Raw genomic sequence first — 113,098 nt, 5'->3', positions numbered from 1 at the left:
CGATGGTCGCCGTGATGTCGGGCTCACGGCCTGCGGCGACATTCGCCCAGACCAGTGCGGTCGCGGTCATGGCCAGGACGCCGAAGGTTTCCGGCGGAATCGCGAGATGTGGTGCGGCAGAAGATGTTGCGCGAAACAGGTTCGCTTGCAGTGCCGAGTTGACCAGGCCGTCGGGGTCCAAGAGCACGCGTAGCGCGAGGTTCGGCTCACGTCGGGCGAATGCGGTGAGTGGCTCATAGTCGATGCAGCCGTGCATGAATCGCGCGGCTGCATCGAGAGCTTGATCGATGCCGCCCCCTTGTGCGTCGTGTCGGGCGCGCTGCCAGATATGGCCGATCGACTCGAGAATTGCGTGGTCGATGAGCTTTTCACGGTCGCCCACCCATCGGTACAGGGTGGAGCGACCGATATCGAGACGTGCGGCGACGGTGTTCATGTCCACGCGCTCGCCCTGCTGGAACAGCCACACCGCCACGGTCCTGGCGTCGTCGGCGGTGGGGCGACGAAAGGAGGGTAGTTCCTCTTCGGGTGGTACGGGACTCACGAAGAAACTGTAACAGCCAGGACATTTATCGTCTTGGCTTCTTTTGGGACATTCTTGACAGATGTCCCATTCGGTCTTATGTTTGCTCCGAAGTCGCTGTAACCCGCGTCACAAGGAGTTCGATGTCTACCCTCACCAAGTTCGCCGCCGTCGCGGCGCTGACCGTGCTGGCGCCGATGGCCGCCGCCTGCACGACCTCGTCGAATCAGGGAGACGTCGACTCCGCCCAACCCGGTGGACAACAGCACGAGACATCGACATGCTTCTGGTTCGGCCCCACGTTCTCGACGACCAACCAGGAACTCAACTACGCGTTCCCCGATTCCGGGGCGCTGTACTGGGCCGCGCAGTTCGCGATTCCCGCGGGCGCCGAGCTGACGGTGAAGGGCGAGTACGCTCACGCCCGCTACCAGTCGCTCAACTCCTACAACGTCACCAACAACACCCCGACGGCCGCGCTCAACGATGTGTCGACCGCGCCCGACGCCGGGTCTGCGAATCCATACCTGCCCGGCGCCGACAGAACTGGTGAAGACAACCGCTCGTACACGGCGACCGTCCGCAACGAGGCGCCCGGCGCGGCCGCGGCACCGAATACCCTCTACGCAGGAGTTCCGGGCCAGGAGCGGACCACCCTCATCTACCGCCTGTACCTGCCCGACAACGGTCGCGACATCACCGGCGGGGTCGGACTGCCGCGACGGAGCTGCGCCTGGCCAACGGTGAGGTGGTGACCGGCGACAAGCTGTGCGAGACGGTCGGCGCGGCGACGACAACCCCGAAGGTCGACGTCCTGGCGATGGACAAGTATCTGTCGCTGCGAGATGCCCCCGGCAAGCGCGCCACCTTCCCCGCCGTCGAGCAGCCGGTGTGGCGCACGTACTACAACACCCAATTCGGGCTCGGCTGTAGCTATCTCGGCAAGTGCGAGGGAACCCCGGCCCGGACCGGCGGACAGTACTCCAACATCGACAACAACTACGTCAACGCCTATGTCAGCCGAGGTTTCGGCCAGGTACTGACGCTGACGGGGACCATGCCGCGCACGCCGCGCACGATCGACAGTGCGCCCAGCGCCGACGCGGACGTCGACATGCGCTACTGGTCGATGTGCAGCAATGAATCCCTCGCCACCACCCGGGCGACCGGATGCGTGTTCGACGAGCAGGTGCCTCTGGACCCGGCTCGCCGCTACACCGTCGTCGCGAGCCTGCCCGAGGACCGGCCGGCCAATGCCACCGAAGCGTGTGGAGTCGCGTGGGTGCCGCTGCCGAGCAACGGTGACGGCGCGGGCCATCCCGAAGACGCGTACCTGATCCTGCGGAACATGTTGCCGACCAGGGGTTTCGGGCACGCGGTCCAGGACACCAAGACCCCCGGCGACGAGAAGGCCGTGATGAGCGCCTACCTGCCGGATGGAAAGTACTCGTCCAAGGCGGAATTCGAAGCCAAGGGCTGCGCACCGATTCGCTGACCCGATCCGAAGAGATACACCTGATGAGGAATCACCGATGATGAGAAAACTCGCGATCCCCGCACTGCTGATCGCGGCCGTGGCCACCACCGTCGGCACCGCCGGCGCGGCACCGAACCAACCCGCCGGCGTCAAATTCACCGCCGCCACCACCGACACCTCGACCGTCGTCACCACCGATGCCGGGTCGATGGGCGTCGACGGCGACCTGTTCACCATCAAGGCAGCCGACGGCCGGGTGCTGGCCGGCACCCCGCTGTCGGTCCGGGTGGACGAGTTCGTATTCCCGATCGCCGCGGAGATCTCCGGCCGAACCGCCACACTCGTCCCGCAATTCGATCTCGCACACGCCGCGTACAAGCCGGTCGCTATGCCGTTCGAGAATCAGGCACCGTGGCGGACCGAATACGAGCGTGAACAGGCGGCCTGGTCACGGCTGACCACCACAATCACCATGGGTGCTGCGGTCGGCACGACGATCGGCGGCCTCAGCGGCGCGGCGGTCGGTTGTGTGCTGGGCGGGATCGCCGGCGCGGCGGTAGCTTCGGCGGCCATCGTCGGTTTGTTCGGTGGGTTCCTTCCCGCCGCGGCCATCGGATGCCTCGGCGGCATCGTCGCGGTCGGCGCGCTCGGCACGCTCGCCGGACAACTGCTGGTGACCGGTCCCGTCGTCATCGGCGCGATGGTTCAGTACTTCACCACCATCAACGCTCCACTGCGTCCCGCACCGGCCAAGTAGTCGCCACAACTGAGTAGCACCCGACCGTGAGATCGGGTGCTACTCAGCTATCGGAGATCATCGAGTCGATGGGCAACTTTCGTGCCGCGCAATTCGATGCTGTCGAGCACCTTGTCGTGGGGCAGCGCGGCGATGTCGACATGGAGCAGGAAGCGCTGGATCCCTAGCACACGCGGAAGCCATGATCTGGCCCGAAAGCCAGGTATCTGTGCGCGAGAGGGGACTTGAACCCCTACGTCCGTGGACACCAGAACCTAAATCTGGCGCGTCTGCCAATTTCGCCACTCGCGCTTGGATGTGTACGACCGTCCAAACTCTACCGGGCGAATCGGGCTTCGCGAAGCGTTGGGGCGGCGTGGCGTACTCGTGGGTAACACGACCTGGGGTTATAACGATTCGGTAACCCTCAATATGAGGGGCACTCATGTTTGAGAACTCGGGTAACAGGCCGGACCTGCGCGTTCAAACATGAGGCTGCGTCATGTTTCAGAAGATTTTGGTACGGACGTACAGAAATACTGGGGAGTAGGCCGCTACCGGGCCGGAAACGTGAGGCTTTCCTCATGATTTTGTGCGATTGTGGCTCTCAACAGGCCCGAGGGGCTGCCGGAAACGTGTGCGTGCCGTCGGTGGGCGACACGCCAGGAGAAGGAAGTCGAGCGTCTTGACGATCAACGAGAGCACCGAAATCGGCATGGGAGCGACCGCGAGCGCCAATGGTCGTGGCCAGGCGAGAGGTGTCCGCGCGGCGCTGCTGGAGCAGCTGCGCACCGGGGCGGGATACGCGTTGGCGTTCGGTGGACAGGGTGCGCAGTGGCTGCGCGAGCTCGAGGAGATCGGGCGCGACAGCGCGCTGGAGCCCGAGCTGACCGCGCTGGTCAATGACGCGGCCGTGCTGCTCGAGCCGGTTGCGACACAGTTGCTGGTGGTGCGCCCCGGCGGTTTCGACCCGATGGGCTGGGTGCTCGAGAGCGAGCTCGACGAGCCGGAGGAGCCGTCCTCGGCGCCCTCGGAGCCGGTGCTGCGCTCGGTGGCTGTCTCCATGCCCGGCGTACTGCTGGCCCAGCTGGCCGCGACCAGGGCATTGCGCTTGCAGGGTCTCGACCCGGCCGAGCACGCGCCCGTCGCGATCGTCGGACACTCGCAGGGGCTGTTCGCCGCCGCCGCGGTCGAAGCGGGCGGCACGCGTGACGCGGAGCTGCTGGCCATCGCCCAGCTCGTCGGCGCCGCTGCCGGGCTCGTCGCGCGCAGGCGTGGACTGATGCCGGTGGGCGAGCGCTCGCCGATGGTCGCGGTGTCGAACGTGGATCCCGAACAGCTGCGGGCGATCGTCGCCGAGGTGGCCGAAGGAGTCGACCCCGCGATCGCCGCGGTCGTGTCGATCCGCAACGGACGCAGGCGCGTCGTGCTCTCGGGTGCGCCCGCGCAGATCGATCGAGTGCGCACGCGTTGCGCGCAGCTGCACGACGAGCAGACCCGTGAGCGCGAGAGCAAGGCCCGCGGTGGCGCGGTCTTCGCGCCCGTGTTCGAGGACATCTCCGTCGACGTCGCCTTCCACCACCCGGCACTCGCCGAGACGGTCGAACTGGTCGCGGGCTGGGCCCGTCAGTGCGAGATCGACGCCGACCTCGCCGCCGCCCTGACCCAGCAGGTGCTCGTCGACCCGATCGACTGGGTCGCCACCGTCGACGCCGTGGTCGACGCGGGCGCGCAGTGGATCCTCGACCTGGGCCCCGGCGACCTGCTCTCGCGGGTGACCGGCGGCTCGCTCAAGGGCACCGGTGTCGGTGTGATCGCCGCCGCCACCCGCGCCGGTCAGCGCAGCCTGCTCACCCCGGGCGCCGCGCCCGAGGCGTCGACGCCGTGGTCGGCGTTCGCGCCGAAGCCGGTGCGTCTGCCCAACGGCCGCATCGTCGTCGAGACCGCGTTCACCAAGCTCACCGGTCGCTCGCCGATCCTGTTGGCCGGCATGACTCCGACCACCGTCGACGCGAAAATCGTCGCGGCCGCGGCCAATGCGGGCCACTGGGCCGAGCTGGCCGGTGGCGGGCAGGTCACCGAGCAGATCTTCGCCGACCGGGTGACCGAGCTGCGTCAGCTGCTGCAGCCGGGCCGCGCGGTGCAGTTCAATTCGCTGTTCCTCGACCCCTACCTGTGGAAGCTGCAGCTCGGCGGCAAGCGCCTGGTGCAGAAGGCACGGGCCGCGGGTGCGCCGATCGACGGCGTGATCGTCACCGCGGGCATCCCCGAACTCGACGAGGCCGTCGCGCTGATCGGTGAGCTGTCCGAGGTCGGCATCAGCCATGTCGCGTTCAAGCCGGGCACCGTCGCCCAGATCAAGGCCGTGCTGCGCATCGCCGACGCGGTCCCGGACTACCCGGTGATCATGCACATCGAAGGCGGCAAAGCGGGCGGGCACCATTCCTGGGAAGACCTCGACGACCTGCTGCTGGCCACGTATGCCCAGCTGCGCGGCCAGGCCAACGTGGTGATCTGCGTCGGCGGCGGCATCGGCACCCCCGAACGCGCCACCGACTACCTCACGGGCACCTGGTCCACCGGCTACGGCTACCCGCTGATGCCCCTCGACGGCGTGCTCGTCGGCACCGCGGCCATGGCGACCCTGGAAGCCACCACCGCCCCCGCGGTGAAGCAGCTGCTGGTCGACACCCCCGGCACCCCCGATTGGGTCGGTGCGGGCACGGCCAGCGGCGGAATGGCCTCCGGACGAAGCCAATTGGGCGCCGACATCCACGAGATCGACAACGCCGCCTCGCGCACCGGCCGCCTGCTCGACGAGGTCGCCGGCGATGCCGAGGCCGTGGCGAGCCGTCGCGCCGAGATCATCGCGGCGCTCGATGCCACCGCCAAACCCTACTTCGGCGACGTCGCCACCATGACCTACCAGCAGTGGCTGGAACGCTACGTCTCGCTGGCTGTGTCGAGCGAGGTGCCGATCTCGTTCGACTGCGGCAGCGATATCGGCGACGCGATCCGCGACGCCACCCGCTCGGACTGGCTCGACATCAGCTGGCGCGACCGGTTCGCGGAGATGATGCGCCGCACCGAATCCCGGCTCAACCCGGCCGACCGCGGCGAGATCGAAACCCTGTTCGCCGACGACGACGCCTTCGAGCACCCGGTGCAGGCGCTGTGCGAGCTGAAGAAGCAGTACCCGACCGTCGCGGACACCGTGCTGCACCCGGCCGACGTGCCGTTCTTCGTCTCCCTGTGCAAGACGCCGGGCAAGCCGGTGAACTTCGTGCCCGTCGTCGACGCCGATGTGCGTCGCTGGTGGCGTTCGGATTCGCTGTGGCAGGCCCATGATCCGCGCTACTCGGCCGATCAGGTGTGCGTCATTCCCGGCACCGTCGCCGTCGCGGGCATCACCCGCGTGGACGAGCCGGTCGGCGAACTGCTCGACCGCTTCGAACAGGACACCGCGTACAGCCTGGTCAGGGCCGGTGTCGTGCCCGAGCCGGTGGACGCGCGCCGCGTCGCCGGTGTGGTGGCGGGAGCGATCGACACCGTGCTCGCCGCCCCCGACGTGCAGTGGGCCGGTCGCACCACCGTCAACCCGGTGCACCGCCTGGGTGACATCTCGGAGTGGACCGTCGAGCAGGGGAGCGCGGTGCATCAGAGCACCGGTGCCACGCTGACCGAAACCACCGGTCCCGAAAGCGAATTCAGCTACGTGGAGCTTTCGGTGCCGCTGGCCCGCGACTCCGTGCGGATCCGCATCACCGTGCCCGCGAGCGTGTACTCCGGTGGCGCGCCGGTGATCACCGACGCCGACGCCGAAACCGCGATGTCGGCACTGCTTGGCGTCGCCGCCGGAAAGTCGCTGCCCGAGGTGAAAGCCGGTGTGGCACACCTCAACCTGGCGTGGATGCCGGACCTGATCGCCGACCACGCCGGTGTCACCGGCTCCGGCCTGCCCGACACCCTCAGCACCCTCGGCCGCACCGCCCCCGATGTGCTGGTCGGCGCCTGCTGGCCCGCGGTCTTCGCGGTGCTCGGCGCGGCCCGCACCCCGGTCGGTGGCTGTGTCATCGAGGGCATGCTCGACCTGGTCCACCTCGATCACCAGATCGAACTGCTGAACGAATTGCCCGCCGAGACGAGCATTCTCGTCGTTCGCGCCGAAGGCGGCGCGGTGGTCGACACCGACATGGGCCGTGTGGTCGAGGTCGTGGTGAACATCGGCCTGATCCTGGACCAGGGACTCGACGCCACCCCGCTGGCCCGCCTCGTCGAACGCTTCGCCATCCGCGGCCGCAACGGCGCGGGCGAGCTCACCGATCCGCCGCGTGCGGCCGGTGCGGTGTCCGACACCGCCACCGACACCCCGCGCCGTCGTCGTCGCGACGTGCAGATGGCCGCCCCGCGCGCCATGCACGCCTTCGCCGCGGTCTCCGGTGACCACAATCCGATCCACACCTCCGACGCCGCCGCCAAGCTGGCCGGCCTCGGCAGCCCGATCGTGCACGGCATGTGGCTCTCGGCCGCCGCCCAGCACGCGGTGGTCGCCGTGGATCCCGAAAGCTCCGTTCCCGCACGCACTCTCACGGCATGGACCACCCGGTTCCTCGGCATGGTGCGCCCCGGCGCGACCGTGGACGTGCGGGTGGAGCGGATCGCGGTGGACGCGGGCGCCGAGATCGTCGAGGTCTCCTGCCGCGTCGACGGTGACCTGGTCATGACCGCGACCGGGCGCACCGCCGCCCCGAAGACCGTGTACGCCTTCCCGGGCCAGGGCATCCAGCGCAAGGGGATGGGCCTGGACGCGCTGACCCGCTCGAAGGCGGCCAAGCGGGTGTGGGAGCGTGCCGACGCGCACACCCGTGACGCCCTCGGTTTCTCGATCCTGGCGGTGGTGCGCGACAACCCGACCTATCTCAAGGCGCGCGGTGTCGAACACCGGCACCCGGACGGCGTGCTGCACCTGACCCAGTTCACCCAGGTCGCCATGGCCACCCTCGGTGTCGCCCAGGTCGCCGAGTTGCGGGAAGCGGGTGCGTTCGTCGAAGGCGCGATGCTGGCCGGCCACTCGGTCGGCGAGTACAACGCCCTCGCCGCCGTCGCCGGTGTGCTGCCCCTGGAGGCCGTGCTCGAGGTGGTGTTCCAGCGTGGCTCGGCCATGCACGAGCTCGTACCGCGTGACGCGCAGGGCCGCAGCGACTATCGGATGGCCGCCATCCGTCCGTCGCAGATCGGGCTGCCCGACGCCGAGGTGATCGACTTCGTCAACGGCATCGGCGCGCAGACCGGCGAGTTCCTCGAGGTGGTGAACCTGAACCTGCGCGGCTCCCAGTACGCCATCGCGGGCACGGTCGCCGGGCTCGAAGCGCTCGAGACCGAAATCGATCGCCGCCGTGCCGAATACGGTGGCAAGCGGGCCTTCATCCTGGTGCCCGGCATCGACGTGCCGTTCCACTCCTCGGTGCTGCGCGACGGTGTGCCGGAGTTCCGGCACAAGCTCGAACAACTGCTGCCCGCCGAGGTGCACCCGGAAGTCCTGGTCGGACGCTACATCCCGAACCTGGTGCCCCGCCCGTTCTCCCTGGACCGCGCGTTCCTCGCCGAGATCGCCGAACTCGTGCCCTCGGAGCCGCTTGTTGCCGTGCTGGCCGACTTCGACAGCTGGGCCACGCGCGATGCCGAGCTGTGCCGCGTAGTGCTGATCGAGCTGCTGGCCTGGCAGTTCGCCAGCCCGGTGCGCTGGATCGAGACCCAGGATCTGCTGTTCACTGACACCGCGCACGGCGGTCTCGGCGTCGAGCGCTTCGTCGAAATCGGGCTCGGCGCCACCCCGACGGTGGCGAACCTGGCCTCGCAGACGCTGAAGCTGCCCGCGTTCGGCGGGGCGACCGTGGAGGTCGTCAACGTGGAACGTGACGCGGCGGTCGTCTACTCCACCGATACCGATCCGGCCCCGGTCGACGACATCGACGAGACCCCGGTCGAAGCCGCGGCCGCGCCGGCCGCGGCGGCACCCGTCGCCGCCGCCGCTCCGGTGGCAACCGGCGGCCCGCGACCCGACGACATCGCCTTCAGCGCCGCCGACGCCACCCGTGTGCTCATCGCGCTGTGGACGAAGCTGCGGATGGACCAGATCGGCCCGGTCGACACCATCGAAGGGCTCTGCGACGGCGTCTCCTCGCGCCGCAACCAGCTGCTCGTCGACCTCGGCGCCGAACTGTCCCTCGGTGCCATCGACGGTGCCGCCGACGCCGACATGGGCGCGCTGGCGGCCACGGTCGAACGCCTGGCCCGCACCTACAAGCCCTTCGGCAGCGTGCTCACCGACTCCATCGGCGACCACCTGCGCAAGGTCTTCGGCCCGTCGGGCAAGCGGCCCGCCGCCATCGCCGACCGGGTCAAGAAGGTCTGGGAACTCGGCGACGGCTGGGCGAGCCACGTCACCGCGGAGGTCTCGCTCGGCACCCGCGAAGGCGCCAGCGTGCGCGGTGGTGACCTCGGCGGTCTCGCCGGTGGTGTGCTCAGCGATGCCGCCTCGGTCGACGCCGCCATCGACGCGGCCGTGCAGGCAGTGGCAGCACGGCGCGGTGTCTCGGTCTCGATGCCCTCGGCGGGTGGCGCGGCAGGCGGCACCGTCGACGCGGCGGCGCTGGGCGAGTTCACCGAGCAGATCACCGGACGCGACGGCGTGCTCGCCACCGCGGCGCGGGTGGTGCTCGAACAACTCGGCCTCAGCGAGAAGATCAGTGCTCCCGAGGCGACTCCCGACACCCTCGCGGACCTCGTCTCGGCCGAATTGGGTTCGGACTGGCCGCGTCTGGTCGCCCCCGCGTTCGACGCCCGCAAGGCCGTTCTCATCGACGACCGGTGGGCCACCGCCCGCGAGGATCTCGCGAAGATGTGGCTCGGCGACGACGCCGCCACCGCGGAACAGTCGATCGACGGATTCGCCGGCGCGGGTGAAGCCGTGGCCGCCCAGGCGAACTGGTGGCGGCAGCGGGCCATGCACGAGGCCCGTTCGGTGCTGGCCGGGGTGTACGCGCAGATCGCGAAGGCCGCGCTCGACACCACCGAGCCCGGTCTGTGGTCCGACGACCTCGCCGTGATCACCGGCGCCAGCAAGGGCTCTATCGCGGCAGCGGTCACCGGCAAGCTCCTGTCCGGCGGCGCGACCGTGGTGGTCACCACGTCGGGTCTCAACGACGAGCGGCTGCGGTTCTACCGCTCGCTCTACCGCGACAACGCCCGCCACGGCGCGGCGCTGTGGGTGGTCCCGGCCAACATGGCCTCCTACCAGGACCTCGACGCACTGATCGAATGGGTCGGCACCGAACAGGTCGACAACGCGGGCGGCGCCAAGATCAAGGTCAAGGACGCGATGACCCCGACGATGCTGCTGCCGTTCGCGGCGCCGCGTGTCGCCGGAGACCTCGCCGACGCGGGCGCCCGCGCCGAAATGGAAATGCGCGTGCTGCTGTGGTCGGTGGAACGGCTGATCGGCGGCCTGTCCGCCCTCGGCGCCGACCACGACGTCGACGCGAAACTGCATGTGGTGCTGCCGGGTTCGCCCAACCGTGGCCTCTTCGGTGGCGACGGCGCGTACGGCGAGTCCAAGGCCGCCCTCGACGCGGTGGTCTTGAAGTGGAAGGCCGAGAAGTCCTGGGCCGAACGCGTCACCCTGGTGCACGCGCTGATCGGCTGGGTGCGCGGCACCGGGCTGATGGGCCACAACGACCCGATGGTCGAGGCCGTCGAGAAGGCGGGCGTGCACACCTGGTCGACCGACGAGATGGCCGACGAACTGCTCAAGTGGTGCACCTCGCGCGCACGTCAGGTGACGATCACCGGCCCGCAGCAGATCGACCTCACCGGTGGTCTGGCGCGTGCCAAGCTCGACCTGCCCGCGCTCGCCAAGCAGGCGCAGGAGGCCGCGGCCGAGAAGATCGAAGAAGCCGCCACCGCCGCGACGATCGCCGCTCTGCCCGCCCCGCCGACCCTGAGTTCGGCACTGCCGGTGCCGGAGTGGGCCCCGGTCACCGCGGAGCTGAGCGATATGGTCGTGATCGTCGGCGCCGGTGAGCTCGGGCCCTACGGCTCCTCGCGCACCCGCTTCGAGATGGAGGTCGAAGACGAACTGTCGGCCGCCGGTGTACTCGAGCTGGCCTGGACCACCGGTCTGATCCGCTGGGAGAACGAACCCAAGCCCGGCTGGTACGACACCGAATCCGGTGACTTCGTGCCGGAATCGGAGGTCGCGGAGCGCTACCACGACACCGTGGTCGAACGCTGCGGTGTGCGCCGCTACGAAGACGACGGCGCCATGCTCGACAACGCGGCCCCGCTGCTCACCTCGGTGTTCCTCGATCAGGACCTGTCGTTCACCGTCGCCGGCGAGGCGGAGGCACGCGCCTTCCACACCGCCGATCCCGAGCACACCGTCATCGCGCCGGTCGCCGATTCCAGCGACTGGACCGTGACCCGTCAGGCGGGCACCGAGATCCGGGTGCCGCGCAAGGCGAAGCTGTCGCGCGTGGTCGGCGGTCAGATCCCGACCGGCTGGGATCCCACCATCTGGGGCGTCTCGGCCGACATGGCCGCCTCGATCGACCGGGTCGCGCTGTGGAACATCGTCTGCACCGTCGACGCGTTCGTCGGCGCGGGCTTCAGCCCCGACGAGCTGATGAGCTGGGTGCACCCGAGCCTGGTGGCCAACACCCAGGGCACCGGCATGGGCGGCATGTCCTCGATGCGCTCGCTCTACGTCGACAACCTGCTCGGCGAACCACGCCCGAACGACATCCTGCAAGAAGCGCTGCCCAACGTCGCACTGGCGCACGTGGTGCAGTCCTACGTCGGCAGCTACGGCGCCATGGTGCACCCGGTCGCGGCCTGCGCCACGGCGGCGGTCTCGGTCGAGGAAGGCGTCGACAAGATCCGGCTCGGCAAGGCCGAGGTCGTGGTCGCCGGTGGCTTCGACGATCTGGGTATCGAAGGCATCGTCGGCTTCGGTGACATGTCGGCCACCGCCGACTCGGCGAGCATGCGCGCCAAGGGAATCAGCGACCGCTACTTCTCCCGCGCCAACGATCGTCGCCGCGGCGGGTTCGTCGAATCGCAGGGTGGCGGCACCGTGCTGCTGGCCCGTGGTGACGTGGCCGTGGAGATGGGTCTGCCGGTGCTCGGCGTCGTCGCCTTCGCCCAGTCCTTCGCCGACGGCGTGCACACCTCCATCCCGGCGCCGGGTCTGGGCGCATTGGGTGCGGGGCGCGGCGGCAGCGAGTCGCGACTGGCGGCCGAACTGCGCAAGCTCGGCGTGACCCCCGACGACATCGCGGTGATCTCCAAGCACGACACCTCCACCGCGGCCAACGACCCCAACGAGTCGGAGCTGCACGAGCGGCTGGCGGGCGCGCTGGGTCGCACCGAGGGCGCACCGCTGTTCGTGGTCTCGCAGAAGAGCCTCACCGGGCACGCCAAGGGTGGCGCGGCGGCGTTCCAGCTCATCGGCCTGTGCCAGGTGCTGGAAAACGGTGTGGTGCCGCCGAACCGGAGCCTGGACTGCGTCGACGAGAAGATGGCGGGCTACCCGCACCTGGTGTGGGCGCGTGAGCCGCTGCGCTTCGGCGAGAAGTTCGCGCTGAAGGCGGGTCTGGTGACCTCGCTCGGCTTCGGTCACGTGTCCGGCCTGCTCGCGGTGGTGCATCCGCAGGCGTTCCTGGCCGCGATCGAACCGGCCGCGCGGGCGGAGTACCAGGAGCGGGCGCAGACGCGTCAGCTCGCGGGCAGGCAGCGGTTCGCCGAGGCCATGTGCGGCGGGTCGGCACTGTACGAGAAGCCGGTCGATCGCCGACTGGGCGCCGACGGCACGCCGGCCAAACAGATCCGTCAGCTCGAGGCCGACATGCTGCTCTCGCCGCAGGCGCGGCTGGACAGCGACGGCGTCTACAGCGCGAGCGGATGGGGTTGCGGCACCGGGCAAATCACCCCGCAGCCGACCGAAGCGTCGTAGGCTGCCGCTTCGTGACGATTCTCGGTATCGGCTTGGACTTGGTGACCATCTCCGAGTTCGCCGAACAGCTGCAACGGCCCGGGTCGACCATGCTCAGGGAGACATTCACCGCTGGTGAGCGTCGCTACTGCCAGAGCAAGCAGACCGACCCGGCCCGCAGCTTCGCCGCACGCTGGGCCGCGAAGGAGGCGGTGCTCAAAGCCTGGGCATCGTCTCGTTTCGCCCGCAGTCCGCAGATCGGCGACAACCCGTATCCGCTCATCGAAGTCGTCAACGACGCGTGGGGCAGGCCCAGCATCAAACTCCACGGTCTCGCCGCGGAGTTCCTGCCCCGCGTCCGGGTGCACCTCTCCCTGACCCACGACGGTGATACCGCCGCGGCGATGGTGGTGCTGGAGGATCCGGGCGAACTGGCCGATCTGATCGACGGCCGGGGCTAGAAATCGCGAACCGCTACTCTTCGTCGGCGGTTCGCGATTCTTTTTCCGCCACCAGCAGATACGCCACCATGAGGCGCTTGAGTTCGGCGACGGCGTCGGTATTCGACTGATTTTCCTGCACCGAGAAATTCAGCATCGAATACACGACGTGCACCAGCACTTCGGCCATCATCGTGCGCCGGGCGCGTGGGGTGCGCGGTGTCAGCGGCCGCAGCATCTGCGAGACGACCGCGGCGAATTCCTTTTCGTGCAGCGCGCCTGTCGCCCGTGTGGACGGGGTCGACTGCATCGCCAGCCACACTTCGCGCCGTGACGGGTCGGTGGTCCACAGATTCGCCATGTGGTCGACGAACTGGTTCATGTGCCGCAACCAGTCCAGCGAGGGCACTTCACCGTGGAAGTCGGCCAGCTCGCGGGAAACCGCAACCAGGTCTTGCCGATTGAGTTCACAGACGATCACGTACTTGTTGGCGAAGAACTGATACAGCGTGCCGATGGGCACCTCGGCGCGCTGGGCGACCTCTTCACAGGTGAACGACTCGAAACCCACTTCGACCAGCAACTCGCGCGAGGACGCCAGCAGCGCGTCGAATTTGCGCTTGCTGCGCTCCTGCGTCGGCCGCTTGCGCGGCATCAACTCCTGGGGGTCGTCCTGCAATTCCAGCGCAGGGTCCGGACGGCTCTGCGGTGACCGGGCCTGCGCGTGTACTTCCACCCATCCAGGCTAGCGGTATACACAGATCCGCGACACGCCTCTACCGACAGCGTGTCAACAACTGGCCGAAATCCCGACCCATCCATGCCCTGACCGGTGACGAATCATCAGATAAGTGTGCGTCTATCTGCACGCTTATTCGCGGCTAGCCAGCTCACGCCGCACCAGACCTACCGCGAAGTGACGGACCCTGCGTGGTCCCGTCCCGCACCGTTTCGCACAGGGGAAGGCAAGACTTGTGGCAGCAGGATCTGTGGTAACCCTCGGCGTCAGCACCGAACGGGGAGCCGTGCACGCGGTGGCGTTCGCCGAATCGGGCGTCACTCTCACGGATCGGATGCTGCTGCGGCGCACCGTCCGTGCCAAGGGAGACGGTAAGGCCGAAGTGGCGGCAGCGGTACACACCGCCCTCGACGCGATCGCGGCCGAGCTCGATGACGAGCACGAGATCGCCGGGGTGGCAGTGAGTTACCGCGACGCCGTCGAACGGCGCGCGATCGTGACCCGCCTGGCGGAGACGGAATGGCGCACAGCCTCGCTGGTTTCGGCGAAATCGTCGCATCTGTTCGTCGCGGGCGCGATGACCTGGCTCGACGAGTTCGACAATCTGCTCGTCTACGAGGCGGTGCCCGGCTACCAGGCGATGACACTGATCGACCAGGGTCGTCACCGTGTGCTCGCCGCCTACTCGCAGACCGGCGCACCCACACCCGACGCATTGCGCGCCGGTGTGTCGGCGGCGTGGGATCAGTTCGAGGCGGCGTCGGTGAAGCCGGCCGCGGTGGTGCTGGTCGGCTCGTCGTCGGACGCACCCGCGGTGCGCGACGCGGTCGCCGGATTCGGGGTGCCGGTGCTGCCGTGCCGGTTGGCGCCGTTCGCGCCCGCCGCCGGTGCCGCGCTGGTGGCGCTCGGCGATACGGTCGTGGTGCCGATCTCCACCGGGTCGCGGTCCAAGCGGGGGACGGCGATGGTCGCCGCTGCGGCGAGTGTGCTCGCGGGCGGGCTCGTCGCGGGTGGTTCGTACGCGGTGATCAACAGCGGGCCGCCCGCGGTCGACAACACGGCCGTGTCGTCGGAGCCCGGTGCCGCGTCGGCGCCGGTCATTCCGCAAGCCCCCCAGACACACGAAGCCGCCTCGGTGGAGTCCGGGTCGAGCGGCGGTGTGGGTTCCGGTAGCGGGTTGCAGGTGAGCCCGGCGGAAGAATCGCCCACTTCGCCGTACGAAACCGTGTCGCCGAATCCGCAATTGGTGAACCCGGGCGAGTTCCCGCTCGACTACCCGACCCAGCTGTACGGGGACGCGCCACAGGAAGACCCGCTTCCGCTCGAACCCGCCGTTCCCGTGGTTCCGCAGATTCCCGCCGCCGCACCGACCCTGCCCGGCACCGGCATCCCGCTCGGGATGCAGCCCGCGCAGGCGCCCGTGCCCGACGGTCCGCACACGGCGTCCGCCGACTGATCGGCTCCACACCGAAGGGGCAGCGTACGCGCTGCCCCTTCGGTGTGCTCAGACGTTGGTCTGTCGACGGAACAGCGCCCCCGCCGCGATGTACCCGACGAGCCCGATACCGGCACACCACAGCACCGCGAGCACCCAGCTGTCGCCGATCGGTGCGCCCATCAACAACCCGCGCAGCGTCTCGATCACCGGGGTCACCGGCTGATTCTCGGCGTACCAGTGCAGCCACGTCGGCATCGAAGAGGTCGGCACGAACGCCGAACTCACATAGGGCAGGAACATGAACACGAAGGTGAAGCCGTTGGCCGCCTCCGGGTTCGGGGCGAGCAGGCCCAAGGCGGCCGCCAACCACGACAGCGCGAACACGAACATCGCCAGCACGCCGAAAGCGCCCAGCCAGCGCAGTGGATCGGTGGTCGGGCGGAAACCGAGCACCACCGCCACGACGATCACGATCGCGGAGGTGATCAGATTGCGGATCACGCTCTCGGCGACGTGCCCGGTGAGCACCGCCGATCGGGCGATGGCCATGGTGCGGAACCGGTCGATGATGCCCTCGGCGACGTCGGTGGACAGTGCGAGCGCCGTGGTGGACGCCCCGAAGCTCGCACACAGCAGGATGATTCCGGGGACCACGTAGTCGATGTAGGCGCCGGGACCCACGTCCATGGCGCCACCGAAGACAAACACGAACATCAGCAGGATCATCACCGGCAGCACGACCGTCATGATCATGGTGTCGGGGCTGCGCAGGGTGTGGCGGATATTGCGGTCCAGCATGGTGGCCGAATCCTGCAGTGTGCGCGTGGCGTTCATGCCGCGACCTCGGTTCGTCCGGGCTGACCGGTCAACGCGAAGAACACGTCGTCGAGGTCGGGGGTGTGGACAGTGAGCTGCTCGATCGCGATGTCGAGTTCGGCGAAACGGTCGAGTAGCCGCTTGATCTCGTCGGCGCTGCCGTCCGAGGGCACCTGCAGGGTCAGCTGTTCGGGATCGGGGTGGGCACCGGCCGCGGTGTCGAGTGCGTTGGTCGCGGCGGTCAGCAGCCCGCGATCGGCGAAGCGGAACAGGATGTGCCCGCCCGGCACGAGGCGTTTGAGTTCGGCCGGGGTGCCGTCGGCGACGATCCGGCCGTGGTCGAGTACGGCGATCCGGTCGGCGAGCTGATCGGCCTCCTCCAGGTACTGGGTGGTGAGCAGGATGGTTGTCCCCTCGGCCGCCAATTCCCTGATGGCGGACCACAGGTCGCGTCGGCTCCGCGGGTCGAGGCCGGTGGTGGGTTCGTCGAGGAAGACCATGCGTGGCTCGCCCATCAGGCTCATCGCGAGGTCGAGCCTGCGCCGCATGCCACCCGAGTAGGAGGCGACCGGCTTGTCGGCGGCGTCGACGAGGTCGAACCGTTCCAGCAGTGCGTCCCCACGGCGTCGGGTCTCGTCCTTGCCGAGGTGCAGCAGTCTGCCGGTGAGGCGCAGGTTCTCGGCGCCGGTGAGGACCCCGTCGACGGCGGCGTACTGACCGGTGACGCCGATCAGGCGCCGGATCGTATCGGGGGCTTGCGCCAGGTCGTGTTCGAAGAGCCTGATGTCGCCGCGATCGGGCCTGCTGAGCGTGGCCAGGATGCGGACCAGCGTGGTCTTGCCCGCACCGTTGGGTCCGAGCAGGGCGAAGACGGTGCCCGCGGTGATGTCCAGGTCGAGGTCGTCCAGGACGACGTGGGAGCCGTAGGTCTTGTGCAGCCGACGGATCGAGAGGGCGGGCGGTGGTGGGGATGTCATGAGTTCTCTCCGATCGAGAAACTGTTTATGTAATAAACACAGTTTATAGGCTAAACAGTTCTTGAGCGCAAGAGCGCGCGGGTTAGAGTCGAGACGAGCAGAGGAGGCAGATGACGACGTCCGGCGACATGGCGCTACCGAAAGCGGTCGAGCTGATGTGGGGGCGCGAGCAACCCGGCGGCAGGGGGCCCAAGCGCGGGCTCACCCTCGATCAGATCCTCGACGCCGCGACCGAAGTGGCCGATGCGGAGGGTTTCGCGGCGCTGTCGATGAATCGGGTCGCCAAGCAGCTCGGCTTCACCGCGATGTCGCTGTACCGGTACGTCGACAGCAAGAACACGCTGGTCGACCTGCTGATGGATCGCGTGGTGGGGGCCCCGCCCGAGATCGCCGCAGGAACGCCGTGGCGGGTGGGTCTCGAGCAGTGGGCGCTGGCCGAGTTCGAGCGGCTCGGCCGTCATCTGTGGTGGTTGGACATCCCGCTGAGCCGGCCGCCAATGGGGCCGAACAACATGGCCTGGCTCGAAACGGCGTTGCAGGTTCTCGCCGAGGCGGCCGTGCCGGAGCCGATCAAGCTCCAGCTGGTGATGAACGTGTCGATGTTCGTGGTGGGTAAACGGCGGTTCCTCCGGGATCTCCAGGAGGAAGAGGGCGGCGACTTCGCCTCGGTGATGGCCAGGGTGCTCGACCCGCAGCGCTTCCCCTCGGTGTCAGCCGCCCTCTCCAACGCCGCGTTCGACGATGACGATATCGACTGGGAGAGGGCCGACTTCGAGTTCGGCCTCGCCCGGTTGCTCGACGGTTACGAGGTCTTCATCGCCACTTTCGGCGACTAGACCGACAGGTCGCGGCGCAACTTCGCGACGTGCCCGGTGGCGCGGACGTTGTACTGGGCCACCTCGATCTTGCCCAACTCGTCGACCACGAACGTCGAGCGGATCACGCCCGTCACGGTCTTGCCGTACATCATCTTCTCGCCGAAGGCGCCCCATTCTTTGAGCACCTCGCGCTCGGGGTCCGAGAGCAGCGGAAAGGTCAGGCCCTCGTTGTCGCGGAACTTGGCCAGCTTGGCGGGCTTGTCGGGAGAGATGCCGAGCACCTCGAGGCCCGCGCCGCCCAGCTCGGCCAGATTGTCGCGGAAGTCGCAGGCCTGCTTGGTGCAGCCGGGGGTGCTGGCGGCGGGGTAGAAGTAGACGATCACCTTGCGGCCGCGGTAATCCGACAGCGACACGTCCTTGCCGTCGGCGTCGGGCAGCGTGAATTCGGGGGCGGTGTCTCCGGGGGAGAGGCGATGGTTGTCGGTCACCACCGCACGGTAACCGACCGGGTCCGCGAGGCGCATGGATAGACTCGGTGACGAGCAGCAGACATATACCTGGAGGTGACGGTGGCCAAGGACGACACCGACCGGATCGAACGCGAGATCGAGATCGCGCGTACCCGGTTGGCGACCACGCTCGACGAACTGGCGGTGCGCGCGGATCCGCAACGGATCGCGGAAGACACCAAGACGATGGTGGTCGCCAAGTTGAACGAGCCGAAGGTCAAATACACGCTGATCGGAGCGGGCGCCCTCGTGGCCGGCCTGGTTCTGATCAAGATCTTCCGCCGCTGAATCAGCCGGCCGGACAACAAAAAACACCCGATGTGCCAACGAGTCACATCGGGTGTTTTTTCTGTCTTTACTGCGTGGGGCAGGCCAGGCCGTCGCCATCGGGATCGAGGTGCGGCGAGTAGCCCGGCTCGCCACGGAACAGCGGCGCGCGTCCTGCGGCCATCGCGTCGTCGCAGCTGCGGAACGCGCCACCGGCCGAGCCGGACTGGACCAGGTTGGCCGAGCCGGTCGCGCCGAGGATGGAGTCGAAGCTGGACGAACCGGTGCCCGCCGAGCCCGATACCGGGTCGGCGTGGGAGACGGGAGCGGCGATCAGGGCGAGCCCTACGGCGGCAAGGCTGACGGTGAGCCGACGAACGTTCATGAATTCCTCTATGTCTGCTGCGGTTCGGGTGTGGTCACGGCCACGATGTGGCCGGTAGCCCCGTCCACCTTTGTGACGGGGCGACCGATTGTCAACCGCACGCGACCCGAGGATTCGCCGGGAGTCTCGGTCGGTTATTCACCCAGTCTGCGCCCGGTCAGGTGTTCGGCCGGGATGGTGCCCATGCGACCCGCGTTGAAATCCTCCATCGCCTCGATGATTTCCTCCCGAGTGTTCATCACGAACGGCCCGTATTGAATCACCGGTTCGCGCAACGGAGTTCCGCCGAGTAGCAGGACCTCGAGGTCACCGGTGGTGCTGTGCTGGGTGAGATCGGCGGTCAGGGTGAGGGCGTCGCCCTTGCCGAAGACCACCAGCTGCCCGGCGTTGATCGGCCTGCGATCGACGCCGACCGTGCCGCTGCCCGACAGCACATAGGCCATCGCGGTGAAGTCCTTCGGCCACGGCGTCTCCAGCTGGGCGCCGGGGACGAGCGAGGCGTGCGCGTAGGCGATCGGGGTGTAGGTGGAACCGGGGCCGGAGAAACCGGCGAACTCACCCGCGATGACGCGCACGAGCGCGCCGCCGTCGTGCGAGCTCACCAGGGTCAGTTCGCTCGCTCGCAGGTCCTGGTAGCGCGGGGTGGCGAATTTGTTCGCCCGCGGCAGGTTCACCCACAGCTGGATTCCGTGGAACGTGCCGCCGGAGATGACGAGCTTCTCCTCGGGCAGTTCGTCGTGCAGCATGCCGGAGCCCGCGGTCATCCACTGTGTGTCGCCCTCGCCGATGACGCCGCCGCCACCTTGGGAATCGTGGTGGACCATGGTGCCGTCGAGCATGTAGGTGACGGTTTCGAAGCCACGGTGCGGGTGCCACGGCGCGCCCTTGGCCGCATACGGCTCGTAGGCGACCGGGCCCATCTGGTCGAGCAGGATGAACGGGTCGGCCGAGCGCAGGTCGACGCTGGGGAACGGCCGGGTCACCTCGAATCCGGCGCCCTCCTGCTGGCGCGCGGCGGTGACGATCTGGCGGACCGGTCGCTGGGTCTCGGTGACATCGGGACGGGGCAGCCGGGGCAGCACCATGATGTCGTCGACGGTGATAGCTGGCATGGGGTGCCTCCTGGGAGCTTCGACAGGCAGTTGGTTTCCATGTCAACCAACCGAGTCCTAGAATCATTCCCGTGCCCAGATGGTTGTCCGAAGAAGAGCAGCAGACATGGCAGTCCTACATCCTCATGCGTCAGCGACTCGACGCCGTCCTGGCCGCGGGCCTGGGCGAATACGGACTGTCGATGGCCGACTACGAGCTGCTGGTCCCGCTGTCGGCGGCGACCGACGGATGCCTGCGGGCCAAGGAGCTGGCCGCCCAGGTCTGCTGGGACAAGTCCCGGTTGTCCAAGCATGTGGCCCGGATGGCCGCTCGGGGACTCGTCGATCGAGTGCAGGCCGAGGACGACGCGCGCGGAATCGTCGTGTCGCTGACAGAGGCCGGACGCACGGTGTTGCGCGAGGCCGCGCCCGAGCATGTCGAATTGGTGCGGGAGCTGTTCGTCGACCGGATGACCGACGCGGAAAGCACGGCGATCCGCTCGCTGGCGGGCAAGGTGATCGCGGCGAGTGAGGCCCGAAGCGATTCGGCCGGTTAACGATTCAGGCCACCGACCCGATGCGCAGTAGACAGGGCTCGAACTTCGCACGCAGGGGTGGTGGCATGAAGGCAGCCGGATTCATCGTGTCAATGGGCATGCTGTGTGCGTTGTCGGTCGCGGGATGCTCGACCGAAGACGGCACCGCGCAACCGGCGACGACGACCGCCCGAGGTGGCTCGTGGGGTTCGGGTGTGCCCGCCACCGAACTGCCCGGCGCGGGCGGTCCGACGACCGCGCCGGTTCAGCCGCCGGCGATCACCGTCGACCCGACGACGCCGGGCCCTCGCCCGACCGGTCAGGGCGCACCGAGCAGCCTCCCCGGCACCACCGCGCCCCGGCCACCGGTCGCGACCGATGTCGTCTCGCTGGTCGCCGTCGACGCCGCGGGTCAGCCGGTCAACGGTTTCACCTCGGCCGACCCCACGCCGGTCGGCGTCCTCGACTGCTCCCACATGTCGCCGAGCCGCTCGGCCACCACCGCGGGCATCTACGAATGCGGTGCGTCCGCCGACTCGGCCAATGTGTGCTGGGCGGCTCCCGACAAGGCATCCCTGCTGTGCGCGAACGATCCGTGGCAGCGCGGACTGCGCCGGTATACCGTCGACCCACCGGTCGCCGATATCGGCGAAACCGCGTCGCCCGAGCCGTGGGCACTCGAACTCGCCGACGGCCGCCACTGCCGCATCCGCGTCGGCGGCGCCTGGGGCGGTCGCTCCGACGGCCTGGTCGGCGCCTACTCCTGCGACGGCGGCAACGACGTCGTCCTCCAGCCGTCCACCGCCCGCACCGCCATCGACACCTCGACCAGCACCTGGCTGGTGAAGATCGGGCCACTCGGATCCGGCGCACCCGACTTCCCCGCTCCCGCGACTGTCGCCGTTCGCACCGCCTACTTCGCCGCGGTGAACTGAGGCGGTTGCGTGGCGGTACGTTGAGATATGCCCATCGCCTCGCTCAACGGCATCCAGCTCAGCTACGACGTCACCGGTTCGGGACCGCTTGTCCTGCTCGTGATGGGTAGCGGGAGTCCTGGACGTGTCTGGCGCACCTATCAGGTGCCTGCCCTGGTCAAGGCGGGGTTCACCGTCGCCACTGTCGACAATCGGGGGATCGCGCCGTCATCGGAGTCCGCTGCGGGGATCACCATGGCGCAGCTGGTCGGTGATACCGCCGCGCTGATCGAGCACCTCGGGGCTCCGGCGCATGTGGTCGGCACCTCGATGGGGTCGCGGATCGTCGCCGAACTCGCGCTGGCTCGGCCGGAGTTGCTGCGCCGGGCGGTCATGTTCGCCGCCACCGCGCGTCCGCATCCGGTGACGAGCACCCTCAGCAAGGGCGAGCAGGCGTTGTTCGACAAGGGGATTCAGCTGCCGCCGGAATACGCGGCCGCAGTCAAGGCGATGATCAATCTGTCGCCACACACCCTGGCCGATCCGGCCAAGGCGCAGGAGTGGCTCGATATCTTCGAATTCACCTCGGGGAAGGGAACTCCCGGCACCCGGGCGCAAGCGGGAATGGATCGGTCGCAGGACCGGCGGCAGGCCTATCGGGGGATCTCGGTGCCCAGCTTGGTGGTGGGGTTCGCCGATGATCAGATGGTGCCGCCGCGGTTCTGCCGGGAGGTCGCCGAAGCGATCCCGACGGCCACCTATGCCGAGATCGAACGGTGTGGGCACTACGGGTATCTGGAGCGGCCCGATGAGGTCAACCGCATCCTGATCGAATTCCTTTCCGCTGCTCGCTGATTCACCACTCACAAGGATCTTCGATGACTGATTCGCCGAACTGCCCCGCCTGTGACGACAAGTTCACCTATCGGGAGATGAACGGAACGTGGGTGTGTACCAACTGCGCCAATCAGTGGGGACTGAGCCTGGTCCCGGATCTCGACGACGCGTGAGCCGGTCAGTTCGTCGCCAGCGCTGACGCGGCGGCCGCGGCGATCGCGGTGGCGACGGCGGCGAGGGCGGGGGAGTGCAGCTTCCACTGCTGCCAGTACAGCGGGACATCGATGTGGGAATCACCGTCGATGTTGACCAAAGTGCCTGCGGTGCGGTCTTTCCCGGTTTGCAGGTCGGGCAGCATGCCCCAGCCGAGGCCGAGCCGCACCGCGTCGGCGAACGCGCTCGACGAGGGCACGTAATGACCCGGCGGATCGACCTGGCGCCGGGTGCGCCGGCGTAGCTGGCGGAACTGGAGATCGTCTTTGCGATCGAAGTGCACGACGGGCGCGTGGGCATACGCGGCGGAGGTCGGGCCGTCGGGGAACCAGGTGCGGACGAACCGCGGTGTCGCCGTGGGGCGATAGCGCATGGCGCCCAGCGGGGTCACCGTGCAGCCCTGCACCGGTGTGGCGGTGGCGGTGATCGCGGCGGTCACCGTGCCGTCGCGCAGCAACCGGGTGGTGTGTTCCTCGTCTTCGCGGTGCAGGTCGAAGGTGATCCCGGCGGGCACGCTCGCGAGCGCGGGCATCACCCACGATTCGAGGGAGTCGGCGTTGACGGCGATCGGGATGCGAATCGGCCGGTCGGCGGGGCGGTCGGCATCGCCGAGTTCGCGCACGGTGTCGCCCGCGAGCAATTCCACCTGCCGGGCCAGTCGCAGCACCGCGAGCCCGGATTCGGTGGGGCGCACCGGTTTCGAGCGTTGCACCAGCACGCGTCCCGCCGATTCCTCCAATGCCTTGATCCGCTGGCTGATGGCCGACGGGGTGAGATTGAGCCGACGGGCGGCCGCGTCGAACGTGCCCTCGGTGAGGACGGCGTTGAGGGCGCGCAACTGGTCCAGCTGGAAGTCCACTTAAGTGACTCTAATGGTTGTGAAGAATCATTAGCTGGACTGAAAATTGACGGTCTCTTAACGTCGAGAGCTGTGACGGCATCATCGGCGGCGTCGGCCGCCCTCTCCGGATTGGGCTTCGGGCTCTCGCTCATCGTGGCCATCGGCGCGCAGAACGCGTTCGTGCTGCGCCAGGGGGTGCGTGGGCAGCACGTGTTGCCGGTGATCGCGGTGTGCGCGGTGTCCGACATCGTGTTGATCGGCGCGGGCGTGGCCGGGTTCGGGGCGGTCGTCGAGTCGTTTCCGGCGGTGCTGACCATCGCCCGGTACGCGGGGGCGGCCTTTCTGGTCGGCTACGCGCTGCTGGCGGCCCGGCGTGCCCTCGGTTCGTCGACCCTGATCGCCGACGCGGCGGGTGCCTCGGTGGCCGTCGGTGCGTCCGTGCTCACCTGTCTGGCGCTGACCTGGCTCAATCCGCACGTGTATCTCGACACGCTGGTCCTGCTCGGTTCCTTCGCCAGCACCTACGCGACGCCCGACCGCTGGTTCCTGGCCGCGGGGGCCATGCTCGCCAGCGTCCTGTGGTTCGGCGCCCTCGGCTACGGTGCCCGCCGGCTCGGTCCGCTCTTCGCGCGCCCGGGCGCGTGGCGTGTCCTGGATTCGCTGATCGCCGTGGTCATGCTCGCGCTGGCCGTCGGGCTGCTGCTCGCCTGAGGCGCGGCGCTAGGACTCCCACGGCTTCACCGGGGGCTTGACCCACAGCAGCTTCTCGTCGGCGTGGGTGCGCACCGCGGCGGCGTGCTCGGGGTTGCGGGCCGCCCAGGCGTCCTTCTGGTCGAGGAGGTCGGCGACCACCTGCCAGGTCTCGCCGGTGCTCGGCGGATTGGTGTCGGCGGCGCGGGCCAGCTTGCGCAGGGTGGCCGCAGGCAGGGCGAGCAGTTCGGCGCTGCGGATATCGCGTGACCACACGTAGGCGGCCATGCGGCGGGCCTTGGCGACGCGGCTGGCGGTGGCCGCGTCGGAATGCGCGTGATCGGGTGCCTGATCGGCGCTGTCTGGCACGACGGCGATTCTACGACGGAACGCCCGCGCTCCGGTCGGCGATGACCGGGGCGCGGGCGTTCACCCGTCAGGTTGCTCAGTAAGCGGAGTTGACGTTGTCCATGGAGCCGTAGCGCTGCGCCGCGTAGTTGCAGGCCGCGACGATGTTGGCCACGGGGTTCCAGACGTCGAAGGGGGTGCCCTCGACGTGGTAGGTCGCGAAGGTGGGGTCGATCACCTGGAGCAGGCCCTTGGAGGGGATGCCCATCGCGGCGTTGGAGTCCCACAGGTTGATCGCCTGGGGGTTGCCGGTCGACTCGCGCATGATGTTGCGGTGGATGCCCTCGTAGCTGCCGGGGATGCCCTTGGCGGCCATGATGTCGAGCGCTTCGGTGATCCAGCCGTGCAGGTTGTCCTCGTAGGACTTCACCTCGGGCATCGGGGCCGGGGCGGCCTCGGGAGCCGGGGCGGCCTCCGGTGCCGGGGCGGGAGCGGCCTGCGGCGCGGGCGCCGGGATGGCCTGGATGGCGGGGGCGGCGCCGACGGCGGGGATGTTCTCCGCCTGCTCGACGACCATGGCGGCACGCTCGGGAACGCTGTCGTCGGCGAACGAGACGGCGGAGGACGCTGCTACGGCGACCAGACCGACCGCGGCGACTGCCACGGTGAACGCCTCACGGCGCGAGCGACGGCCGATAACGGTGCTGAGCTTGTCTTTGTTGAGCATTGCTTTTCTGTTCCTTCATCTCTGTCTGGCGACGCAGGCCCTGCATCAGGGCGCGATGGATCGCGCAGCGCGCACGGGAGTACACGCCGGTCAGGCGATGCGTTGTTTCTGTCTGTATGGGAAGGTGCGACACTGTCGGGGGACGAACGCTCGATGGCAGTTCATCGCTGGCGCCGCACGGTGCTCCACAGCTGGCTGCGGGGAGACCACGCGCTGTTCGGTGCTATCGGAGGTTGGATACTTCCGGGCTAACCAAACCGCAGGTCCGTTTGTGACCTGATGACAGAATGGTCACGACGGGTTAACGCAAGGTGAACGAAACCTGAACGGCAAACGTTGCCGATCTTGGTTCATTGCCGGGCAGTTGCAGAATCGTTATGTATGCAGGAGGTTTGCGACTCTGATCTGCGTGGCGGCCGTCACAGAAAAATTTTGCCCGAATCAGGTTTTGCGGGGGTTTGCGCAGCTCGAGGCGGTTCGAATCGGGGCCTGAGCGCTAATCTGCTGGATTGTCCATGGCAGTCCGGTAACGACGTCGTGACCGTTGCCCGGCGACTGTGGCTACCACCTCTCGCAGACCGGCCATGCGGGGCTCGTCCGTCTCGCTCGAACGCCATACGATGCCGAACGTGCAGTCGGCAAGTGCGTCGACCGGCACGAAGCGCAGGTCGGGGCGTGGGTACAACTGCGCGGCAGAGGCAGGGACGAAGGCGACCGCGCCGGTCAGTGCGACGGTCGCGAGCATCGACTCGAACGTCGTGCCCGTGGTCGTGGCATAGCGAACCGCTCGGCCGTCGGGCCGCGGGTCGGCGGTCCAATACGCACGTCCCTCCGGGAACGACTCGGGCACCATCGTGACGACCGCATGGTGTGCGAGATCGGCCAGGCGTAGCGACTCTCGTCGCGCCAGCGGATCCGTAGCGGCCAGGCAGGCAAACCGGCGCTCGACCACGAGTGGCACGACGTGCAGATGCGACGGAACAGGCACATGGACGAACGCCGCATGAATGTCACCGCGCTCCAGCGCTGCCAACTGCTCGGTGAACGTGTCGATCACCTGCACACGAGGGCCCAGTTCCGGAAAACGTGCCGATATTCCATCGATGATCTGGCGGGTCGGGCCGAGTGCCGTAAAACTCTCACATACCCCGATCCGCAATATTCTCGCCTCTGCCGAGGCGTGATTCGCCATTTCTCTCAACTGCTCCGAGGAATCCACTATCGAACGAGCCAGCGGTAGCAATTCCAGCGCGATAGGAGTGAGTTCTACCCGTCTGCTGGTTCGATCGAAGAGCCGAACTCCCAATCGTTGCTCCAGTGCCCGGATTTGCTGGCTGAGTGCGGGCTGGGTCAGGTAGACGCGGCGCGCTGCCCGGCCGAAATGCAGCTCCTCGGCGAGAACCAGCAGCAGGCGGAGTTGGTGGGGTGTGGGGTCGTCGCCCTGCAAGCTCGAGCCTGTCCCATCCATAACCCACACTCTATCGATGACGGCGAGATCCTGATAGTTACACCATTGTGAGGCATCGCCCAGGCTGGCAAGGTTTATTTCGCTGCCGCCACCGATCGATTACCAGAAACAGGGATCATGCGACAAAGTCTTGCCGCACTCGTATTGTGCGTCTTCGGTATTACGACCGGTGAATTCGTGATCGCGGGAATCCTTCCCGACGTCGCGGCTGAACTAGGCGTCTCTATTTCGGCGGCCGGGCTTCTGGTGACCGCTTATGCCGTCGGAATGATCTTCGGTGGACCGGTCGTCACCGCGCTCACCGCGCGTTACTCGCGCAAACCGTTGATCAGCGTGCTGCTCTTGATCGCGGTAGCGGGCAACGTCGCCTCCGCGCTGGCGCCCTCCTATGAGTTCCTCCTCGTTGCTCGCGTTGTCACCGCGCTGGTCACCTCCACGTTCTTCGCGAACGCGATCGTCATCGCGACCTCGACCTCGCCGCCGGACAAGCAGGCGTCCACGGTCTCGAAGTTGGTCTTCGGGATGAACATCGCCATGGTGCTGGGTGCACCGATCGGGACGCTGCTGGGCAATCGGTTCGATTGGCGTACACCGTTTTTCGCGATTGCGGTGGTATGTGCTCTCGGCTTGGTGCTCGTTCTGCGCTCGGTCCCGGAGGTGGCGAACGCCGGCGGGTCGGCGTGGTCGGAATTGCGGGTGTTCCGCGATCGCGACGTTGCGCTGGCCATTGCCGTCACGGCGATCGGCAGTGCGGGTGTGCTGATGGTGTTCGTCTATTTCGCGCCGTTGCTGACCGATGTCGCGTCGTTCGCCTCCAGCGCTGTGGCGGTGATGCTCCTCGTCTACGGCCTCGGCGCCACGGTGGGCAACGTCGTCGGCGGCAGACTGTCCGACCGCTCACCGAAACGTGCGCAGCTCGGTCTGCTCGCGTTGCTGGCGTGTGCGTTGCTGCTGATGTGGGCGGTGAGCGGCCAGATCGTGCTCATCGGCGTGATGGTGTTCCTGGTGGGCGCACTCGGCTTCTCGGTGATCCCGGGAATGCAGGCCCGTGTCCTGAACACCGCGAGGCAGGCCCCGACGCTCGCTATCGCGGTCAACGCCTCGGCGTATCAGCTCGCCGCGGCCTTCGCGGGCTGGTTCGGCGGGCAGGTGATCGACTCTGCCGGACTGCGCGCCGTGTACCTGGTCGCCGCCGCTGTCACGGTCCTCGGTATCGCTGTCAGTGCTGCCGCATGGCACCGTGACACTGCCGAGAGCAAGCGCGTCGCTCCAGCGGCGACCTCTGCCCCCTCGTGAGAGAGATCACCGAACGGTGACGGCCCATCCCTGGCGGTGAAACGAACGAAGCCTCTGACCGTTGGACCTGGTCAGAGGCTTCGTTGTGGTGCGCCATCAGGGACTTGAACCCCGAACCCGCTGATTAAGAGTCAGCTGCTCTGCCAATTGAGCTAATGGCGCATGTCTTTGTTCTTTGCCCCGTCTCCGGTGCGGAACAAACATTAGCAGGCCGTGGGGCGGAAAGTGAAATCGGGCGCTGACCAGCAACAATGCCGCACATCTGGCGTTGTTAACACCGACGACCTCCGGACCTATCTAACGATTGTGACTTGGTCGTGTCGCGGGGGCTTTCCCGTTGGAACCGGCCGGGCCAGCTGGCAGAATGGGCGAGACGTCGAGTTCGTAACGCCCCCCGCCTACACGGATGGCTCTAGCGATTCGGGTCGGTGGGATCTGCGGCGCACTGTAATCGCGTCGGTACGGAAACGGGGTTGACATGGGTAAGAAGCGGGGGCGACCTCGGTCGCTACGGACGATCGTTCCAGTGGTGCTGTTGGCGGTGTTCGCGCTCGGCGCGTCGGCCTGCTCGGCCGCGGAGGGCACCGGGGTGGAGGTGGCGATCGATCGCAACCCCCTCGCCGAGCTCATCAAGCCGAAGCTCGTCTCGACCATCAAGGACGGGCAGGTCGGCGTCTCGCCCGGCATGCCGATGGCCTTCCAGGTCGAGGACGGCAAGTTCACCGATGTCACGCTGACCAACCAGCAGGGCACCGCGGTGGCGGGTCAGCTGGCCGCGGACGGGCGCTCCTGGTCGACCGCCGAGGTGCTCGGCTACGGCAAGACCTACAAGCTCACGGCCTCGGCCATCGGGCTCGGTGGCGCGAACTCCTCGACGCTGAGCTTCACCACCAGCTCGCCGAAGAGCCAGACCAAGCCGTACCTGCTGCCCGGTGAGGGCGAAGTGGTCGGAATCGGTCAGCCGGTCGCGATCCAGTTCGACGAGAACATCCCCGATCGCCGTGCCGCCCAAGAGGCCATCAAGATCACCACCGAGCCCGCTGTCGAGGGCGCCTTCTACTGGGTGAACAATCGCGAAGTGCGGTGGCGCCCAGAGCATTACTGGACACCGGGCACCAAGGTGACCATCGATGTGAACGTCTACGGCAAGGACCTTGGCAAGGGCCTGTACGGCCAGGACAACATCCATTCGTTCTTCACCATCGGTGACGCGGTGGTCTTCACCGCCGACGACAACACCAAGCAGGTGGTGGTGGAGAAGAACGGTCAGGTGATCATGACCATGCCCACCTCGATGGGTAAGGACAGCACCCCCACCGACAACGGCATCTACATCGTCAGCGACCGGCACGAGAAGATCATCATGGACTCCTCGACCTACGGTGTGGCGGTGAACTCGTCCGACGGGTACCGCACGCCGGTCGACTACGCGACGCGAATCTCCTACAGCGGCATCTTCTTCCACTCGGCGCCGTGGTCGGTGGGGCAGCAGGGCTACTCCAATGCCAGTCACGGCTGCCTGAACCTGAGTCCGGCGAACGCGCGCTGGGTGTACGAGAACGCCAAGCGCGGTGACATCACTGTCATCAAGAACACGGTCGGCGGCACCCTGTCCGGTGTCGACGGGCTGGGTGACTGGAACATCCCGTGGCCGGAATGGAAGGCGGGCAACGCCGACGCTCCGTAGGCGCGCGACGCACGAAAAACGAAGAGGCACCGGATTTTCCGGTGCCTCTTCGTTGTGTCCGTGGACCACTCAGAGCGGGGTGGGGAGTTCGCTGCAGTCCATCATCGCCTCGCCCGCGACCGCGAGCGCGCTACCGAAGGCGCCGCACAGAATGCGGCCGCCGAACAGCAGGCGGTCGAGGTTGGGCAGGCCGGCCGAGCCGGTACCGGAGGACCCGGTGGTTTCGACGCCGGTGGTGGAGCCGCTCTGCGCCGAACCGGATTCGGGCTGATCGCTCGGCAGGCCGAAGTCGCCGATGGGGGTCTCCGCCGTGAAGTCGGTGAGGGGCAGGCCGGGCGAGGCCGCGGCGGTCCCGGCGACGGGGCCGAGCACGGTGACGGCCGCGAGGACGGCGACGACGGTGGAACGCTTCATCAAGGGGTCTTTCCGGTCGAGCGCTGACGCGATGGCGAGATCTGCCCCACATCTGGGCAGCGGTCCAAAGTGTAGCGGTCAAACGTGACGTTCGTCATGATGGTGCGAGTTATCCGGCGGCGGCCAGGCCCGGTTCGTCGCGATGGATCTCGGACGCGACGCTCAGGTGGTCGACGACCACCCTGCGCGCGCCGCAGCGGCAGCGTTGGTAGGCCACGACGCCCTCGCTGGTCCGGTGGCGTGACTCGATCTGCCAGGTGTGTGCGGGGTGGCTGTTCATGGTTCGAGTCTGATGTAATGGCATTGTGCATTACAACCATTACGGGCGTGAGCCGGTGCTGCTGGGCGTCGACCTGCTCAACGATCCGTGTTCGAACGCCGCGGAGTTGGCGCGACGCTGCGCGGCGGCGGGCTTGGTGCTGTCCACGCCGGTGTCCGACGGCGATCTGGCGTCGGTAACGGCCTTCCTGGGCCGCTGGCGGGGTGTGGTGGAGTGCGCGGATCGCACCGAACGTGCGGCCCGGCTCAACGTGTTGCTGGCCGAGTACGCCTCCGCGCCCCGCCTGACCGACCATGTGGGCGACGGCTGGCATCTACATTTCCGCGACCCGGGGGTGGCGACGGACCGCCAGATCGCGGCGTTGATCACCGTCGGCACCGCCTTGCACCTGACCGGGCTCGGGATGGACCGTCTGGGCGCCTGCGAGGCCGACGGGTGCGCGCAGGTGTACGCCGACATTTCACGCAACGGCAGACAGCGCTTCTGTAGCCCGGCGTGCGCGAACCGGTCGGCCGTCCGACGGCACCGAGCGAACCGCGCAACCGCCTGACAACCGTCCAGCGGCGTTCGCTCCCGTGCCCTTCGCCACTCCGGCGAACACCCTCGACCTGCGCCGTCGGCTGTGGACGGCGCGGATCGGTGGTCAGTTGTGGACGGGGAAGTTGGCGCGCACGACGTTTCGCGGGTCGCGGTTTCGCTTGATCTCTCGGAGGCGGTCCAGGGTGGCAGTGTCGAAGGCGGCCTGGGTCGATTCACCCGGAGCGAGGAAGGTGTACGGCTTCTTGCCGGTGACGTGGGCGCCGAGGTTGTCGACGATAGTGCCGAAGGCTGCCTTGACGTCGTCGATCAGGTGGGGGAGGCCGAGGCCGAGCAGGTAGAGGGCGTAGGGCTCGGTGATCGGGCCGCGTGCTCCATGTTCACCGGTGGGTTCGGCGATCGCGCCCCCGAGGCCGCGGATCTGGATATTGAGCAGGGGCGCGACCGGGGCGTCGATGATCGTTTTGACTACCGCGTCACCGAGGTCGGTGAGCAGTTCGCCGCGCGAGAGCGACGGGCCGGGTTCGGTGGGTTCGGCGGTGATGGTGCCGATCCGGTCGGGGGTCATGGTGGCGCGGGTGTCGACGAGTGCGCCGGTGACAGTGTCGAGGCGGCTGGTCAGCTCGCGGCCACGCGCTTCGTCGCCGAGGTAGGCGAAGTCGATGGCGACTGTGGGTGCGGCGCCGGGGATCTGGTAGCGCTGTAGCCACACCGACAGTTCCGGCGGTGCGTCGGTGGTGAGTTCGGTGAACACGTCGAACACCTCGCGGGTGCGCTCGGCCGGCCAACTCACCCGGCCGCCGTAGAGCCGTGGCAACTCGAACAGGTCGATGTCGAGCGCGGTGACGATCGCGAAGTCGCCACCACCGCCGCGTAGTGCCCAGAACAGCTCGGGGTCGGAGTCGGCGCTCACCCGGCCACGCTTGCCGTCGGCGTCGACGATCTCGAACGCCCGGACCGCGTCGGCGGCCCAACCGTGTTTACGGGCCAGCCAGCCGAATCCGCCGCCCAGGGTGTATCCGGTGACACCGACCACGGGGTTGCTGCCTGCCAGGCCGCTCAGGCCGTGTGCGGCGGCCGCTGCCTGGACGGCGCCCCACTGGGCGCCGGAGCCGATGTGCGCCACCCGCTGGGCCGGGTCGATGGCGACGGCGTTGAGTTCGGTGGTGCGCACGAGAATCGCGTCGTCGATGTCGCCGGTCGCGCCGTGGCCGGTCGGCTGGGTGACCACCGCACGGCCCGCGCGGTTGGCGTAGCGCACGACGGCCGCGAGGTCGTCGGCATCGGCGACCTCGACGACGGCGGCGACCGACTGGGCGATCGCGGTGTTCCAGGGACGGGCGGCGAGATCGAAGGTGGTATCACCCGGTAGGAGAACGTTTCCCCGGATATCGGTACGCAGGTCGTTGATGCTCATAGCCAGTAGACGATGCGGGAGCCGCGAGTGTGACATGTGTCCGGATAGCAAAGAAGGCCCGGTCCTTGTGGACCGGGCCTTCTCTTCGGGGTGACCGACGGGACTCGAACCCGCGACATCCAGGATCACAACCTGGTGCTCTACCAACTGAACTACGGTCACCATCACCGGTGAATCACCGGCGCCGTCGATATTAGCGTGTGTGGAGTGTCAACCCCTAATCCGCTGGTAGATGGCTCGAACCGGTGACATCCACGGCCTCGGTGGCCTCCTGGGCGGCCGCCGCGATCTCGGTGGTCGACGGCCCGGGCAGCGGCACGAAGGCGGTACGGCGGTAGTACTCGAGTTCGCGGATGGATTCCTTGATGTCGGCCAGCGCGCGGTGGGCCAGGCCCTTCTCCGGCTGACCGAAGTAGATGCGGGGGTACCAGCGTCGGCACAGTTCCTTGATCGAGCTCACGTCGACCATCCGGTAGTGCAGGTGCGCATCCAGCTCCGGCATGTCGCGGGCGATGAAACCGCGATCGGTGCCGATGGAGTTACCGCACAGCGGCACCGTGCGCGCGGTGGGCGCGTACTCGCGGATGTAGTCGAGTACCTGCTGCTGGGCCTGCTCGAGAGTGACGGTGGACCGCCGAACCTCTTCGGTCAGACCGGACTTCGCGTGCATGGTGGCGACAACCGGTGGCATGCAGGCCAAGGCGGCGTCGTCGGCGTGGATGACGATGTCGACACCGTCACCGAGAATGTTGAGGTCGCTGTCGGTTACGAGCGCGGCGATCTCGATCAGCTTGTCGCTGTCGAGACGGAGCCCCGTCATTTCGCAATCCATCCAGACCAGGAGTTTGTCTGACACGGGAGTCACCCTAATGGTGGGCCCGTGAACCCGGTCGGCAGGTGTGTCGCGTGGGCGAGGCGGACCGGGTTTGCCGACGACATCCCCGGATGTTTACCGACCGGGTGACGTGCCCGGATACAGTTTGCCTGGAATTGACCGCAGACGTTTCGAGCATTTCTTGCGTACGTGCCAGTGAGCAGACGGAGGACGCGCGAATGACCACCCCACAGGAGAAGGCGGCAGCGGCACGCAAGGCGGCCGAAGACGCGGCCCGGGTCGCCGCCGAGGCCATGGCGGCCGCGGAGGCCGCCGAGCAGGAAGCCGCGGCGGCGAGTGCGACACCGGCCACGGACAGTCAGCCGGCCGCCGAGGGCAGCGAATCCGATTCTGCGGGTGAGGAATCCGCCTCGAAGCCGGCGGCGTCCGGCGCGGCCGCGCAGATCGCCGAGGGCTACGCCTTCAGCGGACCCGCACTGGAACTCGGCACGGTGATGGTCGACGGCGTGGCTGATCCCGGTGCGCGCGTGCGTATTCCGCTGCGGATGATGAACCGGCACGGCCTCGTCGCGGGTGCGACCGGCACCGGCAAGACCAAGACCCTGCAGGGCATCGCCGAACATCTGTCCCGCGCGGGCGTTCCGGTGGTGATGGCCGACGTCAAGGGTGACCTGTCGGGCCTGAGCGAGCCGGGGGCCGACACCGAGAAGATCCGGGCGCGCGCGGCCGAGACCGGCGCGACCGACTGGGCGCCCGGTGCGTTCCCCACCGAGTTCGTCTCACTCGGCACCGGCGGCATCGGGGTGCCGATCCGGGCGACGATCACCTCGTTCGGACCGATCCTGCTCAGCAAGGTGCTCGGCCTCAACGACACCCAGGAATCGACGCTCGGCCTGATCTTCCACTGGGCCGATCAGCGCGGCCTCGCGCTGCTGGACCTGAAGGACCTGCGGGCGGTGATCACCCACCTCACCAGCCCCGAAGGCAAGGAAGACCTCAAGGGCATCGGTGGGGTGTCCTCGCAGACCGCCGGGGTGATCCTGCGGTCGCTGGTGAATCTGGAAGCCGATGGCGGCGACACGTTCTTCGGCGAACCCGAACTCGACCCGGCCGATCTGCTGCGCACCGCGGGCGGGCTCGGCGTGATCACGCTGTTCGAGCTCGGTCAGCAGGCGGCGCGGCCCGCGTTGTTCTCGACGTTCCTGATGTGGGTGCTGGCCGATCTGTTCCAGACGTTGCCCGAGGTGGGTGACGTGGACAAGCCGAAGCTCGTGTTCATCTTCGACGAGGCGCATCTGCTGTTCGCCGAGGCGTCGAAGGCGTTTCTGCAGCAGGTCGAGCAGACGGTGAAGCTGATCCGGTCCAAGGGCGTCGGCGTGTTCTTCTGCACCCAGTTGCCCACCGACATCCCCAACCCGGTGCTCTCCCAGCTCGGCGCCCGCGTGCAACACGCGTTGCGCGCCTTCACTCCCGACGATCAGAAGGCGCTGTCGAAGACGGTGCGCACGTATCCGAAGTCGTCGGTGTACGACCTGGAAGAGGCGCTGACCTCGCTCGGCACCGGTGAGGCCATCGTCACCGTGCTCTCCGAAACCGGTGCGCCGACGCCCGTCGCCTGGACCAAGATCGCGCCGCCGCGCTCGCTGATGGACACCATCGGCGACGAGGCGATCAAGTCCAAGGCCCTGTCGAGCGCGCTGCAGGGCAGATACGGGCAGAGCATCGACCGGGAATCGGCCTACGAGATGCTGCTCGCCAGCGTGGCGGCCGCCGAGCCGGTACCCGAATCCACCCCCGCGCCAGGGCGCTCGACGGCCCAGCAGGACGAGGATTCGGCCGCTGAACGGATCATGGCGAATCCGGCGGTGAAGAGTTTCCTTCGTTCGGCGGCGAGTGCGGCCGGGCGCGAGATCAGCCGCAGCATTTTCGGCACCCGCCGCCGGTGAGCGAGTGCGGCCCGTCGATCGGCGGGCCGCACTCCACGACTCCCGGGTCAGCCAGTCACCGCGCGAGCTCGCGCATCAGCAGGTCGGCGGTCGTCTCGCGGCGGAGCAGCTGCTCGGTGCGGCCGTGGGCGACCGCGACCACCGGCGGCCTGCCCGCTGTTCGATATCCGGCCGCGCACGGGTGATAGGCACCGGTGCACGGCACCGCGAGGACCTCGCCGGCACGGAGATCGGCCGGAATCCGAACCTCTGCGGCGATGACCCGGCCCGCGGCACCGTGCCTGCTCGCGACCGATGCGGTGAGCTGGGGTCCGGCCGGATGCCGGTTGACCACGAGCGCACTCACATCGTCGCGTCCGGCGGTATCCCCGTCGACGATGACGCACCTGCCGCCGGCGACCTCGGTGACGGCGAGTACCCGGTAGAGCGTGACACCCGCCCGCGCGACGATCGCGCGTCCCGGTTCCATCGCGAGGACCGGGCGGGGGAAGTGGTGTCGGGCGCAGCCCGCGTCGAGCGCGTCATCGAGGATGTCGGCGAGTTCGCGCAGGTTGAGCTCGGCGTCGCCGCCGCGCAGAGCCACCGCGTGTCCGCCGCCGATATCGAGATGGGTCAGCAGGGTGCCGTGTTCGGCCTGGATCCAGGCCATCTCGGCGATCATCCGGCGGATCGCCTCGCCGTACAGGTCGGGGTCGTGGATCTGTGCGCCGAGGTGGCAGTGCAGTCCGGTCAGGATCAGCTTCGGCTGCGCGATGATCCGGGCCACGGCCGCCGCGCAGGAATCGCTGCCGAGCGGGAACCCGAACCGCGAGCTGCCCGGCACCTCGATTCCGGGCGCCACCCGCAACAGCACCTGCTGTGGGCGGGTCGCGAGCGAGGCGAGCAGGGTGATCTCGGTGAGCGTGGAGACCACGATGCGGCCGACCCCCGCGCCTACCGCGGCGCGGAGCTCGTCGAAGGGAGCCCCGTTGCCCTGCAGGACGATCCGGCGTGGGTCGATGCCCGCGGCGAGCGCCACCTCGAGTTCACCGGTCGAACCGACCTGCACGGCGAGGCCCTCCTCGGCGACCCAGCGGGCCACTGTGCGCAGCATCAGCGCGGTTCCCGCGTAGACGATCTCGGTGTCGGGGAAGTGCTTGCGGTAGGCGCGGCAGCGTTCCCGCACCTCGGTCTCGTCGATCACACGCACCGGTGTGCCGTACTGGTCGGCGACATCGTGCAGGGCCACGCCGCCGAGGGTGATCCGGCCGTCACCGTCGTAGTGGGTGTCGGCGGGCCACACCGCGGGGTCGAGCCGGGGGACCGTACTCGCACGCAGGGACGGGAAGATATCGAGCAACGTCACGGTGGTCTCCTCCAGGAGGACGCCCCCGCACTCGGACGGCGGGGCCACCTCAAGGACTACGCCGCGCGCGGCCGGCCGAACTCGGTCTTTACGGGTCCTTGACCGCCCGGCGACCGTTCCTGACGACTTGCTGACGTAGGTGTCAGCCGCCCAGCTTCTTGTAGAACGCGCCCGCGATCGGTGCGGTGAACGACCGGGGTCCGTAATTGCCCGCGACGCTCATGCCCTTGCTGATCAGGCCGGGGACGATGCGCATCTTGTTGCGGGCCAGCGCGTCGATGGAGACCTTCGCGGTGTACTCGGACGACACCCAGAGGAAGTCGGGGACCATCTTGTCGACGATCGACTGGTCTTCGGGGGCCGGGGTTTCGGTGCGGACGGGACCGGGCGCCAGCAGGGTGACGTTCACGCCGCTGCCCTTGAGCTCGCCGCGCAACGACTCCGAGAAGGTGTTCGCGAACGCCTTGGATGCCGCGTAGGTGGCGTTGTTCGGGATCGGCATATTGCCCGCCGCCGAACCGCTGATCAGGATCCCGCCCGCCTTGCGCTCGATCATGCCGGGCAGCACCGCCAGGGTCAGGTCGTGCACGGCGGTGGCGTTGAGTTCCATCTGCATGCGCTCGTAGGCGAAGTCGAGCTCGGCGACCGGCCCGAAGGTCGCGATGCCCGCGTTGTTGCAGAGAACGGCGATATCGCGAACCGCGAGCTCGTCGACGAGGCCGGCCCGCTGGGTGCGATCGGCCAGGTCGACCGCGCGGACCTCGGCGGTGATGCCATGGGCCAGGGTCAACCGCTGGGCCAGCTCGGTGAGGATCTCACCGCGGCGCGCGACCAGGATCAGCGAATAGCCGCGCCCGGCCAGTTCGGCGGCCAGCGCGGTGCCGATGCCGGAGGACGCGCCGGTGACGACGGCACGATTGTCTGCAGTGGGGGAGGGCAAGCTCACGAGGGGAGCTTAGGGGATCGGCTACGGCCGTGCGGTGTCCGCATCGACGGGTGGCAGAGCGATGTGAGGGTTCGATGTCGACGGGGCCCGGCACCATCGATACTGGACCGATGGCTGACGAGCAGGTGTTCGGGATGGGCGACGACCCGCTGGCCGAGCCGACGTGGCCCGCGCTCACCGACGACGAGATCGCTCGCGCGGTCGCCGAGACCTGGGGCGGTTCGCCCGCTGCGATCGAATGGCGGGGTGCGCGGCCGTTGTCGTCGACGGTGGGGGTGCGGTTGGACGGTGGGGATCGGCTCGTGGTGAAGCGGATGCCCGCACGATTGCGCGATGTGGTGGCGTTGGGTGAGGAGCATCGGTTCATCCGGCACCTGCGGGTTCGGGATATTCCGGTGCCAGAAGTGCGTGCCACCGTGGGGGATTGGGTGCTGTCCCCGCTGAGCCACGACCTCGGTCGTGGCTCCAGGGTGAGCGATGAGCCCGGCCGAGACCGTGATGGCGCGACAGGCGCGTTCGTCTACGAGGTGCATCGGGTGGGGATAGGGGAGGATCGGTATCGCGCGGACTTCTCCTGGTCGCCCTATCGCGACCGTGACGATGCGGGGAGCGCTGGGGTGATGCTCGGCCGATTGCATTCGGCCGCAGCAGATTTCGATGCACCGGCTCGACCCGCGCGACCGCTGCTGGCGAGCATGCACAATGACGTGGCGTGCGCCTTCGAATGGCACATCGCCCGACGGCCGTCGGTCGCCCGATTCCTCGGTGAGAGAGACTGGCGCGCTGACATTCCCCAGTTTCACGCCGACCTTTCCGGTGTCGCGCCACTGTGGACGCACGGGGACTGGCACGCGACGAACCTGCTGTGGAACGACCACGAGGTGACCTCGGTGATCGATTTCGGCCTGGCCGACCGGACGACGGCTGTCTTCGACCTCGCCACCGCCATCGAGCGCGCCGCCATCGACTGGATTTCGCTGCGTGACGGCGGACCCGCACACGTCCGAGCAGACCAGATCACCGCGCTGATCCAGGGATATCAATCGGTTCGACCGCTGTCGGTCGCCGAACAGCGCCTGCTCCCGGACCTGCTCCCGCTCGTGCACATCGGCTACGAACTCTCCGAAATCGACTACTTCCTGACCATCGCCCACGACCCACGAAACGCCGAAATCGCCTACTACGACTGGCTTCTCGGTCACCTGTGCTGGTACGAGACAGCAGAGGGTCGCGAACTACGCGATGTGATTCACGACGCCTCCCTGCGCTGACCGCGCCCGGCACCGCCGGCCGTATTTCCGGCGACACTCACCCCGGCCACCCCCCGACGACACCCATGGTCCGCCATGACCGCACTCCCAGCCCCGCACGACCCGACCTCGAGGAGGGTCCGCTGCGCAGCGGCGTAGCGGCCCGGCCGCGAGTTAGCCGCCGTTGCGTCCGCGGCACAGCCGCCAGCAACGGTGGCTAACTCGCGGCCCTCAGGGGCCGCGCTCGAGCGCGCCAGCGCTCCTACAACACAGCGGCCAGGCGGGTGCCCTGGTTGATCGCGCGCTTGGCATCCAGTTCGGCGGCCAGGTCGGCACCGCCGATGAGGTGCAGGTCGACACCCGCGGCGCGCAGCGGCTCTTCGAGTTCGCGCACGGATTCCTGTCCGGCGCAGACGATCACGTTGTCGACCTCGATCACGCGCGGGTTCTCGTGCTTCTCGCCGAAGCTGATGTGCAGGCCCGCGTCGTCGATGCGGTCGTAGTTCACGCCGCCGACCTGCTCGACGCCCTTGGCCTTGAGGGCCGCGCGGTGCACCCACCCGGAGGTCTTGCCGAGGTCCTTGCCGAACGGGGTCGACTTGCGCTGCAACAGCACCACGTCTCGCGCCGCGGGGGAGGGCTTGGGCTCCTTGAGCTGGCCGGGGGCCTGCTCGTTCTCGGAATCGACGCCCCACTCCTCTTTCCACTCGTCGAGCTTGAGCGTGGGATGTCCTTCGACGGTGAGGTATTCGCTCACGTCGTAGCCGATACCGCCCGCGCCGATCACCGCGACCTTCTTGCCGACCGGCTTCTCCTCCTTCACCAGTTCGGCGTAGGAGAGCACCATCGGGTGATCGATACCGGGGATGTTGGGGATGCGCGGACGCACACCGGTCGCCAGGATCACCGAGTCGTACTTGCCCGCGATCAATTCCTCGGCCGTGACCCGCTTCTCGAGATGCAGGGTGACGCCGGTGACGTCGATCTTGCGGCGGAAGTAGCGGATCGACTCGTCGAACTCCTCCTTGCCGGGGATGCGGCGTGCGATGTCGAACTGGCCGCCGATCTTGTCGTCGGATTCGAACAGGTCGACGTGGTGGCCGCGCTCGGCCAGACTCACCGCAGCCGACAGCCCGGCCGGACCCGCGCCGACGACGGCGACTCGCTTGGCGCGCCGAGTCGGCAGCAAGTTCAACGTGGTCTCGCTGCCCGCACGCGGGTTGACCAGGCACGACACCTTCTTGTTGCCGAAGGCGTGGTCGAGGCAGGCCTGGTTGCAGGCGATGCAGGTGTTGATCTCGTCGGCCCGATTCTGCTCGGCCTTGTTGGCCCATTCGGCGTCGGCCAGCAGCGGACGGGCCATGGAGATCAGCGCCGCGTCGCCGCGGGTCAGGATCTCCTCGGCGACCTCGGGCATATTGATCCGGTTCGAGGCGCAGACCGGGATGTTCACCTTGCGCGCGATCTTCGCGGTGAACTCCACGAACGCCGCGCGCGGCACCGAGGTGACGATGGTGGGCACCCGCGCCTCGTGCCAGCCGATATCGGTGTTGAGGATGTCGACGCCGACGGCCTCCAATTCCTGTGCCAGAGCGACGATCTCGTCGAACGTCTGGCCCTTCTCCACGAGCTCGGCCATCGACAACCGGAACACGATGATGAAATCGGGGCCGACCTCGGCGCGGATGCGACGGGCGATCTCGACGGGCAGCCGACGCCGGTTCTCCGGGGTGCCACCCCACTTGTCGGTGCGCTTGTTCACCCGCGGTGCGAGGAACTGGTTGAGGAAATAGCCCTCACCGCCCATGATCTCGCAGCCGTCGTACCCGGCGAACTTGGCCAGGCCCGCGCAGCGCGCGTAATCGTCGATCGTGCTCTCGACGCCCTTCGACGACAGCGCCCGAGGCTTGAACGGGTTGATCGCGGACTTGATCGCCGACGCCGAAACGCTGGTCGGCATGTAGGAATAGCGCCCCGCGTGCAGGATCTGGATGGCGATCTTGCCGCCCTCGGCGTGCACCGCCTTGGTGATCGTGCGATGCCGGTACGCCTCGGTCTTGTTGGTGAGCTTGCCGCCGAGCGGCAGCAACCAGCCGGTGCGGTTGGGGGCGTAGCCGCCGGTGATGATCAGGCCGACACCGCCGCGGGCCCGCTCGGCGAAGTAGGCGGCCAGCTTGTTGGTGTCCCAGGCGCGGTCCTCCAGGCCGGTGTGCATGGAGCCCATGACCACGCGGTTGCGCAGTGTGGTGTGGCCGAGGTCGAGGGGCTCGAACAGATGGGGATAGGCAGTCATGGGCGGTCGTCACCTTTTCGCGGTCGCAGGGCCTGCAGTACTTCGTCGCACCATTCGAGGTAGCCGGACTCCGCGCGGATGCCCGCGCGAAGCACCAGATACTGGTGCAGAGCGGTGCCGGAGAGCTGGTCCGGCACCGGGAAGAATTTCTTTTCGCTGAGGCGGTACTCGTCGAGGCGCTGGGCGTGCTGGCCGCGATGGCGCTCCACCTCGGCGCAGACGGCATCGATGTCGCCGTACGCGGCGGCGCGGATCTTCACGCCCAGTTCGTCGCGGGCCGGGGTGGCGTCGGTGGGCTCGGCGAGCCAGCGGGCGATCTCGGCCTGACCGGCCGGAGCCACCGAGTACACCTTCTTGTCGGGTTTGCCCTGCTGGTTCACCGATTCGACGGTGACCCAGCCGGAGGACTCCATCCGCTTGAGCACCCGGTAGATCTGCTGGTGGGTGGCACTCCAGAAGTAGCCGATCGACTTGTCGAATCGGCGAGCGAGCTCATACCCCGACCCGGCCCGCTCGGTGAGCGAGACCAGTAGCGCGTGCTCCAGTGCCATGGCACGAGAGTATCCGCAACACTGGGTACTATGCAACCAGGTTCATATGAACTGACGGCGCGGATGTAATAGACGGCGTGGGTGCCGGTTCGCCGTTACTCTTCGGCGTATGACCGAGGTGAACGCGGCCGAAACCGTCGGCGAGGCGGCCGGACGCGGGCAGGTGCTGGCGTGGGGACTCTGGGATTGGGGATCGTCGGCGTTCCAGGCCGTGACGCTGACCTTCGTCTTCTCGGTGTATCTCACCGACAAAGTGGGCGAGGATCTGCCGGGGACGACACCGGCCAGTGCGTGGCTGGGCTGGGCGCTGGCGGGGGCGGGACTGATCGTCGCGCTGACGGCACCGGTCTGCGGGCAGTACTTCGACGCGGTCGGTTCCCGTAAACGGGCCTTGGCGACCCTGACGGCGCTGACGATCGGCGCGATGTCGCTGATGTTCTTCGTCCGGGACGACTATCACGACCTCTGGCTCGGCCTGGCACTGCTCGCGTTCGCCTCGGCCACCTTCGAACTCGCCGGCGTCCCCTACAACGCGATGATGCGGCAGGTGTCGACACCGGCCACGGTCGGGAGGGTCTCCGGATTCGGCTGGGCGATGGGCTATTTCGGTGGCATCGTGCTGCTGCTGATCTGCTACGCGGGGTTCCTCGCCGGGGACGGTGACACCCGCGGCCTGCTCGCGATGCCCACCGATCAGGGCCTCAATGTCCGGCTCGTCATCGTGCTCGCGGCGGTGTGGTTCACCGTCTTCGCGCTGCCGGTGCTGTTCGCGGTCCCCGAGATGCCGCGCACCGGTGCCGACCCCGGCGCCGCGAAGGTCGGCTTCCTCGGTTCCTACCGGGTGCTCGCCCGGGACGTGCGGGAGCTGTGGGGTCAGGATCGGCACACGGTGTACTTCCTGCTGGCCAGCGCGGTGTTCCGGGACGGTCTGGCAGGCGTGTTCACCTTCGGCGGGGTGCTCGCGGTGACGGTGTACGGGTTCGCCGACGACGATGTGCTGCTGTTCGGGATCGCCGCGAACGTCGTCGCGGGGGCGGCCGCGGTCGTGGCCGGGCGGTTCGACGACCGGATCGGGCCCAAACGGGTGATCGTGGCGTCACTGGTCGGGATGCTCGGGTGCGGCCTCGCGCTGCTGATGGTGTCGGGCTCGACGATGTTCTGGATCTTCGGGCTCGCGCTCACAGTGTTCGTCGGCCCCGCGCAGGCCTCGGCCCGGTCGTTCCTGGCCCGACTCGCACCGCCGGGACGAGAGGGTCAGCTGTTCGGCCTGTACACCACGACCGGGCGGGCGGTGTCGTTCCTGGCGCCCGCCCTGTTCGGAGTGTTCGTCTCGATCTTCCACAGCGACCGTGCCGGCATCGCCGGACTTCTGGTCGTGCTGGCGGTGGGTCTGCTGGTGCTGCTCCCGGTGCGTGCGCCGTCGCGCGCGGTATCCGCCGATATGTGACACCTCACCGGTGGGGCGGCGTCGAATTGTGTGTACGCCCGTACTCTGAGTTCAGTCTGCGTTTTTGGGTACCCAGCCCGCGATGCCCAACGCGATCAGGCGCATCTGCATCACGGTGCGCTCCACGATCGCCGATTCCTCACGGGGGGTGGACGCGACGAACGCAGCGATACCGTCGGTCACGGTGGTGACCAGTAGATCCGCGGCGATCTCCAGCTCGGTGGTGCTCCACGAATCCAGTGCACGCAGGCGCGACAGATCGGCGACGATCTCGCGCACGATCAGCTGCATCTCCATCGCGATCGCCTGACGCAGCGGAGCAGGCCCGCCGTGACGCTCGCGAATGAGGAAGCCGAACAGGGCGCGTTTGGCGCGAACCTGCTCGAAGACGAAGCGGACCGTATCGGCCAGATGTGCGTCCGGTTTCCGCCTGACCTCGCGCAATGCCAGCCGCAGCGCGGTGACGCCCTCGTCGACGATGGTCGCGCCGAGGTCGTCGAGCGAGGCGAAGTGGCGGTAGAAGGCGGTCGGCACGATGCCGGCCGAACGGGCGATCTCACGCAGGCTCAATGCCGCGAATCCGCGCTCCGAGGCCAAGGCCAGGGTGCCGTCGAGGAGGGCTGCCCGGGTATGCGCTTTGCGCTCATTGCGGGTTCCTGCCTGCTCAGTCACATCGGTGAGCATACATCCGTTCACCATAGCGGCCTTTGTCATGATGTTGTCCGCCTCACATTATTGCCGGTTGACAGTGGCCCGGGGTCATCGGGCACACTGGTGAGTGTACAGACGTGCACTGAAATATGGAGCGTACGTCGAAGGACTTCTCAAAGGGGCAACGCGACATGGTGGGACTGATCGACCTGGTGCAGACGTTGACGACGCCGCACCCGCTGGACCGGTACCTGGAACTCGTCAACCCCGGGCTCACCGCCCGGGAGCTGCGCGCCGAAGTCACCCATGTCTCGCACGCGGTGCCGGGCTCGGTGACCCTCACCCTGCGCGCCTCGCGGCAGTGGCGCGGCCATGCCGCTGGTCAGTACGTGCAGATCGGCGTCTCGATCAACGGCGTGCGCCACACCCGCTGCTACTCGCCGATCGACCCCGAGAGCCGGGGCGAGCGCTACCTGCAGCTCACCGTCAAGGCGCACCCGGGCGGGCTGGTGTCGAACTACCTGCACGCCAATGCCAAGCCCGGCATGGTCGTCGACCTGGCGCCCGCCTCCGGTGTGTTCCACCTACCGCAGCAGCGGCCCGACAAGGTGCTGCTGGTCAGCGGCGGCAGCGGCATCACGCCGGTACTGTCGATGTTGCGGACCCTCGACGCCGAGGGTTACACCGGGCAGGTCACCTTCCTGCACTACGCGCGTCAGCCCGAGATGGTGCCGCATCGGGCCGAGCTGTCCTCGATCGCGCAGCGTCGCGCCAACTTCCGTATCGAGTACCGCTACCCGGTCGAGCCGGGCACGGTGATCGACGGTGAAACCTCCACCGGCAGTGGTTTCTTCGACTACGAGGAGCTCGAGCGGGTCGCACCCTGGTACGCCGATGCACAGACCTTCGTGTGCGGGCCGCCGCCGCTGATGCGGGCGGTCAAGACGATCTTCGAAGCCGAGGGTCTCGAAGACCGGGTGCTCAGTGAGGAGTTCACGCTCACCACGGTCCCGACCGATCCGTCCGAGGCCACCGGCACCGTCACCTTCTCCGGCAGCGACGTTGCCGCCGACAACACCGGAGCAACGCTGCTCGAGCAGGCCGAAGCATCCGGCCTGACCCCGGAATACGGCTGCCGCATGGGGATCTGCTTCTCCTGCACCGCGACCAAGGTCTCCGGCTGCACCCGCAACGTCCGTACCGGCGAGCTCGACGCCGACCCCGACAAGCCCATCCAGATCTGCATCAACGCCCCTGTCGGCGACGTCGACATCGCGCTCTAGACCACCGATACCCAGAACCAACAAGGGGAGATACAGCCATGACGATCCTCACCGAAGGCAAAGACGGTCCGGTCATCCTGAGCCCGGATCAGGTCGAAGAACTCGGCGCCGCGCTCGACGCGATCCGCGCCCGCGTCGTCGACGATCTCGGCGAACGCGACCGCGACTACATCTACAACATCATCAAGACCCAGCGCGGCTTCGAGATCGCCGGCCGCGGCCTGATGTACCTGGGCTTCCTGCCGCCGTTCTGGCTGGCCGGCGTCGCCGCACTCGGTGTGTCGAAGATCCTCGACAACATGGAGATCGGCCACAACGTCATGCACGGCCAGTACGACTGGATGCGTGAGCGCGGCATCAACTCCCGCGAATTCGACTGGGACACGGTCTGCCCGGCCGACCAGTGGAAGCACTCGCACAACTACATGCACCACACCTACACCAACATCGTCGACATGGACCGCGACATCGGTTACGGCATCCTGCGGATCGACGAGGCGCAGAAGTGGAACCCCTACTACCTGGGCAACCCGCTCTACGCCTTCCTGCTGATGACGTTCTTCGAGTGGGGCGTGATGCTGCACGACCTCGAAGCCGACAACATCATCAAGGGCAAGCGCAAGTGGTCCGACATCAAGCCGCTGCTCAAGGGCCAGGGTAAGAAGGCGGGTAAGCAGGTCCTCAAGGACTACGTGATGTTCCCGGCGCTCACCGGCCCGCTGTTCCTGTCGACCCTGGCGGGCAACGTGGCGGCCAACCTGGTGCGCAACGTGTGGACCTACTCGATTATCTTCTGCGGTCATTTCCCCTCGGGTGTGCAGACGTTCTCCAAGGAGGAGACCGAGGTCGAGACCCGCGGTGAGTGGTACGTACGCCAGATGCTCGGCTCGGCCAACATCAACGGCTCGCGGCTGTTCCACATCATGTCGGGCAACCTGTCGCACCAGATCGAGCACCACCTGTTCCCCGATATCCCGGCGAACCGGTACCCGGAGATCGCGCCCGAGGTGAAGGCGCTGGCCGAGAAGTACGGCCTGCCCTACAACACCGGTCGCTTCTCCAAGCAGATCGGTTCGGTCTGGGCCAAGATCTTCCAGCTCGCGCTGCCCGATCGTTTCGTGAATCGGGCGCCCAAGCCCGGTGTTATCGTTATGCGTAATCGGAAGGCAACCGAAGTGGGCGTGTAAATGGTCGGCAAATTCGAAAGCAATAAGGATCTGGTCCAGGAACTGACGTCCTCCGGTGCCCAGCGAGTCGGCAAGATCGCGACTCTGATCACCGGAACGGTCGCCGAGGTCGCTCGGGAGATCGGTGAGTTCGTCACCGACGCGATCGAGATGCGAGAAGCCGCGGCTGCCGCTCGTCGCGATGCGGCGCAGGACCGGGCCGAGGCGGAGTTCGCGAAGGCGCGCGACGTCGAGACCGACCCGGTCGATCTCGACGCCGCGGCCGAGGGCGATCTCGATCCGGCGCCCGTGTTCGCCGAACCGGGCGACAAGGCCTGACGATTCACCACACCGGCAACCGCCTGCGGTGTTCGGTGACATCGGTGATCAGATCCCGGTAGCCGTCGGTCAATTCGGCAAGACGACACCACTGCAGATGGGTGCGAGCCTCCCGCTGCCGTGGTGTCGTTGTCGTTGGGGCCGGTCCTGCGATGGCCTGCTGGGCGGCGATCCATTTCGCCGCCATCCGGTCGATCACCGCGCCGAGGGTCTCGGTGTGCAGCGAGGCGCCGTCGCGGTGTTCCACATGGGCGGCGACCCAGTCGTCGATGCGGGCGATCAGCGCGCCGCGGTCGTTGTCGATATCGTCGACCAGGCGCGCGCACGCCGCGCCGGTGCTGCTCGACGCGGCGGGGTCGCGTGCCTGCTCCAGCACTCTGCGCCGGCGATCGTGGCAGCTCGCGAGCCCGCGGGCGGCGTCGAGAACCCGGTGCGGTGTCGGGTCGGGGTGGTCGGTTTCCAGAAAGGCCCGCAACAGCGCTGAAGGAGTCGGCAGCTGTGCGGCATCCGAACGGTGGCCGTGATAGATCGGCATGGGCACGCCCCCTGATAACGCTGTTGTGCATGGATACGCCAGAGCCGAGGAGGACGGGTGTGGGGTGCACTCCCCGGCACCGGCGTAGCCCCGCCCGGACGTCGACAAGAGTCCGCGACGCTGCGGGTGGAGAAGACGGCCCGGGGGAAATCGGGACCCTTTCAGGAAAGCGCGATTCGGCGCCGACGCGCAATAGTATGGTGTACAAACCCGGTGGTCGGCGGAAATTGTTATCGACCATTACGGCCGGGTCTCCCCGCGAGCACTCCCGGGTAACCGCGGTGGCACATTTCCGGCAATCATTTCGGGGCCGAATGCACTAACCTCGATAATTGTGCCCGCTTACGTCTCATCGCCCGAGCTGACCTTCGGGTTCCTGTTCGCTCTGGAGGACCCAGAGCGCATCGCCGATGTCGTGCGCGGCCTCATGGAACGCCGTGCGGTGTCGGTGTTCCGGCTCGCGCGCCTGTCCGACGACGACGGGCCCCCCGAGCGCTACGTCGTGAACTGGGCTGCCATCCCGCAGATTTCGATCACCACCGGCGCCCCGGACGACGAGGAACTGCGCGCGCAGCGGATCATGCTGGTCAACGCCTTCCTGGGGGAGGGCGGCGAGGTGAGCATGTACTCGGGAAACCCGGACGGACCGAGCTGAATTCAGCGGGTCGACTCGTAGATCCGGCGGACCACGTCCTCGATATCGGGTTCCTCGATCGACAGATCGCGCACCTGCGCCCGGTCCGACACCGCCGCCAGTAAAGCCGCGGCAGTGGTCTTCTCGGCGTCGAACGCCAGACGCTGGCGCATGCCGCCCGCCTCACTGGAGAGCAACTGTGCCCCACACGGCAGATCATCGAGATCCGGTGTGGGAGCGGACAAGTCGACCACCAGTACCCGGCGTGCGCCGACGGTGGCGCCGAGCCCGGCCAGTGAACCGTCGTACACCAGCCTGCCGTAATCGACGACGAGCACCCGATCACAGAGTCGTTCGATATCGCCCATATCGTGGGTGGTGAGCAGCAGCGTGGTGCCGCGCTCGATCCGTTCGGCGCGCAGGAACTCCCGTAATCGTTGTTTGGACAGCACATCGAGGCCGATCGTCGGTTCGTCCAGAATCACCAGCTCGGGCGAATGCAACAGTGCGGCCGCAACTTCCGCGCGCATGCGCTGACCGAGCGAGAGCTGGCGGACAGGGGTGTCGAGGGTGTCGGCCATTTCCAGCTGTTCCACCAGTTCGTGGGTCCGCTTGTCGGCGATATCGGGATCGAGGCGATGGATCGCGGCCAGGATCGCGAACGATTCGTGCAGCGGCAGGTCCCACCACAGCTGCGAACGCTGCCCGAACACGACGCCGATGCGCGAGGCGAGTTCCTTACGCTGACGCACCGGCTCGAGGCCGCAGGTACGCACGGTTCCGGTGGTCGGCACCAGGATGCCGGTGAGCATCTTGATGGTCGTCGACTTGCCCGCGCCGTTGGCGCCGATATAGCCGACCGCCGAGCCGCGTTCGATCCGGAAACTCATCCGGTCGACGGCGGTGATGGTGTCGCGATGTCGGCGCCAGCGGCTGCCGTTCTTGCGGTACACGGTGAATTGCCGGGTGAGGTCATCGATGTCGATGATCGGATCCTGGTGCTCGTGCTCGTCCATCGTTATCCCCCTCCTCCCTGATAGTGCCTCGTACCGATCCGCCATGCCGCCGATGCGAGCAGCCACACCCACGCGGCGGCGAGTGGCGTCAGCCACGCCGACCACGCGGGCAACAGTGGTGGGCCCGGCAGACCGAGCAGGGCGATCGTCGGCACGTATGCCGTGAACGCGACGGGAATCGCGAACCCGAACAACAGTTTCAGCGGTGTCGGGAACACCGAGGCCGGCTGCATCGCGGCGAACGAACCGCCGTAGGTGAAGCTGTTGGTGAGCTCGGCACCGTCGATCAAGAAGAACTGTAGTCCGGCCGCGCATACGAAAAGGCCACAGAACAGCGCGATTCCACTGATCAGGGTGATCACGATCAAGGTAACCGGGGCGATGCCCCAATCGATATCGTTGCGCCACAGCCCGATCCCGAGCACGATCACCGCGACCGCGGCCCGCGCGAGTCTGCGTAACGAGATGTCACTGGTCACCAGCTGCAACAGCAACGGTTGTGGGCGAAGGTGATACGCGTCGAGGGTGCCCATCCGGATCATCGAGGGCAGGGAATCCAGATGCCCGACCGCGACCTGGGCCAGCGCGAACGAGGTGTTGGACAGCCCGAACAGCAGCAGCGCCGCATCCACATCGAGGCCGCCGAGGGTCTTCACGTTGTGGAAGATGACCCACACCTCGGCGAACTCCACCAGCCCGATCAGGAAGGCGCTGAACACCTCGGTGGCGAACGAAAGGCGGTACACCTGCTGTGCTTTCACACGCGAACGCAATACTGCGAGATAGGGAGTGAACCAGGTCCCGGCAACAACGCGCGCGGAATCCGGTTCAGCCACCCTGTACCTCCAGCCTGCGTTGTCCCGCCCGCAGCAACACCCTGCCGAGCAGTCCGATCACCAACACCCAGAAGCCTTGTATCGCAACGATGATCAAGGCATCCGACCCGGCGGCCCGCCCTGACAGCGTATCGATCGGGGCCTGCAGGATGGAGGGAAACGGCGTAGACATGGCGACGACACGCAACCAGTCGGGGAACATGTGTACCGGGACGAAAAGCCCGGCCAGGAACGTTCCGACGATCTGGTACAGCACCCGGATGCCGCGGATCTCGACCACCCAGAACCCGATCAGCGCCACCGCGAACAGGCACAGAAACGACAGGGCCACCGCGAGCAGCACACTGATCAGGCCGAGCAGATAGGCCACCGGCGTACTCGGCATCGACAAACCGAAGGTGGCGGCGCCGATGACGATGCTCGGGACACCGCGCGGCAGGATCGTGCAGCCGGCGCGGCCCATGTCGGTGGCCAGGTAGCCGAGTTGCACGTCGATCGGACGCAAAAAGTCGATCGCGACGTCACCGGACTTGATCCGGTCGACCAGGTCGATCTGCGGTCCCATGAACTGAGTGGCGCCCAGCAACGCCTGCGACAACCACACATAGGCCCCGATGGTGCCCTCGTCGTACCCGCCGAAATCACCGGCGGCACGCACCGCCGCGACCATCACCGCCGCACGAACGAACCCGAACACACAGTTGGTGAACAGCCCGGCGAACATCGCCAGCTTGTATTGGGCCTGCCGCTTGAATCCCGCCCGCGCCAGCGTCCAATACACCCGGAAAGCCCCAGGCTTGCGACGTCGCCGCACCGCGAAGGCAAGCCCACCATCCCCCGCCACATTGCCCCGCACAATCAGTCAACTCTAGGCCGATCGCCACGAATCAGGACGAGAACGGCACGGATCGCCGACGCCCGCCGCGCACAGGGCTATCGGCACATGCTCAGTCCTTGGGGAAGCCCGTCGCGAACAAGATCGCGATGGCGACCGAGCTGACCACGGAGATGGCAAGGATGATCCACATGGGGCGAAAGATTACCCGGCCCGGGCCACCACCCCGGCATCGCACCGCCGTGACCGGTATCAGTGCAGGTCACGGCGGTGTCTGAGAGGTCGGCGGCAGCCCGCTATTCGTCGACCACCGTGATCGCGGCCTCGTTGGCGTCGATCTCCGGGTCGGAGGGATTCGCGTCGGACTTCACCGTGATGCGCGACTTGTCGACGCCGTCGCCCTCGAGCGCGGCCGCGATGTTGTCACCGCGCGCCTCGGCCAGGGATTTGGCCGAGGCGATATTCGAATCCTCGGCGTAGGTCGTGATCTGGATCTCGGTGTCGTTGCCCTGCAACGGGACGGCTACCGCTTTGAGCGTCGCGACGGCGGCCGCGCTGAGATCGGAACTACCCGCGTCGAAGGTGATCGGTGCGGCAGCCAAGACCGTGTTGATCGCGTCCTGCACCGCTTGCTCCGCGGTATCGCGGACCGTGCTCATCATCGACGACGCGGTCGCGGCGACGCTGCTGCGCATGGTGTCGGCCTGGGTGGTCGAGGTGGCCGAGGTGGTTGCCGGTGCGGAAGAGTCGTTATCGGAGCTACACGCCGCGGTCATCAACAGAACCACCGCGATCGATGCGATCCCGCAGACGCTGTTTCTGATCTTCATCGGATTCTCCTTGTTCGTGAATGCCGGACAGTGGGTTGTGCGGACGAGAGTTGTGCTTCGGTCAGTTCGCTGGATCGGATTCGCCCTGCGGGCGCCGGGGTATCCGCCCGGTGCCGAACAGCGCCGCGATGGCGAGCAGCGCGGTGACGAAGAACGCGACGCGCAGAGCGTCCAGGCGCGCCGCCTCGTTGAGGTCGAGGATCTCGGCTGCCCGCTGCTCGGGGACTGCGTTCTCGCCCAACACCTCCCGCAGCTGGGTGTCGGACAGGAAGGGGACACCTGCGGCCAATTCGGTGGAGGCCTGTTGTTTCACCGCGGGCGCCACATCGGGGTGGTCGTTGATCCCCGCGATGACCGAGGTGCTCAGTGTCGCGATGAGTACCGAGCCGACCAACGCCGTTCCCAGGGACGCACCGAGATTGGAGGCCGTGTTCTGCAGCCCGCCGACCTCGGCGCTCTGCGAGTCCGGCACGGCCGACACGGTGACCGCGCCGAGCTGAGAGGCCAAGGCTCCCAATCCCAGCCCCATCAACACCATGGGGACGGCGACCACGCTCGCGTTGGCGCCGGGATCCATGCCTGCCACGAGGAAGAGGATGCCGACGATCATGGCGGTCATCCCGGCGCGCACGACGCGGCGCGGGTCGGCCCGCGGCCAGATCTTCGGTATTCCGGCCGCGGCCAGCAGCAATGCCACCGAGAGCGGAACCAGGCGCAACCCGGTCTGCAGAGCGTCGAGCTCGAGGACCACCGTCAAGAACAGCGGGACGGTGAAGAACACCCCGGCTTGCACGGTGAACTGGCCGAGAAACATCGTGAGGCCGCCGGTGAGCTGGCGATTGCGGAACAGCGCCGGGTCGACCAGCGGTTCGCCACCGGTCTCGGCGAGATGGTTCTGCCAGCGCGCGAACACATACAGCAGCAGCAGTCCGCCCAGCAACAGCCAGACGACCGGCGAGAGCCCGCCGAGCGCGGTGCCGCCCGGTTTGGGTTGGACCCAACCCCACTCACTCGAACGCAGGACGCCGTAGACGATCATGCCGAGGCTGAGCACCGAGAGCACAGAACCGAGCAGGTCGATCCGGACCTTCGCCGGCGCGACGTCGTCGATCCGCCGTAGCGCGACAAGGATGACCACGACCAGAACCGCCTCGCCGGCGAACACATAGCGCCACGACGCGAACGTCGTCACCGCACCGCCGATCAGCGGGCCCGCGGCGACGGCCATCGCACCGGCTGACGCGACCAGACCGTAGGCGTAGCTGCGGCGTTCGGGCGCGAAGTTGCCCGCGACCAGGGCGACGATCGCGGGCATGATCAACGCGGCACCGATGCCTTCCAGCAGCGACCAGCCGATCAGCAACACGAGCAGGTTCGGCGCCGCCGCGGTGGTGAGCGAACCCACGCCGTAGATGACGAGCCCGAACGCGAACGCTCGACGCCGGCCGATGACGGTGCCCACCTTGCCGCCGGTGATCATCAATGTCGCCATGACGAGCGTGTACAGCGTGATCGCCGTCTGGATGCCGGTGATGGGGGTGTCCAGGTCCTCGGCGACGTCGGCCATCGACACGTTCATCACCGAGCTGTCCAGCGTCATCAGGAACTGGCCGGACGCCAGTACGAGCAGCACCAGACCGGATCCGGCGGCCACTGCTTTCGACGGGCCGCTCGAACTCATGAGCCAGTGTTCCCGGGCATCAGGGCCTCACTTCTGCGACCAGGGCGAAGGTGTGGACGACAGTCAGCGTCACACACCGGCAGCGGTCGCGGCTCACCCGAAAAGGGTGAGTCGGCGAACACCGCTCGACACGGTCGCTGTCGGCCGCTCCTTGCTCCAGGACACGGAGCGGTGTCCGAAACCAGGCAAATGCGTCGCCATTGCGCACGCTGTTCCGCAGCGGTCGGGCCGGAGGTAGATTCGATATGCGGCAGAGGCTGAATTGCGTGTGCGGTCGTCGCCGCGACGGCATCGAACAGCTGTCAGGTGTGGCGCCGGAAGAATATTCCGTGTGCCTGTCAAGTACGTCCGATCCACAATTCGAGGTGCAATACCTATGACACCGGATGAACTCATGGAAGAGGCATGCAGGCTGGCGAAAGAGTCTGTCGACAACGATTGGGGTGGACCGTTCGGCGCCGTGATCGCGAAGGACGGAGTGATCGTCGCGCGCGGGCAGAATCGGGTGCTGCTCACTGGTGATGCCACCGCACACGCCGAAATAGAAACCATCCGCAAGGCGACCCAGGTACTCAACGGCGAGGCTCCGAGTATTTCCAAAGAGCACCAGAACGAGTCGACGCTGGAATTGGTCCCGCGACCCGAGGGATCTCCCGACAAGGCTCCGGAACGCGCGAGAATGTTGATGGGGATGGAGATATTCATCAGCGGCGCGCCCTGTCCCATGTGTATGAGCGCAATCTATTGGTCACGTCTCGACGCCGTGCATTTCGCGAGCGATCTGGCCGACACCAGCGAAATCGGCTTCGACGACGCGTATCAATACGAGGACTTCACGAGGCCGCTGCCCGAGCGGTCCGTGAAAATCGAACAGTTCCGCAGGGATCTGGGCGCCGAAGCGTACAAGACCTGGGCCGAGAAGGCCGACAAGCACCCGTACTGACATGACGGCCTCGAAGGCTCCGTCGCCGAGGCCCGCCGCGGCGACGGTGGTCATCACTCAGCAGCCCCGTGCCGGCCGCGAGGACGAGTTCCGGCGGTGGCAGGCGGAGGTGAACGACGCGGCGGCGGCCTTTCCGGGATTCCTCGGCGCCGACGTGACGCCACCGGGTGACGCTCGGTCCGACTGGTCTGTCGTGTATCGGTTCGACGACATCGTCAACCTCAAGCATTGGCTCGCCAGTGATACCCGGGAAGAGCTTCTCGCGCGCGGAACCGGGCTCTTCGAGCGGCCGTCGACGCAGCATGTGCTGGTCGACGAGCGGGACGAGGAGGTAGCGACTGTCGTCGTCTCGCACCCCGTGGCGGCCGGACGCGAGACGGAATTCATCGCGTGGCAGGACCGGATGACCGAGGTCGAACGGACTTTTCGAGGCTTTCGCGGATCCGGGCTGCACCGGCCGATCCCCGGTGTCCAGAGTGACTGGACGATCATCTATTCCTTCGCTTCGGCCGAGCATCTCGACCACTGGCTCGAATCGCCCCAGCGCAAGGCCCTGCTCGAGGAAGCGCCGGACTTCCGGGATTTCGAGGTCCACCGAATCGCCAACCCCTACGGGTCGTGGTTTCCGCCGAGCCAGACCGGCGAGGACGGCGGTCCGGCGTCGTGGAAGACGGCCCTGTCGGTCCTGGTAGGGCTGTATCCGACGGTCGTGATCCTCACCGTGATCATCGCCGAGATCTGGCCGGGCGCGCAGCTGTGGATCAGCCTGCTGGTCGGGAACATTCTGTCGGTCAGCCTGCTGACCTGGGTGGTGATGCCGGTCGTCACCCGCGCGCTGGGATTCTGGATGCGATCGAGCCCACGCCCCGACCCTCGGACCGACCTGGCCGGTCTCGCCTGCTCGGTGGGTTTCCTGACACTCGCCGCGATCTTCTTCTACTTGGTGACGCGGGTGTTCTGGACGCTTCCGTGACGTCGTCCCCGCCGATGCGAAAGTCCCTGGCTGGTAGACGTCGCACTCGGAACCCGTGGCGGCCCTGACCTAATGTTCGTGCAGGTCAGGGCCGCGTTGCGCCCCCGGCAGGAATCGAACCTGCGACCTAGGGATTAGAAGGCCCTTGCTCTATCCAACTGAGCTACGGAGGCAGTCGCATCAACCTTGGCCGAAGTCGGCCACGCTGTCCAGCTCGAAAAGTATAGCGACCGACCGGATCGTCGAGCGCAGGCTCGGGTGAGCGCCCCCTCGGGGCGTCGCCGGGCACGTCGAACTACCCTCGTTGTCATGTCGTTATCGCAGGACCCCACCGCTGGACCCGCCGTCGACGGCGGACCGCCGGCGGATATGGGTCCGGCGGCGCCGTTCGGTGTACTCAGCGTCGTGGCCGGGTGTATCGCCGCGGTTGTCGCGGCCATGGTGGTCGGGTTGTCGGCGGCGCACGCGCTCAGTTTGCTCGGTATACCCGATCCGGGGGCGTTGACAACATATGGATTGCCCGCGTTGCGCGCGGTGGCCGATCTGGCCGCCGCGATGACCGTCGGCTCCCTGATGTTCGCGGCGTTCCTGCTGCCCCCGCGCGACGGCGGTCTGCTCGAGGTCGGCGGTTATCGGGCGGTGCGCCGAGCCTCCGACGCCGCGCTGGTGTGGGCCGCGAGCGCGGCGCTGTTGGTGCCGTTGACCGTGTCGGATACGACCGGTCAGCCGGTGAGTGCCATCTGGCGACCCGAAGTGCTGTGGCCGGTGATCACGCAGGTCGAGGTAGCGGGCGCCTGGCGGACAACGGTGTTGTTCGCGCTGATCGTGGCGATCGGCTGCCGGTGCGCGTTGCGCTGGGGCTGGACGCCGGTGCTGCTGGCAGGCGCGTTGGTGACCATGATGCCGCTGGCGCTGACCGGGCACTCGTCCTCCGGTGGCTCCCACGACGTGGCGACCAACTCCCTGATCCTGCACATGGTGTCGGCCTCGGTCTGGGTGGGCGGGCTGATCGCGGTGCTGGCGCACGCGATGCGTGGCGGCGCGAACACCGATGTCGCCGCCCGCCGGTTCTCGGTGGCCGCGACCGTCTCGATCGTGGTGATCGGCCTCAGCGGCGTCGTCAATGCCTGGGTGCGGGTGCCCGTTTCGGACCTGTTCACCACCACGTACGGCAGGCTGGTGCTCGCGAAAGCGGCCGCGCTGCTGGTGCTGGGCGCCATCGGCTACCTGCAGCGCCGGGCCGCACTGCCCGCGCTGGCCGCCGATTCCCGCGACCGCGGCGCGCTCATCCGTTTCGCCGGCGTGGAGATGCTGATCTTCGCGGCGACCATCGGCCTGGCAGTCGGCCTCGGCCGCACCCCGCCACCGCCACCGACCTCGGTGCCGACGCCGGTCGAAGTGGAGCTGGGCTACACCCTCGCGGGCCCGCCGACCGTGAGCCGCCTGCTGTTCGACTGGCGCTTCGACCTGATCTTCGGAACCCTGGCGATCGTGCTCGCCGCGCTCTATCTGCTCGGCGTCCACCGGCTGCGCAAGCGCGGCGATGCCTGGCCGGTCGGGCGGACCATCGCCTGGTGCAGTGGCTGCCTGGTGCTGTTGCTGGCCACGTCGTCGGGGGTCGGGCGCTACGCGCCGGCGATGTTCAGCGTGCACATGGGCGCGCACATGGCGTTGTCGATGCTGGCGCCGATCCTGCTCGCCCTCGGCGGCGCGGTGACCCTGGCATTGCGCGCGCTCCCGCCCGCGGGCCGCGGTGGTGTGCCGGGGCCACGCGAGTGGATTCTGGCGGCCGTGCACAACCCGGTCTCGCGGTTCCTCACCCAGCCCGTGGTGGCGTCGCTGATCTTCGTCGCCGGGTTCTACGCGCTGTATCTGGGCGGAATCTTCGACACCTATGTCGACTCGCACGCCGCCCACCTGATGATGAACACGCACTTCCTGCTCAGCGGCTACCTGTTCTACTGGGTGGTGATCGGCATCGATCCCAAGCCGCGCGAGGTCGCGCCGCTGACCAAGCTCGCGATGGTGTTCGGCACGCTGCCCTTCCACGCGTTCTTCGGCATCGCGCTGATGAGCATGACCACCGTGCTGGGCGACTGGTTCTATCGCACCCTCGACCTCGGCTGGAACATCGACCTGCTCGCCGACCAGCGCAACGGCGGCAGTTTCGCCTGGGCCAGCGGTGAGGTGCCGCTGGTGGTGGTGATGCTCGCCCTGCTGATCCAGTGGTCACGCAGTGACACCAAGCTGGCCAAGCGCACCGACCGGGCCGCCGATCGCGACAACGACGCCGACCTGACCGCCTACAACGCGATGTACGCCGAGCTGGCGCGGCGTGACGGCGAGGTCCGCCGGTGAGCGGATTCGGTGTGCCGTCGAGCGAATCGACCGAGCGGGCCGAACCGGTGCGGGTGCTGCGCACCGATGTGCGGGCGGCGCGGCGGCGGCTGGCCGGGCGGGTACGCAAGACACCGGTGTTCCACACGAGTGTGGACGGGCCGAACGGGCCGGTGCCGGTGTCGCTGAAAATGGAATTCCTGCAGCACGGCGGCACATTCACGGTGCGTGGCGCGCTCAACGCGCTGTTGTCGGCCGACAGCGGCACCGACCATGTGGTTGTCGCCTCGGCGGGCAACGCGGGCATCGCGGTGGCGCTGGCCGCGGCACAGCTCGGCAAGGAATGCACGGTCGTCGTGCCGGAATCCGCGCCGCACACCAAGGTGGCCGCGATGTGGGCGCACGGCGCCGAAGTGCTGTGGCACGGAACGACGTACGCCGAGGCGCAACGCCGGGCGCTCACCCTGGCCGCCGAGCGCGGGGCCGACCATCTGCATGCCTACGACATGCCCGCCGTGGTGGCGGGTGCCGGCGTCATCGGGCTCGAGCTGGAAGAACAGGTGCGCGGCAGGCCGCCGGTGCTGGCCGCGGTCGGCGGCGGCGGGCTGATCGCGGGCCTCGGGGCCGCACTGGGCAAGCGCAGGGAGATCGTCGGCATCGAATCCGAGCACATACCGGTGCTCTCGGCGGCACTCGCGGCGGGCGCGCCGGTCGATATCGATGTGGCTTCGTGCGCCACCGAGCTGCTGTGCGCGACCAGGGTCGGCGATATCGCCTTCGACATCGCCCAGCGGCACCAGATGCCCGCGGTCGCGGTGGCCGACGACGCGGTCGCCGCCGCCCGCGAATACCTCTGGCGGGAGTTCCGCGTGGTGGTCGAGCTCGAAGGTGCCGCCGCGCTGGCCGCTGTGCAGAGCGGTGTGTACACGCCGGAGCCCGGTGTACGGCCGATCGTGGTGCTGTGCGGAGCGAACACCGAGCTTCCCGTGCTCTGACACCGGCGTTGTCCACAACTGCCCGGTTCATCCACAGATTCACTGCGCGCCTCCCACACCCCCGTTCGCCAGGTCATTCTTGGGTGGTCAGAGCGATAACGGTGGATTCGAGCGGGGGGCGAGCACGATGTACGAGGCACACGCGACGGTGATCGGGACCGTCATCACCCATCCGATGCGGCGCGATCTCAGCAACGGTGAGCAGATGCTCACCTTCCGGATGGCGAGTAATTCGCGGCGATTCGACGTCAAAACGGGGGAGTGGACCGACAACGGCACGTTGTATCTCACGGTCTCGTGCTGGCGCAGGCTGGTGGCAGGGGTGGATCGATCGTTGCACCGCGGCGACCCGGTGATCGCCTACGGGCAACTCCGCTCGCACGAGTACCGCGGCAAGGACGGAACCGAGCGGCGGGATCTGGAGATGCGCGCGGTGGCGGTCGGGCCCGATCTGGCGCGCTGCCACGCGAGCGTTGTCCGCCGGTCCGAGGGCCTGCGATCACTGCCGCATGCGACGGTGCGGAATATTTCCGACTCCCGCGGCGCTGCCCTACCGAAGGCCGACGACGCTGCCACCGGGTATGCGTCCACCGAAGCCGTTGCCGTAGCCTGTACGACCGTGGCGGATCCTGTCCCCGCGCGATCGCCGGACGTGGTGTCGAGCACCAACGGTGCCGAGCAGGTCGACGCATGAGGGTCGTTTCCGCGGCACTCGACCCTTCCGTATCCCGTCCCCGTTTCTCCCACCGATAGGCTTCCGCGTATGGCTGAGTTCATTTATCAGATGATCAAGGTTCGCAAAGCGCACGGCGACAAAGTCATCCTCGACGACGTGTACTTGAACTTCCTTCCCGGCGCCAAGATCGGTGTGGTGGGTCCCAACGGCGCGGGTAAATCCAGCGTGCTGAAGATCATGGCGGGACTGGACCGGCCCAACAACGGTGAGGCGTTCCTCGGCGCGGGCGCCACGGTCGGCATCCTGCAGCAGGAGCCGCCGCTCAACGAGGAGAAGACCGTCCGCGGCAACGTGGAGGAGGGCCTCGGCGAGGTCAAGGTCAAGCTGGATCGGTTCAACGAGATCGCTGAACTGATGGCCACCGAGTACTCCGACGAGCTCATGGACGAAATGGGCAAGCTCCAGGAGTTCCTCGACCACGCCGACGCCTGGGATGTCGACTCCCAGCTCGAGCAGGCCATGGACGCGCTGCGCTGCCCGCCGCCGGACGCGCCGGTCACCAACCTCTCCGGTGGTGAGCGCCGCCGCGTCGCGCTGTGCAAGTTGCTGCTGAGCAAGCCCGATCTGCTGCTGCTCGACGAACCGACCAACCACCTCGACGCCGAGAGTGTGCTCTGGCTCGAGAAGCACCTCGCCGATTACCCCGGCGCCGTGCTGGCCGTCACCCACGACCGGTACTTCCTCGACAATGTCGCCGAGTGGATCCTCGAGCTCGACCGTGGGCGTGCCTACCCCTACGAGGGCAACTACTCCACCTACCTGGAGAAGAAGGCACAGCGTCTCGAGGTCCAGGGCAAGAAGGACCAGAAGCTGCAGAAGCGCCTCAAGGACGAGCTGGCCTGGGTGCGGTCCGGCGCCAAGGCCCGCCAGGCCAAGAACAAGGCTCGACTGGGTCGCTACGAGGAGATGGCGGCCGAGGCCGAGAAGCACCGCAAGTTGGACTTCGAGGAGATTCAGATCCCCGCGGGTCCGCGACTGGGTGACATCGTGGTCAACGTGTCGCACCTGGACAAGGGCTTCGGCGACCGCCAGCTCATCAAGGATCTGTCGTTCACGTTGCCGCGCAACGGTATCGTCGGCGTCATCGGACCCAACGGTGTCGGTAAGACGACGTTGTTCAAGACCATCGTCGGTCTCGAATCACCCGACAGCGGTGAGGTGAAGGTCGGCGAGACGGTCAAGCTGAGCTATGTCGACCAGAACCGCGGAGGCATCGACCCGAAGAAGAACGTCTGGCAGGTCGTCTCCGAAGGTCTGGACTTCATCCAGGTCGGCAATCAGGAGATGCCCTCGCGCGCCTACGTCAGCGCGTTCGGCTTCAAGGGGCCGGATCAGCAGAAGCCGGCGGGTGTGCTCTCCGGTGGTGAGCGCAACCGCCTGAACCTGGCGCTGACCCTCAAGGAGGGTGGCAACCTGATCCTGCTCGACGAACCGACCAACGACCTCGACGTCGAAACCCTCAGTTCGCTCGAGAACGCGCTCGATCAGTTCCCCGGCTGCGCCGTCGTGATCTCCCACGACCGGTGGTTCCTCGATCGCACCTGCACCCACATCCTGGCGTGGGAGGGCGACAACGACAATGACGCCAAGTGGTACTGGTTCGAGGGCAACTTCGAGGCGTACGAGGCGAACAAGATCGAGCGTCTGGGCGCCGAAGCCGCTCGCCCGCACCGTGTTACGCACCGCAAGCTGACGCGCGACTGATACGCGCGGCCCGCACGACGGCCCGGTGGAACGATCTGTGAACGGTCGCTCCGCCGGGCCGTCGGCGTTGTGCCGATCGGTGCTCCCGTCGTTCACCCAGCATTCCGCAAGTTACCGGCGCGGCAAGCCCGAATTCCCTCAGCGTGTTCGAGTAGCCGGAGCTAGTCTCGAAAATGCGTCACCTGCGTTGCGAAATCGAAGCGAACCACAATCCATGGGAGTGGGCTAAACGATGACGGTCTCGTCGGAAATCTCCAGCGCGGCGTGGGCCGCGGGAATGCCGCAGAGCTTGCGCGGCGATCTCGCGACTCTCGAGGAGGCGTATTTCCGACACGTCGATGCCGGTGACGTGGACTTCCCGATCCCCGGAATCACCCAGATCTTCCGGCACCACATGGAACTGGCCGCCGTTCGGATGCCGGGTAAAGCCAGCGTGCGGGTGCATCATCCCGACGACGGGACCGGGATGGGCGCCGCGGTGCAGGTCGTCACCGACGACATGCCGCTGCTGGTGGAGTCGATCACCGCGGCGCTGGGCCGGATGCAGGTGAGCGTCTCCGAGGTGATCCACCCGATCTTCGAGGTCGTCCGTGACGAGAAGGGCCACCTCACCGGCGCCGCGGCGCACGAGGTGGACGGCCACGGCGCGACCGGGCTCACCGAATCGTGGATGCACCTGCAGCTGCACCCGTCGACCGGCCGGGCCCAACTCGATCACATCGAACGCACCATGCCCGAGGTGATCGACGACGTCCGCCAGGTGATCGACGACACCGAGGCCATGGCCGCGGTGCAGAGCTCGCTCGCCGACGCGCTCGACCGGTCCGCCGCCCAGGGCTCCACGCCGTTCCCCGCCGTCGATGTGGCCGATTGCGCCCAGCTGCTGCGGTGGCTGGCCGCGGGCAACTTCACCCTGCTGGGTTATGCCCGCTACCGACGCGGTGTCGAGGACGGCCACACGGTGTCCACCGTGGTGCCCGGTGCGAGCCTGGGTGTGCTCCGTCCCGATGTCGGCACCGATTTCAAAGTGCCCATCAACGGTGAAGACCGCCCGTTGCTGCTGCTCACCCAGGGTCTGGTGCGCGCGACCGTGCACCGCTCGGTGTACCCGTACTTCGTCGGTGTCGCCGATGTCGACGAGACGGGCGCCGAGGTGGGTGTGCACCTGTTCATCGGCGTGTTCACCGTCAGCGCGGTGCACGAGAACGTGCTCGACATCCCGGTGATCAACCGCCGGGTGCGGACCGCGATCGAGGGCGCCGGGTTCGACAAGGACTCCTTCTCCGGGCAGGCGATGCTCGAGGTGATCGAGTCGTTCCCGCGCACCGAACTGTTCTCGGCCGACACCGAGACCATGCGCCGCACCGCCGTCGCGGTGCTCGGCGTCGGCCTGCGCAGGCAGGTCCGGCTCTTCCTGCGCAGCGATGGCTACGGCCGCTTCGTGGCCTGCATGGTGTATCTGCCGCGCGATCGCTACACCACCGCCGTACGCCTGGAGATGCAGGAGATCCTGGTCGCCGAACTCGGTGGCGTGGATATCGACTACTCGGCGCGGGTGAGCGAAAGTGAGCTCGCCAGTGTGTATTTCACGGTGATGATGCCCGCCGAGTCCACCGGCGAGGCAGGACCCGACACCTCGGAGGACAACCGGCTGCGTCTGCAGGGCCTGCTCAACGCGGCCAGTCACACCTGGGACGACCGGATCGGTGACGCGGTCGCCTCCTCCACCGTGCTCGATCCCGCTGTGGTCAAACGGTATTCGGAGGCGCTGCCCGAAAGCTACAAAGAGGACTTCGCGCCCGCCCGCGCGCTGGCCGACATCGTGCGCCTCGAGCGACTCACCGAAGGCGGCATCCGGCAGCACCTCTATCGCAGGCCCGAAGCGGCGCCCGGTTCGTGGCGCTTCAGCCTCTACATCGCCGGTTCCGGTGTCTCACTGAGCCAGGTCCTCCCGGTCTTGCAGAGCCTGGGTGTCGAGGTGGTCGACGAACGGCCCTACCAGCTCGAACACGAAGGCAGCACCGAGCGCTGGATCTACGATTTCGGTTTGCAGGCTCGTCCGGAGCTGCTGCGCAACGCACTGGGCGGCGATCTCGACGCCGCACTGCTCGAGGCCCCCGGCCAGCTCGACGCCCTGCGTACCCGGTTCACCGATGCCTTCGAGGCGGTCTGGTACGACCGGGCCGAAGCCGACGGTCTCAACGAACTCGTGCTGCGTGCCGGCCTGCCGTGGCGGTCGGTCGCGATCCTGCGCGCGTACGCGAAATACCTGCAGCAGGCCGGATTCCCGTACTCCCAGGTCAATATCGCCCGCGTGCTGCTGGCCCATCCGGAGGTCGCGCGCGATTTCGTCGACCTGTTCGCCGCCCGGTTCGATCCGGCCATCGTCTCCGCCGAGGCCGCCGCCGAGCTCGAGACGCGGGTGCGGGCCGGGATCGACGAGGTGGTCAGCATGGACGCCGACCGCATCCTGCGTGCCATCCTCGGCCTGATCAAGGCCACGCTGCGAACCAACAACTATGTTCTCGACGACGAAGGTCGCCCACGTGACTACCTGGCACTGAAGGTCGAGCCGCGCGAGATCGCCGAACTGCCCAAGCCGCGACCGCAATTCGAGATCTTCGTGTACTCGCCGCGGGTCGAGGGCGTGCACCTGCGGTTCGGCTCGGTGGCGCGTGGCGGCCTGCGCTGGTCGGACCGGCTCGAGGACTTCCGCACCGAGATCCTCGGCCTGGTGAAGGCGCAGGCGGTGAAGAACGCGGTGATCGTGCCGGTCGGCGCCAAGGGCGGTTTCGTGGTGAAGCGTCCGCCCGCCCCGATCGGTGACCCGGCCGTCGACCGCCAGGCGAGTATCGCCGAGGGCGTCGCCTGCTACCGCACCTTCATCTCCGGGCTGCTCGACGTCACCGACAATGTCGACCTGGCCACCGGCGCGGTGCTGCCGCCCGATCGCGTGGTCCGCCGCGACAGCGACGACACCTACCTGGTGGTCGCCGCCGACAAGGGCACCGCCAGCTTCTCCGATATCGCCAACGATGTGGCCACCCGCTACGGCTTCTGGCTCGGCGACGCCTTCGCCTCCGGCGGCTCGGCGGGCTACGACCACAAGGCGATGGGGATCACCGCCAAGGGGGCGTGGGAAGCGGTCAAACGCCACTTCCGTGAGATGGACATCGACACCCAGAGCCAGGAATTCACCGTGGTCGGCGTCGGTGACATGAGCGGTGACGTGTTCGGCAACGGCATGCTGCTCTCGCCGCACATCCGGCTGGTCGCCGCGTTCGACCACCGGCACATCTTCCTCGACCCGAACCCCGACGCCGCGAGCTCCTTCACCGAACGTGAGCGGTTGTTCGCGCTGCCGCGATCCTCGTGGGCCGACTACGACCGGAGCCTGATCAGCGAGGGCGGCGGGGTGTTCGAGCGGACCGTGAAGTCGGTGCCGATCTCGCCGCAGGCACGGACGGCGCTCGGCCTGCCCGACTCGGTGCAGACGCTCTCGCCGCCAGAGTTGGTGCGCGCGATCCTGCTCGCACCGGTGCAGTTGCTGTGGAACGGCGGGATCGGCACCTACGTGAAGGCGAGCACCGAATCCAATGCCGAGGTGGGCGACAAGTCCAACGACGCGGTGCGCGTCGACGGAAACCAATTGCGGGTCAAGGTGATCGGCGAAGGTGGCAACCTGGGGGCCACCGCGCTCGGCCGGATCGAGTTCTGCCGTGCGGGCGGCAAGATGAACACCGACGCACTCGACAACTCCGCGGGCGTCGACTGCTCCGACCATGAGGTCAATATCAAGGTCCTGCTCGACGGCGTGGTCAGCGCGGGTGGTCTCGCGCCCGCCGACCGCAACCCGCTGCTGGCCTCGATGACCGACGAGGTCGCTCGAATGGTGTTGCAGGACAACGTCGATCAGAACACCTTGATCGGTATCGCCCGCACCGACGCGCCCCAGATGCTCAATGTGCACGGTCGCGTGATCGCCGACCTCGAACAGCGACGCGGCCTCGACCGGGAGCTCGAGGCGTTGCCGTCGACCGCTGAGCTGGCTCGCCGTGGCGAGGAGGGTGCCGGGCTCGCCTCACCCGAGCTGGCCAACCTGCTCGCGCACGTGAAGCTCGGCCTCAAGGCCGACCTGCTCGACACCGACCTGCCCGACAGCGCCTATTTCGCGAGGAAGCTGCCCCTGTACTTCCCGACGCCGCTGCGGGAACAGTTCGGCGCCGCCATCAAGAAGCACCGGCTGCGCCGCGAGATCGTCACCACGATGATCGTCAACGAGGTCGTCGACTACGGCGGCATCACCTACGCCCACCGCCTCAACGAAGAGGTCGGCGCCACCACCACCGATACGGTGCGCGCGTTCGCCGCGGCCACCGAGATCTTCCAGCTCCATGACGTGTGGTCGCGCATCCGCGGCGCCGACGCCGCCGCCGGAGTCTGTGACCTGCTCGAATTGGAATCCAAGCGGACGCTGGACCGCGCATCGCGCTGGCTGCTGAGTAACCGGCCGCAGCCGATCGCGGTCGGCGCCGAGATCAACCGCTATCACCGCCGGGTGCAGGAACTGGCGCCGCAGGTGCCGGGCTGGTTGCGCGGGCACCATGTCACCTCCCTCACCCAGGGCGCCGCCGAGCTGATCGCCCGCGGTGCGCCGACCGACCTGGCCACCGAGGTGTTCGGGCTGCTCGGGTTGTTCCCGCTGCTCGACATCGTCGACATCGCCGACATCACCGATCGCGACGGCGCCGAGGTGGGCGCCCTGTACTACGCGCTCAACGATCATCTCAAGATCGACTGGCTGCTCGAGGCGGTGAGCCATCTCGAACGCGGCGATCGCTGGCACGCGCTGGCCCGGCTCGCGCTGCGCGACGACATGTACGGTTCGTTGCGTTCGCTCACCCTCGATGTGCTGTCCGCGGGTGACCCAGAAGAAACTCCCGACGAAAAAATTGCATACTGGGAGTCGAAGAACCAGTCCCGGCTGGGCCGTGCGCGCGCGGCACTGTCGGAACTGTTCGAGTCCGGGACCCACGACCTCGCCACACTGTCGGTTGCCGCGCGACAGGTGCGGAGCATGGTGAGCGGGGTGGGCGCCCAATCGGAGGTACCACGGTGACGAGTTCGCCGAACGGCAACACCGCCACGCCCGCACCGGAGCTGGTGTTGCCGCAGCGTTTTCACGCGAAGGTCGAGATCCGCTGGTCGGATATGGACGTGTTCCAGCACGTCAACCACGCTCGGATGGTGACCCTGCTGGAAGAGGCGCGGATTCCGTGGCTGTTCGACGACGACAAGCCGACGGCGTCGATGGGGCGGCAGGGGTGTGTGCTGGTCGACCTGCATGTGAAGTACCGCGGGCAGTTGCGGCACGAGGACACCCCGCTCGACATCGCCATGTGGGTCAAGCAATTGCGCGCGGTCGATTTCACCATCGGTTACGAGGTGCGGGCCAACGGTGCGGCCCCCGATTCGCCGCCCGCGGTCATCGCGACCACCCAGCTCGCCGCGTTCGACATCGACACCCAGCGTCTGCGCAGGCTCAGCGAGACCGAACGCGACTACCTGACACTGTGGCGGGCCTGATTTCGTGAGCTCCTCCGAACAGCGGGTGCTCCACACGCCCGACCCGGCCGAACGCGAGAACCTGGCCACCTTCCTCGGCCGTGCCCTCCGGCTGGACCCGGCCGCTGTCGTCCGTTTGCGGCGGCGTGGATCCAGTCTCGTGTCCGCGTGGGTGGCGACGGGGTTCGAGACTCTGGCGGTACGCACGATCACGGCGGAACTCGGTGTCGACGATGTCACCGTCGGTGCGGACTCGGTGCTCGCGGGACTGGGTACCGGTCATCCGATCGACCTCGGTTACTCGATGGACTCCGCCTGGCGCGGTGCCCTTCCACCGACCGACGGCTTTTCGCATGTGGATGACGTTCCGGCGCGCACCCTGGTGGAGCTGGCTGAACGTGGCGCGGATGTGGCGCGCGAACACGGCGGGCCCAAAGGGCCGCCCGCGTCTCTTCTCGACCAGTCGGTTCTCACGGTTACCGGGGCCGGTGATCTCGAGGTGCAGGTGCCGATGCGCGTTGTCTTCGCGCTCACTGCGATGGATTTCATTCCGCACGCGGGGGAGAAGGCGGAGTCGCGTCGGATTCAGCCGTCGGAGCTGGTGCGGGTGCGGGCTACTCGGACGTGGTTGCGGTTGGATGCTCGGTACGGGTCTGTCGCGCGGCGGTTGGGTGGCGGGATTCCGTTGTCGCCCAGTTGAGTTGGGCGGATCGGGGTCTCGGGTGCGGTAACCCCGCACCCGAGGGGTTGCGGGGCGGCCTGGGAGTACCGTCGTGGCGGTCATGGGTGGACAGCGTGGTCGGCAGTGCGGTCGCTCGGCGGTCAGTGCACGCCGACGAGGCGTAGCAGAGCGGTTGTCGTGGCTGCTGCCAGCACGGTGACGAGTAGAGGGGCGCGCCGCCACGCGAGGATTCCGCCCACACCGACACCGGCGGGTAGGGCGATGCCCAGGTGGCCGGAGCCGGTCGGCAGCGTGGCTGTTGCCACCAGTGCCGCGAGCAGAATGAGGGCGCCGGTGTCCAGGAGATGGATTGCCCTGGGGGACAGCCGCAGCCGATGGCGCATCGCGGGGCCGGTCCATCGTAGTGCGTAGGTTCCTACGGCGAGCGCCAGCATGGCGGGCAGCAGATACGGCGCGTTCATGCCGCTACCTGCTCGGCGGCGGGGGTTGGTGGGCGCAGGGCGAAGGCCAGTCCGCCCAGGGCGATCAGCACCGGGAGCCCCGCTGGAACGAACGGCGCGACCGACACGGCCAATCCGGCGCCGACCAGTACCGGGCGCACTGTCGCCCGATCGCGCAGGGCGGGCAGGATCAGCGCCAGCAGGATCACGGGGAACACCGCGTCCAAGCCGAGCGCCGAGGTGTCGGGCACGAGCGAACCCAATGCCGCGCCGAGGGTGGCGCCCAGCGGCCAGCACAGTGCGACGCCGATACCGCAGGCCCAGTACGCGGCGCGTTTGCGTTCCTGATCACCGGGGGCGGTGGCGAAGGCGACCGACTCGTCGTTGAGGACGTGGATGCCGAGCACTCGCTTCCAGCCGCGCCCGAACACCTCGGGCGCCGACAATCCGTACGGCAGGTGGCGCGCGTTGAGCAGCAGCCCGGCCACCACCGCCGCCAGCGGACTACCGCCGGCCGCGACGATCCCGAAGAACAGCAATTCCGAGCCGCCTGCCAGCACCGTGACCGCCATCACGATCGGCATCCACATCGGGAACCCGGCCGCGATCGTCGACGCGCCATAGGACACACCGAACAAGCCGACGGCAAGGCACGCCGCGGCTACGGCAGCCACGGTTCTCCGGTCGAGTGTTCGCCAGATCGAACGCATGTTGTTTATATTGAACGCACCGGGTGGGTAAAGTCAACGCGGTATCGCCAGCCCCCAGGAGGCGTAGATGGACCGGCAGGACCCCGTCGTCGGACCGCCCCAGGCGGTGATCGCCGCGGCGCTGCGTCGTGAGCGCGCCCGCGCCGGTCTCTCGCTCACCGAGGTCGCCCATCGGGCGGGCGTCGCGAAATCCACACTGTCGCAACTGGAATCGGGCACCGGCAATCCCAGCCTGGAAACCCTGTGGGCGCTGTGCGTCGCCCTCGAAATGCCGTTCTCCCGGCTGCTCGATCCGCCGCGGGCCAATGTTCAGGTGATCCGCGCCGACGAGGGCGCGCCCGTCCCCTCGGCCGATGCCGACTATCGGGTGACATTGCTCGCAGCGGGCCAGTCACACACGCGCTGTGATGTGTACCGCATCGCGGCCGAACCCGGCCACACCCGTCGCTCCGATCCCCACAGCCCCGGCGTCGTCGAGCATGTCGTCCTGGCGGCGGGCCGCGCCATGGCGGGCCCGGCGGACGAGCCCGTGGAGATGCGCCCCGGCGACTACATCCGCTACCTGGGCGATCTTCCCCACATCTTCGAAGCTCTCGAGCCGGGAACGTGGGCGACGATGGTCATCGAGAGCGCCTGAGCCGATCGAGCGCGGTGTCAGGCGGCCCCTTCGCCGAGGTACTGCAACCAGATCGGATCCAGATCGGCGGTGGTGGACAGCAGCCGCCAATGCGGGCCCTTGGGCGAGACCAGCGGGTGGCGCAGGTGCCAGCCTAGGTCGGCCAGCATCTTGTCGGCCTTGCGGTGATTGCAGGGGGCGCAGCTGGCGACGCAGTTCTCCCACGAGTGCTCGCCGCCGCGACTGCGGGGGATCACGTGGTCGATGGTCTCGGCCTTGCCGCCGCAGTACCCGCACCGGTAGTGGTCGCGATGCATGAGCGCGGCGCGGGTCATCGGCACGCGGGCGCGGTAGGGCACCCGCACGTAGGTGCGCAGGCGGATGACAGACGGAATCGCTACTTCGGAGCCCGCGGAATGCAGGACCGGTCCTTCGGGATCGTCGTGGACGGCGTCTGCTTTGGCGCAGATCAGCAGCACGACGGCGCGGCGCGCGGACAGCGCGGTGAGCGGCTCGTAGGTGGCGTTGAGGAGGAGGACCCGGCGTTTGCGCCATGCGGCGGCGTCGTGGTCTCCGGCGAGATGCAGAGGCGCGGGGAGATGCGGCAGGTCGTGAAGACCGTGTGCGCCCGGATGGTGATCGGACAGGATATGCAGCGGAACAGCCCCCGAGCCACGATTGTGGACGTCGGCGGGCTGGAGTTGTCGGTGCGTGCGCGCCTCGTGTGAACGGGCGCTCGGTCGCTGCTTCATCCTCTTGACCTCAATTTCATGATTGGCAGGATCATGTGGTATCTGGGGCCGATACTGACCTCAGTTGACCATGGTTCCGGCGGTATTGCACGGCTATTTTTCAAACTTCCGGATGAACTGTGGTTGAAGGGCAGCGCGTTCGTGACCGTGGTGATCGGGGCACAATGGAGCTCGTGACTTCCGGTGAGCAGACAACGACCTCCTTCTACGAAGCCGTGGGCGGCGCGGAGACGTTTCGCCGACTGGTGTCGGTGTTCTATCGCGAGGTCGCGGCCGACGAGATCCTGCGCCCGCTGTACCCGGAGGAGGACCTGGGTCCGGCCGAGCGCCGGTTCCGGATGTTCCTCGAACAGTACTGGGGCGGGCCGCGCACCTACTCCGACGAGCGCGGGCATCCGCGGCTGCGCATGCGCCACAATCCGTTCGTCATCGGGCCGCTCGAGCGCGACGCCTGGATGCGATGCATGCGGATCGCGGTCGGTGAGATCGAACCGTCGATCCTGGACGACGAACACCGCAAAGCCCTGCTGGACTACTTCCAAATGGCAGCGGCCTCCCTGCAAAACGCGCCGTAGCGGTACGAGAGCCCTATTAGGGCTCACCTGAGCCTACGGGTGCCCGCTGTTCGCTGATGACCAGCAGATGGCCGCCCGGTTTCGCATCGATGCCGCCCTTTACCACGATGTTTCGCTGTGGCGTGGCGAACGCTGGTGATTTGCCGGATTCGCAGAAAGTCTCGCCCCACATGAATATTGCGGGCGATCTTTGGCAATATTGCGGGTGTGACACAGACACCTGCCTCGCCGGTGCCGGGGGAAGCAAGCACCGCTCCGTGGTGGAAAACCGCCGTGTTCTATCAGGTCTATCCGCGTTCGTTCGCCGACTCCGATGGTGACGGTGTCGGTGACCTGGGCGGGGTCCGCGAGAAGATGGGGTACCTGGAGCTATTGGGCGTCGACGCGCTGTGGATCTGTCCGGTGATGCGGTCACCACAGGCCGACGGTGGCTACGACGTGTCCGATCCGCGCGATATCGACCCGCTCTTCGGCGGGCTGGGGGCGCTGGACGAGTTGATCGCCGAGGCGCACGACCGCGAGATCAAAGTGACGATGGATCTGGTGCCCAACCACACCAGCATCGAACACGCGTGGTTCGCCGAGGCGCTGGAGGCTGCTCCGGGCAGCCCGGAACGGGCTCGCTACATCTTCCGGGACGGTCGAGGCAAGGATGGGGAGGAGCCACCCAACAACTGGCCGAGCATTTTCGGCGGCCCCGCCTGGACCAGGATCACCGAACCCGACGGCTCTCCAGGGCAGTGGTACCTGCACATCTTCGCGCCCGAACAACCCGACCTGAACTGGGACAACCCGGAGGTCGCCGACGATTTCGAGAAGACCCTGCGCTTCTGGCTCGACCGTGGCGTCGACGGTTTCCGCCTCGACGTCGCCCACGGGATGGCCAAGCCCGAGGGCCTGCCCGACATGGACCGGGTCGAGACCAAGATGCTCGTCCACGACGACGACGATCCCCGCTTCAACAACCCGGGTGTGCACGCCATCCACCGCCGCATCCGCACAGTGCTCGACGACTATCCGCACGCGGTGTCGATCGGCGAGGTGTGGGTCGACGACAACGTGCGCTTCGGCGAATACGTCCGTCCCGACGAGCTGCACCTGGCGTTCAACTTCCGCCTCGCCGAGACTTTTTTCACCGCGCAGGGCGTCCACGACGCGATCACGCACTCCCTCGACGCGGTCGCCGACGCGGGCGCCCCACCCACCTGGACGCTGTCCAATCACGACATCGAACGTGAGGTGACCCGTTACGGCGGTGGCAAGGCCGGCATCGCGCGGGCGCGGGCGATGATGATGGTCGAACTCGCCCTGCCCGGTGCGGTGTTCATCTACAACGGCGCCGAACTGGCCCTGCCCAACGTCGACGACCTGCCCGAGGAGGTCTTGCAGGATCCGGTGTGGGAGCGCACGAACCACAAGGAACGTGGTCGTGACGGTTGCCGGGTCCCGATGCCATGGGAGGGCCCGACCACGCCGTTCGGTTTCACCGCGGGTACGCCGTGGTTGCCGATCCCGGCCGACTGGGCCGACCGCACCGTCGAGGCGCAGCTGGAAACCCTGCACTCGACGCTGTCGCTGTACCGGCTGGCGATCGACCTGCGTGCCACCCGGCCGGAGTTCGCGGGCCAGCGGATCGAGTGGTACGGCAGTCCCGACGGCTGCCTCGCCTTCCGTCGGCCGGGCGGGCTGATCTGCGTGCTCAACGCCTCGGACGGCCCGATCCAGCTGCCGCCGGGGGAGGTGCTGCTGTCGAGTGCTCCGGTCGCCGACGACCGGTTGCCACCGAACGCGGCGGCCTGGTTGGTGTAGCCGCGCCGGACACGCGGTGCGGGAACTGCCAGCCGGAGGATGAACTACTACACAGCATCGTCTACCGTTGGTGCGTGAGCATTCTCGAGACAGTGCTGATCTTCGTCGGCATCCCGGCCGCGATCTACTTCGCGATCGCGGGTTTGTCCTATCTCGGTAAGCCATTCCCCGGTGAGAAGCCGGCCCACTTCGCACTCGGGCAGAAGTGGACCCACCGGCCGGTGCTGTGGAGTGCTACCGATGAGGTGACCGCCGCGGCGGGGCACCACACCGCCGAGCCGCATGGCAGTCATGCGGCTCTCCAAACCGCGCATGCGGAGCTGATCGGAGGCCGGGCAAGTGGCAAGTTCTAATTGGCCCGCGGTGGTCGAGGCCGACCTGCCGCACGGGTTCGCCCTCACGAGCAGCGGCCGTGTGTCCGGTGTGCACGAGCCCGGCACCGTGTTCGACGAGGTGCCGTTCACCGATCATGAGCGCATCTCCCTCGACAACGCGCTCACCGAGGCGACCCGCGCCACCAAGGTCCGCTTCAACATCTACCTCGGCGACCTCGGCTCCGATCCGGCGGCCGGTGCCGACGCGATCCTGCCGAACACCCCGGAGTCGGCCGATTCGGTGCTCATCGCCGTGTCCCCGAACCAGGGTGCGATCGAGGTCCGTTCCGGTGCGAACGTGGCCGAGCGCGCCAACGACCGCATCTGCCAGCTCGGCGTCACCGCCGCACTGGCCTCGTTCCGTCAGGGCAACCTGATCGACGGCCTGATCTCGGCCACCCGCGTGATGGCCGCCGCGATCGGCCGCTAGTTCGTTCTCGTCCGAACGGCGCGTTCACCTCATGGTGAACGCGCCGTTCGTGTGTCACGCGCCGGATGCGCGGCGAAAGATGCCGGGGGACTGGTCGTTCCAGCGCCACGTCGATTCCGTGACGATGCGAGCCGGACCGTCGGCGATACCCGCCGGATCCGGGCCCGCGGCGAATCGATTCCCGACGACTGAACTTCCCGAGAAGGGAATGGGGCCGGACATCTGCCTGTTGTAACCGTTCAAATAACTATAGACGGTTAGGGATGGTGAGCATGCGACGTGAGCATCTTGCCTGGGCGGGGCTGACGGCGATGACCGTCTCGTTCGGGCTCAACTTCACGATGGGTGTGTTCTTCGCACCGACGGCCGCCTCGTACGGGGTGTCGGCGACGGCGCTGGCCGTGGCCGCCGCGCTGGGCACCACGGTCACCGGCCTGGCGCAGCAGGGTATCGGCAGGCTGCTCGATCTCCTCGGGCCCAAGCTCGTGCTGATCGGCGGCCTCACGCTGATCTCGAGCAGCTATCTGGTGCTGGCCACGGTGACCGAGACCTGGCAGTTCGTCACGGCCTACATGGTGCTCGGCGGATTGGGGTTCGCGTCGTCGTCGACCCTCACCGTGACCACCCTGCTCGGGCGGGCACACGGTCCGCAGGTGGGCCCGGCCATGGCACGCGCCGCGATCGGCATCAACCTCGGCCAGCTGATCACGCCCTGGGCGGCGACCGCGCTGTTCGACCCGATCGGTGTGCGCGGCGCCTTCGCGCTGCTCGGCGCGGTCGGTCTGGGTGCCACCGCTGTGCTGTGGCTGGTGCTGCCCGCCGATCAGCGGGCGACGACCAGCGGCGGCGCCGGCGAATCGCTGGCTGATCGGTGGAAAGTGCTGGTGTCCTTCGGTTTCCACGCAGCGACCCTGTACGTGGTCGTCTTGATGCTGCCCGAACACGCGGTGGAGCAGGGCTGGTCGGTGGCCGGTGCGGGCAGGCTCGTGGCGCTGGCCGCGCTGGCGGCCGGACTGACCTCGGCCGCGATGGTGCGTCTGCTGCGGCACTACCCACCGGAGTCACTACTGCGGGTGCTGTATTCGGTGCGCCTCGCCGCGTTGCTGCCCGCGGTGCTCGTGCCGGGGCCCGGGGTGCTGGTCGTGGTCGCGGTGCTGTTCGGTATCGCCTCGTTCCCTGTCATCCCGCTGACCATGGCCATCCTGTCGCGTGGTCTCGACCCCGCGCGGATGGGCCGCACGCTGGCGCCCGCGTGGGTGATCCACCAGCTCGCCGCCGCCACCGGACTCGGCGTGGCCACCGTCGTGCACGCCCTCACCGACAGCTATCGCGGCTACTTCGCTCTCGGCCTGGTATTCACCGTCGTTGCCGTCGGCCTGATCGCCCCGGTTCGCCGTCGCGCACCGGTCACCGTCTGAATCCCGCCCCGGCCGAGCCTCCCGGGCTCGGCGTGAGTATCACCCACACAGAAAGAGATCCATGATGAACCAGGTAAGCCACCACACCGTCGAGATCCAGGGCCGGTCGGTCTTCTATCGCGAAGCCGGTGACTCGGCCAAGCCGACTCTGCTTCTGCTGCACGGCTTCCCGTCCAGCTCGGCCATGTTTCGCACCCTGATTCCCGCGCTGGCCGACGACTACCACGTGATCGCGCCCGATCACCTCGGCTTCGGCCAGTCGGCGATGCCGCCGGTCGACGAATTCGACTACAGCTTCGACACACTCACCGAGATCACCCTGGAACTGCTCGACACCCTCGGCATCGACCGTTTCGCGCTCTACATCCAGGACTACGGCGCCCCCATCGGCCTGCGCATCGCCTCGCGCAATCCGGAGCGGGTCACCGCGATCATCACCCAAAGCGGTAACGCCTACCTCGACGGCTTCACTCCGTTCTGGGAAGTGTTGTTCGCGCATGCCAACGACCGCGCGACCCACGAGCCCGAAGTGCGCAAGCTGCTCGAGCTCGACGCGACGAAATGGCAGTACACGCACGGTGTTCCAGCCGACCGGCTCGCACTGGTCAGCCCGGACAGTTGGACCCTCGATCAGGCCTACCTCGACCGCCCCGGCAACAAGGAGATCCAGCTGCAACTGTTCTTCGACTACAAGAACAACCTCGACGGTTACCCGGCCTTCCAGCAGTATTTCGCCGAGCACCGCCCACCGACGCTCATCGCCTGGGGTGCCCACGACGAGATCTTCGGCGCCGACGGTGCCCGCGCGTATCTGCGTGACCTGCCCGACGCCGAACTGCACCTGCTCGACGCGGGCCATTTCGCGCTGGAGACGCACGGACCCGAGATCGCCGCGCTGATCCGCGATTTCCTCGGCCGGGTACTGGGCTGAGTCCGGTGGACGGCTGGGGGTCGTGGGGCGCCCAGCCGTCCGGGCGGCATCGAGTAACCTGGTCGGCGGTTTATCGGCCACGTCATGGGCCGTCGGCGTATCGGGGGAAACTTGCACGCACGTATTGCTCGGGTGATCGCAGCGGGTTGCCTGGCGCTGACCGCATCGGCCTGCGGCCAGGACAGCAGACCTGCCGAATTCACCGCGGCCGCACCGCTTTCCGCGTTCTACAACCCCAGCGCGGAATCGATTCCGGGACAGCGTGGTTCGGTGATCCGCGCGCAGCCGCTCACCGGTGCGCAGGCGGTGCCCGGCGCCCGCAATTTCCTGACGCTGTACCGGTCGCTGGACGCGCAGGAGAAACCCGTCGCGGTATCGGGAACACTCGCGGTACCCGAGGGCGTCGCGCCCGCGGGTGGTTGGCCGCTCATCTCCTGGGGGCCGGGAAGCACCGGGGTCGCCGACGTGTGCGCGGCCTCGCGATCCGAAGGCTCCTCGCCGAGCCGGGACGAACAGGCTCGCTGGGTGGCCAAGGGGTACGCCGTGGCCAGGACCGACTATCAGGGCTTGGGGACACCGGGCGGTCACGGGTACATGATCGGCGAGACCGAACAACGTGCGATGGCCGATATCGCCACGGCGGCAAGGGAAATCGACAAGACGGTCGGTTCACGCTGGGTGGCGATGGGGCATTCGCAAGGTGGCCACGCGGCCCTGTTCGCCGCCGTCGACGCCGCGGGGTGGACGCCGAACACGCCGCTGCTCGGCGCCATCGCACTGGCGCCCGCCTCACACCTGGGCGAACAGGTGCGGATGGCGAAGTGGGCGGCGTCGAATCCGCTGGGCAAGCTGGGTACGGGCGAGGTGTCGGTGTACCTGCCGCTGCTGGTTCGCGGCGCTCAGACGGTGACCGATGTGGACCCCGCCCGATTCCTCACCGGCCGGGCGCAGTCGCTGCTGCCGGTCGCCGACTCCGAATGCACCGGCGGGCTGCGCGACAAGAGCAAGTGGGGCGGTCTGTCGGCGAAGGACGTGTTCACCGCCGACGGCGACGTCTCCGGGCTGCTGCGAGTCCTCGACGACAACGACCCGAGCGGCCTGCGATTCACCGTCCCGGTTCTCGTCCTCCAAGGTCGTTCCGACCTCACCGTCCCGTTGCAAGCGACGGACGCGATGGTCGCCGAACAGCAGGGGCGAGGCGAGTCGGTCGATTACCGCAAATACGACGACGTCGACCACAGCGAGATCGTCTCCGCGTCCTTTGCCGACGCGCTCGGCTGGGCAGACACCCGCTTCGGCATCACGCGCTGAATTGTTGGAGCGCTGGCGCGCTCGAGCGGGGCCCTTCGGGCCCCTGATCTTCCCTCCCTCCGGGTACTCCTTCGTCGCACCCTCCACTCAGTCCAGATCAGGGCGGGCCCCTTGTGCTTGGTTACGCCCAGAGCAGAAGAGCCGGGTGTTTCGGTCCGGGGGTCCCTACGCTCGGAGTATGGGCGAGCACAGCGGGTTGCGGGTGATTCCAGGCGGACGCGGCGAACAGCAGTCGCGGCCGGAACCACTCTGGCGGGAGGCGCTGGGTGAACGGCTGCGCGCGCTGCGCCTGGAACAGCGCTCCACCCTCGTCGACACCGCGGGTCGGGCGGGCATCTCGCCGCAGTACCTCTCCGAGGTCGAGCGCGGGCGCAAGGAGCCGTCGAGCGAGATGATCGCCGCCCTGGCCGGCGCCCTCGGTACTTCGCTGGGGGATCTCGTCGCGCAGGTAGCCGAATCCATGCGCAGGCACGCCCTCGTTCCGACGCGCGCGGTCGTGCTGGGCGGGCAACGCCAGATCGCCCCCTCGAGTTCCGCTCCTCTCGCGCTGGCCCCGAACGCCGTTCTGCTCGCCGCCTGATCGGCCCTCACCGGGCGTGGCGATCAGCCGTCCACTGCCGCGCTCGTGCGGCCGGCGGCGATCTGGCTGCGGAGTAGGTCGACGATCGCGCTGACGGGAAGTTCGGGGTCGATCGCGCGCTGCACGCCGAGGCCGATACCGAGCGAGAGTAGTTGCAGCGCCGCATCTTCGGCGGGAAGTGGGAGTTCGAGGCCGAGTTGATCGGCCTGCGTCTGGATCACCGAGGCGAGCATCGCCGTCAGGGTGCGTCGGCGCTCGGCGAGTTCGGTGCGGATCTCGGGCATGTGCCGGGTGCTCGTCGCGAACTCGACTTCCAGCGCGGTCCAGCCGACATCGCCGATGTTCTCGTCGGCCCATCGCGCGAATCCTTCGATCCGCTCCGCCATGGTGTCGTGCGTCAGCATCGCGTCCACGAGCGACTGGGCGCGCTCCACGTGGACGACGTCGAGCACGGCCAGGCCCAATTCGTGCTTGGTGGCGAAGTTGGAGTACACCGCGCCCTTGGAGAATCCGGCCTCGGTAGCCACCTTCTCCAAGGGGGTCACGTTGTAGCCGTCGGCCATGAACAGCCGTTTGGCGGTCTCGACCAGTCGTTCACGCGTGAGAGCGTGCGACTCCTTGCGCGTCATCCTGGCCATGTGCAGGAGTTTAGCAAAATGGGCTACCGCTGGAATTCAAATACCGTTAGTATTCGAAATATGACTACACGACGTGGCGTAGCGATCGGCTGCGGTGGCCTGCTCGGCTTCGCCTGGACCGCCGTAGCCCTCGACGCCGTCGAACGCGCGCTGAACTGGGACATTCGCACCGCCGATGTTTTGATCGGCACCTCCGCGGGCGCGGAACTGGTAGCTGCCCTCGGCTCCGGGCGCGCCCCCGCCGACCTGCTCGCCGCACTCGACGCGTCCCCGGATGCCGACCCGATTCTGGCCGCGCACGTCGCCGTCGACCCCGGTAGATTTCCCCCGCTCCCGGGGCTCGGATTCCCCGGCTTCGGCCTGGTCGGCGCTGGTCTGCGCGCTCGTTCGCCCTACACCGCGCTGGCCGGACTCCTGCCGCGCGGCGGCGGCGACGCCGACTGGTTGCGTTCCTTCGGTCATGCGCTGGCCGGCCCGAGCGGCTGGGTGCGCCACCCCGCGACCTGGATAGTCGGCGCCGACGCGGCAACGGGTGCGCGAGTTGCCTTCGGAGCGGGTGACACTCGCATCGCCACGGCCGGCGGATCGGTCGCCGCCGGTGCGCGGGCGGTCGATCTGGGTGATGCGATCGCCGCGTCCTGGGCCATCCCCGGTTGGTTCCCGCCCGTGCGGATCGGCGGCAAGAATTACGTCGACGGCGGTTCGGTGTCGTCGGTGTCGGCCGATCTGCTGGTGCCGCTGGACCTCGACGAGGTGGTGGTCATCGCCCCGATGACGTCCGAGGGCGGTGCACCGGCCACCGGCCTGAACCGGGTCGAACGCCTGCTCCGGACGCAGATGACCCGCGGCCTGGATCGCGAAGTCGCTCTGCTTCGCGCGGCGGGCACCCGCGTGATCCGCGTCGAGCCAGGTCCCGAGGAACTCGCCGCCATGGGCCCGAACTTCATGGACTCGGCCCGCCGACCGGCCACCATCGCCGCCGCCCGTCGCGGCGTAGCGGCCCGAGTCACCGAGGCGCTGCGCGTCGCCACCGCTGGCCGACCCGCATGATCCGCCCGACGCGCAAGCGCCGTGTCCCGGGTCCTGCCAGCTCTCGCGTCGAGGTCGGCGCACCACTCGTTTCGTTCGAAGGAGAAGTCGTATGAGCCGCCATCACGAGGTTGTTGTGATCGGAGCGGGGGTTTCCGGGATCTGTGCGGCGATCAAGTTGATCGAGGCCGGGGTCGAGGAAGTGATGATCGTCGAGAAGGCCGAAACCTTCGGCGGCACCTGGCGGGCCAACACCTATCCCGGGTGCGCGTGCGATGTTCCGTCCGGGCTGTACTCGTTCTCCTTCGCGCCGAACAGCGAGTGGTCGCGACTGTTCGCGACCCAGCCCGAGATCCTCGACTACGTCGACCGGGTGGCGCGCGAGCACGGGCTGGCCGAACACACCCGCTTCGGGGTGGAAGTGGTCGGTTCGCGGTTCGATGAGACGGCGCAGCTGTGGCGGCTGGAAACCAGCGAGGGCCCGCTGAGTGCGCGCTTCGTCGTGTCGGCCGCGGGTCCGTGGAACGAACCACGCCTGCCCGAGATTGCGGGTCTGGCCGAATTCCCCGGCGAGGTCTTCCATTCCGCGCGCTGGAACCACGACTACGACCTGCGTGGCAAGCGGGTCGCGGTGGTCGGGTCCGGTGCGTCCGCGGTGCAGTTCGTGCCCGCGATCCAGCCCGAGGTCGCCGAACTGCACCTGTTCCAGCGCACCGCGCAGTGGGTGCTGCCGAAACTCGATCACCGCGTGCCCGGCTTCGAGAAGAAGGTGATGCGCCGATTCCCGTTCGCGCACAAGGCCTTGCGCTCGACCGAGTACGCGCTGATGGAAGGACTCGGGGTGGCGTTCCGGCATCCGCGGCCGCTGATGCAGACCGTGCAGGCCGTGGGTTCGGCGTATCTGCGTGCCGTGGTACGTGATCCGGCACTGCGGGCGAAGCTGCGGCCGGACTATCTGCTCGGCTGCAAGCGAATCCTGTTCTCCAACAGCTATCTCCAGTCACTGACCAAGAGCAATGTCGACGTGCACGCCACCGGGGTCGCCGAATTCCGTGGCAACACCGTGGTCGGCGCCGACGGCACCACCGCCGAGGTCGACGCCGTCATCCTCGGCACCGGCTTCCACATCCTCGACACCCCGCTGGCCGACATCGTGCGTGGCGCCGACGGCCGCACCTTGGCCGAGCACTGGAAGGGCTCGCCCGAGGCCTACCTCGGCACCGTCACCACCGGTTTCCCGAATGCCTTCACCGTGCTCGGCCCCAGCCTCGGCACCGGCCACTCGTCGGCGTTCGCCATTCTCGAAGCCCAGGTCGCCTTCCTCGTCTCGGCGATCGGGCGGGCCCGCCGCGAAGGCTGGGCGGGGCTGGACGTGCGTCCCGAGGTGCAGGCGCGCTACGTCGATCAGGTGCAAACCGCGCTGGCGAGCACCGTCTACAACGCGGGCGGTTGCCACAGCTATTACATGGATGCCAACGGCCGCAACAGTTTCAGCTGGCCCTGGTCCACCGGGGAGCTCACCACCCGGGTCAGTGCGTTCGACCCGGCCGACTTCACTATCACCCACGACGCGACAGTGCCCGCATGAGCGACCGCGCGAACAACCGACGAGAGGCCACGACATGAGCTACCCACGGATCGACCTCGATGGCGCCACTATCGCGATCACCGGCGCCGCGCGCGGCATCGGACTCGCCACGGCCAAAGCCTTTGTCGAGCAGGGCGCCTACGTCGCGCTCGGTGACCTCGACGAAGCGCTGGCCGTGCAGGCCGCCGCCGAGATCGGTGACCACGCGATCGGCCACGCGCTCGATGTCACCGACAAGGCTTCCTACGCGGCGTTTCTCGATGCGACTGCCCAGTGGCGCGGCCCGCTGGACGTGCTGGTGAACAACGCCGGCGTGATGCCCAACGGCCCGTTCCTCGACCAGTCCGACCGCATCGACCAGCTCACGATGGACGTCAACGTCTACGGCGTCATCCACGGCATGCGCCTTGCCCTGCCCGCGATGGTCGCGCGGGGCTACGGCCACGTCGTGAACGTGGCCTCGCTGGCGGGCAAGTTCCCGATCAAGGGGCTGGCCGTGTACAACGCCAGCAAGTACGCGGTGGTCGGCCTGACCGCCGCCACCAGGCTGGAGATGGACGCCACCGGAGTCAGTGTGAGCGCGGTCCTTCCGTCGGCGGTGCGCACCGAACTCAGCTCCGGTATCGACTACGGCATCCTGCCCGCCGTCGACCCCGAAGACATCGCCGCTGCCGTGGTCCGCACGGTCCGGACCCGCGCGGCCGAGACCGCGGTGCCCGGGTATGTCGGCGCGCTGGCCAACGCGTCCGGTCTCGTGCCGGAGCCGGTGATGCGGGCTTTGCGCAAGGTGGCCAACGACGACGCCGCCATCACCCGTGTCGACGACAACGCCCGTCGCGTGTACCTGGACCGCATCGAAAAGCAGTGAGGTAACCACCACTCGGGTGTCCGGCGGGGCGAACCGGAACTGCCACGCTGGACCATCACTGGTCGGGATTCGGATCGGATCCGGTCGACAGTGACTGTCCAGCGTGGTCGGCGAAGCGGGAGCGGGCGATCACTCGCGCTCGTGCAGGACCTGGTCGACCAGACCGTATTCGAGCGCGGTCTCGGCGGTGAAGACCCGGTCCCGGTCGGTATCGCGGCGCAGGGTTTCCGGAGTCTGGCCGGTGTGCCTGGACAGGATCGCCTCGATCGCCGCGCGCATCCGGACGATCTCGTCGGCCTGCAGGATCAGGTCGGGAATGGTGCCCTGGCCGCGAGTCGCGGGCTGGTGCAACACGATTCGGGTGTGCGGGAGCATCGCCCGATGACCGGCCGCGCCACCCGCGAGGAGAACCGCGCCGACCGCGATCGCCTGGCCCACGCAGGTGGTGTGCACCGGCGCCTTGATGAATCGCATGGTGTCGTAGACGGCGAGCATGGCGGACAGGTCGCCGCCTTCGCAGTTGATGTAGAGGCTGATCGCCTGGCCGGGACTGTCGGATTCCAGGTGCAGCAGCTGGGCGATGAGCGCGTTGGCGACGCCGGAGTCGATGGGGGTGCCCAGGTAGACGATGCGTTCGCTGAGCAGGTGCGAGTAGATGTCGGTGATCCGCTCGCCGCCGCCGCGATGCTGGGACACGACATTGGGAATCGTATAGGTCATGAGAGTGCCTTCCGGACGGTGCGGAACGAGGTGGAATGGGGCCGCGCGGCAACAACTCTCATGCGGTGATGCCGATGCGGTGGCGGTTCGGGACGACCTGATCGAAGGATTCGACGATGTGGTCGATGAACCCGTACTCGAGGGCCTGGGGTGCGGTGAACCAGCGGTCGTGCAGCGAGTCCTCGTAGACGCGGTCGAAAGGCTGGCCGGTGTCGTCGGCGATGAGGCCGAGCACGGTATCGACGGTGTAGCGCAGGTCATCGGCTTGCACCTCCACTTCCACCGCACTACCGCCGATGCCCGCCGATCCCTGGTGCATGAGGACGCGGGCGTGCGGCAGGGCGTACCGCTTTCCCGGTGCACCGGATGAGAGCAGGAATTGCCCTGCGCTGCAGGCCAATCCGAGCGCCAGGGTGGACACCTCGCACGGAACGAGCCGCATCACGTCGCGGATCGCCAGCATCGACGGCACCGAGCCGCCGGGAGAGTGGATCCACAGCGAGATCCCGGCCTCGGGGCTCTGGGCGCCGAGGGTGAGTAGTTGCGTGATGAGCAGGGTGCCGTTGTCGTCGTCGAGCGGGCCGTCGAGGACGAGGATCCGGCGGCCGAACAGTTGTTCGCGGGCTCGCCAGCTGAACATCGGGGTCTTGTCGTCGTGTGCCATGGGTCCACGGTGCCTCGCGCACACCCCCGCGCGCCGCCGTTGCTGCCCCCAGCAGATCCGCTCACAGCAGCAAGCCCGGCCGCCCGAAGCTCCGCTGTAGGCACGGGCCTCGGAAGGCTCCGGACAGGGAAAGGGCCCGGTGGCGAAATCGCGCCACCGGGCCCTTCGGTCGAACTACTTGGCGTCGAATTCCCGTGCGCGCAGGGAGCGTTCGATGCCCGCTCGGCCCTCGGAGACCAGGCGGTACAGGGCGGGTGGGTGGTCGCCTGCCAGGAACTCGTCGGCCTTGGTGACGGCTTCCTCGCTGATCGCCCAGTGCGGGTACAGGCCGATCACGACGGTCTGGGCGACCTCGCTCGAGCGGCGGTCCCAGACGGCGGGGATCTCGGCGAAGTACTTGTCCACGTACGGTGCGAGCACCGCGCCCTGACCGGCCGGGGCGAACCCGCCGACGATCGCGCGGGCGGTGATGTTGGGCACCGAGTCGTCGCCCATCACCGTGTCCCAGGCCCGTGCCTTGACCTCGGGGATCGGGCGTGCGGTGGCCGCGGTGGCCGCCTGGCGCTTGCCCGCCGCGGTCGGGTCGCCTTGCAGTTCGGCGTCGATGGTCGGGGAGGCCGGACCGTCGGCGTCGATCCGGCCCGCGGCGGCCAGCGCGGTGATGACGCGCCAGCGCAGGTCGGTGTCGACGGTGAGACCGGGCAGACCGGCCGCCGCCGGGTCGGCGTCGAGGAGCTGCGCCAGCACCTCGACGTGGCGCGATTCCAGCTTCGCCCCGGTCAGCGCGTTGACGAAGGCGAGCTGATGATCCGAACCCGCCTCGGCGGCGCGGGCCAGCTCGAGCAGCCGGTCGGCGTAGGCCGCCCAGCCTTCCTGCTCGGCCCACGCCGGATCGGCGTAGCTCGAGATGGCGGTGTTGGCCTGCATGAGCAGCCGCTGCACCACTCCGATCTCGGATTCGGAGCCGATCCCGCGCTGCACGAGTGCCACGAAATCGCGGGCCTTCATCTCGGCCTGGCGGGTCATCTCCCAGGCGGCCGACCAGGCCAGCGTGCGCGGCAGCGAGTCGGCGATGTCACCGACGCGCCGCACGACCACGTCGAGCGAATCGGGGTCGAGACGCAGCGAGCAGTAGGTCAGGTCGTCGTCGTTGACCAGTACCAGCGCACCGCGCGGCACGCCGACGAGCTCGGGTACCTCGGTGCGCGCGGCGGCGTCGAGGTCGAGTTCGACTCGCTTGGTACGCACCAGCTTGCCGTCGACATCGTCGTAGACACCGATGGCGATCCGGTGCACGCGGTACTCGCCCGCGCCGGGCGCGGCGCCTTCCTGCTCGACCGCGAAGCTCGAGAACGTGCCGTCGGAGGCGACAGCGAAATCGGGGCGAAGGATGTTGAGGCCGGTGGTCTTGAGCCACTGCGCACCCCAGTCCGACAGGTCACGACCCGACGCCTTCTCCAGAGCCGCGAGCAGATCGTCGAACGTGGCGTTGCCGTAGGCATGTTCGGCGAAGTAGTCGCGCAGGCCCGCCAGGAACGGCTGGAGTCCCACATAGGCGACGAGCTGCTTGAGCACCGAAGCACCCTTGGCATAGGTGATTCCGTCGAAGTTCACCTCCACCGCGTGCAGGTCGGGGATGTCGGCGGCGATCGGGTGGGTCGAGGGCAGCTGGTCCTGGCGGTAGGCCCAGGACTTCTCCACATTCGCGAAGGTGGTCCAGGCGCTGGTGTATTCGGTGGCCTCGGCCTGGCACAGCACCGAGGCGAAGGTCGCGAACGACTCGTTCAGCCACAGGTCGTCCCACCACTTCATGGTGACGAGGTCGCCGAACCACATGTGCGCCATCTCGTGCAGCACGGTCTCGGCGCGACGCTCATAGGACGCGCGGGTCACCTTGGACCGGAACACGTAGTCCTCGAGGAAGGTGACAGCGCCCGCGTTCTCCATCGCGCCCGCGTTGAACTCCGGCACGAACAGCTGGTCGTACTTGCCGAAGGCGTACGGCACGCCGAAGTTGTTGTGGTAGAACTCGAAACCCTGTTTGGTCTCGGTGAACAGCCGCTCGGCGTCCATGTGGTCGGCCAGCGACGCACGGCAGTACAGGCCGAGCGGGATCTCGCCGCTCGCGTCGGTGAAGGTGTCGGACCACTTCGCGTACGGACCCGCGATCATGGCGACCAGGTAGGTGCTCATCCGCGGGGTGGTGGCGAACGTGTGGCGCACGACCGCGCCGACCTTGTGCTGTTCGATGTCGGCGCCGTTGGAGATGACCACCCAGTCCTCGGGCGCGGTGGCGACGATGTCGAAGGTGGCCTTGAGATCGGGCTGATCGAAGCAGGCGAACATCCGCTTGGCATCGGCGGTCTCGAACTGCGAGTACAGGTACACGTTGTCGTCGGTCGGATCCACGAAGCGGTGCAGACCCTCGCCGGTGTGCGAGTACTCGCAGTCGGCCTCGACGACCAGCTCGTTGTTCTCGGCCAGCTCCGGCAACGCGATCCCCGTCGACTCGTCATAGGAGCTCACATCGAGCGCGACGCCGTTGAGCACCGCCGATCGCACGCGCGGCGCGACCAGATCGATGTAGGTGCCGGCACCAGGGGTGGCAGTGAAGCTGACAGTGGTCTTCGACCCGAAGGTGTCGGACACCTCGGACCCTGCTCCGCGCGGCTGATCGGTGAGGTCGAGTTCGATCCGGTAGTTCTGCACGGCCACTACGGCCGCGCGTTCGACCGCCTGGTCGCGGGTGAGATTCGGGGCGGACATTGATCTCCTTCGTCGTCGACGAACACGGCACGGTAGTTCGGCGTCCACAATGCCACTTGCCGTCGGCGCCCGCTCACGAGTTTCCGCCGACGGGTGGGCCGGGTAGGCCTGATACCGGTTCCGGGCGGGCCGGTAGAGTTCGGGGAAACCCGCAGGTACCGCACCGGAGATTCGGAGGCTCGACGTTGAAGCATGTGCACGCCGGGAAAGTTCGTGACCTCTACGAGGACGGCGACACCCTGCTGCTCGTCGCGTCGGACCGGGTTTCGGTCTACGACGTGGTGCTGCCGACGCCGATTCCGGACAAGGGCGCGCTGCTGACGCAGCTGTCGAACTGGTGGTTCGAGTACTTCACCGGAATCCCGAATCACGTGGTCTCGGCGACCGACGTGCCCGCGGAGTTCGCCGGGCGCGGGATCCGGGTGAAGCCGTTGAAGATGCTGGCTGTCGAGTGCATCGCACGGGGGTATCTGACCGGGTCCGGCCTCGAGGAGTACCAGCGGTCGGGGACCGTGTCGGGGATCGCGCTGCCCGCGGGATTGCGTGACGGGGACAAGCTGCCGGAGCCGATCTTCACGCCGTCGACGAAGGCGTCCGAGGGACACGACGAGGCGATCAGTTTCGCCGACGTGGTGAACCAGGAGGGCCGTGAGGTCGCCGAGCAGCTGCGCGATCTGACCCTCGAGATCTACTCGCGCGGGGCCGAGCACGCGGCGAAGGCCGGCGTGATCGTGGCCGATACGAAGGTCGAATTCGGTTGGGACGGTGACGTTCTCACCCTCGGTGACGAGGTGCTGACCTCGGACTCCTCGCGCTTCTGGCCCGCCGACGAGTGGGAGCCGGGCCGTGCCCAGCGCTCCTTCGACAAGCAGTTCGTGCGCGACTGGTCGACCTCGACGGGCTGGAACAAGGAATACCCGGGCCCCGAGATCCCCGCCGACGTCGTCGAAGGCACTCGCCGCAAGTACGAAGAGGCCTACGAGCGGATCACCGGGCAGAAATGGGCAGGGATCCAGGCCTGACCCGAGGCGGGGCGCGTCCCGGCTGGGAGGACGCCGCCGGCCGCGCGGGTGCGGTGGCGGAGCACGTCAGTGCACGGGTGCGCCGACACCTTTGACCGCGCAGATGTGTTCCATGTTCTCGTTGCCCCAGGCCCCGAGGGTGACCAGCGCCGCGTTCAGCGACACTCCGCGCTCGGTGAGTGAGTACTCGACCTTCGGGGGCACCTGCGCGTAGACCTGGCGGGCGATGATGCCGTCGTGCTCGAGTTCGCGTAGCTGCTGGATCAGCATCTTCTCGGTGACGCCGGGGACCAGGCGTTTCAGGTCGCCGAAGCGTTGGGTGCCGGTGGACAGGGCCCACAGGATCAGCGCTTTCCACTTGCCGCCGACGACGTCGAGCGCGGCATCGATACCGCAGGAATACGGACGCTCTCGCTGCTTCATGCTCGCCTAACTTACTTTTTGGTAGGTATTGCACTTCATAGTCGGTACTTGTGAAGTCAAGCGTAACCCACGAATCTGGAAGAGCGTTGCCGACCGGCATCGAACGCTCTTCGAACGAGGGAAATCATGACCAACATGAGAGTGGTGCAACGGGTTTCGGTGATCGGCCTCGGTGCTATGGGCACCGCGCTGGCCAAGGCATTGCTGGCGGGCGGTCATGAGGTGACTGTCTGGAACCGCACCTCGGCGCGGGCCGAAGCGTTGGCGGCCTACGGCGCGAAGGTGGCGGCGAGCTCGGCCGAGGCGATGGCGGCGGCGGATCTGGTGATCCTGTGCGTGCTCGACGATGCCGCCGTGCGCGAGCACCTCGAACCGGCGGCGGCACAGGTGCGGGGCAAGGTGGTGGTGAACCTCACCACCACCTCGCCGGAGCAGGCTCGCGCGCTGGGCCGCTGGGCCGCGGCTCAGCAGGTGGAGCTGATCGACGGCGGCATCATGGCGGTACCCGAGATGATCGGCGGACCCGCGGCATTCGTGCTCTACAGCGGTGCGTCCGCCGGGTTCGAGCGCTTCCGCGCGGTGCTGGAGTTGTTCGGTCGCGCCGAATTCGTCGGCACGGATCTCGGCGCCGCCGCCATGTACGACGTCTCGATCCTCGGCGGCATGTACGCCATGTTCGCCGCATTCCGGCAGGGCGGCGCGATGGTTCGCTCCACCGGCGGCTCGGCGGCTCGCTTGGCCGCGTTGATGGGACCCTTCCTGCAGGCGATGGCGAGCTTGCTCGAGGGGTACGCGCCCGGCATCGACAACCCGGCGGACTATGTGCAGCAGCAAAGCGACGAGTTCACCGCCGCCGCTATCGACCTGATCGACAAGTCCGCCGCTGAATCCGGCAACCCCACAGAGCTCTACGCAGTCCTGCGCGGGGCTCTCACCGGCCTGTGAATTGTCGTTGTATGCGGTTGGACCGGGAGCCGCGTTCGGGCCACCGGCCCGAACGCGCGGTGACCGGCGAGATGGTCACCGCGCGACGGCGCGGCACTTCGCTGGTCAGGCGCTGACCAGGGCAGCGGCGAGCAAGTCGTCGACGAAGCTCTCGGCTTTCGCGTCGAAGGCGGCGTAGTGAGTGGTTCGCGCATCGCCGCTGATCGCCTCGCCGATCACGAGATTGCCTTCGGCGTCGAGACTTTGGGGCTGCTCCTCGGCATCGGGCAGCAGCCCGACGCGGGAGTCCGCGAAACCGCTGTAGTAGGCCAAGCCCTCGTTGAGCTGGGCTTCCAGCAGTTGCTGCATGCCGGGGACGATCGCGTCATCGGCGGTCGCGCCGGCCAATCCGAGCCACAGGATGCGCTTGCCTGCCAGCCGCGGCTTGCTGCGGCCGTAGGCGAAACCGTAGTTCCATACGGCGTCGATCCAGCCCTTGAGCAGGGCGGGCACACTCTGCCAGTACACCGGGAACACCACGACCACCACGTCGGCGGCCAGCATGCGCCGCATGTGCGCCTCGGCGGTGGGGGAGTAGACCTTGTCGCGATTGCCCCACTCGGGCTGGTCGGCCACGGTCATCCGCGGGTCGAAGTTCTCGGCGTGCAGGTCGAGGAAATCGACCGTGTACCCGGCGGCGGTGAGGCGGCCGACGGCGCGGTCGGCGACATGGGCGGACAGCGAGTCGGAGCGATGGTGGCCCAGGACCACGAGCGCGGTGGGGCCCGGTGCCGAGGTATCGGTGGCGCTCGATCCGGTGGTGGTCAGTTCGGCGGTGGCAGTCGTGGTGGCGGCGGACTGGGTCACGGTGAGCTCCTGTTCGATCGGGTGCGGGCTGGTCGGCCCGGTCGCTTCAGTCAACCGTGGATCGTGTGGACGATCTATGGGTGATCATCTCCAGTCGATAGGAATTCGTCTACGCTGGTGGCGTGGACCCGTTGAGTTCGTTGCTGAGCGGCATTCGTGCCGAAGGATCGGTCGTGGCCCATGCGGTCCTGCGACCACCCTGGACGATTCGTTTCGCCGACCGTGCGCCCTTGATCATGGTGACAGTGCTGCGTGGCGGCGGCACGCTGGTGCTCGCTGATGGATCGCGCACGAGTCTGATCGCCGGTGACACCGCGCTCGTGCAGGCGGGTGAACCCTTCCACCTGGCAGACACGCCCGCCGCGCTCGACCGTCCACACGAGCGCTACGAGCTGTCCTGTTTCGTGCCGGACGGGTTCGGCCCCACCGACATCAGTTGTGCGACATCGGAATTGATCGTCACGCCGGCGACAACCGGTGCGCCAGGCGAGACTTCGCTACTCGTCGGCGCCTATCGGGCATCGGGGCGACGCCACGAACGGCTGTTGCGAGCGCTACCGCAGGTGATGGTGGTCCACGAGGACCCGGAAATGTGTTTGTGGCTGGAGCAATCCGCCGCCGACGCGGTCCGGTTCAGCGCGGGCTCGCAGGCGCTGATGGACCGGCTGCTGGACTGGGCGCTGGTCTGCACGCTGCGCTCCTGGCTCGCCGAACAGCAGCATTGTGCGCCCGCCTGGTACCGGGGGATGGCCGACCCGATCGTCGGCCCGGCGCTCACCGCCATCCACGACCGGCCGTTCCACCGCTGGACGGTGGCGAGCCTGGCCACCGAGGCGGCGGTCTCGCGCGCCCTGTTCGCTCGGCGCTTCACCGAGGTGATGGGCGAACCGCCACTGGCCTACCTCACCGAATGGCGCATGGCCGAAGCCGAAGAGCTGCTCGCCGACCCCGCGCGCAGCGTCGCCCAGGTGGCCACCACGGTCGGCTATTCCGACGCCTTCGGCTTCAGCGCGGCCTTCAAACGACTACGCGGGACAAGCCCCACCGAGTTCCGGGCCGCGCTGGTGTAGGGCGGGCATCGTGTTCGATGCCCGCCCTGTGTGCCCGCCGGCAGGTGGGTCAGTTCCTCGGCGTGAGCAGGACCAAGGGGATCTCGCGCGTGGTTTTCGTCTGATAGTCGGCGTAGCCCTTGTAGGCCTCGGTGACCCGGGGCCACAGTGCCGCGCGTTCGTCGGGGGTGGCGACGTGGGCTGTCATCGGGCGCACGGGGCCGTTGCGCAGTGACACCTCGACGTTCGGGTTGTCGCGCAGGTTCACGAACCAGGCGGGATGGGTGGGGTCCCCGCCGCGGGAGGCGACGACGACGATCGTGTCGCCGTCGATGATCGGCGCGGTCAGCATGACCTTGCGCGGCTCGCCGGATTTGCGGCCGATCGTGGTGAGTTGCAGGGACGGCATTCCGAAGAACGAGTTGCCGATGCGTCCGCCGGTCACCGTGAGCAGGGTGCGGTGGACTCTGTTCATGATCTTCAGCTGCAGGTCGCTGGGCATAGCTGAAATCTACCCCGATCTCAGTGCAGTTGATCGGTGAGGCGGTCGAGGAAGGGGCGCTGGCCTTTGCCGAGCTTTTCCTGCGCCGTGGCGGGGTCGAACCAGTCCGCCCGGTCGATCTCGGGGAATTCCGCGACCTTGCCCGACCGCGGCGGCCACTCCATCTCGAAGGTGCCCGGCACGACATCGGCCGGGTCGAGGTCGCCCTCGACCGCCCACACGGTGAGGTACTTGCGCTTGGTCCCGCTGCGATAACTCACCTCACCGAGGTCGATCCACTCGCCCTCGGGCACCGGCAGCCCGAGTTCCTCGGTGAACTCCCGCCGGGCGGCGTCGCGCGCGGACTCTTCCTCGGACAGGTACTCGCCCTTGGGGATCGACCATGCCGACGCGTCCTTCTTCGCCCACAGCGGCCCACCCATATGCCCGAGCAGGACCTCGATTCCGGCCTCGACGCGGCGATACACCAGCACACCCGCACTGAAAACGTCCGTCATCAAAGCGAGTCTGCCAGGCACCGGCTCGCTCGACGCCGCCAGCCTGGGTGACGTCGAAAACGGGCTGTACCACCGGCGAATTCGGGGTCGGACGACAGCTCCTGAGGTCATGCGTCGCCCGCTCGCAGACGTGCGGCGCGCAGCAACAGGTAGTCGCGTTCGGGCACGCTGGCGGTCTGTCTGGCCGCCCGCTGGTATTCGCGCACGGCCGCGGCCTGCTCGCCTGCCATCTCGTGAAGATGCCCGCGCACGGCGGCGAGGCGGTGCGAGCGTGCCAGCGGTTCGGCGACGCTGTCGGCCACCGCCAGCCCCGCGGCCGGACCGTGCACCATCGCGGTGGCGACGGCGCGGTTGAGGGTGATCATCGGGTTGGGGGTCAGACGTTCGATCATGGTGTAGAGCTGCAGGATTCGCGTCCACTCGGTGTCCTCGGGGCGTCGGGCCTGCGCATGCAGAGCCGCGATGGCGGCCTGCATCTGGTAGAGGCCCGTCAGCCCGGCGGGCATGGTCGCGGTGAGCAGGCGAAGACCCTCGGTGATCTGGGTGCGGTCCCAGCGGGAGCGGTCCTGCTCGGTGAGCGGGATCAGCTCGCCGTGCGGACCGGAGCGGGCGGCGCGGCGGGCGTCGGTGAGCAACATCAGCGCGAGAAGACCGGTGACCTCCGCGTTCTCCGGGAGCAGCGTGCGCAGCGCGCGCGTGAGCCGGATCGCTTCCGCCGACAGGTCTCCGCGACGCAACCCCGTTCCGGCGGTGCTGGTGTGCCCCTCCGTGAAGATCACGTACAGCACCTGCAGCACCGCACTCACCCGGGTGCTGTCGTGCGCGCCGTCGGCGAACGGCCGATTCGATTCGGCCAGACGCTTCTTCGCCCGCGAGATACGTTGGCCCATGGTCGATTCCGGGACGAGGAAGGCCGCCGCGATCTCGGCGGTACTCAGGCCGCCGACGGCCCGCAGCGTCAGGGCCACCGCTCCGGCGGGCGGCAAGTCGGGATGGCAGCACAGGAAGTACATGTCGAGGGTGTCATCGCTACCGACCGCCTCGACGGGCACATCCCGCACGAAAACCGTGGTCTCCCTGCGTCGCCGCGCCACCTCGGCGCGCACCGCGTCGGCCATCCGCCGCTGCGCGACCTGGATCAGCCAGCCGCGCGGATTGTCCGGAAGCCCGTCGCGATCCCACTGGGTCGCCGCCGCGAGCAGCGCGTCCTGCACCGAATCCTCGGCGAGGTCGAAATCGCCGAAGCGGCGAACCAATACGCCGAGGACCTGCGGCGAGAGTTCACGCAGCAGGTCCTCGATGCGCGGAGTCAGCGTCTCGCCTCAGGCCACGTCGGGCGCGCTCATGATCTGGCGCACCTCGATGTATTCCCCGATCGGCTTGCCGCCGGGGCCCGGCGCCGCGGAGGCTTGCGCGGCGATCTCGACCGCGCGCTCGACAGAATCGACATCGACCACCCAGAAACCGGCCAGGAACTCCTTGGTCTCCGGGAACGGCCCGTCGGTCACGACCGGCGCCGAGCGACCGTCGGAGCACACGATCATCGCCTGATCGGGTGCCGCCAGGCCCTGCGCGTCGACGAGTTCGCCCGCGGCGGCGAGTTGTTCGCCCAGTGCCCGCTGGAAGTCGATGTGGGCGGCGATGTCCTCGGGCGCCCACTCCGGCAGCGGGATGTCGCAGTAGGCGGTCTCGGAATAGGTCTTGACCAGCATGAATTTCATGGTTCGGCTCCTGTTCGCTGCGCCCTTGCGGCGCGTTCGACGGTTGGTCGGAGCCGATGAGCAGTCTTCGACACAACGATCGCTGTGAAGTGGATCACAGCGGGATGCTCGTGTCCGCCAGCCGGTCCGGGTCGACGGGTTCCGCCGATTCGATCAGCTGCTTGATCCGGTCGGTCACATCCCACACATTGACGTTCATCCCCGCGCGCACCCTGTTCTGCGCGTCCAGCCAGAACGCGACGAATTCGCGCTCATCGAGATCGCCACGCACCACCACCCGCACGTCGTCGCCGCGTCCGACATAGCCGGAGTACTCCATCCCGACGTCGTACTGATCGCTGAAGAAATACGGAAGCCGGTCGTAGACAGCCGCTTTGCCCAGCATCGTCTTCGCGGCGACGGCGGGCTGATTCAGCGCGGTCGCCCAGTGTTCGATCCGGATCGGCCGGTGCAGCAGCGGATGGTCCTGTTCGGCGATATCGCCCACCGCGACCACATCGGGGTTGCTGGTGCGCAGGGCGGCGTCCACCAGCACGCCGCCGTCGACCGCCAGCCCGGCCGCCGTGGCCGCCTCGATATTGGGCTGCGCGCCCACCGCGACCAGCACCGCCTGCGCGGGCACCACGGTGCCGTCGCCGAGCTGCACGCCGGTCGCCTCGTCCTCGTCGGTGAGGATCGCGTCGACGGAGGTGTTCGTGCGCAGGTCGACGCCGTGCGCACGATGCAGATCGGCGTAGAACGCGCCCATCTCCGGGCCGAGCACCGTGACCAGCGGCAGGTCGGCCGTCTCGATCACCGTCACCTCGACACCCTTGGCGCGGGCCTGCGCGGCGACCTCGAGACCGATCCACCCGGCCCCGATGATCACCAGGCGCCGGTCCGTGCGCAGTATCTCGAGCAGCGCGTTCGAATCGCCGATCGTGCGCAGCGTGTAGACGTTCGGGGCATCGGCGCCGGGAATGTCGAGCGTGCGGGCTCGCGAACCGGTGGCTAGAGCCAGTTTGTCGTAGTCGAGCGTGGAACCGTCGGGCAGTGTCACCGTCTTGGCGATCGGATCGAACGCGGTCGCGGTGGTGCCCAGTCGCAGGTCGACGTGGTGATCGCGGTACCAAGCGGCCGGATCGACGGTGAAATCGGGCAGTTGCTGGGTGCCCGCCAGGTGCTGTTTCGACAGTGGCGGACGCTCGTAGGGCAGCTCCTCTTCGGCGGCCAGCAGAGTGACGCGGCCGTCGAAATCGTTGGCGCGCAGGGCTTCGGCGATTTTCGCTCCGCCCAGACCTCCACCGATGACGACGAAATGCTGATTCGAGCTCATGAACGGACCCCTTCTCGCGGACGACCGGGACTCCTCGCAACCCGAGCCTAGTGCGCGTTTTCACCCACGGGAACGATTCCGGCGGTGACGCGGTTGCACCAATCGGTGGGGCGACCCGGCCCACCACAGCTGACCCGAGAAGAGGAACCCATCGTGAGCGAACAGGCCACCAAGGATGTCGCCGATTTCTGGTTCGACCCGCTGTGCCCGTGGTGCTGGATCACCTCGCGGTGGATTCTGGAAGTCGAAAAGGTGCGCGATATCGAAGCGCGCTTCCACGTGATGAGCCTGGCGGTGCTCAACGAGGGCAAAGAGGGCCTGCCGGAGCGGTATGTCGACATGATGGCCGCCGCGTGGGGCCCGGTTCGGGTCGTCACCGCCGCCGGACAGAAGTACGGCGACGAGATCCTGTCCCCGCTCTACACGGCACTGGGCACCCGGATCCACGACCGCAAGGCCGAGTACGAGCGCGAGACGCTGCAGGAGACCTTCGACGCGGTCGTCGCCGACGCGCTCGCCGAACTGAACCTGCCCGCCGAACTCGCCGAGGCCGCGAACAGCACCGACTACGACGAGGCGTTGCGGGCCAGCCATCACGCGGGTATGGACAAGGTCGGCCCCGATGTCGGCACGCCGACCATCCACATCAACGGGACTGCCTTCTTCGGGCCGGTACTCTCGCGCATCCCGCGCGGCGAGGACGCGGGCAAGGTGTGGGACGGCGTGGTCGCGCTGGCCTCGTACCCGCACTTCTTCGAGCTCAAGCGCACCCGCACCGAGGACCCGGTCTTCGACTGATCATGCGGTCGGGGGTGCCCGCACCGGCACCCCCGACCGATCAGACCGGCTTCGGCGGCAACGCGGGCGGCGTCGAATTCAGCGGATACCCGCCGTGCGGCGGGATCATGCCGGGATGCGGTGCACTCGGACGCCAGAACATCGGGCCCGGCCTGCTGCGATCGCGCAGCGCCCACATCCGCCAGGTGAGCACCGGGTGGCTGGCCATCGCGTTGACCAGCCAGATGAAACCACCCCGGTCGAGCGCGGCACGGTCGGCCATCTCGTCCACGCCGACATCGGTATTGAGGTACTTGCCGGCAGCGAGCGTCGCCATCGCGGTGGACGCGCCGTGCGGCCGGAAGCAGAAGCCGTGATTGTCGGCGGTGTACTCCTGGGCACGGATCAGCGACGACCCGAGCAGTGGCAGCCACGGCGCGACGAACATGCCCAGCTGGCGCCAATAGGAGACATGACCAGCGGCGATATGGCCGACTTCATGCCCGATGATGAACGCGAGTCCATCGGGTTCACGCGCGGCGCCGCCGATTTCGAACAGGTCGCTGTAGACCACGACGAACCGGCGGAACCCGTGGCCGGAGGCGAACGCGTTGATCTGGCCGTTGCCCAGGATGACGTAGGCGTCCGGCGCCTTGTGCATCCCGAATCGCGCCGCCGCCTCCTGCACCATCCGGTAGCCCTCGGGGAACTGGGTGGGCGACATCTTCACCCCGTTCACGCGCTGGGTCGCGAGATTCAGACCACGTCCGGCCCACAGCAGCACCGGCGCGAACAACAGCAGCAGTACATACGGACTGGTGACGATCGAACCGGTCTGCTCCACACCGCGCTCGTCGACGATGGGATCGGCGAACAGCTCGACCGTCATGAGCAGGAGCGCGAGCAGGTACGCGACCGCGGTGATCATGATGACGACGATCAGCAGCGGGATCTCCCACGGATGCCGGGCGGGGCGATCCCACGGCATGAGTCCGCGCGGTCGATGCTGCGGCGGTGCGGGCGGACCGCTCGGCGGGTAGTAGCCGGGCGCGTACTGGCCAGGGGCGACCGGCGGATACGGGCCTGCCTGCGGCTGTGGTGGGGCGTCCTGCGCGGGGAAACCGCCCGTCCGTGGATCGGGCTGGGCCCACGGCGACGGCGGCGCGGTGTCTTTGTCCAGTGACGGTGTTCGGTCGGGCTGCTGGCCGGTGTGCTCCGGCGGGGAACCTGCTGAATGCGGGAAATGCGGTTCGTGCGGGTGCATGAAACGACTCTAAGCGGGCCTGCGACAATCGCAGCCATGCGCGTTTACCTGGGTGCCGACCATGCCGGTTTCGAACTGAAGAATCACGTCAAGGCTCATCTGCAGGAGGCCGGAGTGGAGGTCGTCGACTGCGGCGCCCTCGAATACGACGCTCTCGACGACTACCCCGCCTTCTGCATCGAGGCGGCCCGACGCACCGTCGCCGACCCGGGCTCGCTCGGCCTGGTCTTCGGTGGCAGCGGCAACGGTGAGCAGATCGCCGCCAACAAGGTCGCCGGCGCGCGCTGCGCCCTGGCCTGGAGCGTCGAAACCGCCGTGCTGGCCCGCGAACACAACAACGCCAACCTGATCGGCATCGGCGGCCGCATGCACTCCACCGCCGATGCGCTCGCCATCGTCGACGCGTTCCTCGCGGCCGCGTGGTCGGACGAGGCGCGTCATCAGCGTCGCATCGACATCCTCGCCGACTACGAGAAGACCGGCATCGCGCCAGAGGTCCCCGCGTACTGAGCCCACCAACTGATTTCGTGAGTACATGGGTAACTCGCCGGGTACGGGCCGACCCGACGTGCACTTCACCGTCGGCCGCATCGCCGACGGTGAACGCACCGAGGTCTGGCCGACTACCCGGAGAGGCAGCCTGAGGAGGGTGTGTTTCTTTGCCTGAGGGGCACACTCTTCATCGGATAGCGCAGCTCCATCACCGACGGTTTTCCGGTGGGGTGGTGCGGGTTTCGAGCCCGCAGGGGCGGTTCGCCGACGGGGCCGCACTGGTGGACGGGCAGGTGCTCGAGCGGGCCGAGGCCTATGGGAAGCATCTGCTGCATCACTATGAGTCCGGGTTGACGGTGCATGTGCATCTCGGGCTGTACGGCACTTTCAGCGAGGTCGAGTTGCCGATGGCGGCGCCGGTCGGGCAGGTGCGTATGCGAATGCTGGGGGCCGCAACGGATTTCGGCACCGATCTGCGCGGGCCCACGGCGTGCGAAGTGCTGATGCCGCCCGAAGTGGACGCGCTCACCGCACGCCTCGGCGCCGATCCGTTGCGCGCCGACGCCGACCACGAACGAGCGGGTGCGCGAATCCGGCGCTCCCGCAGGGCGATCGGCGCACTGCTGATGGACCAGGCCCTGATCGCCGGCGTCGGCAACGTCTACCGCGCGGAAGTCCTTTTCCGCCACGGCATCTCGCCCTTCCGCCCCGGCACCTCGATCACCCCGACCGAATGGGACGCCCTCTGGGCCGACCTGGTCGACCTCATGCCGGTCGGCGTCACCACCGGCCGCATGCACGTGGTCCGTCCCGAACACGACACCGGCGCACCGTCATACACCAAGGACCGCCCCCGCACCTACGTCTACCGCCGCCAAGGCGAACCCTGCCGAGTCTGCGCCACCCCCGTCGCACACAAGGTCATGGAAGCCCGAAACCTCTTCTGGTGCCCCACCTGCCAGCCCCGCTGACAGCGCCGAAGCGATTCCCGCTGGTGTGCCAGTGTTCTGGCAGCACCGCACCATTTTTCGGCTCGGCGGCGTTGCTCAGTGTGCTCCACTGATCGTCGTGGTGCGCAGATGCGACACCGCCGACGATAGGTCTGCCGTAGCGGTCGACACCCCGGCCAGGCTGCGGTCAACTGTGACGCGCCGTAGCCGGCCGGTGCCCCCGGTGCCGAGTACGGACTCCATCGATGTCACAAGTCGACCGGTCGAAATCGGCTGAGCCGGACCGCGAAGTGCAGGCTTCGCGATCCGACTCAGCCGGCGACCGCCGTTCCCAGTTCGGGGTCGCCCGATTCAGCGAGCGCGAAACGCCGCCCGCCCGCCGATTTCGCCGAGTACATCGCGCGGTCGGCGCGACGCAACAGGTCGGTGAAATCGCACGTCTTTCCCGGTGGGCAGAAAGCGGTGCCCACGCTGGCCGAAACCGGCACGGGGCCCGCGCTCGACCACACCGGGTCGCGCAGTGCGGCGACCACGCGGTGTGCCAACTCGCCGAGGGTGTCGCGGCGGGGGTTGGCCGCCACCACGAACTCGTCGCCGCCGTATCGGCAGATCACCGTGTCGGGCGGGCACACCTCACGCAAGCGGTTGGCCAGTTCGACCAGTACCTCGTCGCCGATCGCGTGTCCGTAGCCGTCGTTGATCTGTTTGAAGCGGTCCAGGTCCACCACCAGCACACCGACACCGCGGCTCGGGTCGGCGGCGAACGCGCGCACCCGTTCTTGCAGCAGCGTGCGGTTCGCGAGATCGGTGAGGGCGTCGTGGGTCGCCTCGTGGCGCAAGCGGTGCTGCAGCGCGGCGATCTCCTGTACGCGCAGTGACACTTTCGCCGAGATGTTCTGTTCCTGTTGCGCCAGAGCGCGTTCCTGCAGAGCCTGTGCGTAGCTGTCGATGGCCTGGCTGGCCACCAGCGGCCAGCGGGTCGCCACCAGCGAACCCGGAACCCCCGAGGGGAAACCGAGCAGCCAGCGACTGGCGTGGGCCAGCATCCTGGTGCGTTCGAACGGCGCCTCGGCCAACCGCGCGCCGAGCTTGCGCGCCTGTGGAACCGGGAACGGTTCGGTCCGCGCCAGGTGCAGCAGCCGCTCGACGATGTCGACGAGCACCGGCTCCAACTGGTGCGGCGCCGTGGAAGAGCCCGGTTCGGCGCATACCGCGCGGGCCCAGGCGCGGGCCATCGCGGCAACCGGTGGCTCGATGTGGACAGTCATCGACATCACCGGCGGTCGGTGGCGACGAACTTGCCACCTCGATCATTCGCACTGCTACGCGGTTGGGTCCACCGAGTTCGGCACACGCTCACCGCCCCCTTTCCAGATACCCCCGTCCGGCAAAAAGGATCCTAGCAAGCCACCCGAGACTGAAAAGTCACGTTCTGCAACGCGTTCTCTGGTCTCTCGCGAATGGCGATTCGGTATGACATCGCTGCAGCGTCTCCGGCGTTACACATTTCCCGAAAAGAAATTTCGGGAGCCGAAACGTGCAGCGTGATGCCCTCCGCTGGGCGGTGGACGTTGCGTCGCCATGGGTCCCTCCTGGCACGGGGTGCGAGTCGTGACGATGTGGCAGTAGTCGTCACGCGCACTCTCATGGTGGCCTACTCGCCGCCCACGTGCCGGGTTTTTAAGGAAAATTCTCCTATTTAATCCCCCGGTGGAGCAGGCGCCGGTCCCCATGGGCGCATCAACCATCGTCGCCGGGAGGGGGTTTCGGGGATAGGGTCATTAGGCCCTAATCGGGCACAGCGAGGGTTGGTCGCGTGGGAGTGGGGTACACCGGCAGCCGACACGCATCAATCGGGCAGGCAGGGGCCGGATTGGCATTTTTCGCGCGGGGTTCGGTACAGTCGTGGCGCACACGACATCGTGGCGATCCCATCGATGTCGTATGCCTGCGGGTGTAGTTCAATGGTAGAACCTCAGCCTTCCAAGCTGATGGTGCGGGTTCGATTCCCGTCACCCGCTCAAACATGTATTGCCTCCACGGTGCTCTCGCCGGTGAGGTATCGGGGTGTAGCGCAGCTTGGTAGCGCATCCGCTTTGGGAGCGGAGGGTCGCAGGTTCAAATCCTGTCACCCCGACCATCACCATTCGCCCAGCTCAGGCTTGTAGGAGACGGATGCCCACGCAACGCAAGGTCGCGATCGTCACCGGAGCCGCCCGTGGCATCGGCGCCGCAGTGGCCACGAAGCTCGCCGCCGACGGATACGCCGTCGCCGTCCTCGATCTCGACGAAGCCGCGTGCGCGGGCACCGTCGCCGCCATCGAGGCCGCCGGGGGCGCCGCCCTCGCGGTCGGCGCCGACGTGGCCGACGAAGCGGCCGTCACCGCCGCGGTGGAGCGGATCGCCACCGAGCTCGGCGCGCCGACCGTACTGGTCAACAACGCGGGCGTGCTGCGCGACAACCTGCTGTTCAAGATGTCGGTCGACGACTGGGACACCGTCATGAACGTGCACCTGCGCGGTGCCTTCCTGATGACCCGCGCCGTGCAGAAGCACATGGTCGAGGCGAAGTTCGGTCGCATCGTCAATCTGTCGAGCACCTCGGCGCTGGGCAATCGCGGCCAGGCCAACTACTCCGCGGCCAAGGCGGGCATGCAGGGGTTCACCAAGACCCTCGCCTTCGAACTCGGCAAATTCGGCGTCACCGCCAACGCGATCGCGCCCGGCTTCATCGAAACCGAGATGACCGCGGCCACCGCCGCCCGGGTCGGCGCGGACTTCGAGGCCTTCAAAGCCGCCGCGGCCGCGCAGATCCCGGTGAACCGGGTCGGCACACCCGAAGACATCGCCAACACCGCCGCGTTCTTCGTGAGCGAGGGCGCAGGCTTCGTCTCGGGCCAGGTCATCTACGTGGCCGGTGGCCCGAAGGACTGAACGTCGGTCAGGCGCAGCCGAACCGGAAGTCCGCCCGCGCCTCCGTGCCCGCGGCCACGGTGACCCGCACCGGCTCGGTGACGGCCAACCCGCAGCCGCCGGGCACAGTCACCACCTTCGCCTCGTAGCACCCCGCGGGCAGCGCCACCGTGGCGCGCCCGTCGGCCCCGCTGACCAGCGTCGCGACCACCTGCTTCGCATCGCACGGCGTCACCTCGATATCGGCGCGGTTCACCGGAACCGGCTCCCGTCCGGTGAACGTCCACGCCGTCAGCGTCCCCGTCCCCTGCGGTGCTGGATCGGCGCTCGCGACACCGCTGACCATGAGCGGAGCGAGTACGGACAGAGCGAGAAATGTACGGCGCATGAACCTCTCCTCGTCGATGAGTCGGGTCGTCCGCTGCTGATGGTAGGCCCAACAGGATGGAAATCCGCACGTCACACCCGGGTTCGACGTTGACGATTCGGCGACGGATCCCGGCGCCCGGCGTTGCGGTGTCCCGTCGACAGGCTCAGTCGGGCACGGGCGTGATGCCCGCGCGTTCACTCCAGACCTGCTCGGCGGGGACGGAGATCGTGGTCATCTCGGGGTAGCGCAGGGCGGAGAGGGTGCCGCCGAAGACGGCGCCGGTGTCCAGGCAGAGGGTGTTGTTGACCCAGTTCAAGGTGTGGACCGGCGTGTGGCCGTAGAGGACCGTGGCGGTGCCTCGATAGTCCTGGGCCCAGTCGTAGCGGACGGGGTAGCCGTGTTCGTCGAGCTCACCGGTGGGGGCGCCGTAGAGGGCGAAGGAGCGGGCACGGCCCGACGTGCTGCCGTGCAGGCTCTCGGGCAGGCCCGCGTGGGCCACGACCAGCTTGCCGCCGTCGAGGCGGTAGTGGCTCGGCAGGGTGGCGAGGAAAGCGTGTGCGGCCGTACGGAATTCGAGGTCTTCGTCGGCCAGCTGAGACAACGACTGTTCGAGGCCGTGCGCGATGCGGACATTGCGGCCGTCGAGGGCGCGCATCAGCTTGTGATCGTGGTTGCCGGTGACGCACAGGGCGGTTCTCGCGGCCACCATCCCCATCACCAGGCGCAGCACGCCGGGGGTGTCGGGGCCCCGGTCGACGAGGTCGCCGACGAAGATCACGGTGCGCTCGCCGGGGTGGGCGGCACCGATCGGGCGGCCGCGACGGTCACGGTCGAGGACGTAGCCGAGTTCGCCGAGCAGGGTCTCCAATTCGGAGCGGCAGCCGTGGACGTCGCCGATCACGTCGAACGGTCCGGTCAGATCACGGCGATCGCGGGGGAGGAGCTCGGTGCGGCGGGATTCGGTCATATCCCTTCCATCGTCGTGCAGGGCGGGCCCGCGCCGCAACCGCGTTACGGTGCGGTGGGGATCGCCGAGTCGGGCCAGACCCAATCGGCCACGACCGGGATGTCGGCGCCCTGCTCGCGGGTCCAGCGGCGCGCGATCAACCGGGCGTCGACGATCTCCTGGCGCAGACCCGCCGCTCGCTCGCGCAGTCCGGGTACCCGGTCGATCACATCGAGCACCAGATGGAAGCGGTCCAGATCGTTGAGCATCACCATGTCGAAGGGTGTGGTGGTGGTGCCCTTCTCCTTGTAACCGCGCACGTGCAGATTGGCGTGGTTGGTGCGGCTGTAGGTGAGCCGGTGCACCAGCCACGGGTAGCCGTGGAAGGCGAAGATCACCGGGCGGTCGGTGGTGAACAGGGCGTCGAACTCGGCGTCGGGCAGGCCGTGCGGGTGCTCGCCTGCGGGCAGCATGCGCATCAGGTCGACGACATTGATGAACCGAATCCGCAAGTCGGGCAGCCGATCTCGGAGGATCGCCACCGCGGCCAGCGTTTCCAGGGTCGGCACATCGCCCGCGCACCCGAGCACGACATCGGGGGTGGTGCCGGGGTCGTCGTTGTGACACGCCCACTCCCAGATCCCGAGACCGCGCGTGCAGTGCAGCCCCGCCTCCTCGGCCGAAAGCCAGTCCGGCCCCGGCTGTTTGCCCGCCACCACCACGTTCGCGTAGTGCAGCGATCGCAGGCAGTGGTCGTAGGTCGACAGCAGGGTGTTGGCATCCGGCGGCAGATACACGCGCACGATATCGGGGCTCTTGTTCGCCACCACGTCGAGGAAACCGGGATCCTGATGGGTGAACCCGTTGTGGTCCTGGCGCCACACATGCGAGGTGAGCAGGTAGTTCAGGCTGGGGATCTTGCGCCGCCACGGCACCGCCGAGCTGGCATCGAGCCACTTGGCGTGCTGATTGAACATGGCGTCGACGATGTGGATGAACGCCTCGTAGCAGGTGAAGACGCCGTGGCGGCCGGTCAGCAGATAACCCTCCAGCAGGCCCTCGCACATGTGCTCCGACAGCACTTCGACCGCGCGCCCGACCGTCGACAGATCCACATCCCAGCGCCCGACTTCTTCCTGCCAGTCGCGCCCGGTCACCTCGAGAATGTCCTGCAACCGATTGCTGACCAGTTCGTCGGGAGCGAAGGTGAGGAAGTTGTGCGGATTGCGGGCGGTGACATCGCGCAGCCAGCCGCCGAGGACCCTGGTGGCCTCGTGCTGACCCGCACCTGGCGACATCACGTCCACGCAGTAGTCGCGCCAGTCGGGTAGATCGAGGTCGCGAATCAGCAAGCCGCCGTTGGCAACCGGGTTCAGGCTCATCGGATTCGCCGGCACCTGCTCGAGCAGGGCCCGCACCGGCGACCCGTCCTGATCGAACAGTTCCTCCGGCCGGTACGACCGCAACCACAGCTCCAGCACCCGCCGGTGCCCGGAGTCGGTGCGCGCGTTCGGCAGCGGCACCTGATGGGCGCGGAACGTGCCCTCGACCCGTTGGCCGTCCACCACCGGGGGACAGGTCCAGCCCTTCGGCGTGTGCATCACGATCATCGGCCAGCGCGGCCGTTTGGTGTCCCCGTCCTCGCGGGCCGCCCGCTGGAACCGCGCGATCCGGTCCATGCAGGTGTTCATCGCGGCGGCCATCGCCTGGTGGACCGGTGCGGGGTCGTTGCCGGAGACGATCAGCGGTTCGTAGCCGTAGCCACGGAGCAGCTCGATCAGTTCTGCCTCGGGAATGCGGGCGAGGATCGTCGGATTGGCGATCTTGTACTCGTTGAGCGCGAGGATCGGTACCACCGCGCCGTCGCGCCCCGCGTTGAGGAATTTGTTCGCGTGCCAGCTGCCCGCCAGCGGACCGGTCTCGGCTTCGCCGTCCCCGACCACGCAGAACACGACGAGATCGGGGTTGTCCAGGGCGGCGCCGTAGGCGTGCAGCAGGGAGTAGCCGAGCTCACCTCCCTCGTGGAACGACCCCGGCGTCTCCGGCGCGCAGTGGCTCGGCACACCGCCGGGGAAGGAGAACCGGTGGAAGAATGTGCGCATGCCGTCGACGTCGCGGGGGATGTCCGGTTCGAGCTGGGCGTAGGCGTCCTCCAGCCACGCGCAGGCGTTGGGACCAGGGCCGCCGTGACCGGGGCCCGCGACATAGACCGCGTTCAGGCCGCGGTCCCGGATCACCCGATTGGCGTGGGCCCACACCAGATTCAGGCCGGGCACGGTGCCGAAGTGGCCGAGCAGGCGCGGCTTGATGTCGTCGGGGACCAGCGGGGTGCGCAGCAGCGGATTGCTCATCAGATAGATCTGGCCGACCGCGAGATAGTTCGACGCCCGCCACCACGCGTCGACGGCGACGAGTTCCTCGCGCGAGAGCGGACCGGGCGCATCGGTGAGGACGTAGGGCTTCGGGGCGATGGTCTCGCCCTGACCGTCTCCCACATTGTCCGCCGCGGTGTCGCCCACGGTGGTTTCGGTCATCGCGGACTCCTCGAACTCGATGAGGTCACGGCGCCGTCCGCGCCGCGGGGGCCTGCACGGGCGCCGATCGAGGACCGGCGGCACCGGTGGAGAAACGCACCGCCGAGCCTACCGTCGTGCCGGTTCCCGACGCCGCAACGGCGGTCGATTACTCTGCGGGCCATGCATTCTCTCGGCAGGATCATCGGAATCGGACTCGTCGCGGCCGCCGCGATCACGACAGCGGCCTGCGGCTCCGACACGGATTCGAGCAGCGCGCCGAGCTCGAGCGTGGCCGGCGGGAGCTCCGCGAGCAAGGGTCGCGAATGCACCGCCGACGACGTGAAGGTCAGCGGTGGTTACGGCGAGGCGCCCAAGATCACCATCCCCGACAGCTGTGACCCGCCCAAGACCCTGATCACCAAGGACCTGGTGGTGGGCACCGGGCCGGGCGCGGTGGCCGGACAGCCGCTGACGATGAACTACGAGCTGGTCACCTGGTCGGACAAGCAGGTACTCGACAGCTCCTTCCAGCGCGGCAAGCCGTTCGGGCTCACCCTCGGCGCGGGCCAGGTCATCCAGGGCTGGGACGAGGGGCTGATCGGCGTGCAGCAGGGCACGCGCAGGCTGCTGATCGTGCCGCCGAACCTCGGCTACGGCGAGGGCGGCAACGGGGTGCCGCCGAACGAGACGTTGGTCTTCGTGACCGACGCCGTGCAGGTCGGCCGCTAGCGGCACCCTCAACCAAACACCGATTGCGCGACCGCGCGGGCGGTCAACTACCCTGGTCGGGATGCGCATTGTGCGCCGCACCTGGCTTAGCCGTGCCTGACTATGGCGCGTCGCCCCCTGTGGGGACACCACCATGAACTACGAACCAAGGAGTATGTCCGTGAAGAGCACCGTCGAGCAGCTGAGCCCGACCCGGGTCCGGATCAACGTCGAGGTGCCCTTCGAGGAGCTGAAGCCCGACTTCGACAAGGCCTACAAGGCGCTGGCGCAGCAGGTCAAGATCCCCGGCTTCCGTCCCGGCAAGGCTCCGGCCAAGCTGATCGAGACCCGTGTCGGCCGTGGCGCCGTGCTGGAGCAGGTCGTCAACGACGCGTTGCCCGCCCGCTACGCCGAGGCCGTGCAGGCCACCGAGGTCAAGGTCATCGGTCAGCCCGAGATCGAGATCACCAAGATCGAAGACGGCGAAGAGCTGGCGTTCACCGCCGAGGTCGACGTGCGCCCCGAGATCGCCCTGCCCGACTACTCGGGCATCGAGGTGACTGTCGATTCCTTCACCATCGCCGACGACGACATCGAGGAGCAGCTCACCTCGCTGCGTCAGCGCTTCGGCACCCTCACCGGCGTCGAGCGTGCCGTGGCCGATGGCGACTTCGTGTCGATCGACCTGTCGGCCACCGTCGACGGTGAGGACGTCCCCGAGGCGGCCACCACCGGCCTGTCGCACGAGGTCGGTTCGGGTCAGCTGATCGAGGGCCTCGACGAGGCCGTCATCGGCCTGAAGGCCGGCGAGTCCGCCGAGTTCACCTCCACCCTGGTGGCGGGCGACCACGCTGGCAAGGAAGCCCTGATCACCGTCGCCGTGCAGTCGGTGAAGGAGCGCGAGCTGCCCGAGGCCGACGACGAGTTCGCCCAGCTGGCCAGTGAGTTCGACACCATCGACGAGCTCAAGGAAGACCTGAAGGGCCGCGTGGAGCGCGTCAAGAAGGTCGAGCAGGCCGGTTCGATCCGCGACAAGGTGCTCGACACCCTGCTCGAGACCGTCGAGGTCCCGCTGCCCGAGGCCGTCGTCAAGGCCGAGGTCGACGCCGTGGTCCACGACGCCGTGCACGGTTTCGACCACGACGAGGCCAAGCTGGCCGAGGCGCTCGAGGCGCAGGGCTCCTCCCGCGAGGAGTTCGACAAGGACACCCAGGAAGCCGCCGAGAAGTCGGTGAAGACCCAGCTGCTGCTGGACGCCATCGCCGAGGCCGAGAACACTCAGGTCGGCCAGCAGGAGCTGACCGAGCGAATCCTGTTCCAGGCGCAGCGTTACGGCATGTCGCCGGAGCAGTTCATCCAGCAGGTCCAGCAGGCGGGTCAGCTCGGCGCGGTCTTCGCCGACGTGCGACGCGGCAAGGCGCTGGCCGGAGTTGTCGGTCAGGTGAAGGTTACCGATTCCGACGGCAATGTGGTCGACACCACCGAAATGTTCGGTGACCCTGCGGATTCCGCTGAAATCGAGCTGGACGAAGCCGCTGCTGAGTAGGTTTCGGCGGCGTGATTTGATTGCGCTGTGAGCGAAGAAGGGCGGTACCGGGAGTTCGGTGCCGCCCTGCTTCGTTAGTGTTTGTGACGACGAACCGTATTCGTATGGCCGTAGCAATCGGTGAGAAGAGAAGGCAGGTATCCGTGACGATCAACCAGGCAGGGGTCATGACAGCCGCTACCGCTGGACTCAACCTCAGTGATTCCGTATACGAACGGCTGCTTCGCGAGCGCATCATCTTCCTGGGCACCCAGGTCGACGATGAGATCGCGAACAAGATCTGCGCGCAGATCCTGCTGCTCTCGGCCGAGGACGCGACGAAGGACATCGCGCTCTACATCAACTCGCCCGGTGGCTCGGTCACCGCGGGCATGGCCATCTACGACACGATGCAGTTCGCCGAGTGCGACATCAAGACCGTCGCGATGGGTCTGGCCGCATCGATGGGACAGTTCCTGCTCACCGCGGGTACCAAGGGCAAGCGTTTCGCGCTGCCGCACACCCGGATCATGATGCACCAGCCGTCGGCGGGCATCGGTGGTTCGGCGGCCGATATCGCGATCATGGCCGAGCAGTTCGCCCACACCAAGCGTGAGCTCAACGAACTGCAGTCGCTGCACACCGGCAAGTCGGTGGAGCAGGTGACCGAGGACGCGGACCGCGACCGCTGGTTCACGGCGAAGGAAGCCCTGGAATACGGCTTCATCGACCACGTGGTCGCGCACGCGAACCAGGCGAAGTAACCGCCGCCGTCCCCCCTCACACCAGACAAGCTTGGAGATAAAGATGGCCAACCTCTTCGACCCGCGCGCCGGCCACGGCTCCGGTGCGAGCCTGCCGCAGTCGCGCTACATCCTGCCGCAGTTCACCGAGCAGACTTCGTTCGGCGTCAAGACCTCCGACCCGTACAACAAGCTGTTCGAGGAGCGCATCATCTTCCTGGGCAACCAGGTCGACGACGTGTCGGCGAACGACATCATGGCGCAGCTGCTGGTGCTGGAGTCCCAGGACCCCGACCGCGACATCACCATGTACATCAACTCGCCCGGTGGTTCGTTCACCGCGCTGATGGCGATCTACGACACCATGCAGTACGTGCGCCCCGACGTGGTGACGGTCTGCCTGGGTCAGGCGGCCTCGGCCGCCGCGGTGCTGCTGGCCGCGGGCGCTCCCGGCAAGCGTGCCGCACTGCCCAACGCGCGCATCCTGATCCACCAGCCGTCCTCCGGCGGTGTGCAGGGTCAGGTGTCCGACCTCGAGATCGCCGCGGCCGAGATCGAGCGGATGCGTCGCCTGATGGAAGTCACCATCTCGCGCCACACCGGCAAGCCCGAGGAGCAGGTGCGCAAGGACACCGACCGTGACAAGATCCTGACCGCCGAGGAAGCCAAGGAATACGGCATCATCGACCAGGTCTTCGATTACCGGAAGCTCAGCGGACAGAAGTGACACGCCCGGGCCCGCTGTCCTGATCTGGGCGGCGGGCCCGGCTTTTTCACCCGCGGTGGCTCACAATGGTGAGGACCCGCACAACCCTTCACATCGAACATGCGCGAGTTGTCGACCTGTCTCGCGCACACCAGGTACGGTCGACTCAGGGACCATTGCTCTGATTGACGGCACCGAGACGTATTTCCGGCCCAATCGGGGGACGACGGTCGCACTCGGACAAGGAAGTAGGGACCTACGAGATGGCGCGCATCGGAGACGGCGGCGATCTGCTGAAGTGCTCGTTCTGCGGAAAGAGCCAGAAGCAGGTCAAGAAGCTCATCGCGGGCCCTGGGGTGTATATCTGCGACGAGTGCATCGACCTGTGCAACGAGATCATCGAAGAAGAGCTGGCCGAGTCGAGCGAAGTGAAGCTCGACGAGTTGCCCAAGCCTTCGGAGATCCGGGATTTCCTCGAGAACTACGTGATCGGCCAGGACACCGCCAAGCGGACCCTCGCCGTCGCGGTCTACAACCACTACAAGCGCATCCAGGCGGGTGACAAGGGCCGCGACAGCCGCGGTGAGGCCGTCGAGCTGATGAAGTCGAACATCCTGATGCTCGGCCCCACCGGTTGCGGCAAGACCTACCTCGCGCAGACCCTGGCCAAGATGCTGAACGTGCCGTTCGCCATCGCCGATGCCACCGCGCTCACCGAGGCGGGCTATGTCGGTGAGGATGTCGAGAACATCCTGCTGAAGCTGATCCAGGCCGCCGACTACGACGTCAAGCGCGCCGAGACCGGCATCATCTACATCGACGAGGTCGACAAGATCGCCCGCAAGAGCGAGAACCCGTCGATCACCCGCGATGTGTCGGGCGAGGGTGTGCAGCAGGCGCTGCTGAAGATTCTGGAGGGCACCCAGGCGAGTGTGCCGCCGCAGGGCGGCCGCAAGCACCCGCACCAGGAGTTCATCCAGATCGACACCACCAACGTGCTGTTCATCGTGGCGGGCGCGTTCGCGGGCCTGGAGAAGATCATCTCCGACCGCACCGGTCACCGCGGCATCGGCTTCGGCGCCGAGGTGCGCTCCAAGGCCGAGGTCGACACCGACGACCACTTCGCCGACGTGATGCCCGAGGATCTGATCAAGTTCGGTCTGATCCCCGAGTTCATCGGCCGCCTGCCCATCGTCGCCTCGGTGACGAACCTGGACAAGGAATCGCTGGTCACTATTCTCTCCGAGCCGAAGAACGCACTGGTCAAGCAGTACGTTCGCCTGTTCGAGATGGACGGCGTCGACCTCGAGTTCACCGCCGACGCCCTCGAAGCGATCGCCGATCAGGCGATCCTGCGCGGCACCGGTGCTCGCGGCCTGCGCGCCATCATGGAAGAGGTCCTGCTGCCGGTGATGTACGACATCCCCGGCCGTGACGACGTCGCCAAGGTGGTCGTGAACGCCGACACCGTCATCGACAACGTCCTCCCGACGATCGTGCCGCGCAAGGCGCAGCGTCCCGAGCGTCGCGAGAAGTCGGCGTAACAAACCAACGGCAAAGGGCCCCTTCGGATCTGATCCGGAGGGGCCCTTCGCTGTGTGTCGATGGAAGCTAGCTGACGGCCGGATTACCCAGGCTCGGCGCGGCCAGGGGATCGTCGGCGTCGTCGGCCGGGATCTCCGCGCTGGCACGGACGATCGCGGTGCTGTAGCGGGCGCTGGCGGCATTGTGGATGAGCAGGGCGACACCGATCATCACCGGGGCCACCGCGTGCACAGCGGCGTCGTACCAATGCTGTGCGCTCAGGTGTGGATAGGTGTTGAGGGCGATGGTCAGCGTGAGCAGGAACAGCTCGGCGATCAGCACCTGGTTGCGGTTGCCCATCACGCCCCACTCGGCCACCCGTGTGGTGCCGATCATGATGATGATCAGGCACACGCTGATCATCGCCTCCAGGCCGAAGCTGGCCCAGTAGAGCGGGTCGGTGGGTCCGCCGGGGGCGATGTTGTGCTGGACGTTCACCGCCGACCACAGCATGCCCGTGATCACCACGCCGGCCAGTGCCCGCAGCGACCAGGTGCGGTGCTGATAGAGCGAGGCGAGGCGAGCGCGCGGGTTGGACTCGCGACGTTGCGCGGCGATGGCCTTGCGGGCCAGCATCAGGTCCGACATCTCGGCCCGCTCCAGCTCCGCGGTGGTGTCACGCAAGCGGTCGGCGTGCGAGGAGGCGGCCTTGATGTGCTTCCAGCGCTGATCGCGCTCGTAAGTACGGATCTTTTCGGCGAGTTCGCGCTCGGCGCGCAACTCGTCTTCGGACAGCGCGTCGGTCAGTGCGGGGTCGGACTGATAGGCGATGCGACGCCTGGCCCGTTCCACCCGCACGGGCAGAGCGGTGACCTCGTGGTCGAGCGGGTGTTCCTCGCGCATCGCAACTCCAGGTAGCAAAAGGGTTCGCCGGGTCGCGTCATTGTTGCGCATCGAGCGGGGAGAGAACACCCGCGGGCCCGAATTGCTCGGCCCGCAGGCGCTGAAAATGTCTGGCGCACAACTGTGTAGCTGTCTGTGCAGCGATGCGGGAGACGGTGACGACCGTTCGAGAACGGTCGCGCCCGGGCCGAGGAGCGTCGTTGATCCTCCGTGGTTCGCCGTTGAACCTTCATCCCGTAAAAGTGCTTCTGATGATGTTTCGCTGCTGGTCACCGCGGTGTTACGCCGACCTGAACCGCCCGTCCTTTCGTCCGTTTGGTCCGTCTTGGGAGGCCCTTCACTGAATACGACGGGTTCGGCACGCAAAACTCATCGGCGTATCCTCGCGGTGTGTCGGACTGGTGCTGCCGATTTCGTGCTGTTTACTCGGTCCGTCAATCAGATGTTCGAGTGACGAGTGGAAGCGGAGGAGACATGGCACTGCCTACGATGACCGCCGAACAGCGCACCGAGGCGTTGGCCAAAGCGGCTGCCGTGCGCAAGGCGCGCTCGGAACTGATCGGCAAGGTGAAGGAGGGCAAGGTCACCGTCGCCGATCTGCTCAAGAAAGCCGACAGCGACGACCTGGTGAAGAAGACCAAGGTCGCTGCCGTGATCAAGGCACTGCCGGGCGTTGGTCCGGTCAAGGCCGCCAAGCTGATGGACCAGGCCGAGATTCCCGAGGATCGCCGTATCGGCGGCCTGGGTGCTCGTCAGCGCGCGGCCCTGCTCGACGCCCTCGAGGCCTGAGCCGATTCGCGATCCGACGCCCGTGGAGCTGGATGCACGGGCGTCGGGATGGTCTGTGATTCGCAGTAGGTGATTTACACGCAATAGGTCAGCAGGAAGTCGTTGATCCGCAGGCGCCATCCCGGTTGCAACTCGATCGGGAGGGTGCCGACGCGAGACCAGCGTTCGCTGTCGGGAGCGGCGAAGAAAGTTCCGGAGGTCGCGGGGGCCTCGCGGACGAACACCTTGCCACGGTCGGGGGCGACGAAGGCATGGACCCGCGAGACGAGCCGATCACGTTCGATCAGTATCGGCGTCGCCGCGGAAGCGCGAACCGATTCTTCCCCCGAGGGGTTGCGGCCGAGGACGTAGGGCCGGTCCAGTGGGTAGCTCAGCCCGTCTTCGGTGACCAGGGCGCCGCGCGAACCGCTGTGGGGCGGCGCGCTCTTGCTCAACGCGACCGGTTCGGCGCGTTTGGCGGCATCGAGTGCTTGGGACCAGGCGCGGGGCGCGTTGGCGGCGGGTGAGCTGCGCGGGCCGGTGCTCACGGTGACGCCGTCGGAGTTGCTCGATCCGGTGCCTGCGACATCGCCGGTGGTCGGGCGGCTGCCCGTGCTCACCGTCTCGCTGTCGGGTCGGCCGGCGTCGGGCTGGAAACCGGAGGTCGCGGGCTGGTCGGGTGTCGGCGCCGGGAATCCCGCGGTGGCCGGGAGCGCGTCGCTGGTGTCGGTGGATCGCGCGATCGGCGGGCGCAGGGCTTGGAAGCCGGTGGCTTCCGTCGGTGCGGGCTCGTCGACGGATTCGACCCGGCGCGGCGGGGGATTGCGGCGCCGGCCCAGGTTGAGCACGAAACCGTTGCCGGTGACGATGCCCGCGCGCAGGTCGGTGCGGGGATTGGCGCTGGTGGGGTCGGCCATCTCGGCGCCGACCGCGATCCGGCGGACAGGTTCGCGGATGATCTCGTCGACCCAGGTGAAGGCCCGGTCGCCGGCGAGGCGGCGGTTGCCCTCCGCGCCGGAGATCTCGGCGATCACCGCGCCGCGCAACAGGATCAGCATCCCGTCGGCGGTCGGGGCGAGCACGCCGAAAGGCGGTGGGGCAGAAGCGCCGCCGAACACCACGCCCGCCAGGCGCTGCGCCAGGGCCGCACCGGGTGCGCTCGCCGCGGTGTTGTTGGCGACGGTTTCCACCGCACCGAGTAACCGATCGGTCGACGGTGTCTCCCCGGCCAGATAGACGACGACATCGCCGAATCGAGCGACGATCCCGGTCCCCGGCACGATGGCCACGGTGGACGAATGCGCGTGCATCAACGCCTCCTTGTCGGACTGGCCTTCACCGCTGCCTCGGCCGACCCCGCTGTGCGGCAGACCGCGACCTTGGTCTCCGCCGCCAGCATAGATGGACCGACGCCCGGGGATAAGGTCCGAAGGCAAATTTCGAACGGCGTTCGTACCAAACGATGTTCGTCGGCCGCGTAGGATCGGCGCATGAACGCCGCACCCGTCAGTCGCCGGGCCCGACCGGCGAAAGTCCCGTTGAGCCGCGATCTCGTGATCGAGACCGGACTGCGCATCCTCGACACCGAGGGCGCGGCCGCGCTCACCATGCGCCGGGTCGCCAAGGAACTCGACACCGGCGCCGCGTCGCTGTACGTCTACGTCGCCCATCGCGACGACCTGCTGACCGGCATGCTCGACCACGTTCTGTCCCAGGTCCAGGCGCCCACCGAGGGTGCCTGGCGTACCCGGGTGACTCAGCTGGTCGAGTCCTCGATCGAGGCTCTCGGCCGCCACGACGGTCTCGCGCTCGTCGCCTTCGGACGATTCCCCACCACCGAACACGCCCTCGGGTTGATCGAGCAGTTGCTGGCCCTCCTGCGCGACGGCGGCCTCGATCCCGCGACCGCGACCTGGGCCGCCGACCTGATCTACCGGCATATCGCCGCCGAGTCCGTACAACGCACCGCCGGTGACATCCGTGCGCGCTGGGCCCTGCGCGCGCTGCTCAACGGGATCATCGCCACTCCGGTGGCCGGTGGACCTGCCCGGCTCGCGCGCGAGGACGAGATCGCGGCGCTGCAGGAGATCGAGCGACGGGCCGGTGCGCCGTTCGCCGAGGTGGGCATGACCGCGATTGCCGAGGACGAGCCGCCGTCGCGAGAGGTGTTGCGGGCCTTCGTCGTCGAGGGGCGGGCGTGGGTGTGGCCGGACGACAACGATCAGCCGGTCGGCTACCTGGTTCTCGGGCTGGTCGACGGGCAGCCTCATATCGATCAGGTTTCTGTCGACCCGGCTCATGCGGGCGCGCGGATCGGCAAGCGGCTGATCGACCATGCGGTCGCGTGGGCCAGGGACAACGGACTCGAGGAGATCACGCTCACCACGTTCACGCAGGTGCCGTGGAACGGTCCGTACTACGAGCGCCTCGGGTTCAGTTACATCCCGCCCGCTGACGAAACTCCTGGCTTGCGGGCGATACGTGCCAGCGAGATCGCTCATGGGCTTGACGAGTGGCCGCGTGCTTGTATGCGTGCTGAGCTGGAGGCTTGGAGCAGTGACTGATCAGGGGTTCTGGTAGTCCCAGGACGGTTTGAGGCTGTGTTTGTTGGCGCGCTGGCGCGCGCGTGTCCGCGGCCCTGAGGGGCCGCCGGTTAGGCGCCGCGGAATCGCTCCTTCGTCGCATCTC

105 protein-coding genes and 6 tRNA genes (1 of these 111 cut by a window edge) are annotated in these 113,098 nt (G+C 67.7%); 60 read left to right on the top strand and 51 right to left on the bottom strand.

Annotated features, from left to right (window positions below; genetic code table 11):
• Positions 1 to 544: the 5' portion of a QsdR family transcriptional regulator gene (locus ACFULV_RS22420; protein WP_378659585.1), read on the bottom strand. 44 nt of this gene lie to the left of the window's left edge; the window shows 544 of its 588 coding nt (coding positions 1–544); it begins with the start codon at positions 542 to 544; its stop codon lies beyond the left edge, outside the window.
• Between the two features lie 122 nt (positions 545 to 666).
• Between ACFULV_RS22420 and ACFULV_RS22415 the strand changes: the two genes are divergently transcribed.
• From ACFULV_RS22415 to ACFULV_RS22405, 3 genes are read left to right on the top strand one after another with little or no spacing between them, the layout of a single operon-like run.
• The gene (locus ACFULV_RS22415; RefSeq protein WP_378659582.1) at positions 667 to 1,278 is read left to right on the top strand and encodes a hypothetical protein; all 612 of its coding nucleotides are present in this window, start codon (positions 667 to 669) and stop codon (positions 1,276 to 1,278) included.
• Positions 1,275 to 2,018 carry a hypothetical protein gene (locus ACFULV_RS22410; RefSeq protein WP_378659579.1) on the top strand — a complete coding sequence of 248 codons (744 nt, stop codon included), beginning with the start codon at positions 1,275 to 1,277 and terminating at the stop codon, positions 2,016 to 2,018. Before ACFULV_RS22415 ends, ACFULV_RS22410 begins: the two co-directional genes overlap by 4 nt.
• Positions 2,019 to 2,055: 37 nt before the next feature.
• Entirely contained in the window at positions 2,056 to 2,757 is a 702-nt protein-coding gene (locus tag ACFULV_RS22405) for a hypothetical protein (protein WP_378659576.1), read from the top strand.
• Between the two features lie 209 nt (positions 2,758 to 2,966).
• On the opposite strand, the gene ACFULV_RS22400 is transcribed toward ACFULV_RS22405, so the two are convergent.
• Positions 2,967 to 3,048 (bottom strand) — tRNA-Leu (locus ACFULV_RS22400).
• Between the two features lie 373 nt (positions 3,049 to 3,421).
• On the opposite strand from ACFULV_RS22400, the gene ACFULV_RS22395 reads away from it, so the two are divergent.
• Positions 3,422 to 12,748, top strand: coding sequence for a fatty acid synthase subunit beta domain-containing protein (locus tag ACFULV_RS22395; RefSeq protein WP_378659573.1), 9,327 nt, complete (start codon positions 3,422 to 3,424; stop codon positions 12,746 to 12,748).
• 11 nt (positions 12,749 to 12,759) lie between these two features.
• The gene (locus ACFULV_RS22390) at positions 12,760 to 13,188 is read left to right on the top strand and encodes a holo-ACP synthase (RefSeq protein WP_378629835.1); all 429 of its coding nucleotides are present in this window, start codon (positions 12,760 to 12,762) and stop codon (positions 13,186 to 13,188) included.
• 13 nt (positions 13,189 to 13,201) lie between these two features.
• On the opposite strand, the gene ACFULV_RS22385 is transcribed toward ACFULV_RS22390, so the two are convergent.
• The gene (locus ACFULV_RS22385) at positions 13,202 to 13,822 is read right to left on the bottom strand and encodes a TetR family transcriptional regulator (protein ID WP_378630031.1); all 621 of its coding nucleotides are present in this window, start codon (positions 13,820 to 13,822) and stop codon (positions 13,202 to 13,204) included.
• A 319-nt stretch (positions 13,823 to 14,141) separates the two neighbouring features.
• On the opposite strand from ACFULV_RS22385, the gene ACFULV_RS22380 reads away from it, so the two are divergent.
• Complete coding sequence (locus ACFULV_RS22380; protein WP_378629838.1) at positions 14,142 to 15,362, top strand: hypothetical protein; 1,221 nt, start codon at positions 14,142 to 14,144, stop codon at positions 15,360 to 15,362.
• A 48-nt stretch (positions 15,363 to 15,410) separates the two neighbouring features.
• On the opposite strand, the gene ACFULV_RS22375 is transcribed toward ACFULV_RS22380, so the two are convergent.
• Positions 15,411 to 16,178, bottom strand: a complete 768-nt coding sequence (locus ACFULV_RS22375; RefSeq protein ID WP_378659572.1) for an ABC transporter permease — start codon at positions 16,176 to 16,178, stop codon at positions 15,411 to 15,413.
• The gene (locus ACFULV_RS22370) at positions 16,175 to 17,137 is read right to left on the bottom strand and encodes an ATP-binding cassette domain-containing protein (protein WP_378659569.1); all 963 of its coding nucleotides are present in this window, start codon (positions 17,135 to 17,137) and stop codon (positions 16,175 to 16,177) included. Before ACFULV_RS22370 ends, ACFULV_RS22375 begins: the two co-directional genes overlap by 4 nt.
• 110 nt (positions 17,138 to 17,247) lie before the next feature.
• Here ACFULV_RS22370 and ACFULV_RS22365 point away from each other — a divergent pair, with 110 nt between their 5' ends.
• A complete protein-coding gene (locus ACFULV_RS22365; RefSeq protein WP_378659566.1) occupies positions 17,248 to 17,973 on the top strand; it encodes a TetR/AcrR family transcriptional regulator in 726 nt (241 codons plus the stop codon).
• Here the strand turns inward: ACFULV_RS22365 and bcp are convergent.
• Positions 17,970 to 18,443 carry a thioredoxin-dependent thiol peroxidase gene (gene bcp / locus ACFULV_RS22360; protein ID WP_378659564.1) on the bottom strand — a complete coding sequence of 158 codons (474 nt, stop codon included), beginning with the start codon at positions 18,441 to 18,443 and terminating at the stop codon, positions 17,970 to 17,972. The two genes, ACFULV_RS22365 and bcp, sit on opposite strands and share 4 nt — an antisense overlap.
• A gap of 75 nt (positions 18,444 to 18,518) precedes the next feature.
• On the opposite strand from bcp, the gene ACFULV_RS22355 reads away from it, so the two are divergent.
• Positions 18,519 to 18,752 (top strand): DUF3618 domain-containing protein, encoded by a 234-nt coding sequence (locus tag ACFULV_RS22355; protein WP_378629848.1) that lies wholly within the window; start codon positions 18,519 to 18,521, stop codon positions 18,750 to 18,752.
• Between the two features lie 67 nt (positions 18,753 to 18,819).
• Here the strand turns inward: ACFULV_RS22355 and ACFULV_RS22350 are convergent, their stop codons facing one another.
• Both ACFULV_RS22350 and ACFULV_RS22345 read right to left on the bottom strand, forming a co-directional pair.
• Positions 18,820 to 19,116 carry an excalibur calcium-binding domain-containing protein gene (locus ACFULV_RS22350; RefSeq protein ID WP_378629849.1) on the bottom strand — a complete coding sequence of 99 codons (297 nt, stop codon included), beginning with the start codon at positions 19,114 to 19,116 and terminating at the stop codon, positions 18,820 to 18,822.
• A gap of 134 nt (positions 19,117 to 19,250) precedes the next feature.
• The gene (locus tag ACFULV_RS22345; RefSeq protein WP_378659563.1) at positions 19,251 to 20,228 is read right to left on the bottom strand and encodes a pirin family protein; all 978 of its coding nucleotides are present in this window, start codon (positions 20,226 to 20,228) and stop codon (positions 19,251 to 19,253) included.
• A gap of 71 nt (positions 20,229 to 20,299) precedes the next feature.
• Between ACFULV_RS22345 and ACFULV_RS22340 the strand changes: the two genes are divergently transcribed.
• The 4 genes from ACFULV_RS22340 (at position 20,300) to ACFULV_RS22325 (ending at position 22,667) form a co-directional block, all read left to right on the top strand.
• A complete protein-coding gene (locus ACFULV_RS22340) occupies positions 20,300 to 20,764 on the top strand; it encodes a MarR family winged helix-turn-helix transcriptional regulator (RefSeq protein WP_378659561.1) in 465 nt (154 codons plus the stop codon).
• A 65-nt stretch (positions 20,765 to 20,829) separates the two neighbouring features.
• Positions 20,830 to 21,678, top strand: coding sequence for a hypothetical protein (locus tag ACFULV_RS22335; RefSeq protein WP_378659559.1), 849 nt, complete (start codon positions 20,830 to 20,832; stop codon positions 21,676 to 21,678).
• 27 nt (positions 21,679 to 21,705) lie between these two features.
• Positions 21,706 to 22,512: an alpha/beta fold hydrolase gene (locus tag ACFULV_RS22330; RefSeq protein ID WP_378659556.1), complete on the top strand. Its 807-nt coding sequence runs from the start codon at positions 21,706 to 21,708 to the stop codon at positions 22,510 to 22,512.
• Positions 22,513 to 22,535: 23 nt separating this feature from the next.
• Positions 22,536 to 22,667 carry a hypothetical protein gene (locus tag ACFULV_RS22325; RefSeq protein ID WP_378629857.1) on the top strand — a complete coding sequence of 44 codons (132 nt, stop codon included), beginning with the start codon at positions 22,536 to 22,538 and terminating at the stop codon, positions 22,665 to 22,667.
• A 5-nt stretch (positions 22,668 to 22,672) separates the two neighbouring features.
• Here ACFULV_RS22325 and ACFULV_RS22320 read toward each other — a convergent pair whose 3' ends face one another.
• Positions 22,673 to 23,566 (bottom strand): LysR family transcriptional regulator ArgP, encoded by an 894-nt coding sequence (locus ACFULV_RS22320; RefSeq protein WP_378659553.1) that lies wholly within the window; start codon positions 23,564 to 23,566, stop codon positions 22,673 to 22,675.
• Positions 23,567 to 23,638: 72 nt separating this feature from the next.
• Here ACFULV_RS22320 and ACFULV_RS22315 point away from each other — a divergent pair, with 72 nt between their 5' ends.
• A complete protein-coding gene (locus ACFULV_RS22315) occupies positions 23,639 to 24,259 on the top strand; it encodes a LysE/ArgO family amino acid transporter (RefSeq protein ID WP_378659550.1) in 621 nt (206 codons plus the stop codon).
• Positions 24,260 to 24,268: 9 nt separating this feature from the next.
• Here ACFULV_RS22315 and ACFULV_RS22310 read toward each other — a convergent pair whose 3' ends face one another.
• The 3 genes from ACFULV_RS22310 to ACFULV_RS22300 all read right to left on the bottom strand — a co-directional run bounded on the left by ACFULV_RS22310 (position 24,269) and on the right by ACFULV_RS22300 (position 26,781).
• The gene (locus ACFULV_RS22310) at positions 24,269 to 24,607 is read right to left on the bottom strand and encodes a hypothetical protein (RefSeq protein WP_378629863.1); all 339 of its coding nucleotides are present in this window, start codon (positions 24,605 to 24,607) and stop codon (positions 24,269 to 24,271) included.
• A gap of 76 nt (positions 24,608 to 24,683) precedes the next feature.
• Entirely contained in the window at positions 24,684 to 25,313 is a 630-nt protein-coding gene (locus tag ACFULV_RS22305) for a transglycosylase SLT domain-containing protein (RefSeq protein WP_378659547.1), read from the bottom strand.
• Positions 25,314 to 25,809: 496 nt separating this feature from the next.
• A complete protein-coding gene (locus ACFULV_RS22300) occupies positions 25,810 to 26,781 on the bottom strand; it encodes a LysR family transcriptional regulator (RefSeq protein WP_378659546.1) in 972 nt (323 codons plus the stop codon).
• Positions 26,782 to 26,898: 117 nt separating this feature from the next.
• Between ACFULV_RS22300 and ACFULV_RS22295 the strand changes: the two genes are divergently transcribed.
• The gene (locus ACFULV_RS22295) at positions 26,899 to 28,077 is read left to right on the top strand and encodes an MFS transporter (protein ID WP_378659544.1); all 1,179 of its coding nucleotides are present in this window, start codon (positions 26,899 to 26,901) and stop codon (positions 28,075 to 28,077) included.
• Between the two features lie 86 nt (positions 28,078 to 28,163).
• Here the strand turns inward: ACFULV_RS22295 and ACFULV_RS22290 are convergent.
• A tRNA-Lys gene (locus ACFULV_RS22290) sits at positions 28,164 to 28,239 on the bottom strand.
• Between the two features lie 316 nt (positions 28,240 to 28,555).
• Between ACFULV_RS22290 and ACFULV_RS22285 the strand changes: the two genes are divergently transcribed.
• Positions 28,556 to 29,764 (top strand): Ig-like domain-containing protein, encoded by a 1,209-nt coding sequence (locus tag ACFULV_RS22285; RefSeq protein ID WP_378659542.1) that lies wholly within the window; start codon positions 28,556 to 28,558, stop codon positions 29,762 to 29,764.
• Positions 29,765 to 29,833: 69 nt separating this feature from the next.
• On the opposite strand, the gene ACFULV_RS22280 is transcribed toward ACFULV_RS22285, so the two are convergent.
• Complete coding sequence (locus ACFULV_RS22280) at positions 29,834 to 30,178, bottom strand: hypothetical protein (RefSeq protein ID WP_378629871.1); 345 nt, start codon at positions 30,176 to 30,178, stop codon at positions 29,834 to 29,836.
• Positions 30,179 to 30,287: 109 nt separating this feature from the next.
• On the bottom strand, positions 30,288 to 30,458 hold the full coding sequence (locus ACFULV_RS22275; RefSeq protein ID WP_378629872.1) for a hypothetical protein: 171 nt from the start codon (positions 30,456 to 30,458) through the stop codon (positions 30,288 to 30,290).
• A gap of 25 nt (positions 30,459 to 30,483) precedes the next feature.
• On the opposite strand from ACFULV_RS22275, the gene ACFULV_RS22270 reads away from it, so the two are divergent.
• Complete coding sequence (locus ACFULV_RS22270; RefSeq protein ID WP_378659540.1) at positions 30,484 to 31,008, top strand: CGNR zinc finger domain-containing protein; 525 nt, start codon at positions 30,484 to 30,486, stop codon at positions 31,006 to 31,008.
• Between the two features lie 93 nt (positions 31,009 to 31,101).
• Here the strand turns inward: ACFULV_RS22270 and ACFULV_RS22265 are convergent, their stop codons facing one another.
• From ACFULV_RS22265 to orn, 3 genes are all read right to left on the bottom strand, one after another.
• Positions 31,102 to 32,412, bottom strand: coding sequence for an FAD-binding oxidoreductase (locus ACFULV_RS22265; RefSeq protein ID WP_378659537.1), 1,311 nt, complete (start codon positions 32,410 to 32,412; stop codon positions 31,102 to 31,104).
• Positions 32,413 to 32,501: 89 nt separating this feature from the next.
• A tRNA-His gene (locus ACFULV_RS22260) sits at positions 32,502 to 32,574 on the bottom strand.
• A gap of 55 nt (positions 32,575 to 32,629) precedes the next feature.
• Complete coding sequence (gene orn, locus ACFULV_RS22255; protein ID WP_266298291.1) at positions 32,630 to 33,268, bottom strand: oligoribonuclease; 639 nt, start codon at positions 33,266 to 33,268, stop codon at positions 32,630 to 32,632.
• Positions 33,269 to 33,465: 197 nt separating this feature from the next.
• Between orn and ACFULV_RS22250 the strand changes: the two genes are divergently transcribed.
• The gene (locus ACFULV_RS22250; protein WP_378659535.1) at positions 33,466 to 35,193 is read left to right on the top strand and encodes a helicase HerA-like domain-containing protein; all 1,728 of its coding nucleotides are present in this window, start codon (positions 33,466 to 33,468) and stop codon (positions 35,191 to 35,193) included.
• A 55-nt stretch (positions 35,194 to 35,248) separates the two neighbouring features.
• Here the strand turns inward: ACFULV_RS22250 and ACFULV_RS22245 are convergent, their stop codons facing one another.
• Entirely contained in the window at positions 35,249 to 36,538 is a 1,290-nt protein-coding gene (locus ACFULV_RS22245; protein ID WP_378659533.1) for a diaminopimelate decarboxylase family protein, read from the bottom strand.
• A gap of 142 nt (positions 36,539 to 36,680) precedes the next feature.
• Complete coding sequence (gene cmrA / locus ACFULV_RS22240; protein ID WP_378629878.1) at positions 36,681 to 37,484, bottom strand: mycolate reductase; 804 nt, start codon at positions 37,482 to 37,484, stop codon at positions 36,681 to 36,683.
• 110 nt (positions 37,485 to 37,594) lie between these two features.
• Between cmrA and ACFULV_RS22235 the strand changes: the two genes are divergently transcribed.
• Entirely contained in the window at positions 37,595 to 38,755 is a 1,161-nt protein-coding gene (locus tag ACFULV_RS22235; protein WP_378659531.1) for a phosphotransferase enzyme family protein, read from the top strand.
• 241 nt (positions 38,756 to 38,996) lie between these two features.
• Here the strand turns inward: ACFULV_RS22235 and ACFULV_RS22230 are convergent, their stop codons facing one another.
• Positions 38,997 to 41,027, bottom strand: a complete 2,031-nt coding sequence (locus ACFULV_RS22230) for an FAD-dependent oxidoreductase (RefSeq protein ID WP_378659529.1) — start codon at positions 41,025 to 41,027, stop codon at positions 38,997 to 38,999.
• Positions 41,024 to 41,578, bottom strand: coding sequence for a PadR family transcriptional regulator (locus tag ACFULV_RS22225; RefSeq protein WP_378629883.1), 555 nt, complete (start codon positions 41,576 to 41,578; stop codon positions 41,024 to 41,026). Before ACFULV_RS22225 ends, ACFULV_RS22230 begins: the two co-directional genes overlap by 4 nt.
• A 109-nt stretch (positions 41,579 to 41,687) precedes the next feature.
• Here ACFULV_RS22225 and ACFULV_RS22220 point away from each other — a divergent pair, with 109 nt between their 5' ends.
• Positions 41,688 to 43,025, top strand: coding sequence for an MFS transporter (locus ACFULV_RS22220; protein ID WP_378659526.1), 1,338 nt, complete (start codon positions 41,688 to 41,690; stop codon positions 43,023 to 43,025).
• A gap of 51 nt (positions 43,026 to 43,076) precedes the next feature.
• On the opposite strand, the gene ACFULV_RS22215 is transcribed toward ACFULV_RS22220, so the two are convergent.
• Positions 43,077 to 43,724 (bottom strand): TetR family transcriptional regulator, encoded by a 648-nt coding sequence (locus tag ACFULV_RS22215; RefSeq protein WP_378630033.1) that lies wholly within the window; start codon positions 43,722 to 43,724, stop codon positions 43,077 to 43,079.
• Between the two features lie 143 nt (positions 43,725 to 43,867).
• Between ACFULV_RS22215 and ACFULV_RS22210 the strand changes: the two genes are divergently transcribed.
• The 3 genes from ACFULV_RS22210 to ACFULV_RS22200 are packed head-to-tail and all read left to right on the top strand — an operon-like array spanning position 43,868 to position 46,464.
• Positions 43,868 to 44,959, top strand: a complete 1,092-nt coding sequence (locus ACFULV_RS22210; RefSeq protein WP_056821577.1) for a ferredoxin reductase — start codon at positions 43,868 to 43,870, stop codon at positions 44,957 to 44,959.
• 38 nt (positions 44,960 to 44,997) lie between these two features.
• Complete coding sequence (locus tag ACFULV_RS22205; RefSeq protein WP_378629890.1) at positions 44,998 to 46,146, top strand: fatty acid desaturase family protein; 1,149 nt, start codon at positions 44,998 to 45,000, stop codon at positions 46,144 to 46,146.
• Entirely contained in the window at positions 46,147 to 46,464 is a 318-nt protein-coding gene (locus tag ACFULV_RS22200; protein ID WP_378629891.1) for a hypothetical protein, read from the top strand.
• Between the two features lie 4 nt (positions 46,465 to 46,468).
• Here ACFULV_RS22200 and ACFULV_RS22195 read toward each other — a convergent pair whose 3' ends face one another.
• Positions 46,469 to 46,999 carry a DUF4254 domain-containing protein gene (locus tag ACFULV_RS22195; RefSeq protein WP_378659522.1) on the bottom strand — a complete coding sequence of 177 codons (531 nt, stop codon included), beginning with the start codon at positions 46,997 to 46,999 and terminating at the stop codon, positions 46,469 to 46,471.
• Positions 47,000 to 47,333: 334 nt separating this feature from the next.
• On the opposite strand from ACFULV_RS22195, the gene ACFULV_RS22190 reads away from it, so the two are divergent.
• Complete coding sequence (locus tag ACFULV_RS22190; protein WP_378629895.1) at positions 47,334 to 47,654, top strand: hypothetical protein; 321 nt, start codon at positions 47,334 to 47,336, stop codon at positions 47,652 to 47,654.
• A gap of 2 nt (positions 47,655 to 47,656) precedes the next feature.
• Here the strand turns inward: ACFULV_RS22190 and ACFULV_RS22185 are convergent, their stop codons facing one another.
• From ACFULV_RS22185 to ACFULV_RS22165, 5 genes are all read right to left on the bottom strand, one after another.
• A complete protein-coding gene (locus ACFULV_RS22185; protein ID WP_378659519.1) occupies positions 47,657 to 48,649 on the bottom strand; it encodes an ATP-binding cassette domain-containing protein in 993 nt (330 codons plus the stop codon).
• 2 nt (positions 48,650 to 48,651) lie between these two features.
• Complete coding sequence (locus tag ACFULV_RS22180; protein ID WP_266298325.1) at positions 48,652 to 49,485, bottom strand: ABC-2 family transporter protein; 834 nt, start codon at positions 49,483 to 49,485, stop codon at positions 48,652 to 48,654.
• Positions 49,478 to 50,341: an ABC transporter permease gene (locus tag ACFULV_RS22175; protein ID WP_378659516.1), complete on the bottom strand. Its 864-nt coding sequence runs from the start codon at positions 50,339 to 50,341 to the stop codon at positions 49,478 to 49,480. Before ACFULV_RS22175 ends, ACFULV_RS22180 begins: the two co-directional genes overlap by 8 nt.
• A 275-nt stretch (positions 50,342 to 50,616) precedes the next feature.
• On the bottom strand, positions 50,617 to 51,150 hold the full coding sequence (locus ACFULV_RS22170; protein ID WP_378659513.1) for an OmpA family protein: 534 nt from the start codon (positions 51,148 to 51,150) through the stop codon (positions 50,617 to 50,619).
• Between the two features lie 61 nt (positions 51,151 to 51,211).
• Positions 51,212 to 52,831 carry an MFS transporter gene (locus tag ACFULV_RS22165; protein WP_378659511.1) on the bottom strand — a complete coding sequence of 540 codons (1,620 nt, stop codon included), beginning with the start codon at positions 52,829 to 52,831 and terminating at the stop codon, positions 51,212 to 51,214.
• Between the two features lie 376 nt (positions 52,832 to 53,207).
• On the opposite strand from ACFULV_RS22165, the gene ACFULV_RS22160 reads away from it, so the two are divergent.
• Both ACFULV_RS22160 and ACFULV_RS22155 read left to right on the top strand, forming a co-directional pair.
• Entirely contained in the window at positions 53,208 to 53,774 is a 567-nt protein-coding gene (locus ACFULV_RS22160) for a nucleoside deaminase (RefSeq protein ID WP_378659508.1), read from the top strand.
• Between the two features lies 1 nt (position 53,775).
• Positions 53,776 to 54,747 carry an antibiotic biosynthesis monooxygenase gene (locus ACFULV_RS22155; RefSeq protein WP_378659505.1) on the top strand — a complete coding sequence of 324 codons (972 nt, stop codon included), beginning with the start codon at positions 53,776 to 53,778 and terminating at the stop codon, positions 54,745 to 54,747.
• 99 nt (positions 54,748 to 54,846) lie between these two features.
• Here the strand turns inward: ACFULV_RS22155 and ACFULV_RS22150 are convergent.
• Positions 54,847 to 54,920: transfer RNA gene (locus ACFULV_RS22150), tRNA-Arg, on the bottom strand.
• Between the two features lie 196 nt (positions 54,921 to 55,116).
• On the opposite strand from ACFULV_RS22150, the gene ACFULV_RS22145 reads away from it, so the two are divergent.
• From ACFULV_RS22145 to ACFULV_RS22115, 7 genes are all read left to right on the top strand, one after another.
• Positions 55,117 to 57,105, top strand: a complete 1,989-nt coding sequence (locus ACFULV_RS22145) for a cytochrome c oxidase assembly protein (protein WP_378659703.1) — start codon at positions 55,117 to 55,119, stop codon at positions 57,103 to 57,105.
• Positions 57,102 to 58,079, top strand: a complete 978-nt coding sequence (locus ACFULV_RS22140) for a serine/threonine dehydratase (protein ID WP_378659503.1) — start codon at positions 57,102 to 57,104, stop codon at positions 58,077 to 58,079. The genes ACFULV_RS22145 and ACFULV_RS22140 overlap by 4 nt, the downstream gene beginning before the upstream one ends.
• A 127-nt stretch (positions 58,080 to 58,206) precedes the next feature.
• A complete protein-coding gene (locus tag ACFULV_RS22135; RefSeq protein ID WP_378659500.1) occupies positions 58,207 to 58,773 on the top strand; it encodes a single-stranded DNA-binding protein in 567 nt (188 codons plus the stop codon).
• Between the two features lie 69 nt (positions 58,774 to 58,842).
• Positions 58,843 to 60,519: an energy-dependent translational throttle protein EttA gene (gene ettA, locus ACFULV_RS22130; protein WP_378629915.1), complete on the top strand. Its 1,677-nt coding sequence runs from the start codon at positions 58,843 to 58,845 to the stop codon at positions 60,517 to 60,519.
• Between the two features lie 232 nt (positions 60,520 to 60,751).
• Positions 60,752 to 65,638: an NAD-glutamate dehydrogenase gene (locus ACFULV_RS22125; protein WP_378659497.1), complete on the top strand. Its 4,887-nt coding sequence runs from the start codon at positions 60,752 to 60,754 to the stop codon at positions 65,636 to 65,638.
• Between the two features lie 41 nt (positions 65,639 to 65,679).
• A complete protein-coding gene (locus ACFULV_RS22120) occupies positions 65,680 to 66,105 on the top strand; it encodes an acyl-CoA thioesterase (RefSeq protein ID WP_378630034.1) in 426 nt (141 codons plus the stop codon).
• A 4-nt stretch (positions 66,106 to 66,109) separates the two neighbouring features.
• Positions 66,110 to 66,784, top strand: a complete 675-nt coding sequence (locus tag ACFULV_RS22115; RefSeq protein WP_378659494.1) for a hypothetical protein — start codon at positions 66,110 to 66,112, stop codon at positions 66,782 to 66,784.
• Between the two features lie 122 nt (positions 66,785 to 66,906).
• Here ACFULV_RS22115 and ACFULV_RS22110 read toward each other — a convergent pair whose 3' ends face one another.
• On the bottom strand, positions 66,907 to 67,227 hold the full coding sequence (locus ACFULV_RS22110) for an AzlD domain-containing protein (RefSeq protein WP_378659492.1): 321 nt from the start codon (positions 67,225 to 67,227) through the stop codon (positions 66,907 to 66,909).
• Positions 67,224 to 67,916 carry an AzlC family ABC transporter permease gene (locus ACFULV_RS22105; RefSeq protein ID WP_378659489.1) on the bottom strand — a complete coding sequence of 231 codons (693 nt, stop codon included), beginning with the start codon at positions 67,914 to 67,916 and terminating at the stop codon, positions 67,224 to 67,226. Before ACFULV_RS22105 ends, ACFULV_RS22110 begins: the two co-directional genes overlap by 4 nt.
• A 67-nt stretch (positions 67,917 to 67,983) precedes the next feature.
• Here ACFULV_RS22105 and ACFULV_RS22100 point away from each other — a divergent pair, with 67 nt between their 5' ends.
• On the top strand, positions 67,984 to 68,553 hold the full coding sequence (locus tag ACFULV_RS22100; protein ID WP_101464034.1) for a helix-turn-helix domain-containing protein: 570 nt from the start codon (positions 67,984 to 67,986) through the stop codon (positions 68,551 to 68,553).
• Positions 68,554 to 68,570: 17 nt separating this feature from the next.
• On the opposite strand, the gene ACFULV_RS22095 is transcribed toward ACFULV_RS22100, so the two are convergent.
• On the bottom strand, positions 68,571 to 69,284 hold the full coding sequence (locus tag ACFULV_RS22095) for an HNH endonuclease (protein WP_245914276.1): 714 nt from the start codon (positions 69,282 to 69,284) through the stop codon (positions 68,571 to 68,573).
• A 164-nt stretch (positions 69,285 to 69,448) separates the two neighbouring features.
• Here ACFULV_RS22095 and ACFULV_RS22090 point away from each other — a divergent pair, with 164 nt between their 5' ends.
• From ACFULV_RS22090 to ACFULV_RS22055, 8 genes are all read left to right on the top strand, one after another.
• A complete protein-coding gene (locus tag ACFULV_RS22090) occupies positions 69,449 to 69,859 on the top strand; it encodes a globin (RefSeq protein WP_378659486.1) in 411 nt (136 codons plus the stop codon).
• 207 nt (positions 69,860 to 70,066) lie between these two features.
• A complete protein-coding gene (locus ACFULV_RS22085) occupies positions 70,067 to 71,668 on the top strand; it encodes a glycoside hydrolase family 13 protein (RefSeq protein WP_378659483.1) in 1,602 nt (533 codons plus the stop codon).
• 74 nt (positions 71,669 to 71,742) lie between these two features.
• Positions 71,743 to 72,021, top strand: coding sequence for a hypothetical protein (locus tag ACFULV_RS22080; protein WP_378659480.1), 279 nt, complete (start codon positions 71,743 to 71,745; stop codon positions 72,019 to 72,021).
• The gene (locus ACFULV_RS22075) at positions 72,008 to 72,472 is read left to right on the top strand and encodes a DUF5130 domain-containing protein (protein WP_378629927.1); all 465 of its coding nucleotides are present in this window, start codon (positions 72,008 to 72,010) and stop codon (positions 72,470 to 72,472) included. The genes ACFULV_RS22080 and ACFULV_RS22075 overlap by 14 nt, the downstream gene beginning before the upstream one ends.
• 272 nt (positions 72,473 to 72,744) lie before the next feature.
• Complete coding sequence (locus tag ACFULV_RS22070; protein WP_378659477.1) at positions 72,745 to 73,890, top strand: MFS transporter; 1,146 nt, start codon at positions 72,745 to 72,747, stop codon at positions 73,888 to 73,890.
• A gap of 64 nt (positions 73,891 to 73,954) precedes the next feature.
• Positions 73,955 to 74,821 carry an alpha/beta fold hydrolase gene (locus tag ACFULV_RS22065; protein ID WP_378659700.1) on the top strand — a complete coding sequence of 289 codons (867 nt, stop codon included), beginning with the start codon at positions 73,955 to 73,957 and terminating at the stop codon, positions 74,819 to 74,821.
• A gap of 132 nt (positions 74,822 to 74,953) precedes the next feature.
• Entirely contained in the window at positions 74,954 to 76,132 is a 1,179-nt protein-coding gene (locus ACFULV_RS22060; RefSeq protein ID WP_378659474.1) for an alpha/beta hydrolase family protein, read from the top strand.
• A gap of 178 nt (positions 76,133 to 76,310) precedes the next feature.
• Positions 76,311 to 76,712 (top strand): helix-turn-helix domain-containing protein, encoded by a 402-nt coding sequence (locus ACFULV_RS22055; RefSeq protein ID WP_378659471.1) that lies wholly within the window; start codon positions 76,311 to 76,313, stop codon positions 76,710 to 76,712.
• A 23-nt stretch (positions 76,713 to 76,735) separates the two neighbouring features.
• Here the strand turns inward: ACFULV_RS22055 and ACFULV_RS22050 are convergent, their stop codons facing one another.
• Entirely contained in the window at positions 76,736 to 77,350 is a 615-nt protein-coding gene (locus tag ACFULV_RS22050) for a TetR/AcrR family transcriptional regulator (protein ID WP_378629935.1), read from the bottom strand.
• Positions 77,351 to 77,410: 60 nt separating this feature from the next.
• Between ACFULV_RS22050 and ACFULV_RS22045 the strand changes: the two genes are divergently transcribed.
• The 3 genes from ACFULV_RS22045 (at position 77,411) to ACFULV_RS22035 (ending at position 80,835) form a co-directional block, all read left to right on the top strand.
• Entirely contained in the window at positions 77,411 to 78,400 is a 990-nt protein-coding gene (locus ACFULV_RS22045; RefSeq protein ID WP_378659468.1) for a patatin-like phospholipase family protein, read from the top strand.
• Positions 78,401 to 78,491: 91 nt separating this feature from the next.
• A complete protein-coding gene (locus ACFULV_RS22040; RefSeq protein ID WP_378659465.1) occupies positions 78,492 to 79,967 on the top strand; it encodes a flavin-containing monooxygenase in 1,476 nt (491 codons plus the stop codon).
• Positions 79,968 to 80,001: 34 nt separating this feature from the next.
• A complete protein-coding gene (locus ACFULV_RS22035; RefSeq protein ID WP_378659462.1) occupies positions 80,002 to 80,835 on the top strand; it encodes an SDR family oxidoreductase in 834 nt (277 codons plus the stop codon).
• Positions 80,836 to 80,964: 129 nt separating this feature from the next.
• Here the strand turns inward: ACFULV_RS22035 and ACFULV_RS22030 are convergent, their stop codons facing one another.
• The 3 genes from ACFULV_RS22030 to pepN all read right to left on the bottom strand — a co-directional run bounded on the left by ACFULV_RS22030 (position 80,965) and on the right by pepN (position 84,985).
• Complete coding sequence (locus ACFULV_RS22030) at positions 80,965 to 81,555, bottom strand: ClpP family protease (protein ID WP_378659459.1); 591 nt, start codon at positions 81,553 to 81,555, stop codon at positions 80,965 to 80,967.
• Positions 81,556 to 81,613: 58 nt separating this feature from the next.
• Positions 81,614 to 82,219: a ClpP family protease gene (locus ACFULV_RS22025; RefSeq protein WP_378629942.1), complete on the bottom strand. Its 606-nt coding sequence runs from the start codon at positions 82,217 to 82,219 to the stop codon at positions 81,614 to 81,616.
• A gap of 174 nt (positions 82,220 to 82,393) precedes the next feature.
• Positions 82,394 to 84,985: an aminopeptidase N gene (pepN, locus tag ACFULV_RS22020; RefSeq protein WP_378659456.1), complete on the bottom strand. Its 2,592-nt coding sequence runs from the start codon at positions 84,983 to 84,985 to the stop codon at positions 82,394 to 82,396.
• A 185-nt stretch (positions 84,986 to 85,170) separates the two neighbouring features.
• Here pepN and ACFULV_RS22015 point away from each other — a divergent pair, with 185 nt between their 5' ends.
• On the top strand, positions 85,171 to 86,007 hold the full coding sequence (locus tag ACFULV_RS22015) for a phosphoribosylaminoimidazolesuccinocarboxamide synthase (RefSeq protein WP_378659453.1): 837 nt from the start codon (positions 85,171 to 85,173) through the stop codon (positions 86,005 to 86,007).
• Positions 86,008 to 86,073: 66 nt separating this feature from the next.
• Here ACFULV_RS22015 and ACFULV_RS22010 read toward each other — a convergent pair whose 3' ends face one another.
• The gene (locus ACFULV_RS22010; RefSeq protein ID WP_378659450.1) at positions 86,074 to 86,430 is read right to left on the bottom strand and encodes a winged helix-turn-helix transcriptional regulator; all 357 of its coding nucleotides are present in this window, start codon (positions 86,428 to 86,430) and stop codon (positions 86,074 to 86,076) included.
• A 126-nt stretch (positions 86,431 to 86,556) separates the two neighbouring features.
• Here ACFULV_RS22010 and ACFULV_RS22005 point away from each other — a divergent pair, with 126 nt between their 5' ends.
• Positions 86,557 to 87,375, top strand: coding sequence for an NAD(P)-dependent oxidoreductase (locus ACFULV_RS22005; RefSeq protein WP_378659448.1), 819 nt, complete (start codon positions 86,557 to 86,559; stop codon positions 87,373 to 87,375).
• 105 nt (positions 87,376 to 87,480) lie between these two features.
• Here ACFULV_RS22005 and ACFULV_RS22000 read toward each other — a convergent pair whose 3' ends face one another.
• The gene (locus ACFULV_RS22000; RefSeq protein WP_378659446.1) at positions 87,481 to 88,275 is read right to left on the bottom strand and encodes an NAD(P)H oxidoreductase; all 795 of its coding nucleotides are present in this window, start codon (positions 88,273 to 88,275) and stop codon (positions 87,481 to 87,483) included.
• A gap of 68 nt (positions 88,276 to 88,343) precedes the next feature.
• On the opposite strand from ACFULV_RS22000, the gene ACFULV_RS21995 reads away from it, so the two are divergent.
• Positions 88,344 to 89,291: an AraC family transcriptional regulator gene (locus ACFULV_RS21995; RefSeq protein WP_378659444.1), complete on the top strand. Its 948-nt coding sequence runs from the start codon at positions 88,344 to 88,346 to the stop codon at positions 89,289 to 89,291.
• A 49-nt stretch (positions 89,292 to 89,340) separates the two neighbouring features.
• Here the strand turns inward: ACFULV_RS21995 and ACFULV_RS21990 are convergent, their stop codons facing one another.
• From ACFULV_RS21990 to ACFULV_RS21970, 5 genes are all read right to left on the bottom strand, one after another.
• Positions 89,341 to 89,772, bottom strand: coding sequence for a nitroreductase family deazaflavin-dependent oxidoreductase (locus ACFULV_RS21990; RefSeq protein WP_378629953.1), 432 nt, complete (start codon positions 89,770 to 89,772; stop codon positions 89,341 to 89,343).
• 20 nt (positions 89,773 to 89,792) lie between these two features.
• Positions 89,793 to 90,269: an NUDIX domain-containing protein gene (locus ACFULV_RS21985; RefSeq protein ID WP_378629955.1), complete on the bottom strand. Its 477-nt coding sequence runs from the start codon at positions 90,267 to 90,269 to the stop codon at positions 89,793 to 89,795.
• Positions 90,270 to 90,376: 107 nt separating this feature from the next.
• Positions 90,377 to 91,582 (bottom strand): RNA polymerase sigma factor, encoded by a 1,206-nt coding sequence (locus tag ACFULV_RS21980; protein WP_378659697.1) that lies wholly within the window; start codon positions 91,580 to 91,582, stop codon positions 90,377 to 90,379.
• A gap of 9 nt (positions 91,583 to 91,591) precedes the next feature.
• Positions 91,592 to 91,990, bottom strand: coding sequence for a YciI family protein (locus ACFULV_RS21975; protein WP_266298409.1), 399 nt, complete (start codon positions 91,988 to 91,990; stop codon positions 91,592 to 91,594).
• A 94-nt stretch (positions 91,991 to 92,084) separates the two neighbouring features.
• Positions 92,085 to 93,305, bottom strand: a complete 1,221-nt coding sequence (locus ACFULV_RS21970) for an NAD(P)/FAD-dependent oxidoreductase (protein WP_378629959.1) — start codon at positions 93,303 to 93,305, stop codon at positions 92,085 to 92,087.
• A gap of 153 nt (positions 93,306 to 93,458) precedes the next feature.
• Between ACFULV_RS21970 and ACFULV_RS21965 the strand changes: the two genes are divergently transcribed.
• Positions 93,459 to 94,103, top strand: coding sequence for a DsbA family protein (locus ACFULV_RS21965; protein ID WP_378659442.1), 645 nt, complete (start codon positions 93,459 to 93,461; stop codon positions 94,101 to 94,103).
• A gap of 40 nt (positions 94,104 to 94,143) precedes the next feature.
• Here ACFULV_RS21965 and ACFULV_RS21960 read toward each other — a convergent pair whose 3' ends face one another.
• A complete protein-coding gene (locus ACFULV_RS21960; RefSeq protein ID WP_378659439.1) occupies positions 94,144 to 95,346 on the bottom strand; it encodes a M48 family metallopeptidase in 1,203 nt (400 codons plus the stop codon).
• Positions 95,347 to 95,382: 36 nt separating this feature from the next.
• On the opposite strand from ACFULV_RS21960, the gene ACFULV_RS21955 reads away from it, so the two are divergent.
• Entirely contained in the window at positions 95,383 to 95,856 is a 474-nt protein-coding gene (locus tag ACFULV_RS21955) for a ribose-5-phosphate isomerase (protein WP_378629965.1), read from the top strand.
• Between the two features lie 149 nt (positions 95,857 to 96,005).
• Entirely contained in the window at positions 96,006 to 96,809 is an 804-nt protein-coding gene (locus ACFULV_RS21950) for an Fpg/Nei family DNA glycosylase (RefSeq protein WP_378659437.1), read from the top strand.
• Between the two features lie 290 nt (positions 96,810 to 97,099).
• Here the strand turns inward: ACFULV_RS21950 and ACFULV_RS21945 are convergent, their stop codons facing one another.
• A complete protein-coding gene (locus tag ACFULV_RS21945) occupies positions 97,100 to 98,056 on the bottom strand; it encodes a diguanylate cyclase domain-containing protein (protein ID WP_378629970.1) in 957 nt (318 codons plus the stop codon).
• 682 nt (positions 98,057 to 98,738) lie between these two features.
• Here ACFULV_RS21945 and ACFULV_RS21940 point away from each other — a divergent pair.
• From ACFULV_RS21940 to fabG, 3 genes are all read left to right on the top strand, one after another.
• Positions 98,739 to 98,809, top strand: a tRNA-Gly gene (locus ACFULV_RS21940).
• 42 nt (positions 98,810 to 98,851) lie between these two features.
• Positions 98,852 to 98,928, top strand: a tRNA-Pro gene (locus tag ACFULV_RS21935).
• Positions 98,929 to 98,963: 35 nt separating this feature from the next.
• Positions 98,964 to 99,722: a 3-oxoacyl-ACP reductase FabG gene (gene fabG / locus ACFULV_RS21930; protein WP_378659435.1), complete on the top strand. Its 759-nt coding sequence runs from the start codon at positions 98,964 to 98,966 to the stop codon at positions 99,720 to 99,722.
• Between the two features lie 7 nt (positions 99,723 to 99,729).
• Here fabG and ACFULV_RS21925 read toward each other — a convergent pair whose 3' ends face one another.
• The 3 genes from ACFULV_RS21925 to ACFULV_RS21915 form a co-directional block, all read right to left on the bottom strand.
• The gene (locus ACFULV_RS21925; protein WP_378659433.1) at positions 99,730 to 100,089 is read right to left on the bottom strand and encodes a hypothetical protein; all 360 of its coding nucleotides are present in this window, start codon (positions 100,087 to 100,089) and stop codon (positions 99,730 to 99,732) included.
• Between the two features lie 145 nt (positions 100,090 to 100,234).
• Positions 100,235 to 101,038: a metallophosphoesterase gene (locus tag ACFULV_RS21920; RefSeq protein WP_378659431.1), complete on the bottom strand. Its 804-nt coding sequence runs from the start codon at positions 101,036 to 101,038 to the stop codon at positions 100,235 to 100,237.
• Between the two features lie 44 nt (positions 101,039 to 101,082).
• On the bottom strand, positions 101,083 to 103,551 hold the full coding sequence (locus ACFULV_RS21915) for a phosphoketolase (RefSeq protein ID WP_378659429.1): 2,469 nt from the start codon (positions 103,549 to 103,551) through the stop codon (positions 101,083 to 101,085).
• A gap of 162 nt (positions 103,552 to 103,713) precedes the next feature.
• Between ACFULV_RS21915 and ACFULV_RS21910 the strand changes: the two genes are divergently transcribed.
• From ACFULV_RS21910 to clpX, 5 genes are all read left to right on the top strand, one after another.
• Positions 103,714 to 104,262 carry an FKBP-type peptidyl-prolyl cis-trans isomerase gene (locus ACFULV_RS21910; protein WP_378659426.1) on the top strand — a complete coding sequence of 183 codons (549 nt, stop codon included), beginning with the start codon at positions 103,714 to 103,716 and terminating at the stop codon, positions 104,260 to 104,262.
• A 160-nt stretch (positions 104,263 to 104,422) separates the two neighbouring features.
• A complete protein-coding gene (tig, locus tag ACFULV_RS21905) occupies positions 104,423 to 105,787 on the top strand; it encodes a trigger factor (protein ID WP_378659423.1) in 1,365 nt (454 codons plus the stop codon).
• 167 nt (positions 105,788 to 105,954) lie between these two features.
• Positions 105,955 to 106,530 carry an ATP-dependent Clp protease proteolytic subunit gene (locus tag ACFULV_RS21900; protein WP_056821854.1) on the top strand — a complete coding sequence of 192 codons (576 nt, stop codon included), beginning with the start codon at positions 105,955 to 105,957 and terminating at the stop codon, positions 106,528 to 106,530.
• Between the two features lie 43 nt (positions 106,531 to 106,573).
• Complete coding sequence (locus tag ACFULV_RS21895; protein ID WP_378659420.1) at positions 106,574 to 107,236, top strand: ATP-dependent Clp protease proteolytic subunit; 663 nt, start codon at positions 106,574 to 106,576, stop codon at positions 107,234 to 107,236.
• A gap of 242 nt (positions 107,237 to 107,478) precedes the next feature.
• Positions 107,479 to 108,759 (top strand): ATP-dependent Clp protease ATP-binding subunit ClpX, encoded by a 1,281-nt coding sequence (gene clpX, locus ACFULV_RS21890; RefSeq protein WP_378629984.1) that lies wholly within the window; start codon positions 107,479 to 107,481, stop codon positions 108,757 to 108,759.
• A 67-nt stretch (positions 108,760 to 108,826) separates the two neighbouring features.
• On the opposite strand, the gene ACFULV_RS21885 is transcribed toward clpX, so the two are convergent.
• Entirely contained in the window at positions 108,827 to 109,642 is an 816-nt protein-coding gene (locus ACFULV_RS21885) for a hypothetical protein (RefSeq protein WP_378629985.1), read from the bottom strand.
• A gap of 474 nt (positions 109,643 to 110,116) precedes the next feature.
• Here ACFULV_RS21885 and mihF point away from each other — a divergent pair, with 474 nt between their 5' ends.
• Positions 110,117 to 110,431, top strand: coding sequence for an integration host factor, actinobacterial type (gene mihF / locus ACFULV_RS21880; RefSeq protein ID WP_019045768.1), 315 nt, complete (start codon positions 110,117 to 110,119; stop codon positions 110,429 to 110,431).
• Positions 110,432 to 110,505: 74 nt separating this feature from the next.
• On the opposite strand, the gene ACFULV_RS21875 is transcribed toward mihF, so the two are convergent.
• Positions 110,506 to 111,720: an FHA domain-containing protein gene (locus tag ACFULV_RS21875; RefSeq protein WP_378659418.1), complete on the bottom strand. Its 1,215-nt coding sequence runs from the start codon at positions 111,718 to 111,720 to the stop codon at positions 110,506 to 110,508.
• A gap of 180 nt (positions 111,721 to 111,900) precedes the next feature.
• Here ACFULV_RS21875 and ACFULV_RS21870 point away from each other — a divergent pair, with 180 nt between their 5' ends.
• A complete protein-coding gene (locus ACFULV_RS21870; protein ID WP_378659416.1) occupies positions 111,901 to 112,974 on the top strand; it encodes a GNAT family N-acetyltransferase in 1,074 nt (357 codons plus the stop codon).
• Positions 112,975 to 113,098: the final 124 nt, after the last annotated feature.

This window comes from Nocardia sp. NPDC057272, from assembly GCF_042668615.1.
In the GTDB taxonomy this organism is placed as follows: domain Bacteria; phylum Actinomycetota; class Actinomycetes; order Mycobacteriales; family Mycobacteriaceae; genus Nocardia.
The sequence above is the reverse complement of the archived record's forward strand: the minus strand, read 5'-3'. Positions and strand labels throughout refer to the sequence as shown.

Excerpts from the sequence above, each read along its gene's own strand:
- ACFULV_RS22105 (WP_378659489.1), bottom strand. The coding sequence starts at position 67,916 with ATGCGTTCGATCTGGCGAACACTCGACCGGAGAACCGTGGCTGCCGTA.
- ACFULV_RS22095 (WP_245914276.1), bottom strand. The coding sequence starts at position 69,284 with ATGAAGCAGCGACCGAGCGCCCGTTCACACGAGGCGCGCACGCACCGA.
- ACFULV_RS22090 (WP_378659486.1), top strand. The coding sequence starts at position 69,449 with ATGGAGCTCGTGACTTCCGGTGAGCAGACAACGACCTCCTTCTACGAA.
- ACFULV_RS21925 (WP_378659433.1), bottom strand. The coding sequence starts at position 100,089 with ATGCGCCGTACATTTCTCGCTCTGTCCGTACTCGCTCCGCTCATGGTC.
- ACFULV_RS22335 (WP_378659559.1), top strand. The coding sequence starts at position 20,830 with ATGAAGGCAGCCGGATTCATCGTGTCAATGGGCATGCTGTGTGCGTTG.
- ACFULV_RS22145 (WP_378659703.1), top strand. The coding sequence starts at position 55,117 with ATGGGTCCGGCGGCGCCGTTCGGTGTACTCAGCGTCGTGGCCGGGTGT.
- ACFULV_RS21970 (WP_378629959.1), bottom strand. The coding sequence starts at position 93,305 with ATGAGCTCGAATCAGCATTTCGTCGTCATCGGTGGAGGTCTGGGCGGA.
- ACFULV_RS22350 (WP_378629849.1), bottom strand. The coding sequence starts at position 19,116 with ATGAACGTTCGTCGGCTCACCGTCAGCCTTGCCGCCGTAGGGCTCGCC.
- ACFULV_RS22035 (WP_378659462.1), top strand. The coding sequence starts at position 80,002 with ATGAGCTACCCACGGATCGACCTCGATGGCGCCACTATCGCGATCACC.
- ACFULV_RS21990 (WP_378629953.1), bottom strand. The coding sequence starts at position 89,772 with ATGCCCAGCGACCTGCAGCTGAAGATCATGAACAGAGTCCACCGCACC.
- ACFULV_RS22305 (WP_378659547.1), bottom strand. The coding sequence starts at position 25,313 with ATGCTCAACAAAGACAAGCTCAGCACCGTTATCGGCCGTCGCTCGCGC.
- ACFULV_RS22045 (WP_378659468.1), top strand. The coding sequence starts at position 77,411 with ATGACTACACGACGTGGCGTAGCGATCGGCTGCGGTGGCCTGCTCGGC.
- ACFULV_RS22210 (WP_056821577.1), top strand. The coding sequence starts at position 43,868 with ATGGTGGGACTGATCGACCTGGTGCAGACGTTGACGACGCCGCACCCG.
- ACFULV_RS22375 (WP_378659572.1), bottom strand. The coding sequence starts at position 16,178 with ATGAACGCCACGCGCACACTGCAGGATTCGGCCACCATGCTGGACCGC.
- ACFULV_RS22195 (WP_378659522.1), bottom strand. The coding sequence starts at position 46,999 with ATGCCGATCTATCACGGCCACCGTTCGGATGCCGCACAGCTGCCGACT.
- ACFULV_RS22285 (WP_378659542.1), top strand. The coding sequence starts at position 28,556 with ATGGGTAAGAAGCGGGGGCGACCTCGGTCGCTACGGACGATCGTTCCA.
- pepN (WP_378659456.1), bottom strand. The coding sequence starts at position 84,985 with ATGTCCGCCCCGAATCTCACCCGCGACCAGGCGGTCGAACGCGCGGCC.
- ACFULV_RS22110 (WP_378659492.1), bottom strand. The coding sequence starts at position 67,227 with ATGAACGCGCCGTATCTGCTGCCCGCCATGCTGGCGCTCGCCGTAGGA.
- ACFULV_RS22365 (WP_378659566.1), top strand. The coding sequence starts at position 17,248 with ATGACGACGTCCGGCGACATGGCGCTACCGAAAGCGGTCGAGCTGATG.
- ACFULV_RS22330 (WP_378659556.1), top strand. The coding sequence starts at position 21,706 with ATGCCCATCGCCTCGCTCAACGGCATCCAGCTCAGCTACGACGTCACC.
- ACFULV_RS21895 (WP_378659420.1), top strand. The coding sequence starts at position 106,574 with ATGGCCAACCTCTTCGACCCGCGCGCCGGCCACGGCTCCGGTGCGAGC.
- ACFULV_RS22170 (WP_378659513.1), bottom strand. The coding sequence starts at position 51,150 with ATGAAGATCAGAAACAGCGTCTGCGGGATCGCATCGATCGCGGTGGTT.
- ACFULV_RS22155 (WP_378659505.1), top strand. The coding sequence starts at position 53,776 with ATGACGGCCTCGAAGGCTCCGTCGCCGAGGCCCGCCGCGGCGACGGTG.
- ACFULV_RS22325 (WP_378629857.1), top strand. The coding sequence starts at position 22,536 with ATGACTGATTCGCCGAACTGCCCCGCCTGTGACGACAAGTTCACCTAT.
- ACFULV_RS22265 (WP_378659537.1), bottom strand. The coding sequence starts at position 32,412 with ATGAGCATCAACGACCTGCGTACCGATATCCGGGGAAACGTTCTCCTA.
- ACFULV_RS22165 (WP_378659511.1), bottom strand. The coding sequence starts at position 52,831 with ATGAGTTCGAGCGGCCCGTCGAAAGCAGTGGCCGCCGGATCCGGTCTG.
- ACFULV_RS22230 (WP_378659529.1), bottom strand. The coding sequence starts at position 41,027 with ATGACTGCCTATCCCCATCTGTTCGAGCCCCTCGACCTCGGCCACACC.
- ACFULV_RS22160 (WP_378659508.1), top strand. The coding sequence starts at position 53,208 with ATGACACCGGATGAACTCATGGAAGAGGCATGCAGGCTGGCGAAAGAG.
- ACFULV_RS21975 (WP_266298409.1), bottom strand. The coding sequence starts at position 91,990 with ATGAAATTCATGCTGGTCAAGACCTATTCCGAGACCGCCTACTGCGAC.
- ACFULV_RS21920 (WP_378659431.1), bottom strand. The coding sequence starts at position 101,038 with ATGACCGAATCCCGCCGCACCGAGCTCCTCCCCCGCGATCGCCGTGAT.
- ACFULV_RS22050 (WP_378629935.1), bottom strand. The coding sequence starts at position 77,350 with ATGGCCAGGATGACGCGCAAGGAGTCGCACGCTCTCACGCGTGAACGA.
- ACFULV_RS22275 (WP_378629872.1), bottom strand. The coding sequence starts at position 30,458 with ATGAACAGCCACCCCGCACACACCTGGCAGATCGAGTCACGCCACCGG.
- ACFULV_RS21985 (WP_378629955.1), bottom strand. The coding sequence starts at position 90,269 with ATGACGGACGTTTTCAGTGCGGGTGTGCTGGTGTATCGCCGCGTCGAG.
- ACFULV_RS22280 (WP_378629871.1), bottom strand. The coding sequence starts at position 30,178 with ATGAAGCGTTCCACCGTCGTCGCCGTCCTCGCGGCCGTCACCGTGCTC.
- ACFULV_RS22055 (WP_378659471.1), top strand. The coding sequence starts at position 76,311 with ATGGGCGAGCACAGCGGGTTGCGGGTGATTCCAGGCGGACGCGGCGAA.
- ACFULV_RS22225 (WP_378629883.1), bottom strand. The coding sequence starts at position 41,578 with ATGGCACTGGAGCACGCGCTACTGGTCTCGCTCACCGAGCGGGCCGGG.
- clpX (WP_378629984.1), top strand. The coding sequence starts at position 107,479 with ATGGCGCGCATCGGAGACGGCGGCGATCTGCTGAAGTGCTCGTTCTGC.
- ACFULV_RS22185 (WP_378659519.1), bottom strand. The coding sequence starts at position 48,649 with ATGGACGAGCACGAGCACCAGGATCCGATCATCGACATCGATGACCTC.
- ACFULV_RS21870 (WP_378659416.1), top strand. The coding sequence starts at position 111,901 with ATGAACGCCGCACCCGTCAGTCGCCGGGCCCGACCGGCGAAAGTCCCG.
- ACFULV_RS21955 (WP_378629965.1), top strand. The coding sequence starts at position 95,383 with ATGCGCGTTTACCTGGGTGCCGACCATGCCGGTTTCGAACTGAAGAAT.
- ACFULV_RS22125 (WP_378659497.1), top strand. The coding sequence starts at position 60,752 with ATGACGGTCTCGTCGGAAATCTCCAGCGCGGCGTGGGCCGCGGGAATG.
- ACFULV_RS22005 (WP_378659448.1), top strand. The coding sequence starts at position 86,557 with ATGACCAACATGAGAGTGGTGCAACGGGTTTCGGTGATCGGCCTCGGT.
- ACFULV_RS22215 (WP_378630033.1), bottom strand. The coding sequence starts at position 43,724 with ATGGTGAACGGATGTATGCTCACCGATGTGACTGAGCAGGCAGGAACC.
- ACFULV_RS22205 (WP_378629890.1), top strand. The coding sequence starts at position 44,998 with ATGACGATCCTCACCGAAGGCAAAGACGGTCCGGTCATCCTGAGCCCG.
- fabG (WP_378659435.1), top strand. The coding sequence starts at position 98,964 with ATGCCCACGCAACGCAAGGTCGCGATCGTCACCGGAGCCGCCCGTGGC.
- ACFULV_RS22220 (WP_378659526.1), top strand. The coding sequence starts at position 41,688 with ATGACCGAGGTGAACGCGGCCGAAACCGTCGGCGAGGCGGCCGGACGC.
- ACFULV_RS21945 (WP_378629970.1), bottom strand. The coding sequence starts at position 98,056 with ATGACTGTCCACATCGAGCCACCGGTTGCCGCGATGGCCCGCGCCTGG.
- ACFULV_RS22065 (WP_378659700.1), top strand. The coding sequence starts at position 73,955 with ATGAACCAGGTAAGCCACCACACCGTCGAGATCCAGGGCCGGTCGGTC.
- ACFULV_RS22415 (WP_378659582.1), top strand. The coding sequence starts at position 667 with ATGTCTACCCTCACCAAGTTCGCCGCCGTCGCGGCGCTGACCGTGCTG.
- ACFULV_RS22100 (WP_101464034.1), top strand. The coding sequence starts at position 67,984 with ATGGACCGGCAGGACCCCGTCGTCGGACCGCCCCAGGCGGTGATCGCC.
- ACFULV_RS22295 (WP_378659544.1), top strand. The coding sequence starts at position 26,899 with ATGCGACAAAGTCTTGCCGCACTCGTATTGTGCGTCTTCGGTATTACG.
- ACFULV_RS22030 (WP_378659459.1), bottom strand. The coding sequence starts at position 81,555 with ATGACCTATACGATTCCCAATGTCGTGTCCCAGCATCGCGGCGGCGGC.
- ACFULV_RS22040 (WP_378659465.1), top strand. The coding sequence starts at position 78,492 with ATGAGCCGCCATCACGAGGTTGTTGTGATCGGAGCGGGGGTTTCCGGG.
- ACFULV_RS22300 (WP_378659546.1), bottom strand. The coding sequence starts at position 26,781 with ATGGATGGGACAGGCTCGAGCTTGCAGGGCGACGACCCCACACCCCAC.
- ACFULV_RS22370 (WP_378659569.1), bottom strand. The coding sequence starts at position 17,137 with ATGACATCCCCACCACCGCCCGCCCTCTCGATCCGTCGGCTGCACAAG.
- ACFULV_RS22025 (WP_378629942.1), bottom strand. The coding sequence starts at position 82,219 with ATGGCACACGACGACAAGACCCCGATGTTCAGCTGGCGAGCCCGCGAA.
- ettA (WP_378629915.1), top strand. The coding sequence starts at position 58,843 with ATGGCTGAGTTCATTTATCAGATGATCAAGGTTCGCAAAGCGCACGGC.
- ACFULV_RS21885 (WP_378629985.1), bottom strand. The coding sequence starts at position 109,642 with ATGCGCGAGGAACACCCGCTCGACCACGAGGTCACCGCTCTGCCCGTG.
- ACFULV_RS22385 (WP_378630031.1), bottom strand. The coding sequence starts at position 13,822 with ATGCCGCGCAAGCGGCCGACGCAGGAGCGCAGCAAGCGCAAATTCGAC.
- ACFULV_RS22405 (WP_378659576.1), top strand. The coding sequence starts at position 2,056 with ATGATGAGAAAACTCGCGATCCCCGCACTGCTGATCGCGGCCGTGGCC.
- ACFULV_RS22135 (WP_378659500.1), top strand. The coding sequence starts at position 58,207 with ATGTACGAGGCACACGCGACGGTGATCGGGACCGTCATCACCCATCCG.
- ACFULV_RS22250 (WP_378659535.1), top strand. The coding sequence starts at position 33,466 with ATGACCACCCCACAGGAGAAGGCGGCAGCGGCACGCAAGGCGGCCGAA.
- ACFULV_RS21960 (WP_378659439.1), bottom strand. The coding sequence starts at position 95,346 with ATGCACCCGCACGAACCGCATTTCCCGCATTCAGCAGGTTCCCCGCCG.
- mihF (WP_019045768.1), top strand. The coding sequence starts at position 110,117 with ATGGCACTGCCTACGATGACCGCCGAACAGCGCACCGAGGCGTTGGCC.
- ACFULV_RS22070 (WP_378659477.1), top strand. The coding sequence starts at position 72,745 with ATGCGACGTGAGCATCTTGCCTGGGCGGGGCTGACGGCGATGACCGTC.
- ACFULV_RS21910 (WP_378659426.1), top strand. The coding sequence starts at position 103,714 with ATGCATTCTCTCGGCAGGATCATCGGAATCGGACTCGTCGCGGCCGCC.
- ACFULV_RS22345 (WP_378659563.1), bottom strand. The coding sequence starts at position 20,228 with ATGCCAGCTATCACCGTCGACGACATCATGGTGCTGCCCCGGCTGCCC.
- ACFULV_RS21875 (WP_378659418.1), bottom strand. The coding sequence starts at position 111,720 with ATGCACGCGCATTCGTCCACCGTGGCCATCGTGCCGGGGACCGGGATC.
- ACFULV_RS22200 (WP_378629891.1), top strand. The coding sequence starts at position 46,147 with ATGGTCGGCAAATTCGAAAGCAATAAGGATCTGGTCCAGGAACTGACG.
- ACFULV_RS22010 (WP_378659450.1), bottom strand. The coding sequence starts at position 86,430 with ATGAAGCAGCGAGAGCGTCCGTATTCCTGCGGTATCGATGCCGCGCTC.
- ACFULV_RS22235 (WP_378659531.1), top strand. The coding sequence starts at position 37,595 with ATGGCTGACGAGCAGGTGTTCGGGATGGGCGACGACCCGCTGGCCGAG.
- ACFULV_RS21915 (WP_378659429.1), bottom strand. The coding sequence starts at position 103,551 with ATGACCGAAACCACCGTGGGCGACACCGCGGCGGACAATGTGGGAGAC.
- ACFULV_RS21900 (WP_056821854.1), top strand. The coding sequence starts at position 105,955 with ATGACAGCCGCTACCGCTGGACTCAACCTCAGTGATTCCGTATACGAA.